General features: G+C 66.0%; 116 protein-coding genes, 1 pseudogene and 1 other annotated feature (1 of these 118 cut by a window edge). Of the genes and pseudogenes, 59 read left to right on the forward strand and 58 right to left on the reverse strand.

The window, feature by feature from the left end:
• Positions 1-269 (forward strand): transposase (locus ACT6UX_RS05510; protein WP_444774137.1); only part of this gene is annotated, 269 nt, incomplete at its 5' end.
• Complete coding sequence (locus tag ACT6UX_RS05515; RefSeq protein WP_444774138.1) at positions 266-577, forward strand: hypothetical protein; 312 nt, start codon at positions 266-268, stop codon at positions 575-577. The genes ACT6UX_RS05510 and ACT6UX_RS05515, both read left to right, overlap by 4 nt.
• 290 nt (positions 578-867) lie before the next feature.
• Here ACT6UX_RS05515 and ACT6UX_RS05520 read toward each other — a convergent pair whose 3' ends face one another.
• The 4 genes from ACT6UX_RS05520 to ACT6UX_RS05535 all read right to left on the reverse strand — a co-directional run bounded on the left by ACT6UX_RS05520 (position 868) and on the right by ACT6UX_RS05535 (position 4307).
• Positions 868-1251 (reverse strand): nitrile hydratase accessory protein, encoded by a 384-nt coding sequence (locus ACT6UX_RS05520; RefSeq protein WP_444774139.1) that lies wholly within the window; start codon positions 1249-1251, stop codon positions 868-870.
• Positions 1251-1910, reverse strand: coding sequence for a nitrile hydratase subunit beta (gene nthB, locus ACT6UX_RS05525; protein WP_444774140.1), 660 nt, complete (start codon positions 1908-1910; stop codon positions 1251-1253). The genes ACT6UX_RS05520 and nthB overlap by 1 nt, the downstream gene beginning before the upstream one ends.
• On the reverse strand, positions 1907-2542 hold the full coding sequence (nthA, locus tag ACT6UX_RS05530; RefSeq protein WP_444774141.1) for a nitrile hydratase subunit alpha: 636 nt from the start codon (positions 2540-2542) through the stop codon (positions 1907-1909). Before nthA ends, nthB begins: the two co-directional genes overlap by 4 nt.
• Before the next feature lie 286 nt (positions 2543-2828).
• Complete coding sequence (locus ACT6UX_RS05535) at positions 2829-4307, reverse strand: SulP family inorganic anion transporter (protein WP_444774142.1); 1479 nt, start codon at positions 4305-4307, stop codon at positions 2829-2831.
• 81 nt (positions 4308-4388) lie between these two features.
• Positions 4389-4444: a sequence feature (sul1 is cis-regulatory element that is thought to sense ions involved in sulfur or methionine metabolism; They are found in Alphaproteobacteria), on the reverse strand.
• 42 nt (positions 4445-4486) lie between these two features.
• Between ACT6UX_RS05535 and ACT6UX_RS05540 the strand changes: the two genes are divergently transcribed.
• Both ACT6UX_RS05540 and ACT6UX_RS05545 read left to right on the forward strand, forming a co-directional pair.
• Positions 4487-4864: a hypothetical protein gene (locus ACT6UX_RS05540; RefSeq protein ID WP_444774425.1), complete on the forward strand. Its 378-nt coding sequence runs from the start codon at positions 4487-4489 to the stop codon at positions 4862-4864.
• Between the two features lie 18 nt (positions 4865-4882).
• Positions 4883-5233, forward strand: a complete 351-nt coding sequence (locus tag ACT6UX_RS05545; protein WP_444774143.1) for an ethanolamine utilization protein — start codon at positions 4883-4885, stop codon at positions 5231-5233.
• Here the strand turns inward: ACT6UX_RS05545 and ACT6UX_RS05550 are convergent.
• The gene (locus tag ACT6UX_RS05550) at positions 5199-6227 is read right to left on the reverse strand and encodes an extracellular catalytic domain type 1 short-chain-length polyhydroxyalkanoate depolymerase (RefSeq protein WP_444774144.1); all 1029 of its coding nucleotides are present in this window, start codon (positions 6225-6227) and stop codon (positions 5199-5201) included. The two genes, ACT6UX_RS05545 and ACT6UX_RS05550, sit on opposite strands and share 35 nt — an antisense overlap.
• A 191-nt stretch (positions 6228-6418) precedes the next feature.
• On the opposite strand from ACT6UX_RS05550, the gene ACT6UX_RS05555 reads away from it, so the two are divergent.
• The 6 genes from ACT6UX_RS05555 (at position 6419) to ACT6UX_RS05580 (ending at position 13066) form a co-directional block, all read left to right on the forward strand.
• Complete coding sequence (locus tag ACT6UX_RS05555; protein ID WP_444774145.1) at positions 6419-6784, forward strand: hypothetical protein; 366 nt, start codon at positions 6419-6421, stop codon at positions 6782-6784.
• Between the two features lie 266 nt (positions 6785-7050).
• The gene (locus ACT6UX_RS05560) at positions 7051-7551 is read left to right on the forward strand and encodes a sigma-70 family RNA polymerase sigma factor (RefSeq protein ID WP_444774146.1); all 501 of its coding nucleotides are present in this window, start codon (positions 7051-7053) and stop codon (positions 7549-7551) included.
• A gap of 83 nt (positions 7552-7634) precedes the next feature.
• Entirely contained in the window at positions 7635-8636 is a 1002-nt protein-coding gene (locus ACT6UX_RS05565) for a FecR family protein (protein ID WP_444774147.1), read from the forward strand.
• Between the two features lie 138 nt (positions 8637-8774).
• On the forward strand, positions 8775-11240 hold the full coding sequence (locus tag ACT6UX_RS05570) for a TonB-dependent siderophore receptor (RefSeq protein ID WP_444774148.1): 2466 nt from the start codon (positions 8775-8777) through the stop codon (positions 11238-11240).
• A gap of 21 nt (positions 11241-11261) precedes the next feature.
• A complete protein-coding gene (locus tag ACT6UX_RS05575) occupies positions 11262-12791 on the forward strand; it encodes a PepSY-associated TM helix domain-containing protein (protein ID WP_444774149.1) in 1530 nt (509 codons plus the stop codon).
• 32 nt (positions 12792-12823) lie between these two features.
• Complete coding sequence (locus tag ACT6UX_RS05580) at positions 12824-13066, forward strand: hypothetical protein (protein ID WP_444774150.1); 243 nt, start codon at positions 12824-12826, stop codon at positions 13064-13066.
• Between the two features lie 42 nt (positions 13067-13108).
• Here the strand turns inward: ACT6UX_RS05580 and ACT6UX_RS05585 are convergent, their stop codons facing one another.
• From ACT6UX_RS05585 to coxB, 3 genes are read right to left on the reverse strand one after another with little or no spacing between them, the layout of a single operon-like run.
• The gene (locus ACT6UX_RS05585; protein ID WP_444774151.1) at positions 13109-13420 is read right to left on the reverse strand and encodes a hypothetical protein; all 312 of its coding nucleotides are present in this window, start codon (positions 13418-13420) and stop codon (positions 13109-13111) included.
• On the reverse strand, positions 13417-15909 hold the full coding sequence (ctaD, locus tag ACT6UX_RS05590; RefSeq protein ID WP_444774152.1) for a cytochrome c oxidase subunit I: 2493 nt from the start codon (positions 15907-15909) through the stop codon (positions 13417-13419). The genes ACT6UX_RS05585 and ctaD overlap by 4 nt, the downstream gene beginning before the upstream one ends.
• The gene (coxB, locus tag ACT6UX_RS05595; protein WP_444774153.1) at positions 15906-16547 is read right to left on the reverse strand and encodes a cytochrome c oxidase subunit II; all 642 of its coding nucleotides are present in this window, start codon (positions 16545-16547) and stop codon (positions 15906-15908) included. Before coxB ends, ctaD begins: the two co-directional genes overlap by 4 nt.
• Positions 16548-16586: 39 nt before the next feature.
• Between coxB and ACT6UX_RS05600 the strand changes: the two genes are divergently transcribed.
• Positions 16587-17117, forward strand: coding sequence for a DUF2231 domain-containing protein (locus ACT6UX_RS05600; protein WP_444774154.1), 531 nt, complete (start codon positions 16587-16589; stop codon positions 17115-17117).
• On the opposite strand, the gene ACT6UX_RS05605 is transcribed toward ACT6UX_RS05600, so the two are convergent.
• The 4 genes from ACT6UX_RS05605 to ACT6UX_RS05620 all read right to left on the reverse strand — a co-directional run bounded on the left by ACT6UX_RS05605 (position 17081) and on the right by ACT6UX_RS05620 (position 21534).
• Positions 17081-17575: a CopD family protein gene (locus ACT6UX_RS05605; RefSeq protein WP_444774155.1), complete on the reverse strand. Its 495-nt coding sequence runs from the start codon at positions 17573-17575 to the stop codon at positions 17081-17083. The genes ACT6UX_RS05600 and ACT6UX_RS05605 overlap by 37 nt on opposite strands.
• Positions 17572-18267 carry a cytochrome c oxidase assembly protein gene (locus tag ACT6UX_RS05610; RefSeq protein WP_444774156.1) on the reverse strand — a complete coding sequence of 232 codons (696 nt, stop codon included), beginning with the start codon at positions 18265-18267 and terminating at the stop codon, positions 17572-17574. The genes ACT6UX_RS05605 and ACT6UX_RS05610 overlap by 4 nt, the downstream gene beginning before the upstream one ends.
• 204 nt (positions 18268-18471) lie before the next feature.
• Complete coding sequence (locus ACT6UX_RS05615) at positions 18472-19260, reverse strand: formate/nitrite transporter family protein (RefSeq protein ID WP_444774157.1); 789 nt, start codon at positions 19258-19260, stop codon at positions 18472-18474.
• A gap of 6 nt (positions 19261-19266) precedes the next feature.
• The gene (locus tag ACT6UX_RS05620; protein WP_444774158.1) at positions 19267-21534 is read right to left on the reverse strand and encodes an FdhF/YdeP family oxidoreductase; all 2268 of its coding nucleotides are present in this window, start codon (positions 21532-21534) and stop codon (positions 19267-19269) included.
• A gap of 234 nt (positions 21535-21768) precedes the next feature.
• Between ACT6UX_RS05620 and ACT6UX_RS05625 the strand changes: the two genes are divergently transcribed.
• The 6 genes from ACT6UX_RS05625 (at position 21769) to ACT6UX_RS05650 (ending at position 26293) form a co-directional block, all read left to right on the forward strand.
• On the forward strand, positions 21769-22917 hold the full coding sequence (locus ACT6UX_RS05625) for a baeRF3 domain-containing protein (RefSeq protein ID WP_444774159.1): 1149 nt from the start codon (positions 21769-21771) through the stop codon (positions 22915-22917).
• Between the two features lie 282 nt (positions 22918-23199).
• Complete coding sequence (locus ACT6UX_RS05630) at positions 23200-23565, forward strand: PRC-barrel domain-containing protein (RefSeq protein WP_444774160.1); 366 nt, start codon at positions 23200-23202, stop codon at positions 23563-23565.
• Positions 23566-23678: 113 nt separating this feature from the next.
• Entirely contained in the window at positions 23679-23852 is a 174-nt protein-coding gene (locus ACT6UX_RS05635; RefSeq protein ID WP_444774161.1) for a DUF1328 domain-containing protein, read from the forward strand.
• An 86-nt stretch (positions 23853-23938) separates the two neighbouring features.
• Positions 23939-25354 (forward strand): mechanosensitive ion channel domain-containing protein, encoded by a 1416-nt coding sequence (locus ACT6UX_RS05640; RefSeq protein ID WP_444774162.1) that lies wholly within the window; start codon positions 23939-23941, stop codon positions 25352-25354.
• 66 nt (positions 25355-25420) lie between these two features.
• Positions 25421-25915, forward strand: a complete 495-nt coding sequence (locus ACT6UX_RS05645) for a DUF421 domain-containing protein (protein ID WP_444774163.1) — start codon at positions 25421-25423, stop codon at positions 25913-25915.
• A gap of 93 nt (positions 25916-26008) precedes the next feature.
• The gene (locus ACT6UX_RS05650; protein ID WP_444774164.1) at positions 26009-26293 is read left to right on the forward strand and encodes a hypothetical protein; all 285 of its coding nucleotides are present in this window, start codon (positions 26009-26011) and stop codon (positions 26291-26293) included.
• Here ACT6UX_RS05650 and ACT6UX_RS05655 read toward each other — a convergent pair.
• The 12 genes from ACT6UX_RS05655 to ACT6UX_RS05710 all read right to left on the reverse strand — a co-directional run bounded on the left by ACT6UX_RS05655 (position 26290) and on the right by ACT6UX_RS05710 (position 39360).
• The gene (locus tag ACT6UX_RS05655; protein WP_444774165.1) at positions 26290-27540 is read right to left on the reverse strand and encodes a cation:proton antiporter; all 1251 of its coding nucleotides are present in this window, start codon (positions 27538-27540) and stop codon (positions 26290-26292) included. The genes ACT6UX_RS05650 and ACT6UX_RS05655 overlap by 4 nt on opposite strands.
• Complete coding sequence (locus ACT6UX_RS05660; protein WP_444774166.1) at positions 27537-28790, reverse strand: DUF2254 domain-containing protein; 1254 nt, start codon at positions 28788-28790, stop codon at positions 27537-27539. Before ACT6UX_RS05660 ends, ACT6UX_RS05655 begins: the two co-directional genes overlap by 4 nt.
• A gap of 60 nt (positions 28791-28850) precedes the next feature.
• Positions 28851-29660, reverse strand: a complete 810-nt coding sequence (locus ACT6UX_RS05665; protein ID WP_444774167.1) for a M48 family metalloprotease — start codon at positions 29658-29660, stop codon at positions 28851-28853.
• 85 nt (positions 29661-29745) lie between these two features.
• A complete protein-coding gene (locus ACT6UX_RS05670; protein ID WP_444774168.1) occupies positions 29746-30978 on the reverse strand; it encodes an MFS transporter in 1233 nt (410 codons plus the stop codon).
• Positions 30968-32137 (reverse strand): MFS transporter, encoded by a 1170-nt coding sequence (locus ACT6UX_RS05675; RefSeq protein WP_444774169.1) that lies wholly within the window; start codon positions 32135-32137, stop codon positions 30968-30970. The genes ACT6UX_RS05670 and ACT6UX_RS05675 overlap by 11 nt, the downstream gene beginning before the upstream one ends.
• Positions 32137-33483 (reverse strand): FAD-dependent oxidoreductase, encoded by a 1347-nt coding sequence (locus ACT6UX_RS05680; RefSeq protein WP_444774170.1) that lies wholly within the window; start codon positions 33481-33483, stop codon positions 32137-32139. The genes ACT6UX_RS05675 and ACT6UX_RS05680 overlap by 1 nt, the downstream gene beginning before the upstream one ends.
• 57 nt (positions 33484-33540) lie before the next feature.
• Positions 33541-33861 (reverse strand): ArsR/SmtB family transcription factor, encoded by a 321-nt coding sequence (locus tag ACT6UX_RS05685; protein WP_444774171.1) that lies wholly within the window; start codon positions 33859-33861, stop codon positions 33541-33543.
• An 80-nt stretch (positions 33862-33941) separates the two neighbouring features.
• Complete coding sequence (locus ACT6UX_RS05690; protein WP_444774172.1) at positions 33942-34235, reverse strand: hypothetical protein; 294 nt, start codon at positions 34233-34235, stop codon at positions 33942-33944.
• A gap of 110 nt (positions 34236-34345) precedes the next feature.
• Positions 34346-36115: an arsenical pump-driving ATPase gene (gene arsA, locus ACT6UX_RS05695; protein WP_444774173.1), complete on the reverse strand. Its 1770-nt coding sequence runs from the start codon at positions 36113-36115 to the stop codon at positions 34346-34348.
• A gap of 98 nt (positions 36116-36213) precedes the next feature.
• Positions 36214-37455: an organoarsenical effux MFS transporter ArsJ gene (gene arsJ / locus ACT6UX_RS05700; protein ID WP_444774174.1), complete on the reverse strand. Its 1242-nt coding sequence runs from the start codon at positions 37453-37455 to the stop codon at positions 36214-36216.
• The gene (locus ACT6UX_RS05705) at positions 37452-38495 is read right to left on the reverse strand and encodes an ArsJ-associated glyceraldehyde-3-phosphate dehydrogenase (RefSeq protein ID WP_444774175.1); all 1044 of its coding nucleotides are present in this window, start codon (positions 38493-38495) and stop codon (positions 37452-37454) included. The genes arsJ and ACT6UX_RS05705 overlap by 4 nt, the downstream gene beginning before the upstream one ends.
• 16 nt (positions 38496-38511) lie before the next feature.
• Positions 38512-39360: a metalloregulator ArsR/SmtB family transcription factor gene (locus ACT6UX_RS05710; RefSeq protein WP_444774176.1), complete on the reverse strand. Its 849-nt coding sequence runs from the start codon at positions 39358-39360 to the stop codon at positions 38512-38514.
• A gap of 97 nt (positions 39361-39457) precedes the next feature.
• Here ACT6UX_RS05710 and arsB point away from each other — a divergent pair, with 97 nt between their 5' ends.
• Positions 39458-40501: an ACR3 family arsenite efflux transporter gene (gene arsB, locus ACT6UX_RS05715; protein WP_444774177.1), complete on the forward strand. Its 1044-nt coding sequence runs from the start codon at positions 39458-39460 to the stop codon at positions 40499-40501.
• Positions 40502-40520: 19 nt separating this feature from the next.
• Here arsB and ACT6UX_RS05720 read toward each other — a convergent pair whose 3' ends face one another.
• Positions 40521-41012, reverse strand: a complete 492-nt coding sequence (locus ACT6UX_RS05720; RefSeq protein WP_444774178.1) for a hypothetical protein — start codon at positions 41010-41012, stop codon at positions 40521-40523.
• 157 nt (positions 41013-41169) lie between these two features.
• On the opposite strand from ACT6UX_RS05720, the gene ACT6UX_RS05725 reads away from it, so the two are divergent.
• Positions 41170-41844 (forward strand): nitroreductase, encoded by a 675-nt coding sequence (locus ACT6UX_RS05725; RefSeq protein WP_444774179.1) that lies wholly within the window; start codon positions 41170-41172, stop codon positions 41842-41844.
• 10 nt (positions 41845-41854) lie between these two features.
• Here the strand turns inward: ACT6UX_RS05725 and ACT6UX_RS05730 are convergent, their stop codons facing one another.
• The 4 genes from ACT6UX_RS05730 to ACT6UX_RS05745 form a co-directional block, all read right to left on the reverse strand.
• A complete protein-coding gene (locus ACT6UX_RS05730; RefSeq protein WP_444774180.1) occupies positions 41855-42355 on the reverse strand; it encodes a hypothetical protein in 501 nt (166 codons plus the stop codon).
• 104 nt (positions 42356-42459) lie between these two features.
• Positions 42460-43038 carry a peroxidase-related enzyme gene (locus ACT6UX_RS05735; RefSeq protein WP_444774181.1) on the reverse strand — a complete coding sequence of 193 codons (579 nt, stop codon included), beginning with the start codon at positions 43036-43038 and terminating at the stop codon, positions 42460-42462.
• 93 nt (positions 43039-43131) lie between these two features.
• The gene (locus ACT6UX_RS05740) at positions 43132-43623 is read right to left on the reverse strand and encodes a hypothetical protein (RefSeq protein ID WP_444774182.1); all 492 of its coding nucleotides are present in this window, start codon (positions 43621-43623) and stop codon (positions 43132-43134) included.
• Between the two features lie 72 nt (positions 43624-43695).
• Positions 43696-44223 carry a hypothetical protein gene (locus ACT6UX_RS05745; protein ID WP_444774183.1) on the reverse strand — a complete coding sequence of 176 codons (528 nt, stop codon included), beginning with the start codon at positions 44221-44223 and terminating at the stop codon, positions 43696-43698.
• 140 nt (positions 44224-44363) lie between these two features.
• Between ACT6UX_RS05745 and ACT6UX_RS05750 the strand changes: the two genes are divergently transcribed.
• Positions 44364-45032, forward strand: a complete 669-nt coding sequence (locus ACT6UX_RS05750; RefSeq protein ID WP_444774184.1) for a response regulator — start codon at positions 44364-44366, stop codon at positions 45030-45032.
• A complete protein-coding gene (locus tag ACT6UX_RS05755) occupies positions 45029-46444 on the forward strand; it encodes a sensor histidine kinase (RefSeq protein ID WP_444774185.1) in 1416 nt (471 codons plus the stop codon). Before ACT6UX_RS05750 ends, ACT6UX_RS05755 begins: the two co-directional genes overlap by 4 nt.
• Positions 46445-46717: 273 nt before the next feature.
• Here ACT6UX_RS05755 and ACT6UX_RS05760 read toward each other — a convergent pair whose 3' ends face one another.
• The 5 genes from ACT6UX_RS05760 to ACT6UX_RS05780 all read right to left on the reverse strand — a co-directional run bounded on the left by ACT6UX_RS05760 (position 46718) and on the right by ACT6UX_RS05780 (position 52748).
• A complete protein-coding gene (locus tag ACT6UX_RS05760) occupies positions 46718-47503 on the reverse strand; it encodes an ABC transporter permease (RefSeq protein WP_444774186.1) in 786 nt (261 codons plus the stop codon).
• Positions 47493-48470 carry an ABC transporter permease gene (locus tag ACT6UX_RS05765; RefSeq protein ID WP_444774187.1) on the reverse strand — a complete coding sequence of 326 codons (978 nt, stop codon included), beginning with the start codon at positions 48468-48470 and terminating at the stop codon, positions 47493-47495. Before ACT6UX_RS05765 ends, ACT6UX_RS05760 begins: the two co-directional genes overlap by 11 nt.
• Before the next feature lie 135 nt (positions 48471-48605).
• Positions 48606-50657, reverse strand: coding sequence for a TonB-dependent receptor (locus tag ACT6UX_RS05770; RefSeq protein ID WP_444774188.1), 2052 nt, complete (start codon positions 50655-50657; stop codon positions 48606-48608).
• A 63-nt stretch (positions 50658-50720) separates the two neighbouring features.
• A complete protein-coding gene (locus ACT6UX_RS05775; protein WP_444774189.1) occupies positions 50721-51107 on the reverse strand; it encodes a DUF2946 family protein in 387 nt (128 codons plus the stop codon).
• A gap of 87 nt (positions 51108-51194) precedes the next feature.
• Positions 51195-52748 (reverse strand): ABC transporter substrate-binding protein, encoded by a 1554-nt coding sequence (locus ACT6UX_RS05780; protein WP_444774190.1) that lies wholly within the window; start codon positions 52746-52748, stop codon positions 51195-51197.
• Positions 52749-52956: 208 nt separating this feature from the next.
• On the opposite strand from ACT6UX_RS05780, the gene ACT6UX_RS05785 reads away from it, so the two are divergent.
• Complete coding sequence (locus ACT6UX_RS05785; protein WP_444774191.1) at positions 52957-53388, forward strand: hypothetical protein; 432 nt, start codon at positions 52957-52959, stop codon at positions 53386-53388.
• 43 nt (positions 53389-53431) lie between these two features.
• Entirely contained in the window at positions 53432-53914 is a 483-nt protein-coding gene (locus tag ACT6UX_RS05790) for a DUF3833 family protein (RefSeq protein ID WP_444774192.1), read from the forward strand.
• Positions 53915-53917: 3 nt separating this feature from the next.
• Here the strand turns inward: ACT6UX_RS05790 and ACT6UX_RS05795 are convergent, their stop codons facing one another.
• The 7 genes from ACT6UX_RS05795 to ACT6UX_RS05825 all read right to left on the reverse strand — a co-directional run bounded on the left by ACT6UX_RS05795 (position 53918) and on the right by ACT6UX_RS05825 (position 63555).
• Complete coding sequence (locus ACT6UX_RS05795) at positions 53918-55102, reverse strand: acetate/propionate family kinase (protein WP_444774193.1); 1185 nt, start codon at positions 55100-55102, stop codon at positions 53918-53920.
• A gap of 23 nt (positions 55103-55125) precedes the next feature.
• Positions 55126-55905 (reverse strand): enoyl-ACP reductase FabI, encoded by a 780-nt coding sequence (fabI, locus tag ACT6UX_RS05800; RefSeq protein WP_444774194.1) that lies wholly within the window; start codon positions 55903-55905, stop codon positions 55126-55128.
• 8 nt (positions 55906-55913) lie between these two features.
• Entirely contained in the window at positions 55914-56876 is a 963-nt protein-coding gene (locus tag ACT6UX_RS05805; protein WP_444774195.1) for a phosphate acetyltransferase, read from the reverse strand.
• The gene (locus tag ACT6UX_RS05810) at positions 56869-59040 is read right to left on the reverse strand and encodes a DUF3141 domain-containing protein (protein WP_444774196.1); all 2172 of its coding nucleotides are present in this window, start codon (positions 59038-59040) and stop codon (positions 56869-56871) included. The genes ACT6UX_RS05805 and ACT6UX_RS05810 overlap by 8 nt, the downstream gene beginning before the upstream one ends.
• Positions 59041-59155: 115 nt before the next feature.
• Positions 59156-59602: an acyl-CoA thioesterase gene (locus ACT6UX_RS05815; RefSeq protein WP_444774197.1), complete on the reverse strand. Its 447-nt coding sequence runs from the start codon at positions 59600-59602 to the stop codon at positions 59156-59158.
• A 94-nt stretch (positions 59603-59696) separates the two neighbouring features.
• On the reverse strand, positions 59697-60932 hold the full coding sequence (locus ACT6UX_RS05820) for a GAF domain-containing sensor histidine kinase (protein ID WP_444774198.1): 1236 nt from the start codon (positions 60930-60932) through the stop codon (positions 59697-59699).
• Positions 60907-63555, reverse strand: a complete 2649-nt coding sequence (locus tag ACT6UX_RS05825; protein ID WP_444774199.1) for a GAF domain-containing protein — start codon at positions 63553-63555, stop codon at positions 60907-60909. Before ACT6UX_RS05825 ends, ACT6UX_RS05820 begins: the two co-directional genes overlap by 26 nt.
• 181 nt (positions 63556-63736) lie before the next feature.
• Between ACT6UX_RS05825 and ACT6UX_RS05830 the strand changes: the two genes are divergently transcribed.
• Both ACT6UX_RS05830 and ACT6UX_RS05835 read left to right on the forward strand, forming a co-directional pair.
• Positions 63737-64165, forward strand: a complete 429-nt coding sequence (locus ACT6UX_RS05830; RefSeq protein ID WP_444774200.1) for an STAS/SEC14 domain-containing protein — start codon at positions 63737-63739, stop codon at positions 64163-64165.
• Between the two features lie 72 nt (positions 64166-64237).
• Positions 64238-64714, forward strand: a complete 477-nt coding sequence (locus ACT6UX_RS05835) for a CYTH domain-containing protein (RefSeq protein WP_444774201.1) — start codon at positions 64238-64240, stop codon at positions 64712-64714.
• A gap of 12 nt (positions 64715-64726) precedes the next feature.
• Here the strand turns inward: ACT6UX_RS05835 and ACT6UX_RS05840 are convergent, their stop codons facing one another.
• From ACT6UX_RS05840 to ACT6UX_RS05865, 6 genes are all read right to left on the reverse strand, one after another.
• A complete protein-coding gene (locus ACT6UX_RS05840; RefSeq protein ID WP_444774202.1) occupies positions 64727-65887 on the reverse strand; it encodes an aromatic ring-hydroxylating oxygenase subunit alpha in 1161 nt (386 codons plus the stop codon).
• Between the two features lie 47 nt (positions 65888-65934).
• Entirely contained in the window at positions 65935-66306 is a 372-nt protein-coding gene (locus ACT6UX_RS05845) for a hypothetical protein (protein ID WP_444774203.1), read from the reverse strand.
• The gene (locus ACT6UX_RS05850) at positions 66303-69500 is read right to left on the reverse strand and encodes an efflux RND transporter permease subunit (protein ID WP_444774204.1); all 3198 of its coding nucleotides are present in this window, start codon (positions 69498-69500) and stop codon (positions 66303-66305) included. The genes ACT6UX_RS05845 and ACT6UX_RS05850 overlap by 4 nt, the downstream gene beginning before the upstream one ends.
• A 141-nt stretch (positions 69501-69641) precedes the next feature.
• On the reverse strand, positions 69642-70616 hold the full coding sequence (gene ihpB / locus ACT6UX_RS05855; RefSeq protein ID WP_444774205.1) for a divalent metal ion exporter adaptor subunit IhpB: 975 nt from the start codon (positions 70614-70616) through the stop codon (positions 69642-69644).
• Entirely contained in the window at positions 70616-71890 is a 1275-nt protein-coding gene (locus ACT6UX_RS05860) for a TolC family protein (RefSeq protein WP_444774206.1), read from the reverse strand. Before ACT6UX_RS05860 ends, ihpB begins: the two co-directional genes overlap by 1 nt.
• Before the next feature lie 68 nt (positions 71891-71958).
• Positions 71959-72279: a hypothetical protein gene (locus ACT6UX_RS05865; RefSeq protein WP_444774207.1), complete on the reverse strand. Its 321-nt coding sequence runs from the start codon at positions 72277-72279 to the stop codon at positions 71959-71961.
• Positions 72280-72465: 186 nt separating this feature from the next.
• On the opposite strand from ACT6UX_RS05865, the gene ACT6UX_RS05870 reads away from it, so the two are divergent.
• The gene (locus ACT6UX_RS05870; RefSeq protein WP_444774208.1) at positions 72466-73233 is read left to right on the forward strand and encodes an HpcH/HpaI aldolase family protein; all 768 of its coding nucleotides are present in this window, start codon (positions 72466-72468) and stop codon (positions 73231-73233) included.
• Positions 73234-73302: 69 nt separating this feature from the next.
• Here ACT6UX_RS05870 and ACT6UX_RS05875 read toward each other — a convergent pair whose 3' ends face one another.
• Positions 73303-73479 (reverse strand): hypothetical protein, encoded by a 177-nt coding sequence (locus ACT6UX_RS05875; RefSeq protein WP_444774209.1) that lies wholly within the window; start codon positions 73477-73479, stop codon positions 73303-73305.
• A 239-nt stretch (positions 73480-73718) separates the two neighbouring features.
• Between ACT6UX_RS05875 and ACT6UX_RS05880 the strand changes: the two genes are divergently transcribed.
• The 7 genes from ACT6UX_RS05880 (at position 73719) to ACT6UX_RS05910 (ending at position 79600) form a co-directional block, all read left to right on the forward strand.
• Positions 73719-74081: a hypothetical protein gene (locus ACT6UX_RS05880; protein WP_444774210.1), complete on the forward strand. Its 363-nt coding sequence runs from the start codon at positions 73719-73721 to the stop codon at positions 74079-74081.
• 386 nt (positions 74082-74467) lie between these two features.
• Complete coding sequence (locus ACT6UX_RS05885; RefSeq protein WP_444774211.1) at positions 74468-74923, forward strand: hypothetical protein; 456 nt, start codon at positions 74468-74470, stop codon at positions 74921-74923.
• Positions 74908-75522: a cysteine hydrolase family protein gene (locus tag ACT6UX_RS05890; protein WP_444774212.1), complete on the forward strand. Its 615-nt coding sequence runs from the start codon at positions 74908-74910 to the stop codon at positions 75520-75522. Before ACT6UX_RS05885 ends, ACT6UX_RS05890 begins: the two co-directional genes overlap by 16 nt.
• Before the next feature lie 76 nt (positions 75523-75598).
• Positions 75599-76060 carry a hypothetical protein gene (locus tag ACT6UX_RS05895; RefSeq protein ID WP_444774213.1) on the forward strand — a complete coding sequence of 154 codons (462 nt, stop codon included), beginning with the start codon at positions 75599-75601 and terminating at the stop codon, positions 76058-76060.
• Positions 76061-76219: 159 nt separating this feature from the next.
• A complete protein-coding gene (locus ACT6UX_RS05900) occupies positions 76220-76786 on the forward strand; it encodes a hypothetical protein (protein ID WP_444774214.1) in 567 nt (188 codons plus the stop codon).
• A 65-nt stretch (positions 76787-76851) separates the two neighbouring features.
• Positions 76852-79026, forward strand: a complete 2175-nt coding sequence (locus ACT6UX_RS05905; protein WP_444774215.1) for a catalase — start codon at positions 76852-76854, stop codon at positions 79024-79026.
• Positions 79027-79060: 34 nt separating this feature from the next.
• Complete coding sequence (locus ACT6UX_RS05910; protein WP_444774216.1) at positions 79061-79600, forward strand: hemerythrin domain-containing protein; 540 nt, start codon at positions 79061-79063, stop codon at positions 79598-79600.
• A gap of 243 nt (positions 79601-79843) precedes the next feature.
• Here ACT6UX_RS05910 and ACT6UX_RS05915 read toward each other — a convergent pair whose 3' ends face one another.
• Positions 79844-80176, reverse strand: a complete 333-nt coding sequence (locus ACT6UX_RS05915) for a hypothetical protein (RefSeq protein WP_444774217.1) — start codon at positions 80174-80176, stop codon at positions 79844-79846.
• A 146-nt stretch (positions 80177-80322) separates the two neighbouring features.
• On the opposite strand from ACT6UX_RS05915, the gene ACT6UX_RS05920 reads away from it, so the two are divergent.
• The 24 genes from ACT6UX_RS05920 to ACT6UX_RS06035 all read left to right on the forward strand — a co-directional run bounded on the left by ACT6UX_RS05920 (position 80323) and on the right by ACT6UX_RS06035 (position 97971).
• Positions 80323-80781 carry a hypothetical protein gene (locus ACT6UX_RS05920; protein ID WP_444774218.1) on the forward strand — a complete coding sequence of 153 codons (459 nt, stop codon included), beginning with the start codon at positions 80323-80325 and terminating at the stop codon, positions 80779-80781.
• A 26-nt stretch (positions 80782-80807) separates the two neighbouring features.
• Positions 80808-81395, forward strand: a complete 588-nt coding sequence (locus ACT6UX_RS05925) for a hypothetical protein (RefSeq protein WP_444774219.1) — start codon at positions 80808-80810, stop codon at positions 81393-81395.
• A gap of 153 nt (positions 81396-81548) precedes the next feature.
• The gene (locus ACT6UX_RS05930) at positions 81549-81812 is read left to right on the forward strand and encodes a hypothetical protein (protein ID WP_444774220.1); all 264 of its coding nucleotides are present in this window, start codon (positions 81549-81551) and stop codon (positions 81810-81812) included.
• 129 nt (positions 81813-81941) lie between these two features.
• Positions 81942-83474 (forward strand): terminase, encoded by a 1533-nt coding sequence (locus ACT6UX_RS05935; RefSeq protein ID WP_444774221.1) that lies wholly within the window; start codon positions 81942-81944, stop codon positions 83472-83474.
• 655 nt (positions 83475-84129) lie between these two features.
• Positions 84130-84285, forward strand: coding sequence for a hypothetical protein (locus ACT6UX_RS05940; RefSeq protein WP_444774222.1), 156 nt, complete (start codon positions 84130-84132; stop codon positions 84283-84285).
• Positions 84286-84288: 3 nt separating this feature from the next.
• Entirely contained in the window at positions 84289-85974 is a 1686-nt protein-coding gene (locus tag ACT6UX_RS05945) for a portal protein (protein WP_444774223.1), read from the forward strand.
• 3 nt (positions 85975-85977) lie between these two features.
• Complete coding sequence (locus ACT6UX_RS05950; protein WP_444774224.1) at positions 85978-86334, forward strand: hypothetical protein; 357 nt, start codon at positions 85978-85980, stop codon at positions 86332-86334.
• Positions 86327-86917 carry a hypothetical protein gene (locus tag ACT6UX_RS05955; protein ID WP_444774225.1) on the forward strand — a complete coding sequence of 197 codons (591 nt, stop codon included), beginning with the start codon at positions 86327-86329 and terminating at the stop codon, positions 86915-86917. The genes ACT6UX_RS05950 and ACT6UX_RS05955 overlap by 8 nt, the downstream gene beginning before the upstream one ends.
• Before the next feature lie 21 nt (positions 86918-86938).
• Entirely contained in the window at positions 86939-87958 is a 1020-nt protein-coding gene (locus tag ACT6UX_RS05960) for a major capsid protein (RefSeq protein WP_444774226.1), read from the forward strand.
• Between the two features lie 29 nt (positions 87959-87987).
• Positions 87988-88416: a Bbp16 family capsid cement protein gene (locus tag ACT6UX_RS05965; protein ID WP_444774227.1), complete on the forward strand. Its 429-nt coding sequence runs from the start codon at positions 87988-87990 to the stop codon at positions 88414-88416.
• A 14-nt stretch (positions 88417-88430) separates the two neighbouring features.
• Positions 88431-88691, forward strand: a complete 261-nt coding sequence (locus ACT6UX_RS05970) for a hypothetical protein (protein ID WP_444774228.1) — start codon at positions 88431-88433, stop codon at positions 88689-88691.
• Positions 88692-88772: 81 nt separating this feature from the next.
• Positions 88773-89138: a hypothetical protein gene (locus tag ACT6UX_RS05975; protein ID WP_444774229.1), complete on the forward strand. Its 366-nt coding sequence runs from the start codon at positions 88773-88775 to the stop codon at positions 89136-89138.
• 2 nt (positions 89139-89140) lie between these two features.
• Positions 89141-89962 (forward strand): hypothetical protein, encoded by an 822-nt coding sequence (locus tag ACT6UX_RS05980; RefSeq protein WP_444774230.1) that lies wholly within the window; start codon positions 89141-89143, stop codon positions 89960-89962.
• Positions 89962-90198 (forward strand): hypothetical protein, encoded by a 237-nt coding sequence (locus ACT6UX_RS05985; RefSeq protein WP_444774231.1) that lies wholly within the window; start codon positions 89962-89964, stop codon positions 90196-90198. Before ACT6UX_RS05980 ends, ACT6UX_RS05985 begins: the two co-directional genes overlap by 1 nt.
• Positions 90195-90521, forward strand: a complete 327-nt coding sequence (locus tag ACT6UX_RS05990) for a hypothetical protein (protein ID WP_444774232.1) — start codon at positions 90195-90197, stop codon at positions 90519-90521. Before ACT6UX_RS05985 ends, ACT6UX_RS05990 begins: the two co-directional genes overlap by 4 nt.
• Positions 90518-90994 carry a lysozyme gene (locus tag ACT6UX_RS05995; RefSeq protein WP_444774233.1) on the forward strand — a complete coding sequence of 159 codons (477 nt, stop codon included), beginning with the start codon at positions 90518-90520 and terminating at the stop codon, positions 90992-90994. The genes ACT6UX_RS05990 and ACT6UX_RS05995 overlap by 4 nt, the downstream gene beginning before the upstream one ends.
• Complete coding sequence (locus ACT6UX_RS06000; protein WP_444774234.1) at positions 90994-91536, forward strand: hypothetical protein; 543 nt, start codon at positions 90994-90996, stop codon at positions 91534-91536. The genes ACT6UX_RS05995 and ACT6UX_RS06000 overlap by 1 nt, the downstream gene beginning before the upstream one ends.
• Positions 91537-92157, forward strand: coding sequence for a hypothetical protein (locus ACT6UX_RS06005; protein WP_444774235.1), 621 nt, complete (start codon positions 91537-91539; stop codon positions 92155-92157).
• On the forward strand, positions 92154-94640 hold the full coding sequence (locus tag ACT6UX_RS06010) for a ubiquitin-activating E1 FCCH domain-containing protein (protein WP_444774236.1): 2487 nt from the start codon (positions 92154-92156) through the stop codon (positions 94638-94640). Before ACT6UX_RS06005 ends, ACT6UX_RS06010 begins: the two co-directional genes overlap by 4 nt.
• Positions 94641-94643: 3 nt before the next feature.
• Positions 94644-96062, forward strand: coding sequence for a hypothetical protein (locus ACT6UX_RS06015; RefSeq protein WP_444774237.1), 1419 nt, complete (start codon positions 94644-94646; stop codon positions 96060-96062).
• Positions 96062-96529 (forward strand): hypothetical protein, encoded by a 468-nt coding sequence (locus ACT6UX_RS06020; protein WP_444774238.1) that lies wholly within the window; start codon positions 96062-96064, stop codon positions 96527-96529. Before ACT6UX_RS06015 ends, ACT6UX_RS06020 begins: the two co-directional genes overlap by 1 nt.
• A complete protein-coding gene (locus ACT6UX_RS06025) occupies positions 96526-96981 on the forward strand; it encodes a GNAT family N-acetyltransferase (RefSeq protein WP_444774239.1) in 456 nt (151 codons plus the stop codon). Before ACT6UX_RS06020 ends, ACT6UX_RS06025 begins: the two co-directional genes overlap by 4 nt.
• Entirely contained in the window at positions 96974-97420 is a 447-nt protein-coding gene (locus ACT6UX_RS06030; protein ID WP_444774240.1) for a hypothetical protein, read from the forward strand. Before ACT6UX_RS06025 ends, ACT6UX_RS06030 begins: the two co-directional genes overlap by 8 nt.
• Positions 97417-97971 carry a virion core protein, T7 gp14 family gene (locus ACT6UX_RS06035; protein WP_444774241.1) on the forward strand — a complete coding sequence of 185 codons (555 nt, stop codon included), beginning with the start codon at positions 97417-97419 and terminating at the stop codon, positions 97969-97971. The genes ACT6UX_RS06030 and ACT6UX_RS06035 overlap by 4 nt, the downstream gene beginning before the upstream one ends.
• Before the next feature lie 213 nt (positions 97972-98184).
• Here ACT6UX_RS06035 and ACT6UX_RS06040 read toward each other — a convergent pair whose 3' ends face one another.
• From ACT6UX_RS06040 to ACT6UX_RS06050, 3 genes are all read right to left on the reverse strand, one after another.
• Positions 98185-98385, reverse strand: a complete 201-nt coding sequence (locus ACT6UX_RS06040) for a hypothetical protein (protein ID WP_444774242.1) — start codon at positions 98383-98385, stop codon at positions 98185-98187.
• A 141-nt stretch (positions 98386-98526) separates the two neighbouring features.
• Positions 98527-99516, reverse strand: a complete 990-nt coding sequence (locus ACT6UX_RS06045; RefSeq protein ID WP_444774243.1) for a hypothetical protein — start codon at positions 99514-99516, stop codon at positions 98527-98529.
• A 9-nt stretch (positions 99517-99525) separates the two neighbouring features.
• On the reverse strand, positions 99526-101337 hold the full coding sequence (locus ACT6UX_RS06050; protein WP_444774244.1) for a hypothetical protein: 1812 nt from the start codon (positions 101335-101337) through the stop codon (positions 99526-99528).
• A gap of 292 nt (positions 101338-101629) precedes the next feature.
• Here ACT6UX_RS06050 and ACT6UX_RS06055 point away from each other — a divergent pair.
• A pseudogene (locus tag ACT6UX_RS06055) lies at positions 101630-102369 on the forward strand (IS630 family transposase); the annotation flags it as partial.
• Between the two features lie 43 nt (positions 102370-102412).
• Here the strand turns inward: ACT6UX_RS06055 and ACT6UX_RS06060 are convergent.
• Together ACT6UX_RS06060 and ACT6UX_RS06065 are read right to left on the reverse strand one after the other, a co-directional pair.
• The gene (locus tag ACT6UX_RS06060) at positions 102413-102604 is read right to left on the reverse strand and encodes a hypothetical protein (RefSeq protein ID WP_444774426.1); all 192 of its coding nucleotides are present in this window, start codon (positions 102602-102604) and stop codon (positions 102413-102415) included.
• A 111-nt stretch (positions 102605-102715) separates the two neighbouring features.
• A complete protein-coding gene (locus tag ACT6UX_RS06065; RefSeq protein WP_444774245.1) occupies positions 102716-104725 on the reverse strand; it encodes an aminopeptidase P family protein in 2010 nt (669 codons plus the stop codon).
• Positions 104726-104935: 210 nt separating this feature from the next.
• Here ACT6UX_RS06065 and ACT6UX_RS06070 point away from each other — a divergent pair, with 210 nt between their 5' ends.
• Positions 104936-105343 carry a DUF1127 domain-containing protein gene (locus ACT6UX_RS06070; RefSeq protein WP_444774246.1) on the forward strand — a complete coding sequence of 136 codons (408 nt, stop codon included), beginning with the start codon at positions 104936-104938 and terminating at the stop codon, positions 105341-105343.
• A gap of 68 nt (positions 105344-105411) precedes the next feature.
• On the opposite strand, the gene ACT6UX_RS06075 is transcribed toward ACT6UX_RS06070, so the two are convergent.
• The 4 genes from ACT6UX_RS06075 to ACT6UX_RS06090 form a co-directional block, all read right to left on the reverse strand.
• Positions 105412-106299 carry a 50S ribosomal protein L11 methyltransferase gene (locus ACT6UX_RS06075; RefSeq protein ID WP_444774247.1) on the reverse strand — a complete coding sequence of 296 codons (888 nt, stop codon included), beginning with the start codon at positions 106297-106299 and terminating at the stop codon, positions 105412-105414.
• Positions 106300-106301: 2 nt separating this feature from the next.
• Positions 106302-107324, reverse strand: a complete 1023-nt coding sequence (locus ACT6UX_RS06080; protein ID WP_444774248.1) for an ABC transporter ATP-binding protein — start codon at positions 107322-107324, stop codon at positions 106302-106304.
• Entirely contained in the window at positions 107321-109003 is a 1683-nt protein-coding gene (locus ACT6UX_RS06085; RefSeq protein WP_444774249.1) for an ABC transporter permease, read from the reverse strand. The genes ACT6UX_RS06080 and ACT6UX_RS06085 overlap by 4 nt, the downstream gene beginning before the upstream one ends.
• Before the next feature lie 138 nt (positions 109004-109141).
• Positions 109142-110098, reverse strand: the 3' portion of a protein-coding gene (locus tag ACT6UX_RS06090; RefSeq protein ID WP_444774250.1) for an ABC transporter substrate-binding protein. The gene runs 369 nt beyond the window's last position; the window shows 957 of its 1326 coding nt (coding positions 370-1326); its start codon lies beyond the right edge, outside the window; the stop codon is at positions 109142-109144.

Below are 110098 nucleotides of genomic sequence, written 5' to 3' on the forward strand. Positions count from 1 at the left end.
GCCCCCACATTGCTATCGACGGCCATCCGAGCAAGACCGGCAAGGCCCGCAAGACGTCCGTCGACCGCCGCGTGACGCGCCACGTCGGCTACGACATCAGCCAGCGCTGCCGCAAGCGGATCGAGGAGGTGTTTGGCTGGATCAAGGCTTCAGCCGGGCTGGCCAAGATCAAGCTGCGAGGACGAGCACGGGTGGACGCCACCTTCACGCTCGCCCTGGCCGCCTACAATCTGGTTCGACTTCCCAAGCTCTTGGCGGCACCGGCATGAGCATGCTGGGTCGATGGCGTGTCGTCGAGACACCTGGCTGGAACATGGCCGGGCCGGGTGCCTACATGCTGTTCGGCAAAGAGGGCGGCGAGTTCGCCTTCGATTGCCTCACCGGCTCGATCCACGGCGCCTGCCACGGCACCGACGTCGAGTTCGACTGGGACGGCAACGACGAGAGTGAAGAAGTCTCCGGCCATGGCTGGGCCGAACTTCAGGCCGATGGCTCCCTTGAAGGCGAGATCTGCCTCGATAATGGCGACGACATACCCTTCATCGCCCATCGCCAGACTTCTTCAACAGCCTGCTAGCGCAATTCATGCCACTCTGACTACTTAAAGACTTAGGTTGACCTTGGAAAATCGATGAGTGCCACACTTTGGCTCATCAGCCCCGCCAAAAGTGATGCCGAGCGGCACCATGCAGAACGAGTGTAGTCGGGAATCTTTTTGCATTTTGGTAAGGGCTTTTTGAAATGGCCTCCTTAAGGGCGTGACATGCGCGAGCGCTGATGAAGACGATACCTATCAAGAGGCTTCGATCGTGGGCTTAGTTTGAACAACGATTGCTTAATCTTTGCGCAATGAACCAGGCCTTTGCTTCACCCGAAGTCGTCCGGCGTGAGTTCGATCGTCTGGCCGTGCGGCGTGCGATCCGCGGCATGGATCCAGGCGCGAACGTAGCGATCGAGGGTTTCCGGCGAGGCGATACTTTTGCGTACCGCCAGACGTTCGAGCGTTGCAAGCCAGTGACAGTAATAAGTCGAGCCGTCGTCGGGATCGCCCTCCGCGAGGGCGGACTTTATCTGGAGACCGAGTTCTTCGGCCCATTCATGCCATGTGAAGACGCCGCGCTGCTGCAGGCTGAGCGCCATGGCGAAGACTTGGGCTTGCCATGGCTCGGCGAAGATCGGCGCCTCGCCCTGGCACGGGATGCCGGGTACGGTTTCCAGCAACGTGCGGACTGAAGCGAGATCCTGCGCCATTACACCGACTCCAGGTATGGCTCGAACGCCTCGATGGAAACGGTGGCGCCGACCTCGGCATCGGGTCCCCATAGTTCCAGCCCTTCGAACACCACCGTGTAGAGCCATTCACCCTGTTTGATATTCTTTTCGACCATGGCGTCGGGATAGGTGTGACAGCCTTGGATGCGCTCGATCGTGCCGAGGTGACCGCGCGTGAAACGCGGCAGGCGCGTGTGCGAACGAGGATGGATGTTGCGCGCGCGCACCTTCTGGCCGACCGCGAACAGGGCCGGCGCGCGCGGCGGCTGATCGTGGTTGGGGCGGCTCACGGCAGCGCCGGCCTCGGGACCCGACAGCGGCTGGCGTTTCAGCGGCCGGCCCGGTCCAGTCGGATGGCCGTTTGCCAATTCGGCTTCCGATACGAGGCCGCGATCGAGGCACAGACGTTCCAGGCGCAGCAACCACTTCCTGTAATAGGAAGAGGAAAGATAGACGGCGGGCGGCAGCGTCTCGATCCAATAGCGGCCGATGTCGATGTTCCATTCGCCGGCCGAGCCCATGACCCGGTTGAGCGCGAAGCAGCGCGCCTGCCAGTCGGCGTGGAAGGGCACTTCGTGCGGATCGGGCGCGACCTTGCCGAACCCGTCCATGCCGCCCATGTCGTGCACGCCGTTCATGGCGCGACCTCGTTCGCGGCCTTCGGGAATCCGGTGCCGATCATCGAATCGCGGGTGACGAGGGAGGCGAGTTTCTCCTCGGACCAGCCCTCGGTCCCGGCGGGCCGCATCGGCAGCACGATGAAACGCGTCTCGGCCGTCGAATCCCACACCCGCACCTTGGTGTCCTCGGGCAGGGTCACACCGAAATCGGCCAGCACCTTGCGCGGCTCCTTGACCGTGCGGGCGCGATAGGGCGCCGACTTGTACCAAGCTGGCGGGAGGCCCAGCAGGTCCCACGGGTAACAGGAGCAAAGGGTGCAGACGATCATGTTGTGGGTGGTGAGTGTGTTCGCCACCGCGATCAGATGGTCGCCAACCTTCTGCTCGAGACCGAGCCGAGCGATTGCCTTGCTGGCGTCGGCGATCAGCGCCGTCCTGAAGTCGGTATCGATCCAGGCCCGCGCCACCACCCGCGCACCGATATGCGGCCCGATCTTCGTTTCATAGGTCTCGATGATCGAATCGAGCGCCGCCGGATCGACATAGCCCTTCTCGGTCAGAATGGTTTCGAGAGCGCGGACCCGAAGCTGCATTTCCGAAAGCTCGGATCCATGCTCGTGGTCATGGTCGTGCTGGTGACTGCCCGACATTGCACCTCCTGACGTAAGGGGCACAGGTTACGTCATAGCGGCGTGGCGATACAGGCGGCGCCATCGCCGCAGGCGCGATCCACTTTGATGTTATAGATTGCACCAGCGGTGCGATAGCTTATCACGCCCTTTGCGCTTGCTGCGTTGCCAAAACCTCTCTGCTGCTACTGACAGTTCTGACGCCACCTCCTAATATTGTGCTTCGACTGCAATATCGTCAGACCAGTGACTTTCATCGCGCTTCTCGCTCCGAGGCGCGCAGGTTTCTTCTTTCGCGAAGCTGCAGTCAGTGCGGCACGACTCCCAGCTCGACGCCGGTCTTGTCGTGAAGTGCGAAACGGTCGACGAGGTCGGCACTGGCCTCGTTGTAGCCGATGACCTTCACCTCCGATCCGTCGCGGCGCAGTCGGGCGACGATCTTGTCGAGCGCGCCGACGCCGGAGATGTCCCAGAAATGTGCCCCGGAGACATCGATGGTCACAGTTTTTCCCCGCTCGGGCAGGAAGGCGCGGGTGAAGCGGTCGACCGAGGCGAAGAAAATTTCGCCGCTGATGCGATAGGTGATCGTGCCGTCGCTTTCGCTGCGTTCGACCGCGAACATGCGGCGGACCTTGCCGGCGAAGAAGATGCCGGACAGCAGCACGCCCGCCAGTACGCCCTGCGCCAGGTCGTGTGTGAAGACGACGACACAGACCGTTACGATCATCACGACGCTGGAGGTCGGCGGATGGCGGCGCAGGTTGGGGATCGAGTTCCAGCTGAAGGTGCCGATCGACACCATGATCATGACGGCGACCAGCGCTGGCATCGGGATGCGCCCGACCAGCGGGCCCAGCACCGCCAGCAGGAACAGGAGTGCGGCGCCCGCGACGAATGTCGAGAGCCGCGTGCGCCCGCCCGAGGTCACGTTGATCACCGATTGCCCAATCATCGCGCAGCCGCCCATGCCGCCCACGAGGGCGGCCGCGATGTTGGCGCCGCCCTGGCCCAGGCACTCGCGGCGCTTGTCGCTGTCCGTATCCGTCATGTCGTCGACGATCTGCGCCGTCAGCATCGATTCGAGCAGGCCAACCGCCGCCATGGTGAGCGAGAAAGGCAGGATGATCCGCAGCGTCTCCCAGGTGAGCGGTACCTGCGGCAGGGCGAGGCTCGGCAGCGCCTCGGGGAGCTTGCCCATGTCACCGACCGTATGGACCGGCAGATCGAGGCCGATGCTGAGCGCCGCCAGCACGACGATGGCCACCAGCGGCGACGGAACGGCGGTGGTGAGGCGGGGCAGCAGGTAGATGATCGCGAGGCCCGCGGCGATCATAGCATAGGTGTGCCACGACACGCCCGTGAGTTGCGGGATCTGCGCCATGAAGATCAGGATGGCGAGCGCATTGACGAAGCCGGTGATCACCGAACGCGAGACGAACTGCATGAGGAGGTCGAGGCGCAGGAAGCCCGCCGCGATCTGGATCACGCCCATCAGGATGGTGGCGGCGAACAGGTAGTCGACACCATGATCGCGCACCAGCGGCGTGACGACGACGGCAACCGCGGCGGTGGCCGCCGAGATCATGCCCGGCCGGCCGCCGAGCAGCGAGATGACGATGGCGATCGCCACCGAAGCCCACAGGCCAACCCGCGGATCGACGCCGGCGATGATCGAGAAGCCGATGGCTTCGGGAATGAGGGCGAGCGCGACGACGAGGCCTGCGAGGAAATCGCGGCGCGCCTGGCCGAGGTTTCCGAACCATTCGGACTTGAAACTGCTGAACATTGGAGATCGCTGCACATACACATGAAGCCACGGAGATTCCTCGCCTGCGGGCGAAGACGGCATGTGGGCGTTCAATGTGAGAGTTGCCCGGCGGATCGGCGGCCGGAATAGCCACCCGGGGTTTCACCGGGTCCATGCGAGTGAGAGCGTGCGTAGACCACGCCCTGGTCTTGAATGCAATGCCGACGGGACGCGCCGACTGCAACTTTTCACAGTCCGGAAACGTTCAACGCCGCACGTCCATTGAGGAGCATACGATGGCTGCGAGGAAGAAGGTCGCGAAGAAGGCGGTGAAGAAAAAGATCGCGAAGAGGAAAGTCGCCAAGAAAAAGGTCGCTAAGAAGAAAGTCGCGACGAAGAAGTCCGCACGCAAGAGTGCGGCCCCGCGCGAGCTGATCGACACCGGCACCAATAAGCTATTCGTGCGCCGCAATGCTCGCGGGACCTCCTTCAAGGAAGTCGAGGATGTGGGGCGTTCGCTGACGGCGGACCGTCGGCGGAAGGCCAAGACGGTCGCCAAACGCGGCCAGGGCGACAAAGGCGACCGGCGCCGCTAGCATCGAAGGAGACGCTTCATGGCTGTTCGAAAGTTCGGACTGAAGGATGCGTCCCTCGAACGATCGCCGGGGCAGGAGGGCGACATCTTCGTCGGCAACGTGATCGACCAGCGCCATGGCGGCTCGATCACGATTGGCTACGGCCGCTACGGTCCCAACCAGCGCCTCGACGAGACCATGGCGGTCGACGACGTCATGCTGATCCTCGAGGGCCGGATCTCGGTCACCAGCCGCGACGGCACCGTGACGGGCGGCGCTGGGGAGTTCATCTACATGCCTAAGGGCGAGGCGGTGACCATCCTCTCCCATGAGGAGGGTGCGTTGACGGCGTACGTCACTTACCCGCACTGGCAGGAAGCCCGCGGCTGACCAGCTCCGGGTTGCGGCTGGACAGGCGGTGCTCGAAAAAAAAGCGCACGAACTCGCGGCTGGCGTCGGGGCCGCGCGGATCGGTGAAGGTGCCGAGCGCGCTGCCGCCCGACCAGGCGTGCCCCAAACCCTCCAGCACCCATTGTTCGCCGATGGCGCGCTCCTGCGCATCGAAGCGGATCGTGCGCGTGAAGGCGATTCCGGTCGCGGTCGCCCCATGTGACAGGCGCGTGCGCACGCCCGGTCCGCCGGACGCCTGTTCGCTCGCCTGGTCGCCATTGACCGGATTGACCGTCGTGTCGCGATCGCCGTGGAAGACGATGGTCGGAACGACGGGGCCAATCCGCACGGGAAGGCGGGCCGCGGGAGCGCCCTGACGCATCGCCGAAAAGGCGGCATGCATGTCCCGCGCGGCGCCGCAGGCGAGGCCGGAATGAATGCCGACTGCGGCGTAGAGATCGGGATAAGTGGCGCCCATAATGGCCGCCGCCGCGCCGCCGGCGGACAGGCCCGCGACATAGACCCGGTCTTCGTCGACCGCATGCTCGAGCAGGATCTGGCGCGTGATCTCGGCGATCAGGTGCGGCTCGCCCAAGTCGCGAATCTGGTCGCCCACCTTGAACCAGTTCCAGCATTTGTTGGGGTTCGCCGATTGGGGCTGCTCGGGATAGGCAACCAGGAACCGCCGCTCGTCGGCGAGTTCGTTCATACGTGTGCCGGCCGCGAAATCGTCGGGCGACTGGCTGCAGCCGTGAAGCATCACGATCAGCGGCAGGGGCCGCCCGTCATGTCCGGCGGGCTTGTAGAGCTTGAAGCGGCGCTCCCCGGCAGCACTCGCCACGATGTGATAGTCAAACGACGAGGGCGGCTCGCGGCGGAGAACCGCGGGCGACGACCCTGACGGAGCTTCCGTCAGCGCGCGCATCGCTTCGACGAGCTTGCCGTCGCGTGCCAGTCGCAGGACTTCGATCACGTCGGCGCGGGATAACAACATCGGGTTACTCTTTATCTGTACGCGTGGCAGAGGACTATTCTAAGCGCGCACGTCCGTCCAATCCGAACGGTCCCCGCGACCTCCGCCGCTTGCAGTTACGCTTCCGGGCGATCCAGGTTCCAGCGCATTTCATGCAACTCAGGGCCCTTCGAGCAGTTGACGGAAGTATCCATCAGGTTCGGGAGGTTGGTGTGCGTTTTTCTTTGGTGGCTGTGATTGCAGGTGTCATCACTTCGACTTCGACCGCCGCCGTCGCCGACTCCTGGCGGGCGAAGCCGGTCCTCGAATCACACTCCCCGTTGCTCTGCCGCCAAGCGGACGTCTCGAAGCTCTTCTTCGCCTTCGCCGACAACGGCAGCGCTCTATCGGTCAAGGCTGGCGAGGGGGATACGTTCATGGTGCCGGTCTCGGCCGATGGTTCCATTGCCCGGACCATCTCGATCCCCGTTGGCCAGAGAACCTTCACGGTCGACCTCACCGGAAATGCCAGAGGCCGCGACCTGCAGGTCTACAATCGAGACTATGCCTGCCTGTTCAAGCTTCAGCCCTTGCCCTGAAGCAGGTCAGCAGAGCGGCAGCTTCGGCACGCGAGGCTTGACGACCGGCATGACGCCTTGCGTGGCTTGCTGCGCGCCACAACGATAGAGCGCAGAACATGCGCCTGAAGGACATGATCACCTTATGAATTTGACGGGTCTTAGATGGCGCGGCCATTGCGTCCATTCGATGCCGGCCCGCGGGCGCGCCTGAGGCAAGGGCTGCGGCAAACGCGCCTTCATTGTTTGTAATTGCGAGGCATTCGCATTTCTAATATTGTCGGAGCGTGCCGTCCGAGACCACCACATTGTATGTCGAGCATCGAGGCTCGCTGGTCGATTATGCGACCGGTATCGTGGGCTCGCGCACTCAGGCCGAAGAGCTGGTGCAGGAAGCCTGGCTGCGCTTCGACGAGGTGGCGCGCCAGCGATTTCTCGACGAACCCTTGGGCTATCTCTATCGCATCGTCCGCAATCTGGCGCTCGACGGCCGCCGCCGCAGCGCGCGCGAGACCGAGGCCTTGGCAAACGGCGTCGCCGAGGCAGTGACGGCGGCCGGCGTTGCGTCCACGCCGGAGATGCTGACGCTCTACCGCGACGAGCTTCGCCTGCTCGAGCTGGCGCTGGGTGAACTGCCGGAGCGCACGCGACGCGCCTTCGAGATGCACCGGCTGGAGGGCTGCAAGCTCCGCGAGATCGCCGAGCGCCTCGGGATCTCCCTGCCGCTGGCGCACAAGCTGGTATCGGATGCCATTGCGCACTGCAAGAAGCGGCTGCGCTGGAAATAATTCCGCCGCTTCGCATTAATCATTAGAAAACCGGACATACCGGGCGTTGGCAGTATGCGGGGTAGGTCTCCGTATGAGGAGGGATGAAGCGCGTGACGGATGCCGACGTCGAACGGGCCTCGAACGAAGCCACCGACTGGCTGATCCTCCTGCAGGAGGAGCCGGACGATGCCGAGCTGCGCCAGCGATTCGACGAATGGCTCAAGGCCCGTCCGGAAAACGTATCGGCCTGGGCCTCGACGCAGAGCTTTTCCGACATGGCGGCCCTGCTGCCCGCCGTACGGGAGGCCGGTGCCGTCACGAAGACGCCGGCAGCCGGTGCGCAGGTCTCGCCAATGAGCCCAAGGACCTCCGCTCGCCGCTGGGCGATGCCCGCGCTGGCTCTCGCGGCCGCCGCCTGTCTCGCTTTGTGGACGGGGCCTGCGATGCTCCTGCAGATGCGCGCCGACCACGTGACTGGCACGGCCGAGCTGCGCCAGGTCGACTTGCCCGACGGCAGCCGCGTGATTCTGGCGCCGGCCAGCGCCATCGCCGTGACCATCGCCGACGACCAGCCGGGACGTCGTGTCGAGCTTCTCTCGGGGGAGGCCTTCTTCCAGGTGCGGCCCGATCCCGCGCGGCCCTTCCGGGTGAGGGCGCGGGACGTCGAGACAACCGTGCTGGGCACGCGTTTCGACGTCCGCCTCGGCAGTGACGATGTCGCCGTGTCGGTCGAGGAGGGGATCGTCGCCGTCGCTACGGCCGGTGCGCCCATCGAGAATGCGGCGAGGCTCGTCGCCGGTCAGTTCGTGCGGGTCGCGAGCGACGGCCTCTCGACTCGGGGCAGCGAGCAGCCCGAACTCGTGGCGGCCTGGCGGCAGGGCCAGCTCTACGCGCAGGAGACTCGACTGGGCGATGCGATCGATCAGCTGCGTCGCTACTTCGGTGGCACGATCGTGCTGACCGATGGCCGGCTGGCCGATCGCCGCATCACCGGCGCCTACAATCTCGCCGACCCCGAGGATGCGCTGCGCGGCATGGCGCGCGTGCATGGCGCCAAGGTGCGCCGCCTGACGCCGTGGCTACTGGTCGTCTCCGCCTCGTGATGTCCGATCACGCGCTCGAACGATTTTCTTAGAAAAGTCGGCGAGCCGCTCGTTGCCCTAGTGAAGGAGCGAATGCGCTGTCCTCCACGAGGGTGGGCAGCGTCCGATGTTCCTGCTCTGCGGGGAGATGTTGCGGCGATGGACAAGCGTTTGGGTTCTCTGAGCGTCACGGCGGTGCTGGGCACGTCTGCGATCACGATGGCACTGGCGACGGGGACGGCACCGACCTTCGCTCAGTCGTCCGAGGTTCAGACCGTCCAGGCGCCGGCACAGCGTGCCTTCAACATCGGACCGCAGCCGTTGGTGAGCGCCCTGCCGCTGTTCGGCCAGCAGTCCGGCCGCCAGATTTCCGCCGATGCCGCGCTCGTGCGCGGCCTCTCGACCGAGGGGGTGCAGGGGGCGATGAGCGTCGACGAGGCACTGCAGCGCCTGCTCGCGGGTACCGGACTCACCTACAGCCTGCTCGGTGGCACGACCATCGCGCTCCAGCGCGTCGGCCAGGCACCGCTCGATCCCTCGACGCTCCAACTCGATCCCGTGCAGGTGCAGGGCATCTTCGCGGTGCCGTCGCAGGCGATGATCGACAACATCCCGCCGGCCTATGCCGGCGGGCAGGTGGCGACGGGCGGCCAGCTCGGACTGCTGGGCAATCGCGACGTCATGGAAACGCCGTTCAACCAGACGAGCTACACCGCGCAGAAGGCACAGGACCAGCAGGCACAGACCATTCGCGACGTACTGATCGACGATCCGTCGGTCCGCATCGTGCGGCCGACCGGCAACAACGGCGCGCAGAACATGATGATCCGCGGCTTCACGGTCGAGGGCACCGACATCGCCTATGGCGGGCTCTACGGCCTGCTGCCTTCCTATTCGATCGGCGTCGAACTGGCCGAACGAATCGAGGTGCTGAAAGGGCCGAGCGCGATGCTGAACGGCATGCCGCCCACCGGCGCGATCGGCGGCACGATCAACGTCGTGCCGAAGCGCGCGCACGACGAGCCGATGAACCGCGTGACCGCCGCCTACAGTTCGGCCGCGCAGTTCGGCGGCGCCGTCGATGTCGGCCGCCGCTTCGGCCCCGACAAGGAACTGGGCGTGCGCCTGAACGGCGCCTATCGCGCCGGCCAGACGCCCGTGATGTGGAATGCCGAGGAGCTGGGACTGGGCACGATCGGGCTCGACTATCGCGGCAACGGTTTCCGCGTCTCCTTCGACGGCGGCTACCAGTCCCAGTACATCAGCGGCGGCGTTGGCTATGTGAGCGTGGCAGCCGGCGCGCCGGTGCCGGGCGTACCGGACCTTAACAGCAACTTCATCCTGCCCTGGACCAAAACCTATTCGCAGGACCTGTTCGGCGCGCTGCGGGCAGAGGTCGATGTCTGGCCGGGCGTCACCCTCTATGGCGCGATCGGCGCGCACGACAATCGCTGGAACTCGCTGTGGTCGGGCGATCCCATTGTTTCGAGCTGGAGCGGGGCCAGCACGCAGACTCCCTACTCGAATACCTCCTACGAAACGAAGTGGACGAGCGAGATCGGCCTGCGCGGAGAGGCCGAAACCGGGCCGGTCGGACACAGCTTCGTCATCAGTGCGGTGCGTTACCAGCAGGTGTTCGGCTTCGGGCGCGGCATCGGCACCGCCTATGCCTCGAACATCTACACGCCGAACGTCATCGCGCAGCCCAACATCACCACCCAGTCGCCGCGCAAGTCGAGCACGCTGCAGCTCAACAGCTTTGCCATCGCCGACACGCTGTCCTTCGCCGAGAAGCGCGTGCAGCTCACGGTCGGCGCGCGCTACCAGCAGATCATGGGCGAGAACTTCAACCTCACGAACGGCGTGCTCACCTCGGCTTACCTGCAGGATGCGATCACCCCCTCGGTGGCGCTGGTCGTGCGCCCGTGGAAGGAGGTCTCGTTCTATGGCAACTTCATCCAGGGTCTGCAGCCCGGCACGGTTGTCGGGCCGACTTTCGCCAATGCCGGCGAGGTGTTCTCGCCTTTCCTGTCGACGCAGTTCGAGGTCGGCACCAAGATCGACTGGGGCAAGTTCACCACGACGCTCAGCGCCTTCCAGATCAGCCAGCCCAGCTCCATCGCCAATGCCGCGACCAATACGCTCACGGAAAACGGCCTGCAGCGCAACCGCGGTATCGAACTCAATGTGTTCGGAACGCCGACCGAGGGCGTGCGGCTGCTGGGTGGCGCGATGTTCCAGGAGGCGATCCTGGTCAGTACGGCGGGCGGAGTGAACGACGGCTGGCAGGCCGCCGGCGCGCCCAACGTGCAGGTGAACCTGGCCGGCGAATGGGACACGCCGTTCGTGCGCGGCCTGACGCTCGACGGAAGGGTGATCTACACCGGTACCCAATATGTCGGTCTGACCAATCCGCGGCAGAGCATTCCCGACTGGGTGCGCTTCGACGTCGGCGCGCGCTATGTGATCGCCGACGCCAAGAGTCCCACGGGCAAGCCGGTGGCGATCCGCTTCAACGTCGAGAACCTTCTCGATACCAATTACTGGTCGATGGTGTCGTTCAACACGCGTCTCAATGTCGGCACGCCGCGCACCTTCCGCCTCGCCCTGACGGCGGACTTCTAGGGCTGGCTGCACGCTGTCGACATGGGCACGGGTTTTCGCGCCTCGATGGACTGGCTTCATACCTGGGCCGGTGTGGTGCTGGGCGGGCTGCTGTTCGCCATCTTCTGGATGGGGACGTTGTCGGTGTTCGATCGCGAGATCGATCGCTGGATGGCGCCGATGACGCGGCTCGCGCCGACCGATGAGGTCGCAGTCGTCGACGCGCTGCGTGTTTCCTATGAGGCGGCGGCGGCCGCCAAGGCAACCTCGTGGTTCGCGCAGCTTCCGACGGAACGGGCTCCGGTGCTCCAGGTCACGTGGCGCGAGGGGACGCGCCAGCTCGTGCGGCTGTTCGATCCTGCGACCGGCGCCGCGCTGCCCGATCCCGGCACATGGGCGGGCACGGGCTTCCTCTATCCCTTTCACTACATGCTGCATGTCCGGCTGGGCTACTGGATCGTCGGCATGGCGGGCATGGCGATGCTGCTGCTCTGCGTTTCGGGCGTGGTGATCCACCGCAAGATCTTCGCCGACTTCTTCACCTTCCGGGCCGACAAACAGCCGCGCCGCCTGGTGCTCGACCTGCACAACGTGACCGGCGTGCTGGGCCTGCCGTTTCATTTCATGATCACCCTGTCGGGCGTGATCATCTTCTATGGCGTGTATTTTCCCGGCACGATCCAGTTCGCCTATGGCGACGAGGCGCGCGCCTTCGCGCGCGAAGCCTACGGAAACTATGACAGACCGAGGCTCGGTCGGCCCGGCGCGCTCGCGTCGCTCGATGCCATGATGGGCGACGCGCGGCAGCTGTGGGACGGCGAGACGCCGCGATACCTGTTCGTCCGCCATCCCGGCGATGCCGCCGCGGTGGTGCAGGTGGCCCGCCACGGCGAGGACCGCGTCGCGGGCCGTTCCGACATTGCCTATTTCGACACGAGCACCGGCGCGCTACTACACCGTCGCATCGCGCCGCAGCCGGTCCTGTCGGCGCAACGCTTCATCGCCGGGCTGCATCTCATCCAGTTCCGCCACTGGACCCTGCGCTGGGTCTATTTCGTCCTGGGCCTCGCGGGCTGTGCGCTGATCGCGACCGGCTATCTCTTCTGGCTGGAGTCGCGGAGGAAGAAGGACGACCGCCTGGGCCCGCGCGGCGTGCGCCTCGTGGAGGCGCTGACCATCGGCTCGGCGAGCGGCATCGTCATCGCCACGCTTTCGTTCTTCGTCGCCAACCGGCTGCTGCCGCTCGGTACGGTCTTCCTCGGCGAGGATCGTGCGTCACTGGAGATGTGGGCGTTCTATCTCGCATGGCTGGCGAGCTTCGCCCATGCCGCGCTGCGGCCGCGGCGTGCGTGGATCGAACAATGCGGGGCGATCGCGGCCCTCGCTCTGGTCGCGGTGCTGCTCAACTGGATCACCACCGGCGATCATCTCGTGCGGAGCCTCGGACACGCGCGTCTCTGGCCAGTGGCCGGCATGGATATCCTCCTGCTCGTCAGCGCCGCGCTGGCTGCGCTGGCGGCCCTGGCCCTGGGCTGGCGATCGGGTGCAACTTCCCCGCACCGGGGCCGTTGATCGCCTCGCCCATCGGGAGGAAGTTGGAGTTCATGAGCAGTCTGCTGGACGCGACCAAGGTCGCCGCCGCCTTGCGCGGCCAGAAGAAATACGGCGAAGCCATCGACCTGCTTGAGCGGGCGCTGGCTGCCGCGCCGCCGGAAGATTTCGCCCGGCTCGATGCCAACCGCGAGGGCCTGCGCGCCGCCGAAGAGGCAGGCCTGCATGCCGTCGCGAAGCGCTTCGCCGATGCGATCTCGCTACGGGAGACCGAGGGCGATCCGGACGAGGATTGAGGTTGCTTCTTCACCTCCGGTGTGACGGGGAGGTGATGTTGATCAAGCGCACGCCGAGGTGAGCGCGACTGGCGAGCCGGTCACCAGCATGGCGCCGGCGCCTGCGAGCGTCGTTGCAAGTGTTACCCGGTTCTCGAAGTCCGACGAGGCCGAACGCACGAGCCGCAGCAGCGCGAGGCACGCGGCGACGAGCACCAGCCAGGTCGCGACCAAGATTCCGCGCAGCAGCGTGGTGCCAAAGAGGGCAACATCCGCCCAGCCATAGGCACAGCCCGTGCCTTGCATCGCGTAGAGGAGCGAGAAGCCGAAGGCCCAGAGAAGGAGCCCGGCGCTGATTCGCGCGAGCAGACTCACGCCGCCACCGCAGGCGCCAAGAGACAGACAAGCACGATCGCGAGCGTCGCCGCCGAGTAGTCGCCGAACAGGCGCGCCACGCGGAGGTCCAGCGTGCGACGCGGCGAGACGTGGCCTGCGGTGATGCGGATACGGCCGAAGCCTGCGCAGAGCAGGGCGATGGCGGCGTGCAGCAGTGCGTAGGCCAGCAGCGCCCAGCTGCCGGCGGCGTAGGCGTGCTCCTGCGGCGCGGGCAACGCCGTGATGCCGAGCGTCACGAGCGCGAGGATGGTAACGAGCTGCGCCGCGGTAGCAGAGAGCGCCATGCGACTGGCCGGCGCCGACAGGCCGTTGGCTCCATCGGCCAGGCAGCGACGCGTGAACAGGCAGCCGGCCAGTCCCGCTGCGGCGGCCACGAGGGCCGCCGCGAGACCACCCTCGATCCGCTCGGGCGGCGGCCAGTTCGGCGCGATGACCCAGAGAAAGGCATAGCCGAACAGCAAAGAGGCCAGAGCGGTGCCATCGGCGACCAGGAGGAAGGCGCTGCCCCACCAGCCGGGCGCGCCGCCGGCCTCGCGATGGATCGGCGCCACCTCGCCGCGGCCGATCGGCAGCGGTCCGAGATCCTGGCGCCAGTCGAGGACCCAGGCCCAGCGCAGGCCGAGCGCCACGACGCCGGCCACGGGCAGGAGCGACAGCCAATAGTGGCCGGCGAGCAGGCAGAGGAAGAAGCACCCCGTCACCGCGGCCGTGACGATCGGCAGGCGCGTGTTGCCGGGCAGGACGACGATGTGGTCGATCGCGCCCGTCGTGGTCTCCACCGCCATCGTCTCACGCCAGCCATCGCGCGGCTCGCCGAGATAGCCTTCGCCGCGCGCCAATGCGGTGGCGAGCGCAGGAGACTGAGTCATGGGCTCGCGATCGGTGACGGTCGGAAGGCTTGCGATGTTGTAGGCGGGCGTCGGGATCGGCATGGCCCATTCGAGTGTGCCGGCGGTCCACGGATTGCGGCGCCGGCGGCGCGCGTAGTAGAGGTGCAATGCGACGTCGATGGCGAACAGCGCAAAGCCGAAGGCCATGACGAAACTGCCGACCGACGAGACCAGGTTCAGCAGCGTCCATCCCGCCTCTTCGGGGTAGGTGTGGACGCGCCGCCGCATGCCGAGCAGGCCCGTCAGGTGCATCATGAAGAAGGTCACGTTGAAGCCGATAAAAATCAGCCAGAACGAGGCCTTGCCCAGCAGGTCGTCGCGGGTCCGGCCGGTGAAATGCGGCAGCCAGTAGTAGGCGCCGGCGAGCATCGGGAAGATGAAGCCGCCGATCAGCACATAGTGCAGATGCGCCACCACGAAGTGCGTGTCGTGCGCCTGCAGGTCGAAGGGCACCATCGCCAGCATCACGCCGGTCATGCCGCCGATCACGAAGATCACGAAGAAGCCCAGCAGGTAGAGCATCGGCAGCTTCAGCTCGGGCCGGCCGTTCCACAGCGTGCCGATCCAGGCGAAGACCTGTACCGCCGTGGGCAGCGCCACCAGCGCCGAGGCGGCCGAGAAGAATCCCAGCGCCATGTGCGGGATGCCGGTGGTGAACATGTGATGCACCCACAGGCCGAAGCTGAGGAAGGCGAGAGAGAGCAACGCGGCCACGATCCAGCCGTAGCCCAGGATGCGGGTGCGGGCGAGCACGGGCAGGACGGTGGAAATCACGCCGGCCGCCGGCAGGAAGATGATGTAGACCTCGGGATGGCCGAACAGCCAGAACAGGTGCTGCCACAGCAGCGGACTGCCGCCGCGCGTCGGATCGAAGAACGGCCAGTCGAACGCGCGCTCCACTTCCAGCAGGATCGAGCCCAGGATCAGCGGCGGAAAGGCCACGATCATCATCAGCGCGGTGATCAGCAGATACCAGGCGAAGAGTGGCATGCGGTCCAGCCGCATGCCCGGCGCGCGCAGCTTCAGAACCGAGACGGCGATCTCGATGGCGGCAGAGATCGCCGAAATCTCGACGAAGGTGATGCCCAGCAGCCAGACGTCGGCGTTGATCCCCGGCGTATAGGCCTTCGAGGACAGCGGCGTGTACATGAACCAGCCACCATCGGGCGCCACGCCAAACACCATCGAGGCGATCAGGATCGTTCCGCCGAACAGGTAGCACCACCAGCCATAGGCGGAGAGGCGGGGGAAGGCCATGTCGCGGCTGCCCAGCATCTTCGGCAGCATGTAGAGCGCCAGCCCTTCGAACATCGGGATGGCGAACAGGAACATCATGATGCTGCCGTGCATCGTGAACAGCTGGTTGTAGATGTCGGGACCGACGAAGGCGCTGCCGGGCGTCGCCAGCTGGGCGCGGATCATCATCGCCAGCACACCGCCGATGGCGAAGAAGACGAAGGCGGCGATCACGAAACGCTTGCCGATGTCGGAGTGGTTGACAGAGACCACTGTGCCGCGCCAACCCGTCGGCGCACCCCAGATGGCGTTGAGCACACGATGGCGTCGCAACGCGTTCATCGGTCCTCTCCGCGCTGGAAGGCGGCCCAACCCGCTTCGTCGTGGACTATCACGCGGAACAGGTGGCCGGAATGGCCGCTGCCGCAGAACTCCGCGCACTGGCCTTCGTACACGCCCGGCTCCACGGCCTGCAGGCGAAGCACGTTCACATGGCCGGGGATGGCGTCCATCTTTCCTGCCAGTCGGGGCACCCAGAAGCTGTGGATCACGTCGACCGCGGCGATACGCAGCACCACCGGCTGGCCGGCGGGCATGTGCAGCTCGTTCTCCGTCACCTGCGTCTCGGTGCCGACGCGATGGCTGAACTCCCAGGACCATTGCCGGCCCGTCGCATCGATGACGACGGTGCCCGAGAGGCCGGGCGCGATGATGCGTTCGCCCAGTATCAGCGCGTAGCCCACCAGCGCCAGCAGCACGATGATGGGCATGGCAACACCAAGCCCACCGATCCACAGGGTCGGGCTGGCAGGGCCCTCACGTCCGCGGCGCACGAACGCCAGCAACAGCAGCACGAAGACCAGCAGAGTGAGCGCCGTCGCGCCGGCCAGCATGGCCCACCAGAAGGCGGCCACCCGCGCCGCCGCCGGGCCGGCCGCGTCGAGCGTCGACAGCGGTCCGGAACATCCACCGACGACCATCGTTACCAGCGCTGCACTCAGCGGATGGAGGAGGGGCCGATGGCTGTTGTTTCCGAAGGTTCCCCGACCGAAGAGGCCGAGGGGCGGGTCGATCCGATCGAGGCGCAGTCCCACTTCCATCGCACCGAATCGCGCATTGCCGTCGCCGGCCATCCTATTCACGCCATGCTGGTCGCCTTTCCCATCGCGCTCACCATGTGCACCCTGGGCGCCGACGGCTTCTTCTGGTGGACGGGCGACGTCTTCTGGGCACGGGCCGCCCTGTGGGCCAGCGGCATGGCGTTCCTGCTGGGCGTGGCCGCCGGTTTCGCCGGCACCGTCGAGCTGCTGCTGGTGCCGGGCATCCGTGCCCGCTCCGCCAGCTGGACGCACTTCGTGCTCGCCGTGATGCTGCTCTCCATCCTCGGTGCCAACTGGGGCTACCGTCTCACGGGCTACGAGCAGGCGGTGCTGCCATGGGGCGCGATGCTCTCGCTGTTGGCGGCGGGCTTCACCGCCATCACCGGGTGGCACGGCGGCAAGCTGGTATTCGACTACCATCTCGGAACCTCGTCTACCGGTAAGCGCTGACCCTGCGGCGCCAGCATCCAGGCTGGCACGATGCGGTCGTCGACGAACGGCTTGCCCAGCACCAGGATCAGGATCACCAGCATCGTGAGGCCGGAGATCAGGAGAAGCGGCGCCGGGTGCGGCACCGCGTAGGCGCCCTGACGTTCGCCGACCTGAAGGGTGAGGTGGCCCAGCCAGGCATGCGCGAGCACAAGCAGGCCGACCAGTGCCACCTTCACGAACATCCAGGGTACGAAGACGTCGCGCAGGAAGATCAGTGCCGTGCCGAGCCCGATCGCGATCACGGCCGCCGGTGTCACGACGCCGACATAGGCCACATGGGTCGCTATCCGGCGTCGCGAGTAGCGGTGCTGGTCGTCAGACGGATCGTGGCGCGCGAGCAGAAGCGGCAGACCGACGAGGCCGGCACACCAGATCGACAGGGCAGCGATGTGGAGGAATTTCAGCGCCGCGATCATGCCGTGCCGGCGGCCCGCGTCCAGATGCGACGCGCGATCAGTGCTGTCACGAGCGCGTAGGGGATCACGCCCGGCACCCACATGACCAGGCCGGCGAGCTGTTGGTCGGCGACCTGCTCCAGCCCCCAGGGCAGTGTGGACGCGGCATGGCTGGCATAAAGCGGCGCGCGCGCGAAGGTGAGCAACGCACCCAGCATGCCCATCTGCGCCATCGCGAGGATCGAGACCATCGAGGCCGTCACCGGCGGTGCGGCGAACAGCTCCCGCCAGAACCAGATCGCGGTGCCCAGCAGGCTGAGCTGCATCAGCCAGTAGGTCGCCGTGTTGCCCAGCGCGCGGTCGTACAACGCGGGCAGGTGCCAGGCCCACAGGGTCGCGGTCGAGATCGCGAAGGCGATTCCGAGATAGCGATATCCGCGTGCAGGAAGGGCGAGAGCGGCGAATGGCGCGGCGACGGCGACCAGCAGCACGTGGTGCACGGCGCGGGCGGAGAAGAGCGCGACGCTCAGCGCGCAGAGCGGCGACACGAACACCACGGCGAGGACGCCGACCGACGCCAGCGCGAGGCGCGGATGCGGCGACCGCAGCGCCATCGCCGCCGCGATGGCGAGCGCGACCAGCAGCACCGGGTCGAGGTTCCAGCGCTCGAGCCAGTCGTAGGGGTGAGGAGGGGCGCCGCAATAACTGGTCATGCTCGTGCGCCGCCATGCGCCAAAGAGAAACCGGAGTTCACACGGAACGCAATTGGAAGGCTGGAGTTCCCTGCTTTCGAGCGCCAGCGCATCGCATGTGATTCAAAGGTCCCTCGCTTGGTTCGGGATGACAGCAATTGGATGCACGGCGCCAATTCCGGCAAAGTTGTCATCCCGAACGCAGTGAGGGACCTTTCGCTTCCTTCACGCAGAGTCCTGTTTCAAGGCGTCATGCCCATAGGCCAAGGCGACGGCGAGCAGGGAGCCACCGACGATATTGCCTGCGGTGCTTAGGGCTAGGTTGAGGACGCCCGCCGACCAGTCATCCGGTATGCCGCTCAGCCATCCCATCGGGATCAGCGACATGTTGGCGACGGAATGCTCGAGGCCCGCCGCCACGAACACCGTGATCGGGCCGACGATCGCCAGGATCTTGGCCGGAAGAGTGTTGGCGTTCATCGACATCCACACGGCGAGGCAGACGAGGGCGTTTGCGAGGACGCCCGAGCAGAAGACAGCCATCGCCGACTTGGCCAGCTTGTCGCCCGCTACGCTTCGCGCCGCATCGCCGACGCCGCCCTCCAGGCCGCCGGCCCCCGCGAAGAGCAGGGCGACGGCCACACTGCTCGCGAGATTGCCCAGCCACACGAGGCACCACGCGGCGATCATCCGCCGGACGGCGAGCGCGCCGGTGACCTCCGGCAGGACCATCATCGTGTTGCCGGTGAAGAGCTCGGCGCCCGCCACCATCACGAGGATGAGGCCGACCGAGAAAGCCAGCCCCGACAGCACCCGGACGGCGCCCGGCGTCTGCCCGTCCGCGAAACCCGACTGGGCGACGAGTGAGATCACCGAGCCGAAGGCAATGAAGGCGCCGGCGAGGACGGCCAGCACCGCCATCCGTGACCAGTCCTGCATGGCCTTGGCGGCCAGCGTTTCCGGCGCCGAGCGGGCGATGGCGTCTCCAACGGGATCCTTGCCGCCGTGATCCATGGCGGCCTAAGCGGCCTCGATGCGGACGGGAACGGCCTTGCTGGCAGGCGTCTTGGACTTGCGGTCGTGGTGGCGCAGCGCGACCAGCGGGTTGAGTTCGGGGAAGTAGCCCGCGAGCGTGCCGTCGGGAAGTTCGAACGGCACGATCTCGAGCCCGTCGACTCGGCGCTGATGGCCGTCACCGGCATCGCCCACCAGGGACACGCGCTGGCCCGCGACCAGTCCGGCGCGTCCCATGTCCGCCGCGTTCATCATGACCACGTCGCGCGTGCCCTCGATCCCGCGCAGCCTGTCGCTGTAGCCGTAGACCGTGGTGTTGAACTGGTCGTTGGACCGCAGCGTGATCAGGCGATAGCGGCCGGGCGCGTCCTCGACATCGGTGGCGGCGAGCATCTGCGGCGCGGTGAACTGCGCGCGTCCGCTCTCGGTTTTCCATTCGCGCTCGCGCGCCGGGTTGCCGCGATAGAACCCGCCCGGTTCGAAGATGCGCTCGTTCATGTCGTGGAACTGCTCGGGATAGGTCTCGGCGATCAGGTCCCGCACCAGCGCATAGTTTGCCGTCCAATCGTCCCAACGCAGCCTCGGGTTCGATGCCAGGGTCGCCTTTGCCATCCCGGCCACGATCGCCGTTTCCGACAGAAGATGCTCGCTCGCGGGCTCGCGGTGGCCGAGCGAGCCGTGGATGTGGCTGAAGCTGTCCTCGATCGTCACCGTCTGCGGACCGGTCGCCTGGATATCCTCCTCGCTGCGGCCGAGGCACGGCAGCAGATAGGCGACCCGCCCGTTGAAGAGATGGCTGCGGTTGAGTTTGGTCGCGATCTGCACGGTGAGCTGCATGCGCTCCCAGGCCGGTTCGATGCGGGATTGGTCGGGAATGGCGCGCACGAAGTTGCCGCCCAGCCCGATGAAGGCCTGCACCTCGCCCGCGAGCAGCCCCTCGCAGACATCGACGGTGCTCATGCCATGGCTGCGCGGCGGGTCGAAGTCGAACATCTTCGCCAGCGTGTCGAGCGGCACCAACTCGGGCTTCTCGGCGATGCCCACGGTGCGCTGGCCCTGCACGTTGGAATGGCCGCGCACCGGGCAGATGCCTGCGCCGTCGCGTCCGATATGGCCGCGCATCAGCAGCAGGTTCACGAGCATGGCGATGTTCTCGAATCCGTGGACATGCTGGGTGAGGCCCATGCCGTAAACGCCGATCACGCGCTCGGCCTCGACATAGACCCGGCCGGCTTCCTCGATGTCGGCGCGGCTGAGGCCGGACTCGCGTTCGATCTGCTCCCAGGAGGTCGCATCCGTCTTGGCGTGGAAGGCCTCGAAGCCGGTGCAGTGCTGGGCGATGAACGCATGGTCGATCACGGTACCACCCTGCCGCTCGTCTTCCGCGAGCACGAACTTGCAGAGACCCATGATCGCGGCGATGTCGCCACCGGCGCGCGGCTGGAGATACTGGCAGCTGATCGGCGTCTCCTGACCCGTCAGCATCTGCAACGGGCGCTGCGGATTGATGAAGGCCGTCAGGCCCTTCTCGCGGAGTGGATTGAAGGTCACCACCTTGCAGCCGCGCTCGACGGCCTTCTGCAACGGATGGAGAAAGCGCGGGCTGTTCGGGCCGGTGTTCTGCCCGAAGAAGAACATCGCGTCGCATTTCTCGAAGTCTTCGAGCACGCAGGTACCAACCGGCGAGCCGATCAGTTCGCTCAGCGCAACCGATGTGGTCTCGTGGCACATGTTGGAGCTGTCGGGCAGATTGTTGTGCCCATAGACACGCGCGAACAGGGCATAGAGATACGAGGTCTCGAGCGAAGCGCGACCCGAAGCGTAGAACACCGTCTTCTTCGGCTCGCTGGCCTTAAGCGACGCGCCGATCGCTGAGAACGCGTGCTGCCAGGTGCAGGGCAGGTAGCGATCAGTGGCGGCGTCGTAGCGCAGCGGGTGGGTGAGGCGGCCCTGCTGCTCTAGGTCGTGGTCCGTCCAGGTCCGCAGCTCGCTCACCGTGTGGCTGGCGAAGAAGTCCGGCGTGCAGCGATGGGTGGTCAATTCCCAGAGGGTCGCCTTCGCGCCGTTTTCGCAGAACTCGAAGGCATGCGGATGCTTGGGCTTGCCCCACGCGCAGCTCACGCACATGAAGCCACCGGTCTTGTTCTGTTGCCGCAGCGTGTCGAGCGCACCCACGGCCGACATCTCGCGGCCCATCGTCTCCGCAATGCCCCGCAGCGAGCCCCAGCCGCCCACGGCGCCGTCGTATTCGGTGTAGTCCGGCTGATCCGTCATGGCCCTTACCCTGCATTTCAGTTGGTATGCAAAGCGAGCGGAGCGCAAAGGTTGCCAACCTTATCGTGGTGGCCGCGGACGACTCGGAACCCGACCCTTTGCGACGCGTTCGGGAGCCACGGTGACACCAGACCAGCGGTCTGCCTCGTGCGCGCGTTCTGCGCTCACTACCTACGCCCGCGCGACTCCTCCCGATGACTGCATAGCCCTCCTCTCTTCGAGGTGGGAGAAAGCATGAAAACAATGACCGGCAGTGGACCAGAAATCACATTCCTCACGAGCCAGATGCTCATGGAAATCTCAGGCATCGAGAACGGCCCGTGCCTCTCGCTCTACCAGCCTACGAGCAGGCGGCATCCCGAGAATCAGGAAGACCCGATTCGCTTTCGCAATCTGATGAAGCAGCTCGAAGCATCCCTGCAACGCAGATCTCCGTCTTCCGAGGCCAAGCAGCTACTCGAGCCGTTCCACGTGCTCGCACGGGATACGGAGTTCTGGAATCACACGCTGGAGGGACTGGCCGTTCTCGGCGCGCCAGGCTTTTTCAGGGCGCTGAGAGTTTCCCAGCCCGTCGACGAACTGGTCGTCGTGGCCGACAGCTTCCACACGAAACCCTTGCGACGCTTCCTGCAGACAGCGGATCGCTACCATGTGCTGGGTGTCAGCCTTCAGGGCGTTCGGCTCTTCGAGGGCAATCGGCGCACGCTCGACGAGGTCGACATGACGAGGTCGGGTCACGACACGGGCGCCCAGACCACCGGCGAGACGCCAGCCGAAGGCGGTGTCGGTATTCCCCTGCATCATGGGACGGGAGGCCGAGGCAGCGAGGCCGACAACGAAGCGGATCGCTACTTCCGGGCGGTCGACCGCGCCGTACTGGAGCGCTTTTCAAGGCCCTCGGGCCTCCCGCTCATCCTGGCGGCGCTGCCAGAGCACCATCATCGCTTCCGCGCGGTCAGCCAGAATCCCTTTCTCCTGGCCGAAGGCATTCGCCTCAATCCGGAGTCGCTGTCGACCGACGACCTGCGCGACCACGCCTGGGAGGTCATCGAACCGCAATATCAGGCGCGCGTCGAGAGCCTTCACGGCGAGTTCGAGCAGGCCAAGGCGCGGGGCACAGGAAGCGACGATCTCACCGAGGTCGCCAAAGCCGCAGCCGCCGGCCGTGTCGCGATGCTGATGATCGAAGCCGGCCGTGAGATCGCAGGTCGTCTCGACGTCGAGACGGGGCGGGTCGAAAAGGCCGAGCTGCGCGCTCCCGATGTAGATGACATGCTCGACGATCTCGGTGAGCTGGTCACGAGGATGGGTGGAACCGTGTTGGTGGTTCCCGCCGAGCGGGTGGCGCTGCCGAGCGGCCTGGCCGCCACCTACCGCTATTGATCGAAGACGACAGGGCGCCTTTCTCGAATAGAGAAGTCATTGCCAAGGCAACCATGGGCGCCGGGAGGCATTCTCCTCAGACACAACAACAAGGAGGCGTTTATGAAGAAACTTCTACTTGCGACCGGTTGCGCCCTGATTGGTATGACGAGCCTGGCCGTTGCTCAGACGGCGAGCCCCTCGACAACACCATCGACTACACCCTCGACCGCGCCGGCCGGCACGCCCAGTGCCACCGGGACGAAGCCGGGGCTGCAGCGCGTCGATAGCTCGGCGCTCGTCATGACATTGTACACGGCCAATCCCGCCGACGTGCGCGCGTCCAAGTTGATGGGCACCAACGTCTACAATCTCAAGGACGAGAATATCGGCGAAGTCAGCGATCTGGTCATCGACAATGGCAAGACGATCAAGGCCGTCGTGGTCAGCGTCGGCGGCTTCCTCGGCATGGGCGAGCGCGACGTCGCCATCTCCCCGGCGTCGATCGTGCTCAGCGAACAGCGCGATGGCTCGTTTCGGCTGGTCGTGAACACGAACAAGGACGACCTGAAGAAGGCAGCGCCCTTCAATCTCGGCGACGTCGACAAGCCCGGCCCGGATGCCGGCAAGGCTGCGGACGCCTCGTCCATGAAGCCCATGAAGAACTAGCGAACGGCGAAGCGCGGGGTCCACACCCCGTGCTTCGCAGCCGCGCTCTCCCGCCGAGAAGAAGGCCCGATGAGCGTGACGGCGCGTAATTTCGCCCAACCGAGGATGGTTTCATGCTGAAATTGGCGCTCGTCTCCCTTCTCGTGTCGCTGGTGGCGGGATTCTTCGGATTCACGAACATTGCTGCCGGAACCGCGACGATCGCGAAATGGCTGTTCGGAATCGCTGTGGTGATTTTCGTGATCCTGCTCGTGCTCGGCCTCATGGCCGGCGAGGTCCTTTTCTGATCGTTCACCATAGGTGGATGTCCTTCGACTGAACAGCGCTGCGACCGATCGCCTTAGCCGATCGGTTGGATGGCAGGGAGGCGAGTATGAGGAGCGTGCTCGCTGCTCTCTTATTCGGATTGATGACCTGGGTGGCTTTCGCCTCCGGGCATACCGCTCAAGCGCAGTCGCTTGGGCGAACGGAAATGGCGGAGCCCGAAGGAACCATCGGCGCTCCCGGTAAAGTCGATGTGCTGCCTGCGGCGCGCGACGATGAAATCCGACGACGTCTTCTGGACATTCTCGAGGCTACGGGCTGGTTTCCGACGTTTGAAGTTGCGGTAAGGGATGGGGTCGTCTTCCTGAGCGGTGAGGCCCAGACGGCCGAGGTGCGGCAGTGGGCCGGGAACCTCGCCCGAAATACGCAGGGCGTCGTCGCCGTTGCGAACCGAATGACGCTTCTGCCCCCGTCGGCGTGGGATTTCGGATCTGCAAGCGATGGACTGTCGCAGCTACGCCAGGACGTTCTTCTCGCTCTTCCGTTCTTTTTTCTCGGCGTTGTCGTCCTTGCCTTCTCGGTGCTTGCCAGCTGGCTGGTGGTGCGCGCGACCCGCCGCCTGCTGAAAGACCGGGTGCGATCGCGGTTGATGCGCGGGGTATTTGCCTGGACAACCGGCACGTTCGTCCTGCTGGCGGGGCTCTACATCGTGCTTCGGGTGTCCGGCCTCACCCAGCTCGCCTTGACCGTTGTCGGCGGCACCGGTCTCGTCGGTCTGGCGCTTGGCATCGCTTTTCGCAACATCACCGAGAACTTCCTCGCGAGTATCTTCCTCAGCATGCAGCGTCCGTTCGAGACGGGCGACCTGATCGAGGTCGCAGGGGAGACCGGGTACGTGCAGCAATTGAACGTACGGGCCACGATCCTCATGACCCTCGACGGCAACGTCGTGCAGGTTCCCAATGCCACGATGTACACGGAGTCCATTCGTAACTTCACTGCCAGCCCAAACAGGCGGGAGGAGTTCACGATCGGGGTCGGGTATGAAGACGCCATAGACAAGGTCCAGGAAATCGCGCTTGCGGTCATGGCCGAGCACCCGGCGGTCCTGCAGGAGCCCGAGCCGCTCGTCCTCGCCGACGCTCTCGGTAAAGCGACCGTCGACATGAAGATCTACTTCTGGTTCAACGGCCGTGAGCACAACATTCTGAAAGTGCGCTCTTCGGTCATTCGCCTCGTGAAACGCGCCTTCCAGATGAACGGCATCACTATGCCGGACGAAGCCCGCGAGGTGATATTTCCCCAAAATGTTCCGGTCGTTCTCCTCGACCAGAAGCAGGCGGGTGCGGAGGCGCCCGTTTCGCGCGACACCCGTCCCGTCGAGCCGAGCGACGCGGTGTCCACGCAAGCCGAAGCTGGCCTGTCCAGCGATGCGGGGACCCTGAGGGCGCAGGCGCGCGGTCTGCCCTCTACAGGGTCCGGCGACAATCTCTTGAAGCCGGAGACGACGAACCGGAGTCGGTGACCTCGCCAAACGGCGCATACGGCGCGCCCACTTGAAGGCGGCTCTTAGAGAAACGGAGGCTGTCCGGTGTTTTTTTCCGATTGGGCGGACTTGGGGCGAATCGTTGCGGTCGGAACGCTCGCCTATGCGGCGCTGATTGTTTTTCTCAGGCTGTCGGGAAAGCGAACCCTGACGAAATTGAATGCGTTCGATCTCGTCGTAACGGTGGCCCTCGGCTCGACTCTGTCGTCGGTTCTGCTCGACAAGTCGATCACTCTTGCCGAGGGGGCGCTGGCATTCGGCCTGTTGGTTCTGCTGCAATATATCCTGACCTGGAGTTCCGTCCGATGGCGACCGTTCGAGAAGGCCGTCAAATCCGAACCGACATTGCTGTTGCATCGCGGTGAGTTCCTGAGCGAAGCGATGCGTCGGCAACGCATTACAGAGAGCGAAGTGCTGTCGGCGGTGCGCTCGAGCGGGAAGGGCGACGTTCGAGGCATACGAGCCGTGGTACTTGAAAATGACGGGTCACTAAGCGTCATTCCGGAATCGTCGAACGAGGGCGGCGTGACGCTGATATGAGGGCTGAAGGCGATAGCGGCGGTTGAACCGGGGCCGGGCGGCGCCGTTGTCCTGCTGAAAGCGCAGGTCGGATACAGGGCAGGAGGTAAGCGGATGTTGCCGATGGCGAGCGTGTGGGGCAATGCGTTGCTGATCGCAGCGGCCGGGGCGGCGTTGATCATGGCCGCCGCCTTCGGGCGCGCCGTGGGGGACTCGCCGGCCGGAAAAAGGCTTCTCCGCTGGTCACCCCTGGGAGTGGCGTTCGTCGTCGTCGCCTATGTGGGCGTCGCGCTGGTCACGACCCCGCTCACGCCGCCGGAATCGTGCATCTACAGCAGTGATCATCCTTCCGGTTGCCAGGAGGGTGTGGAGTCGCCCTCGCGGGGCCCGTCGATCTAGGGCGCGAAGAGCCGGCGCGCGGTTGCCCCGACGATTGAGGCCTGTATGACCACCGAGAACATCACGACGACATAGGTGGCGAGCACGATGACGTGTTTTTCAGGCCCGCCGGGCAATGCGAGCGCGAGCGCAATCGAGATGCCGCCGCGCACGCCGCCGACCACCAGGATCGAATAGGACCCGGGCGGCAGGCTTTTCCCGCGCCTCAGGGCCAGCATGGGAAGGCCTACGGAGATTGCCCGTGCGGCGAGGGTCAACGGCACCGCCACCACGCCGATGAGGAGGAGGCGCCAATCCTCCAGGATGACGATGACTTCGATGCCGATGAGAAGGAACAGCACGGCGTTCAGGGTCTCGTCGATCAGCGACCAGAACTTGTTCACGTGATCGCGCGTGTTGTCGCTCATGGCGAGGCGCCGGCCGTGATTGCCGATGATGAGCCCGGCGACCGCCATGGCGATCGGGCCGTTGACACCGAGACTGTGGGCCAGGGCATAGCCGCCCATCACCAGGGCGAGGGTGATGAGGACCTCGAGATTATGGTCGTCGATCGACCGCAAGGCCAGGAAGGCCGCCCAGCCGGCGATGAAGCCCAGTGCCGCGCCGCCCAGGGCCTCGACGGCGAACAGCCGGCCGGCTCCTGCCGCGCTCACTTCCTCCGCCCCCGTCGCCATGCCCAGAAGCAGGGTGAACACCACGATGCCGACACCGTCGTTGAACAGGCTCTCGCCGGCCACCGTCGCTTCCAGGGCGGCCGGGACTTTGGCCGACTTCAGGATCCCCAGGACGGCAACGGGATCGGTCGGGCTGATCAGCGCGCCGAAGACCAGGCACCAGATCAGCGGCAGGCCCAGTCCGGCCAGCCCGAGCGCCAGCCAGGCCGCGCCGCCGATGAGGGCGGTCGACGCGAGCACGCCGCAAACGGTGATGAGGCCGATCGCCCAGGCCGAGCGCCGCATCGTCTGAAGGTCGATGTGCAGGGCGCCGGCGAACAGCAGGAAGGACAGGAGTCCGTCCATGACCGTCGCGTGGAAATCGATGGACCTGATGCTCTCGATGAGTTCGCGCGCATGTGTGAGCCCGGGCCACAAGGCGTTCACGGCGACGATGGCCAGCGAGGCCAAGGCGCCCATGATGGTCAGGCCGGTCGTCTGGCGCAGTCCGATGAAGCGGTGATTGACGTATCCGAACACGGCCGCACAGACGACGACCGCTGCCGCGAGGTCGAAGGGCCCCAGGGCGCTCACGTGGCGTCGCTCAATCGTTGTCGCAGGGAACGGCGCAGTCCCAGAAGCCGGGCGCGGTCCTTACCCTCCGCAGCCGCAATCACAGCGTCAAGGGCCGAGGCGAGCGCCCTCAGTACATCGGAGTCGGTTCCTGCATAGAGTGCCACGGCACCAAACGCGCCGACTGCAACGGCTTCGAACGAGACAGGCTCGGCCACAATGCGCAGCCGGCCTTCATCGTCATGCCGGCAGCGCGAGGGCGTCCTGCGCTCGGCCAACCGGACCAGGGCCTCGCGCAGCCGGTCGATGCAGTAGAGCGCAGTCGTCGGGTCGTTGATGCCGGGGGAGAGGGCGCGCTGGGCGATCTCCACGATTCTCCGGATCGAGAAGTCGAGGTCCTGATAGGGCGTGCGTTCGATTCCGACGATGACGGTCGAGCGCAGGGCGTCGAGTTTCTCTTCGCCGGGGGCCTTCGTCGCGAGGATCCGCAGCAGCGGATCTCGTTCGGTCACGAAGGTGCCGGGCCGCGCCACGACGTTGATGACGAGATTCTCCTCGGATGCCAGGCGAAGCAGCGAGCTGCTGTCGACGGACTGGGCGTAGCCACTGGCTTGCGGCCGGACGATCAGGCCCGGTTGGAAATCCGGAGGCTCCCCGCCCGTCTCCGGTTCCTCATCCCCCAGGCGCTCGGGAAACAGACGATCGATCGTGGCAGCGGTTTCATCTGCCAGCGATGCGAGCAGCGTCTCGATGCGGATCGAACTGGCAGTGTGGTGGATGAAGTAGATCAGCACGGCGAGACCGGCGACGGCCAGCACGACACCGATCGCCACGGCCAGATGCGGCACGAAGCTCGACCCCTCGACGCCTTTCACGGTGCGCAGGACGAGCAGGCAATAGACGAATGTGCTGATGAAGGTGCCGAGCACGAGCTGATTGCCGCGGTCGCGCATGAAGTTGCGCAGCAGGCGCGGGCCGAACTGCGAGGAGGCGAGCTGCAGGGTCAGCATGGTGATCGAGAAAGTGAGGCCGGCGACCGTGATCATCGAGGTCGCCACCGCCGACAGGATGGCGCGTGCCCCCTCCGGCCCGAACAGATAGATGAAATCGAAGCGGCCGTAGGCGTCGGCCTCCATCGCCGCGTCCAGCTGGACCGCTGCGAATGAAAGGATCACCGCGCCCGCCGCCATGAGGCTGGGGAGGAACCAGAAGCTGCCCCGCAGGAGCTCCCAGATGGAGACAAGCCGGGTGACGGACAGAAATGCGCGCATCGGGATTCAACGCACGAAGCCGATAATTGCTCCCAGGCCGCGAACGCCTTGAAAAGGCGTTTACGCTCGTGCCGGCAGCGCGCCCTTGGCCGCGCGAATCTCGGCGACGGCGCGGTCCCACGCGGCGAGGCGTTCGGGCCCGGCCGGGTGCGTATCGAGCAGGCCGGTGTCCTTGCGTCCAGAGGCACGCGCCATGGTGACGAGCAGCCCGCGCGCCTGGTCGAGGTCGACGTTCGAGCGATAGAGGACCACCGCCGCGAGATAGTCGGCCTCGCGCTCCTGCTCCTTGGAATAGGAGATGCGGCCGATCGTGCCGCCAACCTGGGCGCCGGTGTCCATCGCCGAGCGCGTGATCTGGCCGACATAGGGGCTGCGGTAGGCGGCCGCGGCGCCGGCGGCGCCCAGCAGGATGGCGCCGATCAGCGAGCCGGTCGTCGTGTTGCGCTTGTTCGTGGCGAGGTGGTTCGCGGCCTGATGGCCCATCTCATGGGCGAAGACGAGGCAGACTTCCTCCTCGTTTGATGCATATTCGACGACGCCGCGGTTGATGAAGATCGACCCGTTGGCGCCCGCGCCGGCATTGATCGAGCGGTTCGAAGAGGCGGTCACCCGCCAGTTGCAGATGCCGACGTTCATCTCGCGGCATGTCTGTTCGGCCGTCGGTCGGATGCGGGCGAGCGCCGAGCGCAGGATTTCGTCGATCTGTTCGTCGGTCAGCGCGCGGCGTGCCGGTGGCCCTCCCGCGCTCTGCACCTCGCTCTGTGCCAGGCTGAGATGGCTGTTGCTGACCTGTGGCAACTGATGCACCGCTCCCGCACAGCCGCACACCATGCAGGCGCCCCCGAGCGCGAAGAACGATCGCCGATTCATGGACTCCCCCGAGCGCCGCCCCCGGTTGCAGCGCGCCGGTCGACGCTACCGAGACGTAGGGCGGCGAGTCAACATCGTGGGCGCGCTACCGCCCATGCTCGCCCGCCAGGTTCGCGGGACGCATGATCAGGAAGGCGCCGAGCGCGAGCAGCATGAGGACGGCGACGGCGAGGAACGCCAGGCCCCAGGCCATCGGCGACATGCCGCCCGCGAGGTCGAGGGTCCAGCCGACGACCAGGGGGCCGACGAAGCCGCCCGCGTAGCCCAGGGTCGAATGCACCGCCAGGGTGGCGCCGCGCCGCGCCGGCTCGGCGTTGCCGGCTGCACCCGCGGTGACCGAGGAGGAATCGAGCCACACGACGACGCCATAGGCGATCACCAGGAACACCGCCAGCCAGTAACTGGTCGATCCGGCAAAACCCACGATGGCCGCGAAGCCGATCGACAGGATCATCGCGGTGGCGACCAGGCGGCGGCGGCCGAAGCGGATCGAGGCTTCGTTGCCCAGCACGCTGGCGGCCGTGCCGAGCAGCGCCATCACCGTGACCACCAGCGCCGGCGAGAGCGTGCCTTCGGTGACGTCGGTGCTGCCCGCGACGAAGGCCAGGAACGCCACGCCCCAGCCGCGCAGCGCGCTCATTTCTAGCGTGTGAACGCAGTAGACGACGGAATAGGCGAAGGCCGAGGTGTTGCGGACCACAGGGCGGAAATCGAACAAGGCGCCTTGCGTTTTGGCGCGTGGCGACGGTGTCTTCGGCGGCACCGACAGCGCCACCATCGTCCAGGCGATCGCGGCGGTGAAGGCGGAGAAGGCGAAGGTCCAGCGCCAGCCGAACTGGTCGGCCAGCACGTCGCCCAGCAGGTAAGACACGGCGCCTGAGATGCCGATGCTCGCGGCATGCCCGGTGACGGCGCGCGACATGAGCTTCGAATCCACCTGGTCGGCCAGCAGCTTGAGGCCGGTCATGTAGGTGCCAGCCCAGCCGATGCCGGCGAGCGCGCGCGTGAAGAAGGCCGACCAGAAGCCGTCGGCGAACAGGCCGAACATCAGGTGACCGGCGACGGTGCAGGCGACACCGAACAGATAGACCCGCTTGCCGTCGATCCGGTCGGTGAGTGTGACCAGCACCGGCACCGCCACCATATAGGCGCCGAAGAAGATCGCCGTGATCCAGCCCGCCTCGCTGTTGCTGAGGCTCCAGCGCTGCATCATCTGCGGCAGCAGCGCCGGCCAGAAACCGGCGCCGATCTGCACGAAGATCTGCGCTGCGCAGACGATCGCGACCAGGCGCGCGCCGGACATCGTCTTAGTCGGCATGGCTCGCTGTCGGTTGCGGTACGGGGATCATCCAGAGGGCAGCGAATGCGGTGAGGCAGAGCGCTGAGGAGATGATCAGGACCCCTGCGCCGAGTCGGTCGATCAGCAGGGCGAAGACGAAGGGTGCGCCGGCTGAGAGGAAGCGCGACGGGGCGCCGAGCAGCCCCAGCCGATAGCCGTAGCTCTTGGGTCCATAGAGCGCGAGAGGCACCGTGCCGCGCGCGATGGTGATGATGCCGTTGCCCATCCCGTGCAGCACGGCGAAGATACTGGCCGCGACGCCGCCGCCCAGGCTGAGCAGGATCGCGCTGCCCACCGGATGCGTCGTAGTCGCGAGGCGGCCCGACGTCAGGGGGTGCAGGTGGCGCAGCGGCCCGGCCTCCAGCATGCGCGCTGCCACCTGCGCCGGGCCGATCAGCGCGCCGGCCGCGATGGCCTGCGTGGGCGTGGCACCGGCCGCTTCCATGACGCGTGGGAAGTGCGCCGCCATGCCCGACGAGACGATCCACGCGCCGGAGAAGGCGATGGAAAGCAGCACCATCGTGCGATCGAACGGTACCGGCTCGTCGACCGCCTTCAGGGTGGTGGCGAGATCGGTCGGACGCGGCAGCAGGAAGGAATTGCACGGAAGGCCGATCACGACATGTGCAGCGGCCCACAGCAGGCAGGTCTCGCGCCATCCGATGGTACTGGCACCCCAGGCGGTGAGCGGCCAGGCGACGGTGCTGGCGAAGCCCGCCAGCAAGGTGATGCCGGTGATCGCGCCGCGCGCATCTTTGCCGTAGAGCCTTCCCAGCGCCCCGAAAGCGGCGTCGTACAGGCCGAGCCCCATGCCGATTCCCAGCAGGGTCCAGGCGATGGCGAAAGACAGGAACGACTGCGCCTGCGACAGCAGCACCAGTGCCGCCGCGAACAGCAGACTCGAGGCCGAGAGCACGCCGTTGCCGCCGGCGCGGTCGATCATCCGCCCGACCTTCGGACCGATCACCGCGGAGATGATCAGGGCCGCCGAGAAAGTGCCAAAAAACAGGTTGGTCGAGATGCCGATGTCGCGCGCCATCTGGTCCGCCAGCACCGCCGGCAGATAGTAGGTGGAGCCCCAGGCCAGCGTCTGCGCGGTTCCCAGGACGATGATCGTCGAAAGCCGGCGGCGATCCATCACGAGGCTTTGGGCCCGGCGCAGCAGCCGGTGGCGGCCGGTGCCGCCTTGGCCGGCGCACAGCATCCTGCTGCAGCGGCCGCCAAGGCCGGCGCGCCGTTGCAGACACCGGTCGCCGGCAGCACCAGTTCGACCCGGCAGGCAGCGTCATGGTCGCCCGCCAGCTCGGCCGCGATCGAGCGGACCTGCTCGTAGCCCGTCATCATCAGGAAGGTCGGCGCGCGTCCGTACGACTTCATGCCGGCGAAATAGAAGCCCGCTTCGGGCTGCGCCAGCTCGCGAGCGCCGTGCGGGCGCACCGAGCCGCAGCTATGTTCGTTGGGATCGATCAGCGGCGCCAGCGCCGGCGGGCATTCGAGCGCCGGATCGAGCGACAGCCGGATCTCACGGAGGAAGTCGAGGTCGGGCCGGAAGCCGGTCGAGACGACCAGTTCGTCGACCGCTACGTGGCGGCCCGGGCAGCCCGCGCCCGAGACGACGATCCGGTCTCCGTCGCGGGCGATGCGGTTCACGCGGAAGCCGCTCTCGACCGAGAGATTGCCGCTCGCCACCAGCGCGGAGAAGGCGGTGCCCAGTGCGCCACGCGCCGAGAGCTGGTCGGCCGCGCCGCCGCCGAACGACTTCTCCGGCGCTTCGCCGCGCAGCAGCCAGACGATCTGCGTGGCGGGCTCCTGCTCCTTCAGTTTCGCGAGATCGAGCAGGGTGCCGACGGCGGAGTGGCCGGCGCCCAGTACGGCCACGCAGCGGCCCTCATAGCGCGGCCGGTCGCGGCCCAGCATGTCGGGCATGCCATAGGCAATGCGGTTCTGCGCCTCGCGCTCGCCGATCGCGGGCAGGCCGTTGGCGCCGGCCGGGTTGGGCGTGAACCAGGTGCCGGTCGCATCGATCACGGCGTCGGCGCGCAGCACCTCCGGGCCCTTGCCATTCTGGTAACGGATCTCGAAGGGCGCGGCGTCGCGGCCGCGTGTCTTCACCTTGTCGAAGCCCGCGCGGCCGATCGCCGTCACCAGGCTCCGGGTACGGATATGGTCCTTGAGCGGCGTGCGCGTGGCCAGCGGCTCGAGATACTGCTCCGCCAGCTCGGCACCGGTCGGGTAGTGGTCGGGCTGCGGCCGGTTCCAGCCGGCTTCGGTCAGCAGCCGCTCGGCCGCCTTGTCGATATTGTATTCCCAGGGCGAGAACATGCGGACATGGCCCCACTGGCGCACCGCATGACCGACCGTCGGACCGGCCTCGATCACGACGGGCTCCAGCCCGCGCTCCAGCAGATGCGCCGCCGCGGCGAGGCCCACGGGACCGGCGCCGATCACGGCGACCTTCTTCTTCGGGGTGATCGAATCGGGCATGTTAAATCTCTTATCTTTCTAGAATATTGGAAGGACCAGACGCAACAAATTCGTCATCTAGGCGACGCATGTCTTCCCCGCGGCCGGGCGCACGCCGTCGGCGCAGCATTCCTCGGCCAGGTAGGCGAGGAGCTCGTGCATCAACTCATAGTTGGCGTGGCAGACCAGGGTCGCGCCTTCCCGCACCTGGGTGACGAGGCCGACGATCACAAGAGACTTGATGTGATGCGACAGGGTCGAGGCCGCGACGTCGAGCTTGGTCTGCAGGCGCCCGACCGGCATGCCGTCGGCCCCGGCGCGCACCAGCGCACGGTAGATCTTCAACCGGGTGGGATTGCCCAGCGCTTCGAGGCGGGCGGCGGCATCGTCGAGCTTCATGAGTGAAACATAGGGTATCGCTGGCACGAGTCAACTGTATTTCCAGAAATATAGAAATACCACTGACTCCGAGAGGCATCTCAACCTGTCGTCGCGGGTGTCGGGTCGTTCCGGTGCGGATCGATGTCTTCGAGGAAGCACCCCAGTGTCGCGAGGCTCGTCTCGTATCCGTTCCGGCGGGCATGATCGGCGAACCGGTGCGGGTCGACGTGGATTTCGTGGATGACGTGGCCCGCTTGGCGTTCTTCGGCGGTACGCCCTCGGTACAGCTCCGCCCATGCATGGTGAGTGGCAGGCGCCTCGCGGACGAGTTCCCGAAAAACGTCGTAGTCGTGCGAGGCCACGAGCGGGACATGGTAGACGACTGTCGACATAACGACTCCATCAGGACAAGCGATGGCAATGATCGGCATGATCAGCCGATCGCCGGGCAGGCGTCGTTGATCCAGATCATCCTTTGGTGGGGAAGGTCGTCGACAGGCCGCTAGACCACCAAGCTTGCCAGCGCCGCGAGCCCTTCGGGCGGGGTCGCCTGCCAGGGCAGCATGTAGAGTTGTCGGGCGAGGCCCTGCTGAACCCTCGCGATCTGTGTGCGCTCGCCGCGCAGACGCCTGACGAGCAGCGGATCGTGCGTGCCGCTTCCCACCAAGCTTCGATTGATGACCCACGCAAACGGCTCGATGTGCGCCCGACGCAGATCCTCCTGCAGCGCGGCCGCCTCGGATACCGGCGTGGTTTCCGGGAGCGAGACCAGGATGATGCGCGAGTAGTCGGGATCCTGCAGACGCATGAGCGGCGTCACGACCCGGCCCTGGGCGCGGGTGCGGATGTTCCGTGTCATTTCGCGATGGTAGGCGCCGGCGGCATCCATCAGCAGCAGCGTGTGACCCGTGGGCGCGGTATCGAGCACCACGAAGGCGCTGCGGGCCTCCATCACGATGCGCGAGAAGGCATGGAAGACCGCGACTTCCTCCGTACAGGGCGAGGCCAGATCCTCGCGCAGCAACGCAAGGCCCGCCTCGTCGAGATCCGCGGCGCGGGATGCCATGACCTTGGCAATGTAGCGCTGCGTTTCCTCGCGCGGATCGATCCGGTCAACCCGGAGGCCGTCCATCGCCGCGCCGAGCGTCGACGCGACATGGGCGGCCGGATCGGTGGTGCTGAGGTGAACGCCGTGTCCACGCTTCACCAGGCCCACCGCCAGCGCGGCGGCGATGGTGGTCTTTCCGACGCCGCCCTTGCCCATGACCATGATCAGCCCGCGGCCGGCCGATGCGAGTTCGTCGACCAGCCGGCCCAACCCGGGAATCGCAAGCGACGCCGGCGACTCCTTCGCGACGGCATCGACGGGGCGTTCCGGCTCGCCGCCCAGCACCTGTCGAAGCGCATCTAGTCCGACCATGTCGAAGGACCGCAGCGGTATCCGGTCCTGCGGCAGTGTGCGTAGGGATTCCGGCAGACCGTCGAGGACCTGGCGGCTGAGCGCCTCGATCGATCGCGCCACCGCATCGCCGGGATCGGTCGCCGCAAAGACGCCGTTGATCGCCAGGTACTGGTTGCCGAGCCCGAGCGCCCGAAGCTCGGCACTGGTTCGCGCGGCCTCGCGCATGGCGCCGCGATCGGGACGGCTGACGAGCACGATGGTCGTGCTCTGCGCATTCCCCAGGGTCGCCAGCGACGCCTGGAATCGCTCCTCCTGCATCTTGAGGCCGGAATGCGGGCCGAGGCACGAGGCTCCCCTGTCGTTGCCCTTCAGGAATCCCGTCCAGGCGCGGGGCAGGCTGAGGAGACGTAGCGTGTGCCCGGTGGGCGCGGTGTCGAACACGACGTGATCGAACGCCTCGGCGCGGGTGGCCAGCAAGCCGACGAACTCGTCGAAGGCGGCGATCTCCGTCGTGCAGGCGCCGGAGAGCTGTTCGCGTACCGCGGCACGTTCGGCCTCGGTGGCTCCCGCCCCGAGCTGTTCCAGAACGCGCTGCCGATAGGCCTCTGCCGCGGCTTCCGGATCGATGTTCATCGCCGACAGGCCGCGCGCGCCGGGCACCGGCTGCGGCGCATTCGACAGCGTCGTGGCAAACATCTCGTCGAGGTTCGACGCCGGGTCGGTGCTGATCAGGAGAACCGATCTCCCACGATCGGCGAGCGCGAGGGCCGTGGCGCAGGCGAGCGTCGTCTTCCCGACACCGCCCTTGCCGGTGAAGAACAGGTGGCGTGTGGGCGCCCTGAGGAGTCCGAACGGGATACTGGATGGCATGTCTTCACTCCGGGCATGGCAGCCTGCCGATCGTGAAGAAGGCATGGCGCAGACCGTCGCGCCTTGCGTCAGCGCAAGAGCGCGCCGATTCGATCGGCTCAGGCCGCGCGCCCGACGGTCCGGATGTCGCCCCGGTGGGACGGCAGCAGGAAGGTGATGGCCCAGCAGACGAGCAGCATCGCCGCCGAGCCGCCGAGGCAGAAGCCGATGCCGCCCCACTGGTAGAACAGCCCGGAGAGGAGCGTGCCGGCGAGGCGGCCGCAGGCATTGGCTGCGTAGTAAAAGCCCACGTCCTCGGCCGCCTTCTCCGACCCGGCATAGGCCAGGATCAGGTACGAGTGCAGCGAGGAGTTGACGGCGAAGGGCAGGGCGAAGATCGCCAGTCCCACCACGACGACGAGATCGGGTCGTAGATCGAGCGGACCGTTCAGGACGAGCGCGATCGCCAGCGGCACGGCGAGCAGCAGGCCCGCCCAGAGGCGCGCGCCCGGCACTTCGCGGCTGAGACCGTCGGCGCTGCGCGGCACCAGCGCCGGGGCGATGGCCTGCAGGCCGCCATAGACGATGGTCCAGGCGGCGAGGAACGCGCCCACCTCCACGAACCGCCATCCCGAGGCGTAGAGGAACACCGGCAGGCCGACGACGAACCAGACGTCGCGCGCGCCGAACATGAACACGCGCGCCGCCGCGAGAAGATTGACGCCTGCGGACTTGGCGAACAGCTCGCGTATGGTCTTTGACGCCTTGGCCTTGCCCAGGTCGCGAGGCAGCAGCAGCAAGACGGCCAGGAGGACGAGGAGCAGCGCACCCGCCATCAGCCAGAGCGCCGCGCGGAAGCCTGCCGCCTCGAGCAGCAGACCGCCCACGAAGAAGCCCAGGCCCTTCATGGCGTTCTTCGAGCCGGTGAACCAGGCTACCCACTTGAAGAGGCGGCCCGCCCCGTCGCCCGCCGTCGCCTTGATGGCCGACTTGGAGGCGGTCTTGGTGAAGTCCTTGGCGAGCCCGGCCAGGCCTTGCGCGACGACCACCCAGGCGATGGAGAGGAAGGGGCGCCAGGCCGGATCGAGCGCCGACAGCAGGAACAGGCTGGCGATCTGCAGCAGCTGGCCGGTCATCATCATGCGCGGGATGCCGAAGCGCGTGGCCAGCCAGCCGCCGGCGAGATTGGCGACGATGCCAGCGAACTCGTAGAGCAGGAACAGGAAGGCGAGGGTGAACGGCGAGTAGCCGAGCCTGAAGAAGTGCAGCAGCACGAGCATGCGCAGCGCACCGTCGACCAGGGTGAAGCCCCAGTAAGATGCCGTGACCATCAGATAGTCGCGCGTCTGCGGACTCATCATGCAGCCTTTTCGATCACCATCCGGGCGAGATCGACCATGCGGCAGACATAGCCGACCTCGTTGTCGTACCAGGCATAGACTTTCAGCAGCGTGCCGTCGGTCACCATCGTGCTGGGGGCATCGACGATCGAGCTGCGGGTGTCGTTGCAATAGTCCGCCGACACCAAGGGCCGCGTTTCGTAGCCCAGGATGCCGGCCAGCGGACCCTTGGCCGCTTCCTGAAAGAGCGCGTTGACCTCGGCTTCCGTGGTGGAGCGCTTCAGTTCGAACACGCAGTCGGTCAGGCTGGCGTTGAGGACCGGCGCGCGGACGGCATGGCCGTTCAGCTTGCCCTTGAGTTCGGGATAGATGACCGTGATCGCCGTGGCGCTGCCGGTCGTCGTCGGCTGCAGCGACAGCATGGCCGAGCGCGCCCGGCGCAGGTCCTTATGAGGTGCATCGACGACGACGTTGGTGTTGGTCGGCGCATGGATCGTCGTGATCTGGCCGTGCCGGATGCCGATCGATTCGTGCACGACCTTGACCACCGGCGCCAGGCAGTTCGTGGTGCAGGAGGCCGCCGTCAGCAGGTGATGACGATCGGGCTCGTAGAGATGGTCGTTGACCCCCAACACGAGGTTCAAAGCCCGTTCGTCTTTGACCGGCGCCGCCACGATCACCTTCTTCACGCCGCGGTCGAAGTAGGCCTGCAACTGCTCCGGCTTCAGGAACTTGCCGGTGCATTCGAGCACCACGTCGCAGCCCAGTTCGCCCCAGGGCACGTCTCCCGGCGAGGCCGCGGCGCTGAAGCCCAGATAGGTGCCGCCGACCGCCAGCCCGCGCTCGCCATCGAGTTCGAAAGAGGTGTGCCAGCGGCCGTGCATGCTGTCGAACTCGAGAAGATGCGCGGTGGCCGCGGCACCTCCCTTGATTTCGTTCAGGTGCACGACCTCGAGGCGATTGTCGCGCCGCGGATCGTCGACCGGACGTGGCACGCCGCCGAACGCGGCCCGAAGCGCAAGCCGGCCCATGCGCCCCATGCCGTTGATGCCGACCTTCATGGCCTTCTGCGCCCGCTCACGCGAGCGCTTTGGCGGAGTCGCCGATTTCGTCGAGGCGTTTCTTGAGCGCCATCCGGTCGAGCGATGGATAGGGCAGGTTGACGAAGATCTCGAGGCGCCGGCGGATCATGCCGTAGAGTTCGTTGATCATCGTGGCGCACTCCACCTCCGATCCCATGAATTTGGCGGGATCGGGCAGCGGCCAGGCGCCGGTGACGGGCCGCTCGCCGAAGTCGGGGCACTGCTGCCCATCCAGCACGTCGCACAGCGTGATGACGAAATCCATGCGTGGGGCGTTCGGCCCGGTGAACTCGTCCCACGACTTACAGCGCAGCCCCTCGACCTCGTGCCCGAGGGCGCGAAGCTTGGCGATCACCTCCGGCATCGGCTGCGCCGCCGGGTCGGAGCCAGCGGAGTAGGCGTTGAACCGGCCCTTGGCCACCTGCTCGAGGATGGCCTCGGCCATCAGCGATCGGGCGGAATTGTGCGTACACAGAAACAGGACGTTGAAGGCGGGAGTCATATGAACCTCGGGTGGATCGTCGGGCAGGAGCCGCGCCAGGTCGCCACAGAGGTCCGGTCGTCCGCCACAGCACGTCTCCGTCAGATAGCTGAAGAGCGCGCGCAAACCGGCGAAGCGGACCGCATAGATGATGTTGCGGCCCTGCCGGGTGGACTGGACGAGGCCGGACTGTTCGAGAGCGGCCAGATGGAACGACAGCGTCGAGGGCACCTGCCCAAGCGCGCTGGCGAGTTCGCCGGCCGCCATGCCGGACGCACCCCGGGTTGCCAGGATCCGCATCAGGTTGAGGCGGGTTTCCTGCGAAAGGGCACTGAATCCGGCGGCGGCGTCCGATGATTCCATACTTCTCGAATAGTCAAATTATGTGACATACGTATTACGCAGTTGGCCGTCAGGAGTCGATGGCGAACCTCGGCAGATCGATCCGGAGACGGCCCAGATGTCCCTTTTTGAACGCTATCTGACCCTGTGGGTCGCCCTGTGCATCGTCGTCGGCATCGCGCTGGGGCATTTCTTTCCCGCGCTCTTCCAGGCCGTGGGAGGGGCGGAGGCGGCCCACGTCAACCTGCCGGTCGCGGGGCTGATCTGGCTGATGATCATCCCGATGCTGATCAAGGTCGACTTCGCCGCCATCGCCGAGGTGCGTCGGCACTGGCGCGGCATCGGCGTGACGCTGTTCATCAACTGGGCGGTCAAGCCCTTCTCGATGGCCCTGCTGGCATGGCTGTTCGTCGGCCATCTGTTCAGGCCGTTTCTGCCGGCCGACCAGATCGAGAGCTACATCGCGGGGCTGATCCTGCTGGCCGCCGCGCCCTGCACCGCGATGGTGTTCGTGTGGAGCAACCTGTCGGACGGCGAGCCCGACTTCACGCTGACCCAGGTGGCGCTGAACGACACGATCATGCTGCTGGCCTTCGCGCCCATCGTCGGACTGCTGCTCGGCCTCTCCGCCATCGTCGTGCCGTGGCAGACCCTGCTGCTCTCCGTCGTGCTCTACATCCTGGTCCCCGTGGTGTTCGCCCAGTTGGTGCGTCGTGTGGCACTGGCGAAGGGCGGCCAAGCGGGGCTCGACCGGTTGCTGGCGCGGCTGCAGCCCGCCTCGCTCGTCGCGCTGCTGGCGACGCTCGTCCTGCTGTTCGGCTTCCAGGGCGAGCAGATCATCGCGCAGCCGCTGATCATCGCCCTGCTGGCCGTGCCGATCCTGATCCAGGTCTATTTCAACTCCGGCCTCGCCTATCTGCTCAACCGCGCGGCCGGCGAGGAGCACCGCATCGCCGCCCCCTCGGCGCTGATCGGCGCCAGCAACTTCTTCGAACTCGCGGTGGCCGCCGCCATCAGCCTGTTCGGCTTCTCCTCGGGAGCGGCGCTGGCTACCGTGGTCGGCGTCCTCATCGAAGTGCCGGTCATGCTGTCGGTGGTGAAGATCGTGAATGCCAGCAAGGGCTGGTACGAATCCGGCGCCGCGGTGTCGCGTCGCCGTTGAGGGACGCTGTTGAGAGACACTAAGGCTTCGAGCGCTTCCACGGAAAGAACAGCTGCATCGCAGGCTGGAGCAGACCCCTGCGCGGGAGAAAGAGGCTGGCGACGAGGGCGACGCCCATGCTTCCCAGCCACAGCCAGAAGCCCAAATCGTGACTCACGATGCGACCGCCTGTCCAGCCGTTCGAGTGGAGCTCGACCCGGAGGTGCCAGGGCGCGACCGCCAGACTCGCACCGCACCACAGCAGGCCCGCCCACCGCGCGCTCCGGCACCAGAGCGCGGCCCATCCCATGAAAAGCAGAATGTTCGCCCACCAGGTGAAGAAGCCGTATTCCCCGCCGGTATTGATTTCGGCAGGCCAGAGCAGGGCGCCGAACAACAAGGCTGCGAAGGCCGATTCGCATGTCAGTCGATCGTTGAAATGACAGAAGGCGGTTTGCGTCAGGCATGCCGCATAGAGGACGACGCTCAGGAACAGCAGAGGTCGGACGGCATCGACGGGTTTGGAGTCCATGACAGGTGTGCCGATCATCGTTCTGGCTTGACGTTAACGGACCCCCGTATTGCCCGCTAGGGTATGCGTTGCTCACTGCGGAACCGTCGCCGCACTCGCGGTTTCCCGATGAGCGACGGCTGCTATCCTCCGCCCGCGACAGGGAGCGTAGGAACAAATGGATTTTCAGGAACTGGTGCACAGCCGCCGCAGTACCCGCGGCTTCAAGGATCAGGCGATCCCGAAGTCGGTAATCGCCGAGATCATCGAGGACGCCAAGCGCGCGCCGTCGTCGATGAACAGCCAGCCGTGGCATGTCCATGTCCTCGCCGGCGCGCCGCTCGACGAGGTGCGTCGCCGCAATATGGAAGAGATGGTGGCGGGCAAGCCGTCGAAGCGAGACATCTTCACCCACGGCCCCTACGAGGGCGCCCATCGCGAGCGGCAGGTCGGCGTCGCCAAGCAGCTGTTCGCCGCCATGGGCATCGCGCGCGATGACAAGGCGATGCGCCAGGACTGGGTGCTGCGCGGTTTCCGCCAGTTCGACGCGCCGGTGTCGCTGGTGCTGACCTACGACCGCGTGCTCGATCCCGGCGCCACCTGCCACTTCGATCTCGGCGCGCTGTGCTACGGCATCGTGCTGGCGGCATGGGACCGCGGCATCGGTGCCGTCGTGAACGGCCAAGGCATCGCGCGCTCCGACATCGTGCGCGAGGTGGCGAGCATCCCCGACGACGAGGCGATCATGACCTGCGTCGCCTTGGGCTATCCCGACGAGACGTTCCCCGCCAACGCCGTGAAGTCGGAGCGCACGCCCGCCGAGGCGTTCGTGCGCTACGTCGGGTTCGACTGAAAGCGCGTCTCTAGCTCGAGGCGTTGCTCGTGCAGTTGGAGACGGCCTGGAGGACGGCCTCCATCGACTGGCCGGACAGGTCCCAGGTGTAGGTATTGCCGGCCAACGACACTTCGAGCCGCTTGGCCGCCATGAAGCGGTCGACGGTCGCATAGTCGAGCGGCACCGAAGCGCGATTCTTGTCGGCGGCGTTCGGGACGATCTGGATGGGCGGCTTGCCGTCGAAGCGGATCCGTAACGGCGTCTTGCCGCTGCCGTCGACGCCCGGCACGCTCATGAAATGCTGGCGGTCGGCAGTGAAGGCGATGCGCAGCATGCTGGCGCCGCTGCCCTTGCTGGCGGCACAGCGGTGGAACTTGCCGCCCTGGCTGATCTTGAGGATGGTGAAGGTGCCGACCTTGCCGACCTGCTGTTCGTGCCACTGCGCCGACGCGGTCGAAGCGAAGAAGACGACGGAAACGGCCGCGCAGAAGGCACTCGCGGCCTTCGGCGCATTTGCTCTGAAACGCATGGACTGACGATCTCCCCGAGTTCGTGCGCCCCGCACGCACGCCGGCCGACTCTACAAGGCGGCGAACCGGCCGACAACGATTGCAACCAGGAGGAACGCGCCCTTCATCCGCGGCCCATCGCGTAGAACTCGGGGTTCGGGCGCATGCTGGTGACGTTGGCCATGCGATTGGACAGGCCGAAGAAGGCGGCGATGGCGGCGATGTCCCAGACGTCTTCCTCGTCGAAGCCTTGCTTCTTCAGCATCTCCATGTCGTCGTCGCCGACCTGGTGGGCCGACTGGCTCACCTTCACGGCGAAGTCGAGCATGGCCTTCTGGCGCGCGGAGATGTCGGCCTTGCGATAGTTGATCGCGACTTGGTCGGCGATCAGCGGATCCTTGGCGCGGATGCGCAGGATCGCGCCGTGGGCGATCACGCAATATTGGCACTGGTTGAGGTTCGAGGTCGCCACCACGATCATCTCGCGCTCGGCCTTGCTGAGGTTGCCGGGCTTGTCCATCAGCGCGTCGTGATAGGCGAAGAAGGCGCGGAACTCGTCGGGGCGATGCGCCAGCACTAGGAAGACGTTGGGGATAAAGCCCGACTTCTCCTGCACCTTCTCGATGCGCGCGCGGATGTCAGCCGGCATGTCGGCGAGGGCGGGGACGGGGAAGCGGCTGATGGCGGGCGTCTTGGTGGACATATCGATCTCCGGAATTCTGCGTGCGCACGATGAGCACGCCTGTCTCCTCCTCTTCCTCGCCGCTGTCGAGAGGCTCGACGCCGCCTCTCTTCCTCACGCGACGGGTATCTCCCATTTCGGGTCGTCACGGTCGGCGGGCTTGCTCTTGCGAATGTGCCCGTCGAGTTCGATGTGCAGTTCCGAATAGCGTCCGTTGCGCTTGCCCAGCACCTCGAAGTGCTTGGGCTTGCGGCGCGGTTTCGCGGTCGGCTCGTAGCCCGCCGTCCGTGCGGCGCGCAGCACCACCTCAGGGTCTGCCGGACCATGATGATGTTCATGATGATGGTCGTCGTGGTGGGAATGATGATGAGGCTTGCCGTGCTCGATCGTCACGGTACGGCCGTCCAGGACGAGACGGAACACTTTCAGTTCGGAGGGTTTCATTTCACCCTCGAGCGAGACCGTGTCGCCGACGTTCAGGGCGACCCGGTCGAGCCCCTTCGGGGTGAGGTCGGCGAGAAGGGCGCCGTTTTTCGTCTGGACGACGAAGCGGTGCGAGAAGACGTGCAGGATCCTGCCTGAAACACTGACGTGACGGTCGGGCATTGCGAACTCCAGGACATGAGGGAGAGAGAAACGGCCCGAGCGAGTCCGGCTCGGGCCGCCAGGGGCGAAGGCTCAGCGCGGCGCGGGCGGCGGCGGCGGGCGACGGCCCGGACCGCGATCGGCTTCACGGCCGGGAGGCGGCGGGGGACCGAAGACCTCGCTGCGGCCGTCGGCGCGCGACAGGACCTGCGCGGCGACGAAGCCGCGATCGAAGCGGCCCTGCACCGAGACCTGCTCGCCCTTGGTTACGACGGCACGCTCGTCCCCGCGCGGTCCAAGATCAATCAGCATGCGGCCGCTATCGTCCTCAAGGATGAATTTGTTGCCGTAGATCTCCGCGACGCTGCCCTTCACCGCGATCACGTCGGCCGGCTGCAGCTTGGCGATCGCCACCGGCGCGATCAGCATCACGAGCTGTGGCTGTCGGGGCGCCGCGACCGGCGGCGGGGGCGGAGCGACACCGGCCGCCGGGGGCGATGGCGGGGTCTGGGCGCCGGCAATGCCGCCGATGCCGGCGAGCAGCAGCGCGCCCGCAGCGACGGCCACGGCCCTGCCGCGACTCCTGCGGGATGAGGATAGAACGATGGCGTTGGTGGTCATGATCGCCTCCTGTATGTGTTGCGATGCCGTCAACATAGGAGGCGCCCCTAAATGCACGCTGAACCCCGCAGTTCAGCCTGCGTTCAGCTTCGGTGGCCTAACTCGGAAGGCATGAGCCACTGGCCTGAAGCGGGAATGCCATGAAGGTCCTCCTCGTCGAAGACGACGCGCCGCTCGCCGAACTGATCGCGCGCGCGCTGCGCGCCGAGAACTTCGCCGTCGACATCGCGGCCGACGGGCTCGACGGTCAACATATGGGCGAGACCGAAGCCTATGACGTGGCCGTGCTCGATCTCGGTCTGCCCAAGATACCGGGCGCCACGGTACTGCGCGCCTGGCGCAAGGCCGGCCGCCAGCTGCCGGTGCTGATCCTGACGGCGCGTGGCGGCTGGACCGAGAAGGTCGACGGCTTCAAGGCCGGCGCCGACGACTATCTAACCAAGCCCTTCCGCGTCGAGGAGCTGATCATGCGCCTGCGCGCGCTGGTGCGGCGCTCGACCGGTCACGCGACGCCGCGCATCGAGTGCGGCCCGGTCTCCTTCGACGCGCAGACCGGCGTATTCGAACTCGACGGATTGCCGCTCAAGCTCACGGCGCTGGAATGGCGGGTGCTCGAATGCCTGATCCTGCGCAAGGACGTGGTGGTGGAGCGCGGCGATCTCACCGAGAAGGTCTATCAGGGCGATGTCGGCACGGATTCCAATTCCCTCGAGGTTATCGTCGCGCGCCTACGCCGCAAGATCGGCCGCGACGCGATCGAGACGGTGCGCGGCCGTGGCTATCGTCTGACCGCGGCGACGCCGCCGTGAAGGCCGACGCCTCGCTCGGCCGACGATTACTGCTCGGCGCCGCGGTGTTCGTCGTCCTGGCGCTGGCCATCGCCGCCATCGTCATCGGTTTCGTGGTGCATCGCTTCGTGCAGGGCCAGATTGACCAGCGCCTCGATACGCAAGTCAACTTCCTGGCCTCGACGGTGCGTGTCGCGGCGGACGGCGACCTCTCACTCGACGGCAGCGCCGACGGCCCGCCCTTCGATCGGCCGGGCCGCGGTTGGTACTGGCAGGTGAGCGGCCTGCGCAACCTGCTGCGATCGCGCGCGCTCGGCGACGATACGCTCGACGTCTCGGGCCTGCCGCTGCCCCCACCCCCTCCGCCGCCGCCTGATCGCACGGGATCGCCGCCACCGCCGCCACGCGCGGTACCGCCGCCGCGTCTGGCCGATGGACCCGGTCCGGGCGGCGAGGCACTGCATTACCGGATCCAGCATGTCGTGATCGATGGCGTGCCGGTCGAAATCGTCGCCACCGCACCGCGCGCCGCTGTGATGGGCCCGTTGCGCGAGGCGATGGTGACGCTCGGCCTGTCGCTGCTCGTGCTGGGGGCTGCGCTCCTGCTGGCCATCGTGCTGCAGGTGCGGCTGGGCCTGCGTCCGCTCGACCGGCTGCGCGGCGCCATCGCCGAGGTGCGTACCGGACGGAGGGCGACGGTGCCCGAGGAGCAGCCCGCGGAGGTGCGGCCGCTGGTCTCCGAGCTGAATGCGCTGCTGAAACAGAACGCCGCCAATCTGGAGCGTGCGCGTGCGCATGTCGCCAACCTGGCGCACGGGCTCAAGACGCCGTTGGCGACGCTCGGTGTCGCACTATCGGCCGGCGGCGACGGTGGCAGCGAGGACCGGCGGAAGCTCGCCGAACTCGTCGACCTGATGGAGCGGCGCATCCGCCATCACCTCGGTCGCGCGCGGGCCGCGGCGCTCGCCGGGCCGACGCGTTCGCAGACGCCGCTTGCCCCGGCGATCGCCGACCTGGGCAACGTTCTCGCCAAGGTTCACGCTGGGCGCGCCATCGCCTTCACCGCAGACATTCCGGGCGGACTGGCGGTGGCCTGTGAACCGCAGGATTTCGACGAGATCGCAGGCAACCTGCTCGACAACGCCTTCAAGTGGAGCACGACGTCGGTGACGGCGCGCGCCGTCGCCGAAGGGCGCTGGGTGCTGTTGCAGATCGATGACGATGGGCCGGGCCTGTCACCCGAACAGGTCACGCATCTGTTGAAGCCGGGACAGAGGCTCGACGAGACCGCGCCAGGATTTGGGTTCGGCCTGTCGATCACGCGCGAACTGGTCGACCTCTACGGCGGCAGCCTCAATTTCGCGACGGCGCCCCTCGGCGGCCTGTGCGTCAACCTTCGCCTGCCGAAGGCCGGTGCGGGGGCCGCGCCATGAACGAGGCCGACCGTTACGTGAAGGCATGGGGAGACCGGCGGGCCCGGGTCCTCATGATCGTCGCGCTGACGTCAGGCGCGTGTCTCAGCCTGTTCGTCTGGCATCGTCCGTGGGGCGCGGGCCTGTGCTTCCTCGGCGCGGCGCTCGGCACTTACGGCTATTTCGAGTTCCGTTGCCCGCGCTGCTGCGAGCGCTTCATGTCTTTTTCCCGACGCGAGATTCGGTTCGACCGCGCGAGCTGCCAAACCTGCGGCCTGCCGAAGAACGCCCTGCTCAGACCGAGTCCGCGACCAGCGCGACGCCGGCCGTCGTCATCACCAGAAATCCACCGGGGAACAGCCACATCCACCAAGCGTCGCGAAGATAGGGGCCGGCATGGGCCATGATATGGCCCCAACCCGGCGTCGTATGATCGGTCAGGCCGACGAACGAGAGCGTCGCCTCGGCCAGGACCGCTCCGCTGAACAGCACACCGACTAGCGACAAAGCGAGCGGCAGGATCGCGGGGAGCACATGGCGTAGCGCGATCTTCGCGCGCGAGACGCCGAGCGCCCGGGCGGCCGTGACATGCGGCTGGCCGCGCAGGCCGTAGGCGGCGGCGCGCACGACCCGGGCAACCATCGGCCAACTGCCGATCCCGAGCGCCAGGGCCGTCAGGACGTTGCCGGTGCCGAATAGGCCAACCATGACGATGGCCAGCAGCAGCGGCGGCACCGTCACCGTGAGTTCGGCACTGCGCATCACCAGATCGTCGGCGAGCCGTCCGCCGAATGCTGCTACGAGGCCGAGCGCGATGCCAAGGCCCATCGCGAGCGCGGTCGCGTATCCGCCGACCTCGAAGGAGACGCGTGCGCCCTGCGCCAGCAAGGCGAGCAGGTCGTGGCCGAGATCGTCGGTGCCGAATGGATGGGCGAGGCTCGGGGCGGCGAGCATCGGACCGACCGCGAGCTTGCCGAACAGTGGCGCCAGCACTGCCAGCAGCAACGGTGGCGCCAACAGGGCGAGCCCCCAGCGGGCGGCGTGGCGACTTGACGGGGCGAGTGGCGTTTCAGGCCGCATGGGCCGCTTCGTCGCGGTCGATCGCCATTCGCGGATCGAGGCGGTTCATCATCAGGTCGGTCGCGAGGTTGCCCAGCATCGCCACCGCGCAGACCGAGAGCGCGATGCCGAGCAGCAGCGGATGGTCGCGGTTGATCGCCGCCGAGACGATCAGCCGGCCGAGCCCCGGCAGGGCGAACACCGTCTCGACGGCGATGGCGCCCACGAAGGTCGCGCCGATGCGGCCACCCATAACGGCGAGCACCGGATGCAATGCGTTGACCAGCGCATGACGCCGCCGCGCTGCCGGGAAGCCGAGCCCCTTGGCGAGCGCGGTCGTCATGTAGGGCCGCGCGACTTCCGCCTGCAGCGCCGCGCGCAGGATCAGTGCCATCATCGCGAGCTGGTGGATTACCAGAGTGGTCACCGGCAGCACGAGATGGCGCAACCGGTCGCTCCAGCCCGGAGCCGCGAGGCGCGGATCGTCGAGACCCTGCACCGGGAACCAGCCGAGGTTCAGCGCGAACAGCAGCACCATCCCCTGGGCGATCCAGAAGGTCGGCATCATGTGACCGACCAGCGCCAGCATCGGCGCGAGCAGGTGCCGCTGCGCACCGGGCGGCCGCGTCGACAGGAGGCCGATCGCCCCACCCACCAGCAGCGACAGCAGGGCGGCCGGCAGTACGATCGAGAGGGTGGCGGGCAATCGTTCGAGGATCACGTCGGCGACCGGCGCCTTGTGTAGGTAGGAGCGGCCGAGATCGCCCGCCAGGACCGCACCCGCCCAGGCGAGGTAGCGCTCGCCCAGCGGCCGGTCGAGTCCGTAGCGGTTCTCGATCTCCTGCCGAATCTCGGCCGTCGCATATTCGCCGCTCAACGCCGTCACCGGACCGCCCGGCGCGAGATGGATCAGCAGGAAGGCGAGCGACCCCACCATGGCGAGCCCGACCGGCACCTGCAGGAGGCGCCGCAACAGATAGCGGCCCATCGCGACCCAGCCCCCGCCCTAGCGACGTACCGGTGATGCGGGAGAGGGAGCGAGGAGGAAGGAGGCGGACCAGGAAGAACTCATGCCGACCAGTCTAGTCGATGTCTGCCTGAAATCACCCGGCCCGCTCATCCCCTAGAACCGGGCCTTCAGGCCAGCGAAGATCGAGAAGGGTGTTCCCTGCTGCGGTGGCGCGAAGCCTGAATTGTCGGCGATATAGTAGGCGTTGAACAGGTTCTGGACGTCAACGAACGCCTCGACCCCCTTGAATCGGTAGCCCGCGGAAACGTCGAACACCGTGAAGCTGTCGAGCGGCATGGTGTTGGCGTTGTCGCCCCAGGACTGGCCTATCCAGCGGAAGCGGGCGGCCGCGCGCCAGCCGCGCGGATCGGCATAGCTGAGCGTTGCCGCCGCCTGCTGCGTCGGGATCCCCGCCTGCTCCTTGCCGATGCTCGCAGGGTCGTACTGGTTGTCGACGATGATCGAGCTGACGGTCGTGTAGTTTGCGTCGAGCTTGAGCCCGTCCATGATCTGCCAGGCGGCCTGCAACTCGATGCCCTGCACGACTGCCTTGCCGGCATTGATGTTCTGCGTGCCGAAGAAGAAGCCTGGTGGGAGCTGGGCGGCCGGGAGTGTTCGAAAGGTGATTAGGTTGGTGAGCTCCTGGTAGAAGGCCGTGAACTGACCGCTCACCTTGCCGAACTTGGCGTCGAAGCCTGCCTCGGCACCCTTCAGCCGCTCGGGCGTCAGTTGAGAGTTCGGAAGGAAGATGAGCGAGGTCGTGCTGAAGGCGCGGTAGAGATTGTCGAGGTTGGGCGCGCGGAAGGCGCTGTAGGCTGCGGCCCGGAGGGCGACATTCGGGGTCGCCTTCCACATCACCGACAGCCGGGGGTCAAAGCTGTTCTGCGAGCTGTTGGGCACGACGCCCTGCCCGCTGGGCAGGCCGTCGAAACCGTCGAAGTTTTGGTAGTTCTGGAACCGGGCGCTGAGAAGGACCTCGACCGAGTCGACCGGATAGATGTCGAGCTGGCCGAAGATGCCGAGGAAGCGCTGGCTGCCTGCGCCGATATCGGTGCGAATCTGGCTGCCCGCCTGATTCAGGATGTTGGCGGTGTCGGAGCCCGCGATCTGCTGGAAGTCGACTCCGATACTTGCCTGGCGCACCACATCGTTCACTCGCCCCGACAGTTGCGCCGAGGCACCGGTCGACCAGACGGGCGTGGTGAGGATGCCCTGTGTGTACTCGCCTTGTCCGAAGGCGGTACCAGCCGGCGTCGCGGTGGTGTTGCTGACGAGCCGGCTCTGCTCGTGGAAGGCGGTGACGGTGAGGTCGGCCCATCCCAGCTTCTTGGTCACGTTGCCAGCCAGGTCGTAGACCTGCTGGTTGTTGCTCAGCAGCGACGTGCGCAGGACCTGGTTCTCACTGAACACGTTGACCCTGAAATTGGCGCTTAGCGTGGGATCGGGGTCGAAATAGGCGGCAAACTGGCCGGTCAGCGCATTGAAGGAGGTTGGCACGAAGATCGGGCCGTAGGCCGGCTGAATCTGGTTGAAGCCCGCGGTGCCCCAAGCGTTGAAATTGGCCCTGACCTTGACCTCGTCCGACATCACGATATCGGCCGAGCCGTTGCCGCGATAGGTGCCGTAGCTTCCGCCGCCGCCGCTTGCTGTGTAGGTGCTCTTGTCACCCGGCTTGCGGGTGATGATGTTGACGACGCCGCCCATCGCATAGTTGCCCCACAGGGAGGCGCTGGCGCCGCGCACGACCTCCACGCGCTCGATGTTCTCCATCGGCACGCGACTCCACTGTACGTAGCCGAAGAACGGATCGTTGAGCGGCACGCCGTCCAGCATGACGAGGGCTCGAATGCCGCCCAGGCCGCGCATCGAGAACGAATTCCCGCCGGGATGGATCTGGTAGCTGGCGAGGAACGGCAGGTTGATGCCGACCGTCGTGCGCAGCACGTCGTCGAGGGCGTTGCCCGGCGTCTCCTCGATCTGCTCCTTCTCCACGACGGTGACGCTCATCGGCTGGTCTGCGACCGTGCGCTCCGATCGTGTCGCCGACACGACGACGGGCGGCAGGTCCATGGGAGCGGTTGGCGTCGGGTCTTGGGCACGGGCGAGTTCGGGCGAAAGCACGACGCCCAGGCAGGCGACGGCCGCCGCCTTGCGGATCGACAACATTGAGTTTCCTTCGATTGACAGGGTTCGGCGTGCGGCGGAGGCGCTGCGTGCCGTCGGACCGGATCAATCGAGGAGAGGCGGTGCTCGTGGCTGCTGGGGACCATCGCGAATCGCGCCGGTTGTCGGATGATGATGGTGCAACGCGACCGGGCCGGACTCGGACGCGCGGGCCACGAGGACGGGCGCGACTGTCGGGCCGATCAGGACGGGCGCATGCGCGAGGCCGAAGCAGCACTCGTGGACCTTGGCCGTCGGCCGATCCGACTGGTCGGATCGGCCTTCCGTCCCTGTCTGGCAGATCGCTTCCCAGAGGCCGGGGGTGGCCTCGGGTCCGCCCATCCGCAGCATCACCGCGTGGGAGAGCGGCTGCAGGATCGCCAGGGTCACCGCGAACAGCGCCGCCGCCAAGACGAAGGCGCGGATTCGTGACGGGGATTGCTCCGCGGACATTCGCGCAATTATGGCAATCGCGCCTGTATTCACAAGCTGTGAAATTTTCTTACGGTGCCGCCCTGCGATGGCGAGCGGCAAAATTCCTCAGCGGCGTGCCGCGCGTTCGGCGAACTGGCCGCTCCAGGGGGCGAATCCGATCAGCTCGTTACGCCAAGCGGCGGTGAAGTCCGTCTCCACCAGCCAGACATAGGGAAGGTCCTTCACCACGATGTCCTGCATCGCTCGATAGGAAACAACGCGGCGCTCGCGGTCGATGGTGGCGCCGGCGGCGGCGATGAGCTCGTCGACCTTGGGATTGCGATAGGCCGCGGCGTTGGAGAAGGGGATGTTGCCGATGTTGCTGGAGAGATACATGCGGTTTACGCCGATCTCCGGATCGGTGCCGTTGCAATAGGAGACCAGGGTGAGGTCGAAGGCACGGCGGCGGAACACCGCGTCGACCATCGCCGCCGGATCGACCAGCCGCGGCTGAACCCTTATGCCGACCGCGTCCAACTGCTCGCGCAGCAGATCGGCATAGCGGCCGAAGCTCGCGAACTGCACCAGCTCGACCGAAAGACGTACTCCCTGCGCGTCGGGTTTGAGGCCGGCCTGGTCGAGCAGCGCGCGTGCCCGCGCCGGGTCGAACAATGACGCAGGGAAGCTGCCGGCGGCATGGGCCCACCGAATGCCGCTGGAGATGGGGGCGTCGGCCACCCGGCCATGGTCGAGCAAGATGCGCTCGACGAACTGGCGGCGATCAATCGCGGCGGCGAAGGCTTCGCGGACCTCGCGGGCCTGCAGCGCCGGCCGGTCGAGGTTGAAGCCCAGCGTCATGATGCAGTTGCCGCCGCCCGGACCGAAGCGCACGTCGGCGGTCGTCGCTTTGCCCGAGCGCTGCAACCGCGCGATCTCGTTGGGGGCGACCCGGCCCACGAAATCGACCTCGCCCGCGGCTAGTGCCTGCGCCTGCGTGGCGCCGTCGGGAATGACGCGGAACACCAGCCGGTCGACCTCGGGCAGGCCCGGCTTGAAATAGTCGCCGTTGCGCGCCAACACGATGCGATCGTCCTTGGCGTAGCTCTCGAAGCGATAGGGCCCGGAGCCGACCGGCCTGAGGTTCGCCGGGTTCTTCTCGATCTCGCCCTCGCCATAGACGTGGCGCGGCAGGATGGGCGCCTCGGTGACGTCGAGCTGCTGGATCAGTGCGGGATAGGGTCGCTTCAGTCGGAACTCGAGGCTGGTCGGGCCCAGCACCTCGACCGTGTCGAGCACCGCTCCGAGGCTGCCGCGGGTCCGCGCATGATGTTTCAGCAGGACGTTCTCGAAAGTGAACTTCACGTCGTCAGCCGTCACGGCGCGGCCATCGTGCCACTTTGCATTCGGCGCCAGCTCGAAACGGGCGCGCGTGCCGTCCTCCGAAATCTGCCAGCGGAGCGCAAGGTCGGGCCGCGGCTCGCCTTTCTCGTCGAGCGCGACCAGCCCGTTGAAGAGCGAATCGGCCACCGCATGCGTGGGCGATCCGGTGGTGATCGCGGGATTGAGGTGCCCCGGATCGGCCGACACCGCCGCCACGACGGTGAACGGCTGCTGGGCCCTCGCAAAAACGGCGACGAGGATGAGGCAGAGCAGCAAAAAGGCAAGGCGACGCAGACTCATGAGCAAACTCCCAGAGAACGCAGACCTTATGCGAGCGATGGCGATAAATCATCCGTCACGGCATCGAATGCTAATCGTGCGACGACAGTCCGGTTGACGTCGTCCACACACCTGTATCGATGCTCGCTGCGCTCGCTGCGCTCGCTGCGCTCGCTGCGCTCGCTGCGCTCGCTCTTCTCGCCATTTCGGCCGTGATGGCGTCTCGGGCGTGCCGGTCGACCGGCTGCGGCCCGACGCGCTCGCCATGAACATCGTGGTTGCGTCCTGCACGACGTGGCGACTGCATGCGCTGGGACTGATCGACGGGCACCGGTTGCTGGCGTTGGCCGTAGCGTCGCTGCCGGCAGCCTTCGTCGGCGGGCTGATTGCGTTGCCGGCCGGCCTCTACGCCGCCATGATCCGCGGCGTGCTCATGGCGCCGGCGCTGATCGTGCTGGGCTGGGCGACTCGATCACGGGTCTCGCCGGCGCGTTGCTGGCGGGCCAGCAGCTTGCGCCGCAATTCCCGCTCTATGCCGCCGTCGCGCTTCTGGGGGCGGCGGTCGCCATCGTCTTCACGCAACGCTTTTCCGACCGCGCGATCCGCTTGGTCCAAGGAGGAATCGTATCGATCGCGGGGGTACGACTTCCTGTCGAGGTGAACGGCGCCAATGGAACGGCCGTGACCTTCAGCCGTTGGCGTTGATGGACATCAAGGATTTTGACGGCACCTCGCCGGAATTGCTTCCCGAAACCTATCTCGCCGGCGATCTGGAAGGTTGGGGCGTAGTCGAGCGCGTGACGGGCGGCCTGCAGCAGCGCTTCACCGTCAAGGCGCGTGGCACGTGGGACGAGACGGCGCAGGTTCTCACCTTTCTCGAAACCTGGACCTTCGACGATGGACGACAGGACACGCTCACCTGGCGCATCGTGAAGCTCGCCTCGGGTCGTTACTCGGGACATGAGCCGCAGGTCGAAGGCGAAGCCGAGGGCGACCGGGCGGGCTGTGCGTTTCATTGGCGCTACACACGCGACACGCCCCAGAGCGGAGGTGGCGACAAGTCGATGCTGCTCAACTTCAACGACTGGTTCTACCGCATCGACGAACGGGTGGTGATGGTGCGTGGCAGTGCAGGTCGCGCGGGCATCCCCTTCTCGATCCTCCACGCCACTTATCGACGGATCTGACGGTCAGCCCTGGGCCAGCGCCGCCCGCGTGTAGTGCGCGATCATGCGTTCCTCGTCGGTCGGCACGATCCAGGCGGACACCGCCGATCCGTCTGCGCTTATTCGCTCCCCGCCGACGCCGTTGCGTGCAGAGTCGAGCGTTACGCCGAGCCAGCGGCAGCCCTCGACGATCTCGGCCCGCGTGGCCGCATCGTTCTCGCCGATGCCGGCCGTGAACACGATGCCGTCGATGCCGCCCAGGGCGGCGGCGAGGGAGCCGATCTCGCGGACGATGCGATAGACGAAAAGGTCGATGGCCTCGCGCGCCATAGGCTCGGTCGAGGCGCGCAGGGTCCGCATGTCGGAGGAGATGCCCGACACGCCGAGCAGGCCCGATTTGCGATAGAGGAGATCCTCGATCGCCGCAAAGCTCATGCCGCGCTGTTGTGCCAGATAGAGAATTACGCCGGGGTCGAGCGCGCCGGCGCGGGTTCCCATCATCAGCCCGTCGAGCGCCGTGAAGCCCATCGTGCTGGCGACGCTGCGCCCGTCCCTTGTGGCGCACAGGCTGGCGCCATTACCGAGGTGGGCGATGATGAGGCGGCCCTGCGCCAGCGCCGGTTGGGTGGCGCGCAGGCGGCTCGTGACGAAGTCGTAGGACAGCCCATGAAACCCATAGCGCCGCACGCCGCCCGCGGTCAGCTCGCGCGGCAGGGCGAATTCCTGTGCGAGCATCGGCTGGGTGCGGTGGAACGCGGTGTCGAAACAGGCGATCTGCGGCAGGTGCGGCGCCGCCTCCATGATCGCCTCGATCGGCGCCAGATTGTGCGGCTGGTGCAACGGCGCCAGCGGCACCAGCGCCTCGAGCTCCGACACGATGGCCCGGTCGATGCGGACGGGGGTCGCAAACTTCGTGCCGCCATGCACCACGCGATGGCCGAAGGCGAGGACCGGCCGGCCGGCGAGCAGTTCCTGGCCGTGCGCCATGATCTCGGTGGTGGCGCCGTGATGGTCGAGCGCGTCGTCCGACCATCTCTTCTCGGCCACGACCTTGCCCGCGGCGTCTCGGACCTCGAGGTGGGGGCCGACGCCGATGCGCTCGATTTGTCCGCGATAGAGCAGGGCACCGTCGGCGCCGGAGTCGTAGAGCGCGAACTTGATGCTGGAAGAGCCAGCGTTCAGGACGGCGATGCAGCCGGTCTCGCTCATGGGGTTTCGCTCATGGGTTGGGCTCAGGCGACGATGCTGGCGCCGCCGTCGACATAGACGGTGCCGCCGGTCACGCGATGGGCGAAGGGCGTTGCGAGATAGGCGCAGGTGTAGCCGACATCCATGATGTCCACGAGCTCGCCCAGCGGTGCCTTGTGGGCGGCCTCGTTCAGCAGCAGCTCGAAATCCTTCAGTCCTGAGGCGGCGCGGGTCTTGAGCGGGCCGGGCGAGATTGCATGGACGCGGATGCGCCGGGGCCCGAGCTCGTAGGCGAGGTAGCGGCAGGCCGCCTCGAGCGCGGCCTTTACTGGTCCCATGACGTTATAGTTCGGCACGACCCGGTTGGCGCCGTAATAGCTCATGGCGAACATGGTGCCGCCCTCCTTCATGAGCGGCGCCGCGAGGCGCGCCATCCGGATGAAGGAATGGCAGGAAATGTCCATCGCCTTGGCGAAGCCTTCGGCCGAACAGTCGAGCAGGCCGCCGCGCAGATCGGCCATCGGAGCGAAGGCGATCGAATGGACCATGATGTCGAGTTGCCCCCAGCGGCTGGCGACATCGTCGAACACCGCCTCTAGCTGGCCCGGCACCGCGACGTCGAGCGGGCCGGTGATCTCCGCGGCGAGATCGTGCGCCAGCGGCTCGACATGGGGCCGCGCCTTCTCGTTCAGCCAGGTGACGGCGAGATCGGCGCCGGCCTCGCGGAACGCCCGGGCGCAGCCATAGGCGATGGACTGGTCGTTGGCGATGCCGACGATGAGGGCCTTCTTGCCCGAGAGGACGGGCCGGATCTGCTCGGTCATGGAAATCCTCAGGCGATCGCCGTGGCCGCACTGGCCCGGCGCGCGGCCGCGACCAGCGACGCGACGGCACAGGAGGCGAGTCGCGTGGTCAGCGAATCGGCGCGGCTGGTCAGGATGATCGGCACGCGCGCGCCGAGCACGATCCCGGCGGCGTCGGCCCCGGCCAGGAAGGTGAGACTCTTGGCCAGCATGTTGCCGGCTTCGAGATTGGGAACGATCAGCACGTCGGCGCGGCCGGCGACCGGCGAGGCGATGTTCTTGATGGATGCCGCTTGGAGGCTGATCGCATTGTCGAGCGCGAGGGGGCCGTCGAGGACACCGCCGGTGATCTGACCGCGATCGGCCATCTTGCACAAAGCGGCGGCTTCGATGGTCGAGCCGACCTTGGGGTTCACCGTCTCCATGGCGCTCAGGATTGCGACGCGCGGCTGGGCGATGCCGAGGGCATGCGCGAGGTCGATGGCGTTCTGCACGATGTCGACTTTATCCTCGAGCGTCGGTGCGATGTTCACGGCGGCGTCGGAGATGATCAGCGCTTGCTGGTGCCGCGGCACGTCCATGACGAAGCAGTGGCTGATGCGCCGCGCCGTGCGGATGCCCGTCGCACCCGAAACGACGGCGCCCATCAGCTCGTCGGTGTGGAGGCTGCCCTTCATCAGTGCCTCGGCGCGGCCGCAGCGCACGAGCTCGACCGCCTTGGCAGCCGAATCGTGACTGTGGGCCGATTCGACGATCTCGAAGGCATCGATGTCGAGCGATGCCTTGGCAGCGACGGCATGGATGCGGGCGGGCGGGCCGACCAGGATGGGGGCGAGCAGGCCTTCGCGCGCCGCCTCGACGGCGCTCTCCAGCGAGACCTCGTCGCAGGGATGGACCACGGCCGTGGCCAGCGGCGGATGGGCGCGTGCGACCGCGATCAGCCGGTCGTATTTCTCGCGCGGACCCTCGGTCGGCGGCGTGGCGTCAGGCATCCTGATTCTCCTGCGGCAGCGTGCGTGCGCCAACGAACATGGGCTCCAACCGCTGCATGAGGCTTTGCTCCTCCGGCGTCAGGCTGCCGGAGGCCGATAGGATGTCCTGAACGACCTGCCACGCGGCAGCCCTCAGCTCCGGGTCGTCGGGGAGCAGCTTGGGGATGGCGCGAATTGCGCGCTCCTCGTCGAGCCGCACCAGCAGATACTGGTCGCGGAAGAGCTGCTTCAGTTCGTCGAAGCCGATGCGGCGATTGGCGGGCAGGATCTGCCGCACCGCCTGCAGCACCGCGAAGCCACGCTCATCGACCGTCCGGCTCGGCAGGCGGACATGCATCAGGGCACGTACCACGGCCTCTGGCAGGCCGCCGACTTCGAAACGAGTCTCCAGTTCGGCGCGCCAGCGGCCGGCGATGACTTCGCGCGCGAGATCGCGGCCGATCTGCCGGCGGGCCGGCGCGGTGCCTGCCGCAAGCCCGACCGCCGCCTGCAGGCCCGGCGATCCGTAAGTCCCGAGGAACATGGCCTCGGTCATCGCGTCACGGGCGAGCCGGTAGCTTTCAAGGCATGTCGAAATCCAGGTGGAGGTCACCTTCTCCAGGGTGAGCAGTGGATTGGCCGGCGACACGGGTTCGCGGTGAGCACGCACATAGTCGGCCAGAGGCTTGACTGGCGCCATCGCGGGATTGCGATCGGAGAAGGCTGCGAAGCGCAGGCGATGGGCGTTGGTGGCGCGCAGTAATTCGGCCGATTGTGGTGTGGTCATTGCTCGCACCGCTGGCTGGGCGAAGGTCCGGTAGAGGCCGTGAGTGACCTCCGAAACGCGCGAGACGGTGGCAAAGCGCTGCTCGTCCTCCTCGCTGTTGCCGCCCAACTTGCAGATGTCGTCTAGCGTCCGCGCCTCTAACTGGAACAGGTACTTGCCGTGGATCAGGCCGGGATTGGCCGTCGTGGCGTCGATCTCGGAGATCACCGCCTCGTAGAGGCCCGGCGGCAACAGATCGATCATCTGCATGCAGGAGGCGAACTCGGCATGCTCCTTGGTCGCGACCTTGCCCGAGACGAAGATGCCGAGATGCCCGATCGTCTGGTGCAACGTGTAGACGATCGTCTGGCCGTTAGCGACGATCTCGTCCTCGTGGCGGTAGAGGTCGGTGATCCAACCCAGCGCCTGCTGCGGCGGTGTGATGTTGTCGCCCCATGAGCACAGCACGATGATCGGCGAGCGGATGTTGCGCAGGTCGACCCGGGTGCCGTCCGAGGTGCCGATCTCGCCCGACGTGAGCTTGTTGCCGACGAAGAGATTGTCGGCGATCCACTGCATCTCACCGGCATTGAGCAGGACGGGGCTGCCCCACCAGGTCTCGAAGTCGAGGAAGCGCGTCGTTTCCGTATCGACCTTCGAGTAGAGATTGAAGGGCTTGTCCCAGTACGTGTTGGCGGGATTCAGCGATTCGAAATTGCCGACCAGGTAGGCGCCGTCGAAGATGCCGTTGCCGAGGTCGCCCGCCAGCGCAGTCAGCCAGGTCCCGCCCAGAGTGCCGCCGAGGTAGCGCATCGGATTGCGGCCATGCACGCCGGCCCAGTAGGAAAGCGGCGATCCCGCCAGCAGGATGGGTCCGAATAGGTCGGGGCAGATGGCTGCCGTCATCATGATCTGCCAGCCGGCCTGGCAGTTGGCGACGACGACCGGCTTGCCTTCGGCCTCGGGATGGCGCGCGGCGACGGCCTCAAGGAAAGCCGCCTCGGCTCGGCAGACATCCTCGATCGTCTGCTGCGGCTCGGGTTCGGGCCGGAAGCCCACGAAGTAGGCGGCGTGGCCAGCTGCCAGGGCGACGCCGATCTCGCTGTCCTGCTTCATGCCGCCAATGCCCGGGCCGTGCCCTGCGCGCGGATCGACGACCACGAATGGCGGCTTGGCGGGATCGATGATCGTGCCCTCGGGTGGCACGATCCTGATGAGAAAATAGTTCACGGGTCGCGGAAGGCTGCGGCCATCGAGGATCGGTTCGAAGGCGAAGCCCAGCACATGCGGGACGTCCGCCGCACTGCGCTCGACGAAGGTGTTCCCGCGCTCGCGCAGGGCCTCCAGTGTCAGGACGGATCGCTGCCAGGCATCGATCCAGTATTCCTGGAAGAAGTTGAACGGCGATCCGACCGACACTGGGCTCTCCCCGAGACAGGTCCCCATATTCGGGCCGGGCGCGTGCCCGAGCCTTGATCTTCATCAAGCTTCGTGGCGGCGGAATGACGCTCGTTCGGTACGGGTCAGGTCGGCGTCAGCCCGCGAGCAGGTCTGCCACCGCCGCCTTTTGCGCCTCTGTCAGCGCGACACTCTTACGCGTGGCGGCATCGACATAGACATGGACGAAGTGACCCACGGCAGCCGGCGCCTCGCTGTCGCGCGCGAAGATCGCGAGTTCGTAGCGCAGCGAGCTGTTGCCGATGCGCCCGAGGCGGATGCCGACATCCACCGTCTGGGGAAAGTCGACCGGCGCGAGGAACTCACAGCCGCTGGCGATGCAGAGCCCGATCGAGGTCTGGCCCGGCGCGCGCAGGATGCCTCGCTCGATGGCGAGTGTGGTGAGCGACGTGTCGAACCAGTTGTAGTAGACGGCGTTGTTGACGTGGCCGTAGGCGTCGCAGTCCGACCAGCGGCTCGAGACCGGCATCCACCATCCATAGTCGCCGCGCCGCTCGACCTTCGCCGCCTTCACACCCGTCATGCCGTTTCCCTGATTTTTGCTGCGGGCCCTTGTAGCGGCTGTGGGGGAGGTGGGGCAATCCGGAGGCAGCCGGCCGGCATTCGTGGCGTGCGTCCTAGAATTCCGCTTTGACCGGCATCCTGAAGAGTAACGTTGTCGCCTCCGGTGTGGAGGAGGCGGTGAGGGTGCCGCCATGCGCACGGGCGATTTCGCTGCAGATGTAGAGGCCAAGGCCCAGACCCTGCTGGCTGGGGCGGGCTTCGCCGCGGAAAAAGGGCTGAAACAGCTTGGCCAGGGCCGCGTCGGGAATCGGGTCGCCGGCATTGCGCACGCTGAGTTCGAAGGTGCCGTCCTTCACCTTCGCCTCGACGTCGATCGGCGTTCCGGGTGCGCCATGGACGACGGCGTTGCCGAGCAGGTTGGAGAGAAGCTGACCGATGCGACCGGGGTCGCAGAAGACGCTCTCGCTCATCGCGATGTTGGCGGCTATACGGCGGTCGGGTGCCGCGGCGCGCAACTCGTCGACCACCTGCGTCAGAGTGGGCGTGAGCAGGACCTCGGTGCGTGCGAGGTCGATACCGGTGCCCAGCCGGCCCCGCGCAAAGTCGAGGATGTTGTCGATCAAGGCCGACATGCGCGAGATGCTGCCTTGGGTGAGCTGCAGCATCTCGTCGAGCGTGAGCTTGCCGCGCTTGACCAACTGGGCGCCGGCCTGGATCGAGGCCAGCGGGTTGCGCAGGTCGTGCCCCAGCACGGCGATGAACTGTTCACGCAAATCCGACTCACGGTTGGCATGCGCCAGCCGGGCGGTGGTCGCCTCAGCGTGGGTCTCGGCCCGCTCGCGCGCGATGCGTTCCGCCGCATTCAGGCGGCGCAATTCCATCATCTTCATGATCTGCCGCGCGGTCAGGCGCAGCAGTGCCTTCTGGTTCTCGTCGAGATCGCGCGGCTTGTAGTCGAGGACACAGATCGTGCCGAGCGGCAGACCTTCCGGCGTTTTGAGGAGCGCGCCAGCGTAGAAGCGCAGGCGAGGATCGCCGGTCACCAGCGGATTGTCGGAAAATCTCTGATCCGCCAGCGTGTCGGGCACAATGAACAGGTCAGGCTGCAGGATCGCGTGCGAGCAGATCGACGCGGGCAGGGGCGTCTCGCGCACGCCGAGGCCGATCTCGGCCTTGAACCATTGTCGCTCGCTGTCGATCAGGTTGATGACCGAGATCGGCGTGCCACAGATCGCGCTGACGACGCGGACGACCTCGTCGAACTCTTCCTCGCGCGGTGTGTCCAGAATGTCGTACGCCCGGAGGGCGGCGACGCGCCGGCCTTCATCGGAGTGTCGACGTGCTTCCATCAGCCCTTGTATCAGGCCTTGCCGCTGCCGTCCCCTCCGCCGGCGCCGGTTCGCCGATCAGTTCGTAGACGGCCCGCGCCACCGCCTCGAGTGTGTATGGCTTCTGCACCACGATACGGCTGCGATGTTCCATCGGGAGCTGTGCCTGTTCGCCGTAGCCGGTGGCGAAGAACAGCGGGATGCCGAGATCGTGCAGGCGGTGGGCGATCGGGAAGCTGTTGCGGTCGCCCAGATTGATGTCGAGCAGGGCGAGCGCGGGGCACGCGTGCTCGATGGCGTCGAGCGCCGCCTCGATGGTCGCTGCGGTCACCACGCTGTCGGCACCCAGCCGGTAGAGGATGTCCTCGGCATCGAGGGCGATGATCAGGCTGTCCTCGACCAGCAAGACCGACTGGCCCTTCAGGATCTGGCTGGGAGGCGCCTGGGGATGGCCCGGTGCCGAGCGCTTGTAGCGGGCGGGCCCCGCGTAGCCCGGCTTGGGCTCGACGACATGGCGCGCCGGGATTCGAAAGGTGGCGGTAATACCTTTGAGGGCATAATTCACCTCGGCTGCACCGCCGAGATCGTAAGCGATCGAGCGTTCGATAATCGTCGTGCCGAAGCCTTTGCGGCGTGGCTGTTTCACCGGGGGGCCGTCGCTCTCGGACCATTGGAGAATGAGGTCGCCCCGTGGATCGAGGTGCCAGCCGAGTCGCGTGCGACCGGTCGGCACGGAGAGGCTGCCGTACTTGGTCGAATTGGTGACGAGCTCGTGCAGCAGCAGTGCCAGGGTCGAATAGGCCTGCGGCTTGAGCAGAAGAGGCTTGCCCTCCGAGGTCAGACGTTCCTTGTCGCCGACGATCGCTGCCGTCTCGGCATCGATGAGTGCCTGCATCGGTGCCGGTCCCCAATGATCGTCGGTGATCTGGTTGTGGGCACGGGCAAGGGCGTGGATGCGGCCGTCGACCAGTCGCACGAAGTCGCGGATCGCCTGCGCCCCAGCCGGATCCTCGGGCGGCTGAGACTGACGAATCAGGCCGCGGATAACGCCCAATATGTTGCGTACCCGGTGGTTCAGTTCGGCGATCAACAGCTCCTGCCGGGCGCTGGCCTGCTGGCGCTCGGCCGTTGCCTCGTCTGCCAGGCGCAGCACCACTTCGATCAGGGTCGCGCGCAGCGTCTCCGCGACACGCAGCTCGGCCGGACTGAAGGGTTGCGACTTGCCCTGCACCAGCTCCTTCCACTCCTCGAAGCTCTGGCGCGGGGTCAGCCGGGGTCCGTTCGGCCCGAACTCGACCGGTTTGTGCGGGTCTCCTCCCCATCGTACGGCGCGGACCAGTTCGGAGCGGAACAGCACGACATAGTCCCGCGGCGAGCGGGAGATCGGGATCGCGAGCAGTCCGGCCGCCGTCGAGGCGAACGAGCCGGCACCGTCGAGAATAGAGCCGATGTGGTCGGTCGCGAAAACCTTGCCGGCCGCGGTGCCGTTCAACGCCCGGATAATGCGGCGGAACTCGTCGGTGGGCGGGGTGACGCCAGAAAAGGCATAGGAACCGGCGATCCAGACGCCCATGCCGTCAGCCGGAAGGGCGCGCATCAGGATGTCGGCCAGCCAGTCTGGATCCTGCAGGAGCGTCTCGTTCGAGGCGATGGCGCCCAGGAGCTGGTCCGATACGTCGCGCGCCCGCCGCTCGTAGGCCACGTGTTCTTGCCGTTCCCGCCGCTCCAGCCGCATGGAGAACATCTGCGAGAAGAGTTCGCTGACGGCACGACGTTCGAAACTCGGGCAGCGCGGCGAATAATGGTGGCAGGCAAAAAGGCCCCACAGGCGACCGTCGACGATGATCGAGATCGACAGGGAGGCACGAACGCCCATGTTGCGGAGATACTCGATGTGGATCGGCGACACCGAGCGCAGCATCGAGAGCGACAGGTCGAGCGGCCGGCCCGTCGGATCGAGCGAGGGCAGGATCGGCACCGAACTTGCGTCCACATCGGCGATGACGCGCAGCAGGTTGCGCTTGTAGAGCTCGCGTGCCTGCTGGGGGATGTCGCTCGCCGGATAGCGGAGGCCCAGGAAGGTTCCGATCCCGTGTTTGGACGCCTCACCTACAACCTCGCCCGAGCCATCGGGCGCGAAGCGATAGACCATCACCCGGTCGAACTCAGTGAGGCCGCGCACCTGGCGCGCGCCTTCCCGGAAGAAGGCCGGCAGATCGGCGCACTGGTCGAGGCGGGCGATCATGGAGCGCACGACGCCTGTGGACTCCCGATGCTCTCCCGACGATGGTTCGGCCTCGATCACCACGTTGCCTTCGGAGAGGTGGATGGCGACGTCGAAGTTCGGTCGTCCGGCCACAAGTTCCAGATCGAACAGCCTCTCCACGGCATCGACCCCCCGGAGCATGATGGTCCGGTTGCGCAGGTCGTGGATGGCCTGACCCGCGAACAGGGCGTTCAGGGGCTTGCCGAGAAGCGCGTCAGGCTCTCTGCCGACATGGTCTGCGATGTTGGCCGAGACACGGGCAATCATCCAGTCGGAGGTCAACGCGATCAGAAAGCCGATGGGCTGGATCGCACCGAGAATGTGAATGGGCTCACGGTCACAGTTCGTGAGATCGACACTTCGCACCGGCTCGTTCAACCCAAGCTCCAGACTTTACACTTCGGGCACCCGGCCAGTTCGTCCGGTGTCGAGGTTTATCAACGCGCTTGCCCACCGCTGGTTGCAGCGGAGGGCGGGCTGGTATAGGGACTTTGCTGCGGAGCCAAGCCAGCGGGCGTCGCCGTCCGGCCGCTCCTCGACACCCCGTGAACCAGACCCCATGCCTCTATTCTGGACCATCGACTCGCGCCGGCAGTTTTTCACCGTCACCTGCGACGGCAAGGTCGATCTCGCCGACGTGAAAGAGATGGTCGATGCTTTGGTGGGGGCGAATGGACTTCCCTATCGCAAGCTCTTCGATGGCACCCGTGGCTGCACAGACATGAGCGAGCAGGAGATGCTGGGTATCGGCGTAAGGATGCGTGAATTGCACGTCCTGCAACGTGACCACGGCGCGCTGGCGGTCGTGTTGCCGGACGACAAGTACGAGCAGATCTCGCGGGTGCTCGGCATCCTGGCTGCCGCAAAGCGGCCAATGCGTGTCTTCAAGGATGGCGACAAGGCGCGAAAATGGCTCGATTCTCCGCCGATCCGCGGTAGCCTCCCACCACTGGAGCCGGCCGAGGCATCCTCCGAGGCATCGGCCTAGGCGGCGGACGCGGACCGGTTCTGCATATTGTCGCGTTGCGGATGCGCCGCCGCGGTCCTATCTCCCGCCCGCATGGGAATCGAAATCGAGCGCAAGTTTCTCGTCATCGGCGAGGAATGGCGCGCCAGCGTCGTTCGCGAGCAGCATCTGAGGGACGGTTTGGTCGCCATGACCGGCGGCCGCAAGGTCCGGGTGCGCATCTGCGACGGGCAGGCGACCCTTACCGTCAAGGCGCGCGAGGCGCCGGGCGTGAATGCGGAGTTTGAATATCCCATTCCTCTCGCGGATGCGGAGGAATTGCTGACCCGTCATTGCGACGGCAATGTCCTGAGCAAGACCAGATCCTTCGTGCCATACCGCGACTTCACTTGGCAGGTCGACGCCTACGATGGCGTAATGGCGGACGTGATCCTGGCCGAGGTCGAACTCCCCCGTCTCGACTGCGATGTCCCGCTACCGCCCTGGGTCGGACGGGAAGTCACCGGCGATCCGGCCTATCGCAAGATCAACCTGTTTGGTGCCCGCACCGGCCAGACTGCGGTGCGGTGAGGGGTAGGCGGCTCATCCAGGGGCGGTCCTTGCGAGTATGCTCTCTCCCTCCGCCACGAGTTGCCGGCATGATTGTTCGAACCAGCCGATACGTTCCTCGAGGGCGGCGAGGTAGGGCGCGCGCTCGATCTGGTGCGCGACCGCCTGAACGCCCTCGCAGATCGTGTTGTCTTCGCGGATGACCCGGCGGGAATAGCGCAGGACCAGGCGATTGCGAACGGGATCGCTTGCGTGGCGCCACAAGCGCGCGTGCCAGGGTCCTTCCACCGGAAAGGGCGCGGGATAGACCCAGGCGTGCAGGAGAGATCGGTCGTGCGCGACAGGGACGAATTGCTGGATGCAGCACTGAAAGATGTCGCCGTCCGATCGGAACAGCGCCACGAGGAAGTTCGGCAGGATCTGCAGGATGCAATAGCAGGTCGGACGAAACGAGCCGTCCGCACAAGCCGCCGAAATCTTCTCGAAGACCTGCGGCCGGTCGCTGTTGACCAGAGCGCTGTGGGCGCCGAAACGGGCATAGGTGAGCTTCTCGCGGTCGAGATAGCCGGTCTTGCCGAAGGTCGTCGGATGGACGGTAACCGTGTGGTAATCGTCGAAGGTGATCTGGAGCCCGAGTTTCCAGTTGGCCGCGAGCTCATGAGAAAGCGCAAGCGGCTTGTGGGTGGAGCGGGACAGGGTTTCGAGGATCGGGAACCCGGGGCCGAGGAAGTCCGCGAGCGAGCAGCGCTTCTCCGGGGCGGGGAAGCGGCCGAAGACGAGCGTGCCGCAGGTCGCGACCTCGATGGGCTTGAGACGCGCGCCCAGTGCGCGCGCCACGGTGCCGAAATTCTCCTGGCATTTCGGGATGCCGATGGCGGCGCCGTCGTTGTCGTATCGCCAGTGATGAAAGCCGCAAACGATGGGTCCGTTGCCCTTGTCCTTCGTGCGCAGCGGATAGAAGCGATGGGCGCAGACATTCTCGAAGCCCTTCAGCTCGGCGCCGAACCGCTGCACGAAGACCGATCGCGTCGCCAGAGAGGCGCGGAACCAGTCGCCGTCCTGCGCGAGATCCGTGGTGAAACCAAGGAACGTCCAAGCGTAGGCAAGGCAGCGCTGCTCGTGGGCGAATGCCTGAGGGTCGATCAGAGTTCGCGCCCAATCCGGGGCAAAGGCGGCATCACCGCGACGGACCATTGTGCCTGCAGGCTGCCATCTCGCGGACGCGCCGTCCATCCGTGGCCTCAGAACTTCACCTGGCCCGATTTGCCGGTGGCGTTCTTCAACACCAGCGTGACGGTGGCGCCGGCGGGGATGGCAGACCTGGCCTCGCCCTTCAGGGCATTGTCGCCTGATGCGGCGAGCGGGACGGATTCGCGCGCGCTGCCCGAGACGATCAGCACCGAGCCCGAAAAACCCTTGGCGGCGGCGGGCCTGTTGTTCTCGTCGAGGATGTTGATGGTGACGGTGTTGCCTGCCATGACCAACTCGGCATGGACGCCCGCCACGTCCTGCACGACGCCGCCGTTCGGCCCCTTGGTGCTGCCATGAGTGTGCTGCGCCGTCGCGGCGCCGGCCCAGAGGATAGCAAAAGCCAGGATCAGGATCTTCTTCATATGCTCTCTCCTTGTTGTCGAGCGGGGATGCGGTCTCGATGGAACAGCGCGTAGAGCGCCGGCAGTACGACCAGGGTGAGGAGGGTGGAGGACAGGATGCCGCCGATGACCACCGTGGCGAGCGGCCGCTGCACCTCCGCGCCGGCGCCGGTCGCCAGCGCCATCGGCACGAAGCCCAGTGAGGCGACCAGCGCCGTCATCAGGACGGGACGCAGCCGCTTGGTCGCGCCGGTGCGCACGGCCTGGTCGATCGTCAGGCCCTCGGCGCGCAGGCGCTGGATGAACGAGATGATCACCAGCCCGTTCAGCACCGCGACGCCGCTCAGCGCGATGAAGCCGACGCCGGCGCTGATCGACAGCGGAATGTCGCGCAGCGCAAGCGCCGCGATGCCTCCCGTCAGCGCCAGCGGCACGCCGCTGAACACCAGCGTGGCATCGCCCATCGAGCCGAGGCTCATGCAGAGCAGGGCAAAGATCAGCAGGAGCGCTACCGGCACCACCACGGCCAGCCGCTGCGAGGCACCGACCAGCTGCTCGAACTGGCCGCCCCAGCCGATCCAGTAGCCGGGCGGCAGCTTCACCTGCTCGGTCACCTGGCGCTGCACTTCGCTCACGAAGGAACCGAGGTCGCGGTCGCGCACATTGGCGCTGACGACGACCCGGCGCTTGCCGTCCTCGCGGCTGATCTGGTTGGGACCGGGCGCCGCCTCGATCGCGGCGACCGCCGCCAGCGGCACGTAGGGCGCGGCCGCGCCACTGCCGGTCTGCACGATCGCGCGACGGCCGGTGTCTCCGGCCGTCGCCGCCGCCAGCGGCACGGGAATGGGCAGCGAGGCCAGCGCTTCGAGGTCGACGCGCAGATGCTCGGGCAGGCGCACCACGATGTCGAAGCGCCGGTCGCCCTCGAAGATCAGGCCGGCCTCCTTGCCGCCAACCGCGATCTCGACGACCTCCTGCAACTCGGCCAGGGTGACGCCGTATCGGGCCAGTGCGGCGCGGCTGGGCTTCACGGTTAGCATCGGCAGGCCACTCACCTGTTCGGCGCGCACGTCGGCGGCGCCTGGAACCCGTTGGACCACCGACTGCACCTTGTTGGCGAGGCTCAGCAGCGTGTCGAGATCGTCGCCGAAGATTTTTATGCCGAGGTCGCTGCGCACGCCTGAGATCAGCTCGTTGAAACGCATCTGGATCGGCTGTGTGAACTCGTAGTTGTTGCCAGGCACATCCGAGACGCGTTTCTCGATCGCCGCCACCAGGTCGGCCTTGGGCCGGTTCGGATCGGGCCATTGGCTTTTCGGCTTCAGGAGGATGAAGGTGTCGGCGACGTTGGGCGGCATCGGATCGGTGGCGACCTCGGCCGTGCCAATCTTTCCCGCAACTTCCTTCACCTCCGGGAATTCGAGGACTGCCTTCTCGACCGCCTCCTGCATCTGCACCGACTGGCTGAGGCTGGTCCCGGGAATGCGCATCGCATGCATGGCGATGTCGCCCTCGTCGAGCGAGGGGATGAACTCGCCGCCCATGCGCGAGGTCGCTACGCCGCTCATCGCGACAAGGAGGAGCGCGAGCCCGACCACGGCGACGCGCAGCCGGATCGCCTGGTCGAGCACCGGCGCATAGAGGCGCAGCGCGGCGCGCATGAACAGGTTCTCCTTTTCCGCCACCTTGCCGGTGACCAGCAGCGCCACCGCGGCCGGTACGAGCGTCATCGAGGCGATGGCGGCGCCTGTGAGCGCCAGCAGGACGGTAAGCGCCATCGGTGTGAACATCTTGCCTTCGACGCCGGTCAGTGTAAGCACCGGGAGGTAGACGACACCTATGATCAGGGTGCCGAACAGGCTCGGTTTGATGACTTCGCGCGAGCCGGCGAGGATCGCGGCGAAGCGTTCCTGGCGATTGAGCACGCGGCCGCGCCGGTGCTGTTCCTCCGCCAGCAGGCGCAGGCAGTTCTCGACCACGATCACGGCGCCGTCGACGATGATGCCGAAGTCGATGGCGCCGAGGCTCATTAGGTTGGCGCTGATATGGTTCTCCACCATGCCGGTGATGGTGAAGAGCATCGACAGCGGGATGACGCAGGCCGTGACGAAGGCCGCGCGGAAGTTGCCCAAGATCAGGAACAGCACGACCACGACCAGCAACGCGCCTTCCAGCAGGTTCTTCTCGACCGTCCGGATCGTGGCGTCCACGAGCTTGGTACGGTCGTAGAAGGCGCGCGCGACCACACCCTCGGGCAGGGAGCGTTCAATCTCGGCGAGCCGCGCTGCGACGCGCTGGGCCGCGGTCCGGCTGTTCTCGCCGATCAGCAACATGGCGGTGCCGATCACCGCTTCCTTGCCATCGATCGTCGCAGCCCCTGTTCGCAGCTCGGGGCCTTCCTTCACTTCGGCTATGTCGTCGATGCGGATCGGCACGCCGCCGCGTGAACCCACGACGATGCCCCGGATGCCCTCGAGGTCGTTGACCTGGCCCGGCGTGCGCACGAGATACTGCTCGCCGTTGCGCTCGATGTAGCCCGCGCCGACATTGGCGTTGTGGGTGGCGAGTGCCGCCATCACGTCGCGGAAGGTGAGCCTGTAGGCTATCAGCTTCGCGGGTTCGGGCAGGACGTGGAACTGCCGCTCGAAGCCGCCGATCGTGTTGACCTCGACGATGCCCGGCACTGTGCGGAGCTGCGGCTTGATGATCCAGTCCTGGATCGTCCGCAGTTCGGTGGCGGAGTAGGGCGAACCGTCCGGCCGCTTCGCACCGGGCTTGGCCTCGACCGAGTACATGTAGATCTCGCCGAGGCCGGTCGAGACCGGTCCCATCGAGGTCTCGACGCCGGGCGGCAGCTTGTCCTTCGCTTGCTGGATGCGCTCGTTCACGAGCTGGCGGGCGAAGTAGATGTCGGTCCCGTCCTTGAACACGACGGTGATTTGGCTCAAGCCGTAGCGCGACAGCGAGCGCGTATGGTCGAGCTTCGGCAGGCCGCCCATTGCCGTTTCCAGCGGGAAGGTGATGCGCTGCTCGACCTCCAGCGGCGAGTAGCCTGGCACCACGGTGTTGACCTGCACCTGCACGTTGGTGATGTCGGGCACCGCGTCGATCGGCAGCCGCGTGAAGTTCCAGGCGCCAAGCGTACCGACGGCGATGGCGACGAAGATCACCAGCCAGTGGTTCTGGATCGAGAAGGAGAGGATGCGGTCGATCATGGGGCGCATCCCACGAGGAGCCGCAAAGATCCTTCGCTTCGCTCATGCTGATTTTTCTTGCGCCGGACGCCCTGCGTGGCCGCCACACACATTGTCATCCCGAGCGGAGCGAGGGACCTTTCCCGTTTCTTCACGCGCGCCTCAATGCTCATGCGCCGCTCCCGCCTTGCCGATTTCGGCCTTGATCACGAAGCTGTTCTTTGCGGCGTAGGTGTCGCCGGCGAGCAGGCCGAAAACCACCTCGACCCAGTCGGCGTCGCGCGCGCCGAGCTCGACTTCTCGGGAGGCGAATGTGTCGCTCTCGCGTACGAAGACCACTGTCTTGCCTTCCAGCATCTGCAGTGCACCGGTGCGGATTGCGACGTCGACCGGCTTGGCCGATAGAACGACCTTGCCGTCGACGAACAGGCCCGGCCGCAGCCGGTTGTCACCGTTCCTCACGATCGCCCGGGCGATCGAGGTCTGCGTGTCGGTGGCGCCGAGCGGCGACAGATAGTCGATGCGGGCCTCGACCGGCGGGCCGCCGTCGCCGACATCGACCGTCACGGCATCGCCTGTCCGGACGCGGCTGAAGTCTCGGCGGAACACGGCGAAGTCGATCCACATGGTCGACAGATCGGCGATCGTGAAGAGCGGCTTCGCTTCCGAGGCGAATTCGCCCAGCGTGCCGTCTCGGTCGATGACGGTGCCGTCGATCGGGGCCTTCAGCTCGTAGCTGGTGAGGCTCTGGTTGCTCTCGACCGTCGCGAGCACTTCGTCCTTCTTCACCCTGTCACCCAGCCGCTTGCGCATACTGCGGATCACCCCGGGAAAGCGCGGCGTCACCTTGACCAGTGTCTCCTGGTTGGGCTGGATAATGCCGTTGAGACGCAGAGTGTCGTGCAGTTCGCGCGGGCCGGCCTGGAGCAGTTCGATGCCCGCGGCCGCGACCTGCGCGTCGGTCAGCTTCACGCCCTCGTCGTGGGCATGGTCCCCTTCCTTCTCATCGCCGTGCCCGTGTCCACCCTTGGCGGGCGCGGGAGGGCGCGCAAACCGCGGATCGAAGGCGTACCAGCCGGCGGCTGCGACCGCGCCGGCACAGACCAGTGCGATGGCAAGGTATCTCAGATATCGCATCATTTTCCTCGTGCCAGCTTGACCGCGCTGCCGGTAAGGCCCTCGATGGTGGCGATCGAAGTGTGGAAGCTCGCCAGTGCCTCGTGTTCCTGCAGTTCCGCGTCGGCGACGGTGCGGTAGGCGTCCAGGATCTCGAGCAGCGTGTAGCGGCCCTGTCCGTAGCCCGCTTCGACGGTCGACAGGGAGGCGCGCGCCGCGGGAATCACCGTCCGGCGCAGCAGCTCGACCTGGGCCAGGGCGCCGGTCGCGGTGTCATGGGCCTTGCCCACGATGGCGATCAGCGTGAGCCGGTTCACCGCCCGCTCGGCGCCGGTCTTCTGGGCGGCCTCCTGGGCTTCGCGGATGGCGCCGGTGTTGCGGTCGATGACGTTGATCGGCACCGAGACGCCGAGGCGCAGGGCGTTCTGGCTGGTCTCCGCATAGTGGCGCCAGGCGATGTTGGCCGTGATGTCGGGCAGCGGCTTGAGACGCGCCGATAGGAGCTCGGCATCGCGCCGGGCGCGCACAACCGTCCAGCGCATGAGCTGCGGATTCTCCTCGATCGCCTTGATGGCGGCGTCCAGCGGCGCCGGGCGGGAGATGCGACCGAAATCCCCGGCCACGGCGGCGAAGGTCGGCCGGTCGAGGCCCATCAACGCCGCAAGCTCGCGCCGTGCGACGTTGAGCGCGATGCGCGCCCGCTCGCGGTCGAGCCGAACGAGGCCCGCGGCGGCCTGCATGCGCGAGACCTCCGCGGGAGATGAGGCGCCGGCCTCGACCCTCTTCTGCATCTGCGGCACGAGCTTCTCCAGGGCCGCAGCGTGGCGTTCGAGGAGGGCGATCTTGCGCTGTACCGACAGCGCTTCGACGAAGGCGATGGCCGTTTCCGACAGGAGCTCCAGCCGCGTCGCCTCGCGCTCCCAGCGGGCGGCGTCGTAGTCGCCGAGGGCGGCCTGGACGCGCGCGTCGCGCTTGCCGCCCAGCTCGAAGAGCTGGCTGATCTGCAGCGTATATTCGGCGCCGCTCGTCAACCCGTTCTCGCCGTAGGCGAAATTGTCGACCTCGACGCCGACGGTCGGATTGGGCAGGGCGCCGGCCTGCTCGCGCCGCCCGTCCGCCATGTTGATGGTCCGGTCGGCGACGGACAGGCGGGGATTTGTCGAGATGACGGTGCGCAGCGCCTGGGGCAGCAGCAGAGCGGCGGCGCGCTGCGCCGACACCTGGCCGGTCTGGGCCAACGACGGATGAACTGCAGCGACGGCAAGCGTCGCGCAGAGCCATAAACGGGGAGACATGTGAACTCCGATCGCAGGAACGGGAACGACCCGAAGCGTTCAGGCTTCAGGCGGACGACGTGCGGCGATCAGGCTCTGGGAGGAGGCGGCGCGAGGGACGTGTGGTAGGAGACGAGGTCTCGCACCGGCGCCTGCCGAACCGCGATCCGGTCGGGCGATGCGTCCTCGACCGGCGTCGGCACCGGCAGTGAGACGGTGGCGCAGACGTGACACTTCTCGCCCGCTGGGCTTCCTTCGTCCTGCGGGGAATCGTCTGCCGTCGGCGCGTGGATGGAGGCCGCCAGCGTGGCGTTCGCCGTGGCAATGCCGCAGACATGGAAGGTCGTGACGAAGGCCACCGCCAGCGCGCAGAACAGTCCGAACAGTCGCGAGGGAAGGTGACGCGTCACGGCGCGGAGTGAACAACACGCGGTCCCGGCGGTCAACGGCGTGCGACGATCTTGGTCAACCGCACCGTTTGGCTGGCAATCTCACCCTCGATGCCCGCGAAGCGGCTCGTAGCCCTTGATGCGGGAGCGCGGATCGTGCCCAATCCCGCCGCTTCTGAGACTCTTGGACGAATGAAAGGTCCGGCCATGCGAAAGAACAAGATCAAGGAAATCTGGGCCGCGGGGAAATGCGCGACACTGGGGTGGCTCTCGGTGCCGAACACCTTCACGGCGGAAGTCATGGCGCGCCAGGGCTTCGACGCGCTGTGCGTAGACCTGCAGCATGGGTTGTCGGAGATGAAGGACGTGGCGCCGATGCTGCAGGCGATCTCGCAGACCGACACGGTGCCGGTGGTGCGCGTGGCATGGAACGAGCCGGCCGCCATCATGAAGGCGCTCGACCTCGGCGCCTACGGCATCATCGTGCCGCTGGTAAACAATGCCGAGGAGGCTGCCAAGGCGGTGGCAGCCTGCCGGTATCCGCCGGTGGGCATGCGCTCCTCGGGACCGGTGCGCGCGGTTCACTATGGTGGTGCCGACTACGTGGCGAACGCCAACGACGAGATCATCGTCATGGCGATGATCGAGACCAAGGAAGGGCTGGAGAACCTCGAGTCGATCTGCGCGACGCCCGGCCTCGATGCCGTCTATATCGGCCCCGCCGACCTCTCGTTCGCCCTAGGCCTGCCGCCGCGCGGCGACAATCCCGATCCGCTTCACATCGCGACCTGCGATAAAATTCGCGAGGCCGCCCACAAGGCCGGCATCAAGTGCGTCATGCACTGCGCGGCCGCGCCCTTCGCGGCCGGCGCCGTCAAGCGCGGCTTCGACATGGTGATGCTGACGGCCGATCTCTCCTGCATGATCGCCGGCGCCCGCCAGCAGCTCGAGGAACTGAAGGCCAAGTCCGCCTGAGGCCGGGGTCGGCTCGACCGTTCTGCTACGTCAAGGGTCGCTGCCAAACGGTCAGCGAAGCTAACGCTGTCATTCGAGGGTGCCGAGGGCCTGCCTGATCTGGCTCTCGGCGCGCGGCCAGCGCTCGATCGCCTGTTCGGGTTTGAGCACTTCCGTCTGCAGGCCCGACTTCGTGTACACGAGTTCGCCGTCCTCATTGACTTCCAGCGTGCCGTCAATGCCTGCAATCGTGATTGGCTTGGCCATATCCTATCTCCAAATGTTTACCTGGAGGCACTACGCATCGTTGGGTGATCTGTTGCATGGCCGACGCGGTGGCTCGCCGTTTCGGAATTAAGCCAGAATATTCATGTAGAATGCTTAAACACTAGATTGCCATACAAACAGTATGCCGAAGCCCGGCCTTCCATATTTGATGATCGGCATATCATCGAGATGCATCGTAGCGCTTGGATGCTCACCCTTGTTGAGATAGTGGTGAGGTCATGACGGATTTGGCGGACGCGACACGTCTCACTCTTTGCCAGCGTATCCACCGTTTCGTGCTGGTGCTGGAGCGCTTCAAGCGCAATCCGAACCGGCGAGAGGCCTATCACGCACTCTCCGCGATCGAGGCCCTGCGTGAGGGGCGCTACGAGGCCGGGCTAGAATGTATTCGTGCCGCGGAGTTCGTGGCGCCCATTCCCGAAGGACTCGCTCTCCTGCGGGGACTGCACGATGACATGACCGCCACCGAATTGCGTCAGGCGTTGCGTGCTCTGATTCGTCCTGTCGACACGGACGTGCCGGCCAACGGCATCGCCGAGGCGAGCGGTCCGGCAGCGACCGGCGGCGACGCGACCAACTAGTCGCCGGCGATCCGGAACCGTTTGGGCCCCACACTGGCGGGACCCGCCACGGTCGCATCACGAATTTATCACACGTCATTGCGCAACCGCCCTCGTGTTGCCCCGTTTGCAAGACGGCCCGGCTTGAGCCGAGAGTTTTGCCAGCGTGAGGAGGGGAAGTTGCCGACCAACATCATCCATAGGGGATTGGGCTCCGAAGTCGCCTCTCTGCGGGCCTTAGGCGAGGGACGACGCCGCCAGTCGCTCATAGACCGTCTGTTGCGCGAGCGTCGCGAGACCCTGGCGCCTTCCGATCGTCGCCCGATCCGGAGAATGAGGCCCGTTACGCCTCTCTTGGCCGTGCCCCGACGCGATCCCTAGCCACTTTATGCGAGGAGCCATTGCCGATGCCGCGTCTCGCCTGGAACGATCTTGCCAATTCTCCCGGGACCGCCTTTCTGATCGTCGGCGAACTCGCACCGTGTTTCGCAGGCGGACCTCGTGAGGACGATCCCTTCGACAGTGCGCGTCTCCGGTTTGCCGCCAACCTGGTGGTTCGCACCTGTAGTCACCTCAAACTCAAAGGCCCTTTCGCCGTGCAGCCGTCGCGCGAAGGAAACAGCCTGCTGATCCAGTGCGTGGTCACGGAGCCGGAAGATTTCATGCGTCTCGGCGAAGTGACGGGGGGCCAGGAAATAGAAGCCTCCCTCTGGTGCGGGCACCGGCATTTCCTGCTCGACAATGCCACGCATGAAGCGCTGCTCGCCATTGCCGGTCAACCCGACGGCCGCGGCGCCGGCCGGCGCGCCCGAGCTGCGTCCCGGGAGGCTGAGGAGCAGCGTCATCGATGGGGACACGACTGAAAGGCTGCGACTTTCCTCTGGAAGGCGATGCGGTTCTGCATCTCTGCATCGACATGCAGCGTGTGTTCGCCGACGAAACTGCCTGGCACGTACCTTGGCTGCCGCGCGTCCTGCCGGCCGTGGTCGAGATCGCTTCCCGACATGCCGCGCGGACGATCTTCACCCGCTTCGCACCGCCCGCTGGTCCGGACGCCGCACCGGGAGCCTGGCAGTCCTACTATGAGCGCTGGCCGGAAATGACGCGGGAGGAGCTGGATCCCGGCCTGCTCGAGCTCGTCGAACCGTTGGCACGTCTCGTACCGCCGGCCCGCCAAGTGGAGAAGCCCGCAAACTCCGCCTTCAGCCGTCCCGGCTTCGCGTCGGCCCTCAAGCGGCGAGGTATCTCGACACTGGTCGTGACAGGCGGGGAAACAGACGTCTGCGTGCTTGCCACCGTGATGCAGGCGATCGACCTCGGATTCCGCGTCGTGCTTCCCACTGACGCGCTGTGCAGCACCAGCGATGGCGCACACGACACCGTCGTCGACCTGTTCGGTGCTCGCTTTTCCTCGCAGGTCGAGGCCCTCACGACCGAGGATTTGCTGCGCCGCTGGCAATAGCGTTCGCCGCCGGACGGCAGGGCGCGGACGAGCCTGCCATCCTTCCTGGCATATTGTCCCCGCCGGGAGAACCGCTTTGCCGAAAGTCCAGTGGGCAGACCTCGCATGCGATCCGGGCAAGGCCCATCTGCTCGTTGCAGAACTCGACCCGTCTTTCTTCGGCGGCAGGATCCCAAGCGACCCGTTCGACTCGCAGCGCTTGCGCGAAGGCGTGAATCTGATGAGTCGCGTGTGCACCAAGCTGAGGCTCGGTGCGACACATTCGGCGACGACTTCTCGTGCCGGCAACGCCAGCATGGTGCTCTGCGCTTTCGCGGCCAAAGAGGATCGAGATAGGGTTGCCGCTCTCTTCGACTCAGAAGTGAACGCGCAGGGGCCGGGCGAATGGGCCAGTCGCCGCCGCTTTGCGCTTACGGGCGCGACCCACGAGCGCCTCGTTTCGGTCGGTGGCGAAACCGACAACCGCTATGCTGGCCGACGGCGCCGGGACCGCGAGCGCAGCGACGCTGAACAAACCCTGCGCTGGGGTGACGTCTAGTGGACCGTTCACGGCGCGGGCGTACGTCCGGCTTGGAGATGTGGATCATGAGGCGCGTAAAGATATAGTCATCGTTTCGGGTACGAAGGCAGACCGAACGCGCGGTCGTGGAAGCGTAGAGGCTGGTCCTCTCTCTCATGCGAGGACACGATGCGATCGATGATGCGTTCACTGACGGCGCTCGCGGCGGCCGCGGCCGCCGCGCTTTCCATCACGACTGCCGGCGCCGCCACGATCGGCGGCACGTTCTATGCGGTCCAATACGACTTCCAGGAATTCTGGACGGCCACCGACGGCAAGTACTTCTGCGTCGTCCTCGCCGGCAATCCGTTCCCGGCCCTGGCGCCCGAGCAGGCGGCGGCCGGGTTGTTGCCGGTGATGCAAGCCTCAAAGCCGCGGCCCGCCCTCACCTTCATCTATGACGCGCCACCCGAGGCGGCCCGTCCGGACTATCGTCTGGTGCTGGTGTCCAATGCCGCAAACGACCTGAACGGCGACAGCGTCTGCCGGGGCACGACCCGCTTCAAGTCCGGGCGTCCCGGCGTCGTCAATCTCTTTGCCGTCTACTGCCGGAACGACATGGCGATGTCGATGACCACCGCCACAACGCCGGCGGCAACGCCTGCCGATCCGAACGTGGCGAAGCTCTTTCGCGAACTCTTCATGGTCGTGTTCAGCGACTCCCCCGCGTTGAAGCCCAATGTGGGGGGAAGCGACCGCCGATAGCGCAACCGTTCCACGGGACACCCGTTGCAGGCGAGTTCTCCACGCACAACTGAACGGAATCCCTGATGGCCAAAAAGCCTGTATCGCCAACGATGGCGCCTCCTTCTCCGCGCACGGCCGGGCAGGATACCCCCCTCGACAATGTCGACGCGGGGAGACAGGAAACGGCCAAAACCAGCTCTATCCAGCCCGACACGATGCCGCCAGGCAGCGTGCTCACGACCAACCAGGGCGTCGCGGTGAGCGACGACCAGAACTCGTTGAAAGCCGGCGTGCGCGGGCCGACGCTGCTCGAAGACATACTAATGCGTGAGAAGATCACGCATTTCGACCACGAGCGCATTCCGGAACGCGTTGTGCATGCCCGCGGCGCGGCCGCTCATGGTGTGTTCCAGGTCTACGAAGACCTGTCCGAGATCACCTGCGCGCAGCTGCTCCGCGATCCCAAGGTCCAGACACCGGTCTTCGTTCGCTTCTCGACCGTAGCCGGCTCGCGCGGGTCGGCCGATACGCCGCGTGACGTGCGCGGCTTTGCGGTGAAGTTCTACACCCAGGAGGGCGTGTGGGATCTGGTCGGCAACAACATGCCCGTGTTCTTCATCCAGGACGCCAACAAGTTCCCTGACCTCATCCATGCGGTGAAACCCGAGCCCAACAACGAGATTCCGCAGGCACAGTCGGCCCACGACACCTTCTGGGACTTCGTCTCGCTGACGCCCGAGAGCGCCCACATGCTGATGTGGGTCATGAGCGACCGGGCGCTGCCGCGCAGTTACGCAACGATGGAAGGTTTCGGCGTTCATACCTTCCGTCTGGTCGATGCCGCGGGCGGATGGCGTTTCGTCAAGTTCCACTGGAAGCCTTTGAAGGGCGTGTGCTCGCTCGTCTGGGACGAGGCAAACCTCCTGGGTGGTCGCGACCCAGACTTCAACCGGCGCGACTTGTGGGAGGCGATCGAGCGCGGCGATTTTCCCGAGTGGGAGTTGGGATTGCAGATCGTCGAGCCGGCGGATGAGCATAAGTTCGACTTCGACCTGCTCGACGCTACCAAGATCATCCCCGAGGAGCTCGTGCCGATTCGCAAGGTCGGCAAGATGACGCTCAACCGGAACCCGGACAACTTTTTCGCGGAGACCGAGCAGGTGGCCTTCCATACCGGTCATGTCGTGCCAGGCGTCGACTTTACCAACGATCCGCTCCTCCAGGGCCGACTCTTTTCCTACATCGACACCCAACTCCGGCGTGTCGGGCCCAACTTCCACGAACTGCCGATCAACCGTTCACTGCGCCCGGTCGACAACAACCAGCGCGACGGCTTCGGTCGCATGACGATCAACCCCGGCAAGGTCGCCTATTTCCCCAACAGCCTGGGGGGCGGCTGCCCGATGCATTCGCCCACGGCCGCGGCGGCCTTCCATTCGGTCACGGTCCAGGAGGCGGGGGCCAAGCTGCGTCAGCGCAGCGAAAGCTTCAGCGACCATTTCAGCCAGGCGACTTTGTTCTGGAACAGCATGAGCGACTGGGAGAAGGATCATATCGCCGCGGCGTTCTCTTTCGAGCTGAACATGGTCGTGGACCAGGGCGTTCGGAACCGCGTCATGAATGAACTTCTATGCAACATCGCCCCGCAGCTGGCTGACATGGTTTCCGGTGCGACCGGCATCGAAGTCGCGCCGGCCGGCACGCCCGACGCGCCCACTCCCTCGGCGCCGACGCCGTCCGGGCCGCTCAATCCGAAGGCGGCAGAGCTGCACTCGCCGGCCCTTTCCATGGACAAGGCACCGCCGATGGTGCGGGGCCGCAAGATCGCGATCCTGGTTGGTGACGGCGTCGACTCTGCCCTCATCAAGACTATGGTCGCCGAACTCACCAAGGCTGGCCAGGTGCCGGAGCTGATCGGTCCGACCGCCGGCGCGGTCATCGACTCGACGGCCAAGCCGCTGCCCGTGAACCGCGCGGCGCCGAATGCGCCGTCTGTGATTTATGACGCCGTACTGATCCCGCCGGGTGTAGCGGAAGGACTGATGGCGATGCCGATGGCCCAGCGTTTCATCGACGAAGCCTTCCGTCACGGCAAACCGATCGCGGCGGCCGAGGATGTACGGGCATTGTTCAAGGTGATCGGCATCCCCGAGACGGACGGAGTGGTGATCGGAGGCACAAAATTGTCGACCTCGCTTCTCGACAATCTCGCCCAGCATCGCTTTCCAAGGCGCGTGTCCAACCTCGCGCCGAACTGAAGACCAACACACATTCTGGATTGAGAGGCATACCATGGCTACGAACGATAATGCGGTCGCGCTGCTCAAGGCTGACCATCGCAAGGTTGAAGAGTTATTCGAAGCTTTCGAAAAGGCGCGGACCGAAGATCGCAAGAAGGCGCTGGTGGAACAGATCTGCACTGAGCTGATGGTGCATGCGACCATCGAAGAAGAGGTTTTCTATCCGGCCTGCAAAGGTAAGATCGAGGACGAGGATCTGCTGGACGAAGCCTATGTAGAGCATGACGGTGCGAAGGTATTGATCGCCGAGCTGCTGCAGGGCTCGCCCTCGCATGAGTTTTACGACGCGAAGGTCAAGGTCCTTTCCGAAATGATCAAGCATCACGTCAAGGAAGAGGAGATGCGTTCCGAAGGCCTGTTCGCCGAGGCTCGCGACGCCGGTGTCGACCTCGACGATCTGGGCGAAAGGTTGAAAACCCGCAAGGCTCAGCTCCTCGCCAAGTTCAAGGAGGCCGGCAAGCTGCCGCCGCCGCAGACCCGTTCGTTTACGGGTCATAAGCTCTCCCAGAGCGAACCCGTAGTGGCGCAGTAGAGCTTACCCGCTGCAACCCGATCCTTCCGTGCCCCTTGGAGTAAACGTCAACCTCAAGGAGCGCGGAATGGCCGGCGCGGCGGAGAAGACGACCAGTCAGCCACCCAACGCAGCGACAGCAGATGTCGGGCGTGACCCGCGCGACGCAGCCCCGTGCGACGATTGCCGTCACCGGAGGCAAGCCTTTCCTCCATGAATAAGGGCCGGGTCGATGAGACCCGGCCTTTTTCTGTGTGCGACCGATCAGCGCCGATCGTTCTTGTGATGCTGGTCGCCGGGCTTCACCGGCGCCGCCTCGATAAAGGAGACCGGATCGCTGCCCGGGAAGCTGTCCTTCAAGGCCGCATCGAGCTTCTTCTCCAACTTATCGTCTGCGGACTGGGGCTTGCCCTTCTCCTTCGCCTCGGGGGGGCTGCTTTCCACGCGTGCGATGCGCTGCTCGAGCGCGAGCAACTCCTGCTCCATCATCTTGAGATCGGACGTCTCGCGTTCCGACCCACCTTTGGCCTTGTGCGCACTTGCGATCTTCGCCTGTAGGTCGTCGCGTTCCTGCATCAATTGTTCGGTCTTGGTCATGGGAATCTCCGGGCTGAAGGTTCGAGTACAACGTGCGCGGGAGCTTTCGAGTTGCCGACGACATTCCAGCGGCAGCCGCAACCATTCTCTGCGAGCCCGTTGTGCAGGCGGTTGAAATGCTCAGCTCCCAATTGAGAGGAATGAAAATGAAGAAGATGTTTGCCCTCGCGGCCGCCTCGGTAATGATCGCCGGCGCCCCGGCCTTTGCAGCTACCGATGCCGAGTGTCAGGAGATGTGGAAGAAGGCCGACGCGAACAGCGACGGCAACGTCTCGGGCGGCGAAGCCATCCGCTACATATCGTTCATGCGGGTCGCGGGCATGACGGTCGCCACCGAGGGCACGATCACCCAGACCGAGTTCATGAACGCCTGCAAGGCCGATGCCTACAAGACCAGGCAGGCCGATGCGGGGGCGCCGCTGAAGGGTTCGAATTCCTTCACCGAGGCCCAGGCCAAGGACCGCATCATTGCGCAGGGCATGGACAATGTGACCGGCCTTAAGAAGGACGACGACGGCATCTGGCGCGGCACGGCGCAGCAGGCCGGCAAGCCTGTGCAGGTGGCGGTCGACTACAAGGGCAACGTCGTGATGGCCAACCAGTAACGCACACAAGAAAAAGGAACATTCACATGAAGACCGTTAGTCGAGCTTATGACAGCTACGCCCAGGCCCGCGCGGCCGTCGACGCCGTCGAGAAGGCAGGCGTGCCGAGCAGCGACGTCAGCATCGTCGCGAACAAGTACGTCAGCGCCGAATACGAAGAAGTCGATGATGTGAACAAAGCGGCCGCCGGTGCGGGCATTGGCGGAGCAGTCGGCGCTGGCGCCGGACTGCTTGCGGGCCTCGGCCTGCTGGCCATTCCGGGCCTCGGCCCGGTCGTGGCCGCGGGCTGGCTCGCCTCGACGGCCGCTGTCGCGGCCGGCGGCGCAGCCGCGGGCGGCATCGTCGGCGCAATGGTTGAGGCGGGCACCGACAAGGATCATGCAGAGGTCTATTCGGAGGCCGTTCGTCGCGGAGGCACGCTGGTCACGGCGCGGGTTCCCGATGGTGATGCGACGCGCATCGAATCCATCCTCTCTGCCTCCAGTCCGATCGATCCGGTCGCCCGTGGCGCCGAGTACCGTGCGGCCGGATGGAAGAACTTCGATCCCAAGGCGCCGCCGTACCGCCCGAGCCAGACCGAAATCGACCGCATGCGCGCGAATTGGCCGGGTTGATCAGGTAACTGCGAAAGGAAGGGCCCGCTTGACGGGCCCTTTTTTGCGCGCCTGCCCCAGCCATCGTGATGTTTTGTCGAGGCGAAATTGCCCAGTTACGCAACAAACACAGCGCTCGGGCATTGATTGTCCAAAGGAAAGGAGGAGCAGGACATGGAGACGGCCCGTACCCTTCTGGAAGACATCGCCCAATATTTCGCCGCTCCCGCCTCGCCGCGCGACCAACTCGATATGCTGCGGCGTGACAGGCTCGATGCCGAGGCCGAAATTCGCTCCGTACTCGATCGCCTGGCGAGCAAATATGACCTGCCTAGCGAGGACGTCGAGGAGACGATGAGCGGCATCGGCGCCGCCATCGGCGACATGACCTACGACCCAGAAACAGAGTATCTCGAGGAAATCGACAGCAAGCTCTAGCCGCGGCGCACTGTAGGGACCATCGGCAGGTGCCGTGTCGAGATCGCGCCGCCTCGTTTTTTGCCAGTCTGGCACAGACAAAGCGATTTTCCTTGCTCGTGCGATGTCCGGTTCACCAGCAACTGTGCCGTGGCCGACCCATCGCAGCTTCAGCCTTCGCCAGCCCTCAACCCGCTAGGCATCGAGGCCGGAACCTATGCGCACGATCCGCTGGGATTCGTGCTTTTCGCGTTCCCTTGGGGCGAGGCGGGGACTGTGCTGGAGAGGGATCCCGGGCCCGAGCTCTGGCAGCGCGAGGTCCTGCTGCATATAGGCCGATCGCTCGGCAGTGTCTCCGACGCGATCCGCATTGCCGTCGCTTCGGGGCATGGCGTCGGCAAGTCGGCGCTCGTGGCGTGGATCATTGTCTGGGCGCTCGCGACCTTCCGCGACACGCGCGGCATCGTGACGGCCAATACGGCGACGCAGCTCAAAACCAAGACCTGGCCCGAACTCACCAAGTGGCTGCGGCTCGCCGTCTGCGCTGACTGGTTCGATATATCCGCCACCGCGATCGCCAGCACCGAGCCTGTGCACGAGCGGACCTGGCGCATCGATGCGGTGCCATGGAGCCTCCGCACCACCGAGGCCTTCGCCGGGCTGCACAATCAGGGCCGCCGCCTGATCGTCGCCTTCGACGAGGCCTCGGCCATTCCCGACCCTGTCTGGGAAACGATCGAAGGCGCGCTGACTGACCGCGACACCGAGATCCTGTGGCTGGCCACCGGCAATCCGACACGAAACACCGGCCGCTTTCGCGAATGCTTTGGTCGCTTTCGCCATCGCTGGCTGCGCCACCAGGTCGATGGCCGCAAGGTTTCGCTCACCGACAAGGGCGAGATCGCGCGTTGGGCGGCGGACTATGGCGACGACAGCGATTTCTTCCGTGTCCGCGTGAAGGGCGAGTTCCCAAGGGGAGGGGCCATGCAGTTCATCGACAGCGAAACGGTCGAGGAGGCGGCATCCCGTCCCGCCGAAGGTCACCTACGCCAACCGCTCGTCATGGGCGTCGATTGCGCGCGCGGCGGTGACGACCAGAGCACGATCTGGTTTCGCCGCGGCCGCGACGCGCGGACCGTGCCCGCGATCAAGCTACGGGTCGGCGACCTGATGGTGCTGTCGGGCAAGGTGGCGGAACAGGCGCTACGCCATCGAGCGGCCGCGGTGTTCATCGACGAGGGCGGCATCGGTGCCGGCGTGGTCGACCGCGTGCGCCAGATGCTGGCGGGCCATCTCATCGTCGGCGTCAACTTTGGCGGCCGCGCCGATCGCTACACATTGGGCGACGGCATGCCGCTCACCGCCAACAAGGCCGCCGAGATGTGGGCCTCGATGCGCGCCTGGCTCAAGACCGGCGCCATCCCCGACGATGTCGAGCTGAAGGCCGAGCTGACGGCGCGCGAATACGGCTTCGACCTGCACAACGCGTTGCGGCTCGAAAAGAAGGAGGACATGAAGAAGCGCGGCCTTTCCTCGCCCGACAATGCCGACGGGCTGGCGCTCACCTTTGCCTATCCGGTGGCGGATCTGCCGGAGAACACGCGGTTCGAGGACGGTGCCGGACGGGGCGTCGTCGGCGTCACCTCGACCGAATCCGACTACGACCCGCACGCGGACCTATAAGCACTGGACTCACACGCGCTGCATTGTCATGGTCGAATCAATCGCCCGCAGAGGCGATTGGGAGGCATCCTGGGCGACCGGTCGATCGGCCGACACGATGTCTGGAGGTCCGCTGTTCCTCTCATCTCCGAGGGAGCGGCGGACCTTTCGCCTTGGACCGGCGGTGCGCCAACACGCCCCTCCTATGTTGACGCCGCGGAAGCCCACCTCGATCATTGCCAGTGACCTCAACGCGATGGTGATGCCAATCCACCGCGATCCGGGCGCCGTCCTCGCCACCTGTAGACGAGGACGTGGATTCGGCATTCCCGCATCGAATCCGCATTATGTAATCTCCCGCTGACGTCGTTGCGCGGTCACCGCAGAACACGCCGCGATGAACCACCACTGCGAGCATGACGGCGCCTCCACCATGGGAAACCTCTCCAGGCGATATCTTCTTGTATGTAGTTCGCCGGAGAGAGCAGCCGCTTAGAAGGTGGTTAGGCTCACTTTCTCAAATTCCCGCTTGCATCTTCAAAATCCGGTTCATCAGTAACTTAAGGGCTCGCTTCTCACAGGAGAAACGCCCTTGGGTATTTTTGGTGGCGGCCAAGCCGCTTATCCTCCGATGTCGCCGCCGGCTTTGCCCCCGGCGCCAGCACCCGTCCCTTCGATGGCCGACCCATCGGTTCGCGAGGCGCGGGATGCGCAGAAGAAGCGCGCGGCCGCCATGGCGGGTTACGCTTCGACGATCACGACTGGTGGGCTCGGCCTCACCGGTGCCGCATCGACCACTGCCGCGCGCGGCAAGACGATGCTGGGGGCCTGAGCGATGGCCCACGATCCCGCCCTCCGCCGCCACATCGATGCCCGCCTCAACGTCCTAAAGCGCCAGCGCCAGTCCTGGGAACCCAGCTGGCGCGAGCTGTCGCGCCTCGTCAATCCGCGGCGCGGGCAGTTCTTCTCGTCGCCCAACCAAGGCGGCCGGGGCGCGCAGGCTAATACCGCCATCCTCGATCCGACCGCGCTCTTCGCATTGCGCACCTTGGTGGCCGGGCTGATGTCGGGCGTGACCTCGCCGGCGCGGCCGTGGTTCCGGCTGTCCATTCCTGACCGCCGCGTGGCGTCGCTGGCGCCGGTGAAGGTCTGGCTCGACGAGTGCGTGGAGCGCATGCGCATGGTGTTCAATGCCGGCAATCTCTATTCGGCGCTGCCGCTGATCTACGAGGAGCTGGGCCAGTTCGGCACCGGCTGCGCGATCGTCGAGTTCGACCGCGAGGACGTGATCCGCCTCTATACCCTGTCGACCGGCGAATACTGGCTGGGTCTCGACTGGCGCGGCAGGGTCGACACGCTGGCGCGGCGTTTCATGTATTCCTACCGCCAGATCGAGGCGCGCTGGCCCGAGCACGGCATTGCCGAGATCTCCGAGCGGGCGCGCGGCGCTGATGCCGACACCGAGATCGCCGTCCTGCACATGATCGAGCCCAACACGGGCTACGAGAAGGGGCGGCTCGACCAGACGGGCAAGAGATTCCGTTCGGTCTACTGGCGAGAGGGCGGTGGCCAGTCGGCTGGAGATATGGATGGCGAGTTCATCCATTGCGGTGGCTATTCGCAGTTCCCGGCACTGACGCCGCGCTGGTCGCCGATCGGCAACGATGCCTACTCGAAAGGGCCTGGCCACGACGCGCTGCCCGACGTGAAGTCGCTGCAGATACTGAAGAAGCGCGAGCACAACGCGGTCGACAAGCATGTGAACCCGCCGATGGGCGCGCATGTCAGCCTGCGCGGCTCGGCCTCTTCGGTGCTGCCCGGCGCCATCAACTACTTCACCACCCAGGAGAGGGGAGCGGGGATGTGGCCGCTCTACCAGACCGCTCCCGGCGCCATCGCGGAGGTCGAGCGTCTCGTCTCGCGCACCCAGGCCACTATCAAGTCGGCCTTCTTCGCGGACCTCTTCCTGATGATCTCCGACATGGACGGCGTGCAGCCGCGCAGCCAGCTCGAGATCAGCGCCCGCCGCGAGGAGAAGATGCAGATGCTGGGGCCAGTGCTCGAGAACCTGCACGACGACCTGTTGCAGCCGCTGGTCCAGCGCACCTTCGGCATCATGGCCGAGCACGGGCTGTTCAGCCCTCCGCCGCCGGAGCTGCACGGCTATCCACTCGACGTGGAGCTGATCTCGATCCTCGCGCAGGCGCAGAAAGCGGCCGACCTCGGCACCGTCGAGCGTTTGTGGGCCTTCGCCGGCAGTATCTCCGCCACCCGGCCCGAGGTTCTCGACAAGCTGAACGCCGACGAAAGCATCGACGTCTATGCCGACAAACTCGGCGCACCGGCGTCGATCACTCTGGCCGACGACGTCGTGGCCCAGCTCCGTGCAGCCCGCGCGCTCCGGGCCGAAACCACGCAGGCTCTGCAAGCGGCCAGCGCGCTGGCCGAAGGTGCCAAGACCTTGAGCGAGACCGAGGTCGGCGGCGGCCGCAACGCCCTTCAATCCGTCCTGGGAGCCTGAGCGATGCACGATCCGAACGAAGCAAGGCAGGTCCGCGAGGCCGAGCGGCTGGCGAAGGAGGCGCAGGAGCGCGTCGCCGACGACCTCTGCTCGGTGATGGCCACCGAGGCGGGCCGCCGCTTCATGCACGGGCTGCTCGGCCTCTGCGACATCCGCAGCGACGGATATGTGCCGGGCGGCCTCGAGGCCCAGCGCCACCAGGATTATCGCGCCGGTCGCCGCAGCATCGGCATCGAGCTGCTGGGCGAACTCGAACGGCACACACCGGACATGACCGAGCTGATGAGCGTTGAAGCCCGGTTCAACCATTTGGAAGCCGAATTGGCGGCTTGTGCCGCGGAGGAGCAGAGCGATGGCTGACACGATCGACAGCACCACGACAGTGGCGCAGCAGGGCGCGGCGCCCGAGATGGCCGGCAGCCTGGAGGGCGAGGTTGCGGCCGCGCAGCGCGCTCCGGAGGCCGACGCCGGCAACGCAACGACCGACGTGCTCGTCGACTATTCGGGACTCACCCTGCCCGAGGGCTACCGCGCCGACGATCCGGTGTTCGCCGATGCCGTAAAGCTGTTCGATGCCGAGAAGATCGCACCGGAGACGGCGCAGCGCCTGATCGACTTCACGCTCGAGCGCGACAAGGAGATCGCGCGAGCGGTCAATGAGCATTCCATGTCTACGTGGACGAAGCAGACGACCGAATGGCGCGCGAGCTCGGAGAAGGAATTCTCGCCCGAGGCGCTGGGTGAAGCCAAGACGGCGCTTTCGCGGGTCTTCGACCGCCAGACCATCGCCTATCTCGAAGGGCTGGGCTTCACAAATCATCCCGGACTGATCCGGGGAATGGTGAAGGTCGCCCGCAGCATAAAGGACGACTCGTTCGTGGGCGGCAATGCCGGCCGCGGCCGCGGCGGGCTAGACCCCAAGTCCCTCTACCCCAACTCCTAGCACAACTAGGAACCACGCCCCATGGCAACGCTTTCCGTAACCAATCCGACCCTGGCCGACTGGTCCAAGGTCATCGACCCCAATGGTAGCATCGCGCAGGTGATCGGCCTGCTGTCGCAGATGAACGAGATCACCGACGACATGGTGTGGAACGAAGGGAACCTGCCGACCGGCCACCGCACCAGCGTGCAGACCTCGCTGCCGACCGGCACCTGGCGCCGCTTCAACGAGGGTATCGTGCCGACCAAGAGCACGAGCACGCAGATCACCGATTCCTGCGGCATGCTCGAGACCTACTCGGAGATCGACAAGGCGCTGGCGGACCTCAACGGCAATACCGCGGCCTATCGCCTGTCCGAGGATCGCGCCTTTCTCGAGGGGCTGACGCAGCAGCTCGCGGGCGTGCTGTTCTACGGCAACACCGCGACCAATCCCGAGCGCTTCATGGGGTTCGCGCCGCGCTACAATACGACGTCCACGGCGACGTCGCAGACCGCCAACAACTTCATCCCGGGCGGCGGTTCGGGCTCGGACAACACGTCGATCTGGCTGGTCGGCTGGGGCGATCTCACCGTCCACGGCATCTTCCCCAAGGGCAGCAAAGCCGGCCTGTCGATGAAGGACCTGGGCGAGCAGACGCTGCTCGACGCCTCGGGCAATCGCTACCAGGGCTATCGCACCCACTACAAGTGGGATGCCGGCCTCACCGTGCGCGATTGGCGCTATGTCGTGCGCATCGGCAACATCGACGTGTCGGATCTCGCGGGCTCGACCCCGGCCGACCTGGTCAAGCTGATGATGCGGGCGATGAACAAGATCCCCAACATCAAGATGTGCCGGCCGGCCTGGTACATGAACCGCACGACCAAGCAGTGGCTGGATATCCAACGCAACCTTGGCGCCTCGGTCTCCAACACGACCAGCAACACCAACATCCGGCGCACGCTCGACGAGAGCGACGGCCGCCTGTTCGACAGCTTCGGCGGCATCCCGATCCGCAAGTGCGACCAGATCACCTTGGCCGAAGCGACCGTGTCGTAGGCGGCAGGGCAGGAAAGGACACAGACATCATGATGTACGACAAGCTCAACACCTTCGGCACCGACCAGGCGGTAACCGCGTCCGCCGCCTCGACCGACATCGTGGACCTCGGTGCCGCCCGTGACATGGGAAACGGCGAGCCGCTGGAACTGGTGATCCTGGTCACGCAGAGCGTGACGGCCGCCGGCGCCGCGACCGTCACCTTCACGCTGGAGACCGATGACAATGCGGGCTTCTCCTCGCCGGCCGTGCTCGCGAATTCCGGGGCGATCGGCAAGGCCGCGCTGGCGGCGGGAACCGAGGTGCTGCGGGTGAGGGTGCCGCTCGATGCCGAGCGCTACCTGCGCACCAACTACACGGTGGCCACCGGCCCGCTGACCGCGGGCACATTCACCGCGTTCCTCGCCCACGACCGTCAGGCCAGCCGGGCCTACGCGTCGGGCTTCACCGTAAGCTGAGTGGAGACATCGATATGGCCAGGCAAGAGAAGAACGAGAAGTCCGCCGAATACGTCGTCGTCGACAATCCCTTCTACGACGGCGTGCAGCTCCATCCGATCGGGGCGCGCATCCTGTGGTCCGGCCCGCCGGGCCTCTCGCTGGTCCCGATCGACGCGCCGCGCCGCCGCAGCGCGGGCGATACGCCGATCTTCGGCGATCCGCTGGCCGGCCGCGGAGACGGCGCGCCGGTCAAGGCCGCGCGGCCCGGCGACCAGGTCGTCCTCGTTCAGTGATCGCCGGGCAGTGACTGTCGATCTGTAGCCGCAGATGGGACCGGCCACCGGGTCGGTCCCGCCACCGCGAGGAGAAGTTTCATGGCTCAAGACATCGCCTATCAATCCGGTGCGCGACGCAGTGCCGTGCCCGTCTCGGAGGCAAGCCCATTGCCGGTCGTGCTGACCACCCTCACCGGGACGGCGCTGGTGAAGTCGAGCGTCACCATGTCCGGTGCCTCGGCGGAACTGGTCCCGGCCGACGCCAGCCGGCGCCTCGTCATCGTAAGCAGCACGAGGACCAACGCCGATGCAGCCATCGATCCGACGGGAGGCAGCTGCGCCCTGGACGCCGGCATATCCCTGTCGGGCGGCGACACGGTGCAGATCACGGGGAAGGAGGCGCAGAGCGCCATGACCCAGTTCGGCGCCAGCGGCCAGAAGCTCACCGTCTACGTCGGGGGCTGAGCATGCCCATCACTGTTCTGAACAGGATGCGCGGCGGATCCCGTGCCTTCGACGCCGACCTTCTGTCTTGGCGAGACGCGGTTGTCGCCAATGGCGGCTCGGTTTCCCTCGCGAGACTGATCATCATTGATCAGTTCGTGTTCAGTGAGAAGGCCGTAGGCAACTGGGCGCTGACCGACGACTATTTCGGCTTGTGGGCCGAGAATGCCCCCCAGGCGCTCACGTCGTTGAAACAGAGGCGGCTCGCGGTGGCGGTCAATTCGCCCGCCTTCACGCCTGACCGCGACTACACGTTCAACGGGACCACGTCCTACATCGACACGGGCTTCGTCGCGAACAGCCATGCTGTCGTGATGGGAATAAGCAACGTCCATATCGAGTCGTACGAGCGGACGAACATCAGTGGGGTGACCACGGCGATCGGCGTGAATTCCGGATCGGGTCGCGCCCTTTCGCTTTATCCCCGCAATGGCAACGCCCTGCTTCCGGCTCCCAATATGGTCGGCGCCTCCTATAGCCTAAACACGCCATATACCAGCGTAGGGCTCTCTCAGGCGGGCCGCACAGGGGCGACCACAGGCGATATCTACTGCGCCAGAAATGGCGTCGACCTGACGCAATCGCTGTCTCCAACGAACTTGGGCGCGGCGCTCCCCGTTCACAGCCTCTTTGTCGGTGCCTCGAACAACAACGGTACTCCGGCGCAGTTCCGGCCGGCCTCGCTGGGCTTCGTCGCGTACGGCGCCGCACTGGACGCGACACAGCGGCAAGCGCGCTTCAACAACGTCCAGGCGTGGGCTACCTCCGTGGGAGCACAGGTCTGATGGCGATGTTCATCCTCCTGACAGCCGGCCAGGCTGACCATGTGCGCGGTCCTTCGATCTCGACGCTGGCAGCAGCGCTGAACCCTGTCGAGAGAGAGGGCGGCGTCTTCGTGCTGGGCATCGATGTACTGGTTGATCCGTCACACGAGACGCACCGGGATTTCCTCCTGGCACTCCCGCGGCTCGACGGCAGCGATCCGTCGTTTCCCGAGACAACCGTCTGGGCCGGCGCATGAGCCGCGACGAACTCCCGAACGGGAACGTCGCCAACGGTAAGGCCGGCTTCGGCGTGCAGGCTTATCGCTGGCTGGTCGGTGGCGGCGTGGCTCTGCTCGTCCTGCTTTCGCAGCGTACGCTCTCGACCCTGGACGATACGACGGCTGCGGTTCGCAGCCTGCAGTCCCAGGTGGCCGCCATGCAGGGCGTGAGCGAAAGCCGATTCAGTGCGCATGGACAGCGGCTCGACAGCATGGACCGACGCAATGACGCGCAGGACGTGAAGATCGACGGCCTGTGGCAGCGCCTGTGGTCAATCGTTCCCAACACGAGGGCGCCATGAGTCATCCCGTAAACCTGCTGCTGGCCACGTCGGGCGCCGGGCTCGCGATGATCAAGGCTTCGGAAGGCCTGGAGACGGAGGCCTATCCCGACCCGGGCAACGGCGAGACCGGCGAGCCCTGGACCATCGGCTACGGCCATACGCGCGGCGTGCGGCGGGGCGACACGTGCAGTGAAGAGCAGGCCACCGCCTGGCTGCGCGAGGATCTCGGCATGGCGGAGCATGCCGTGCAACGGCTCGTCGACGTGCCGCTGTCGCAAGGGCAGTTCGATGCGCTGACGAGCTTCGTCTTCAACGTCGGACGGTCGGCCTTCGCCAGTTCGACCCTGCTGCGGCTGCTGAATGCCGGCGACGTGGCCGGGGCGGCTGAACAGTTCAAACGCTGGAACCGCGGCGCCTACGGGCCTCTGCCAGGCCTCGTCATACGCCGTGCCGCCGAACGCTCACTCTTCCTCTCGCAGGAGCCTGCCTGATGCCGTTCCTTCCCCTGCTGCTCAGCCTCGCGCCGACCGTCGCCTCCTGGATCATGGGCGACAGGACGGGCGCCGCCGTCGCCAAGGTCTCCGGTATCGCCCAGGAGATTCTGGGCGCGTCCGATGCTGCCGGCATCGAGCGGGCCATCGCGGCCGACCCCAATCTCGCGCTACAGTTCAGAATGGCGGTGATCCAGGCCGAGGCCGACGCCCGCCGGCAGGAATTCGACACGCTGCAGGCGCAGCTCGCCGACGTGGCGAGCGCCCGAAGCCAGACCGTCGAGCTTGCGAAGGCCGGCTCGGCGATCGCCTGGGGTGCCGTCGCCGTCAGCCTGCTGGTCACGGCGGCGTTCATGGCGGCCCTCTGGTTCGTCGTGCGCCAGGAGATCCCGGCCGCCTCGCGCGAGATCGCCTACATCCTGCTGGGCACGCTCGGTGCCAAGTTCGGCGATATCGTCGCCTATTGGGTCGGTTCGAGTTCGGGCTCGGCGCAGAAGTCGGCGGCGCTCGAGAAAGCCGTTGTGACGGGAGGAGGGCGCTAGATGCCGGCTGACACCGACATCGGCAACATGGCGCTGAGCCGGCTCGGCACGCGTGCCACCATCGCCGACCTGACCGAGAACAGCACCGAGGCCCGCCAGATCAATCTCTGGTACACGACCGTTCGCGACGAGCTGCAGTCGCTCGTCGACTGGAACTTTAACCGGGTGACCCAGGCGCTCGCCCCGTCCGGGAGTCCGCCGGCGCGCTGGGCCGCCAGCTACGCTTACCCGTCGGACTGTCTGCGCATGCGGCGGCTCGAGTTCGGCGCCTCGACCTGGATGTGGGGCGAGCCCGCCCGCGGCTTCGAAATCGCCTCGAACGGCAGTGGCACTTTCCTCTACTGCAATGAGGAGCGCGTTGCGGCGGTTTTCGCGCAGCGTGTGGTCGATCCGGCCCGCTTCACACCTGGTTTCATCCTTGCCTTCGTCGACTGCCTTGCGGCCGCGATCGCGCACGCGATTACGCAGAAGGCCGATCTCGCCGAACGTCTGGCCCTGCAGGCCCAGCAGCGGATCGAGCGCGCCATGGCCGACAGCGCAAACGAGGGTGTAATCGCCGGTGACGCGGGCCGGATGGCGCAAAGCCTCGCAGTGCGTGGCTTCGACGGAAGCGCGCCATGACCATGCCCATCCTTCTGCCAAGCTTCGCCGCCGGCGAATTGGCGCCGGCGCTGCAGGGGCGGGTCGACCTCGCCAAGTATCAGGTGGGTCTCGCGACATGTCTCAACTGGTTCGTCCATCCGTTCGGCGGGGTCAGCACCCGCGCCGGAACGGCCTTCGTGGGCGAGACCTGCGACGCGACGGTGCGTAGCCGGCTGATCCCGTTCAGCTTCAACACGCAGCAGACCTATGTGCTCGAGTTCGGCGACCGCAGGATGCGCGTCGTCAAGGAGGGCGGTTACGTGCTCGAGCCGCCCATCTCGATCGTCGGCATCACGCGCACCAGTCCCGGCATCGTGACGACCGCCATGCCGCACGGCCTGTCGAACGGCGATGCGATCTGGCTCGACGGGATCGAGGGCATGCGCGAACTCAACCGTCGCCGCTTCGCGGTGACGGTGCTGGGCGGCTCGACCTTCGCCATAGGGATCGACACATCGGGTTATGGCGATTGGACCGCTGGCGGCACGGTGGCCCGCGTCTACACGATCCCAACACCATACCCCGAATCCGACCTGGCGCTGCTGAAGTACGTGCAGAGCGCCGATACCATGACGCTGACGCACCCGTCCCATGCGCCGCGCAACCTCACCCGCACCGGCCATGCTGTCTGGTCTCTCGCCACCATCACCTACGCCCCGACCCAGCGGCCGCCGACCTCGCTGGCTTCCAGTTCGGCCGGCTCGGGCTTCGACTATGTCGTGACCGCAGTCGCAGAGGAAACCGGTGAGGAAAGCGTCGCCTCGGCATCCACGAGCGCCACGACGCAGACGTCGAAGATCACCTGGACCAATGCTGCCGGTGCGAACTCCTACAACGTCTACAAGGGCAAGAACGGGGTCTATGGCTTCATCGGCCGGGCAGGGGACGGCACCACGGGCTTCACCGATACGACGGTGGCGCCGGACACGTCCGACACGCCGCCGGAGGACAAGAACCCGTTCGACGCCGCGGATAAGTATCCCGGCTGCTCGACTTACCACGAGGGGCGGCAATGGTACGCCCGCACCAACCAGAAGCCACAGACGCTCTATTCGTCGGCCTCGGCGGCGTTCAACAACATGAATACCAGTTCGCCGTCGAAGGATAGCGACGCCATCACCCGCACCATTGCCAGCCGCGAGGTGAACGAGATCCGCCACCTGCTGAGCCTCAACGTGCTGCTGGTCTGGACCTCGGGCGCGGTGTGGAAGGCATGGGCCGGCGCGCAGGCCGACGTCATGACGCCGGCCAATTGTGCCGTTAAGCCGCAGAGCTACGAGGGTATCGCCGAGATCCCGCCGATCGCCACCGAGAGTGCGGCTCTTTACGTCACGGCGTCCGCCAAGAAGGTTCGCGATGTGGCCTATGATTTCGGCTCCGACAGCTGGGCTGGCCGCAACGTGTCGATCCTCGCTGGCCACCTGTTCGAGACACACGGCATCGCAGAATGGGCCTATGCGCGCGATCCGCACGGCATTGTCTGGTGCGTCCGCGCCGACGGCGTGCTGCTGGCCTTCACTTACCTCAAGGAACATGACGTCTATGCCTGGTCGCGGCACGTTACCGATGGCTTCGTCGAGAGCGTCGCGACGGTGCAGGAGTTGGACGAGACGATTCTATATTTTTCCGTGAAGCGCACCGTCGGCGGTGAGACGAAGCGTTTCGTCGAGCGCATGGCAAGCCGCGGTTTCAAGGATGTGCAGGCCGCCTGGTGCGTCGATTGCGGCATCCGCCACGACGGCTGGAACGGCGAAGCGGGTCGCACGCTCGCGATCACGGGGACCGCCTATGGCGCGGGGGACGAGGTGACCCTTACGGCCGCGGGCCATGCCCCGTTCAGCGCCGCCTCGGTGGGCGGCAACTACATTCTGCGAGACGGTCAGAACCAGGTGACTGCGACGGTCGTGTCGTACATCGATACGAGCCATGTCAGCGCCACGCTCGACATCGCGCCGCATGCCAGCCTGCAGGGTCGTGCGACCGGGAATTGGGCGCTGGCCTCGCGCACTCTGGGCGGGCTCTGGCACCTCGAGGGACGCGAGCTCGCGGTGCTGGCCGATGGATCGGTGCAGCCCAACGCGACCGTGACCAACGGCACGATCGTCCTGCCGCGGGCCTCCGGCTCGATCGTCGCTGGCCTTCCGTATGTCTGCGACCTCGAAACACTGAATCTAGAGGCCGGGCCGCCGACCCTGCAGGGCCGTCAGAAGGTGGTGAACGAGGTGGTGCTGAGGGTGAAGGATACACGCGGCCTCAGCGCCGGCCCGACCCGCGACCGTCTCGTCGAAATCAAGGAGCGCTCCGGCGAGCAGCCGGGATACCCCACGCTGCTGACGACGGGCGACGAGCGCGTGCTGATCGATCCTGACTGGAACGCGGCCGGCCGGGTCTTCGTGCGCCAGGGTCACCCGCTGCCCGCGACTGTCCTCGCCATCATTCCCCGCCTCGAAACCGGAGCCTGAGCCATGGCCCTCACGAATACCGACCGCAAGGTGACCTATGCCGGAAACGGCAGTGCCACGGTCTTTCCCTACGGCTTCCCGGTCCTCAGCGACGCCCATCTCTCGGTCATCCTGACCGATGGCGCGGGCGTCGAGACGACCCTGTCCTCGTCGCTCTATGCCGCCACCGGTATCGGCAGACTGGGCGGTGGCTCGGTCACCTACCCGCTCGGCGGGCCCGCCCTCGGCACCGGCACGAAGCTCACCATCGTTCGCACTGTGCCCTATACGCAGACGACGGTGCTCTCGAACCAGGGAGGCTATTATCCCGAGGTGGTGGAGCGCCGCTTCGACGAGATCTACATGGCAATCCAGCAGCTCGCCGAGATCGTCGGACGCACGACCGTGAGCAGCATCAGCGACCCGGCGACCGAGCAGAACAACTATGCGCTGATCCAGTCCCTGCAGGCCTTCCGCGGCGGCATCGACAGGCTGACCATGCCGGGCGATCTGCTGACGCGCGATGGCGGCGGGTACAAGCGGCTGCCGCGCGGCACGTCGGGCCAGTTCCTGGGCATAAGCGGCGCCGACGCGGCCTGGCAGACCCCTTCCTATCCCGTCTTCTCGGGCCGCCGCCAGACGGTGAGCGCCGGTCCCGTGACCGCTGCCGGCCTGCCCAACTTCCTGCCAGCCACATCGGGCACGCTTACGTTGCAGACGACCAATGTGTCATCGACCTATCCGCTTGTCGCGACCGCGGCCGCCGGCTGGTCGGCTGCGACGGGCGCTCCGGTCGACGTGATCGGTGTCGCCACTGGCCCTCTCACCTGGACGGGCCTCGCCGCCAATCGCGCGGCCGCGGCGCCGAACTTCCTCTATGTGACCGTTGCGGGCGGCGTCCTGACGACCGGCAGCACGCTCCTGACGCCAATCTACCAGTTCGGCGGTACGCCCTCCGTCGCGAACGGTCAGTTCACCTTCAACATAGCGGAAATGCGCGGCTATCTCGGTAACGGCACGAGCGCGCCCCAGGTGAACCTCGTCATGGTAGGCGAGGCGGCGACCGATAGTGCGACCGTCATCAACATCATCGCATTCGCCTACAACGCGCGATATGACTCAGGATACATAGCGACCCTGCCTCCGGCTAATACAGCTACCACCAAGAGCCACTCGATTGGTGTGGTTCCGCAACTCAGCGACTTCCGGATTCAATGCACTGTGACGGACGCCGGGTATGCGGTCGGCGACGAAATCGGCGGCGGTTCCCTTTGGATCGACGACGGCTCGGTGAATACGGCATTAACGCACCGAGTTGCTCGGAACGATATGGGAGTAATTGTTAGCACTAACGTCGTTGTATTGCACAAGACGACCGGCGCGCGCACCGTGATAACCCGAAGTAAGTGGCAGTGGCGGCTGATTGCGGAGCGCGGGTGGTGATGATCATCCGCCATGCCGTCCCGGGGGATGCCGCCGAGCTAGCGCCGGCGCTGCGCCTGGAGGATCGGGCGGAAGTCCTGGCCCTGCTCGGGCCTGTCGACCCGATCGCCGGACCAGCGGAGAGCCTTCTTCACGGACTTGCAACGGCGCGCGAGGCCTGGACGGCGCGCGATCGTGCCGGCCGCATCATCTGCATGGCCGGTGTGTCGCCGTTCAGCCTGGTCGGTTCCACCGGTGTGCCATGGCTCCTCGGGTCGGATCTGGTGAGCCGCCATCGGCGTGTGTTCCTGGCCGAAAGTCGCCGTCTGGTCGCGCACTGGCTCACCTGGTTCGATTCGCTGCGCAACGTCGTCGACGCACGGCATGGCGCCGCGATCCGCTGGCTGCGCTGGCTCGGCTTCGAGATCGGGCCGGTCTTCGCTCTATCGCATGGCCGGTTCCATCGCATCTGTAAGGAGGCGCCATGAACGTGCAGCGGAGCAGCGTCGCAGCCTTGGAGCGGGACCCGGACCTGAGAGCTCTCCTGGCCGAATATGCCGCCGAATCAGCCATCACAGGCCTGCCTGCCCCCGCCGCCAGGATGGACAGCTACCGTGAACTCGAGGGTCGCGGCTTGCTTCAGGTGTTGAGTGCTACCCATGAGGGGCGGCTGGTCGGCTTCCTGACCCTGCTTGCGCCGGTACTGCCTCACTATGGGGTCGCCGTGGCAGTGAGCGAGAGTTTCTTTGTCGCCCGGGCGCATCGTGGGACGGGCGCGGGATTGAAGCTCCTGAGGGCCGCCGAAGATATGGCGCGTCACGCGGGATCGCCGGGTCTGCTGGTCAGCGCTCCGTTCGAGGGGGATCTCTTCAAGGTGTTGCCCCGCGTCGGCTATGCGGAGACCAGCCGGGTATTCTTCAAGAAGGTTGGCGATGCCTGACCTCGCTCCCGTGCGCCCCCATATCGCGGCGATGAGTGCCGCGGCGATCGACCGGGTACGGCAACTCGAGACCCTGGCCTCGGCACTCCCGCAGGTGTCCATCGGCACCGACCATGTCCTCCATGCGGGCCTCTATGCTCGGACCGTCCGGGTGCCGGCCGGCGTGATGATCACCGGTGTGCTGATCAAGATCCCGACACTGTTGATCGTGAATGGCGACGCCATCGTGCATGTCGAGGGCGGACCGCTCGAGTTACACGGCTACAATGTCCTGCCGGCCAGCGCCGGCCGCAAGCAGGCCTTCGTCGCGCTGACTGACACCCAGCTGACGATGATCTTCGCCACCGCGGCGTGCGACGTCGACGCCGCCGAGCGTGAATTTACCGACGAGCTCGACAAACTCATGACACGCAGGAAGACCACGACATGTCAGGCATGAGCACGGCCACCATTCTCTCACTCGGCCTGTCGGCCGCCGGTACGGCTGTGGGCTTCGCCGGCCAGCTTCAGCAGCAGCAGACAAAACAGCAGGCGGTGGCGGCCACCGCCGCGCAGGCGGTCTACCAGTCCCAGGTCGCGCGCCAGAACGAGGAGGTGATGAAAAGGCGAGCCGACGAGGCGCTCCGGCAGGGGCGGGCCGCCGAGGAGAACAGCCGCCGGCTCACCAACCAAAGGATCGGAGCGCAGACCGCCCGCCTCGCCGCGCAGGGAACGGACCTCGAGGGAAGCCCGGCGGACATCCTGGGGGACACGGCCGCCGCCGGTGAAGTCGATTCGCTGGCCTTGCGCGCCAAGGCGGCGCGCGAGGCCTACGACTATCAGGTGGCCGCCGTCGGCTACGGCAATACGGGCGTCCTGGAGACCACCCGTGCGCTTAACACAGCCGACAGTTCTCCCTATCTCGGCGCTGGTGCATCGCTTCTATCGGGTGCGTCGATGCTTGCTGATAAGTGGCGGAACTTCGAGCTGAACAATGGTCGAGCGCTGTAATGCTGAGTAAACATGCAGCCATGGTAACGCCGCGCTCCAACGTGGTATCTTAGCTATTAGTGTGAGCGGCTCTTGTCGGTGCTGCTGTCCTTTTCGGTCTCGACGGCGTTCGGCTGCAGTTGCGCTATCCGCATCAAGACATTGCCAATCCGCCGTGAGTGCTCCGTGGCGCCGGCCGATTTAAGATGCCCGCGTTCCGCGAGGACACCTGGATCAGCCTCCCGGTAAGAAGCGGAGCGGGATCACAGCGGTGGGGTAGTCGCGTCTGAAGTTAGAGAGCTGGCGCTCGATATCATGATCGATGGCGTCATGTCGGACGACACAAGGCAGTGGATTGGTGATTAGGACGAATCGGCCGTCGTGACGTTGTGCCAATTTGGCGAAGCGGGCGAAGTAGCGATAGGTCGTCGTCATGGGCTAAGCCAAGCAAGACGCCCTCCGATTAGGCTGCCTCGATTGTGCAAGGCTGCACCGTGGTCGCCGTCAAGTAAGCAGCGTCAATCGCTCACGGCAGTGGCACCCAGCCCGAGTCTGCTCTGACTATACGCGCTAAGCTTACGGTACCTTCCGATCAAACTCCATCAGCAGGCGGTTGACGTATCGATCACGAGGTGTGCCTTGGAGCTTTGTTGGCACAAACCGAATTCCTAGAGGGCCTCTCTCAAGGTCTGCCGAATTCGTGTTGGGGCCGAGTCCATATCGAGCCCATACCACAAGCCTGTCCGTACGGGTCGGGACAATGCCGCGATGTAGGGCGAGCGTATTGACGACGTGCATCGATCCGGCAGGCCCGACAAGTTGCGCTGCCGCATTCTTGAAATGCAGCTCGCAGGTGCGCGAAAACTCTTCGCCCATATCGTCTACGAAGCTGCGCTCAGTGTCCATTTTCGGGCGCCAGAACCGGATGCCCTTGATCAACTTATTCATGCCGTCGAGGGAGTGCGATTCGGGCACGACCTCATGCGGTCCTCCATCCGCGGCAACGTCCGTGAGATAGATGAAAAGTGTTAGGAATCGCCAGTCGTCGGTATCGCGATGAAAAAATTGAACGTTCGTCATTTCTGGCTTGGGCGCAACGAACGACCACCACGCATTGACGGAATACAGCGTGGGCACGCATCCGAGATAAGATTCGATTAGGTGGAGTAGGCGCGGGTCGTTCATAACGTCGATCAGGCCCGGAGCCCGAATGACCGACTCGGCGGAATAGGCCGCCAGCGGAAAATCTCGGCGGGCGGCCGCGAGGGACTTTGCCCGCCCATCGAAGGAGAGAGCATTCGCGCCTTTGTGAACCGGCTGATCGTCGAAGTACCGGCGCAACTCCTCAACATTGGTCAGTGTGATCGGGATCTGAACGTGCGAGCGACCTCGCAAGTCTGCCAGCAGGTCATTGAAGTGGCCCAACGGTGGTTCTTCCCGAAGGTGCCCTTCTATGTCATGACGGTCGCGTACGATCTTTTCGGCGAACTGGTCCCACTGATGTTTCGGCAGGCTGCGCCGGATAACCGTCAGGGCGCGCCCGGTGAGGTCGGTATAAACGGTCATGTGAAGACCTCAGCTAAAGAAAGTGCTCACAGGGCCGCCCCCCAGTTCGCTCGCGTAAGGAATGGTGCGGACATTCGCAGGAATCGGCTGAATCTGCTCTGGATCGAAAACATAGTTGTGTCGGACTAGTCGATCACAACCAGAAATATGAAGGTAGCAATTGATGGACCAGAACACTCGCATTTCGAATGCTGGATAGTACATCTTATCGATGTCATTATCACTGATCCCCAGCTTTCCGAAGAGATCGCAACGGACGAAGATGGCGTTCCAGTTCGTTGCTGCAGCGAGTTCGTAGCCCAGCGCTGTCCCGAGTTCGATCAGGGCCCTGAGGGAGGCGCCGTCGTTCTTGAGGGTGCTGTCTTCCTGGACGAAAAGCACATCATTTGGGATCGTCGGATTGAAGTCGATCATGACGACACGTGGGTGATATCCACGCAAATTCGCCCATAAATGATAGTCGTTGCCTTCCACATCGAGGCAAAGGAAATCGATCTCACTCGGTGCCGAGGACGTCGAAAGCAGATGGCCGAGGCTGTTGGGGCCGGTCGAGGAAACGGTGGCGTTCACCGTGCGGACGCGTTCGGAACCCTCATAGGTGCTCTGAAGTTTGCGATAGGCGGCACTATCGCTCTCTATCATGAGCCCGCTCCAGCCTCGATCACGTATGAGAGCAAAGGTATTAGAAAAGCGTACTCCGTCGTTTGCGCCCACTTCGACGCAGTAGCTACTGGCGGCGCCCAGCCTGTCGAACAGATGTGAGAGGATTCCGTCTTCGCCACATTCGGATGAGACGTTCTGCTGGAAATCCAACAATCGATTAGCCGGGATTCTGGACCTGTCGAAGCGACCGGCATTCTCGTCTAGGAAAGAGTTGCTGTACGTCAGCCGAGGGCGGAACACGCGAAGGCCCTGTGGCAAGACTTGGATGTCCGAGTCCGATACGTGGATCCGCTTGATCTCCCCGTTTCCGTCGCGCTGATGGCGCCAGATCAGTTCTCGATTGCCGGCTAGGAAGAGTGTTCCGTCGTAGCTTTGAAACAGTCGAGTGTTAGCAAACGACCGGAACATGCCTTGAGGGGAATTGTCGCGGATCTCGAATAGCGATGAGTATTCGTGGAGTACGAAGATGGCGTTCCCGCCAACCACGGCTATAAGGTTGTAGCCCTTCTGTTTAGCGAGATCGCAGACTGCGGAAAGGGAAGCCGACGAGGGCCCTGGCGCGAGCGGATCTTTCACATAGTAGATGTCGGGTGGGCAGAACTCGCTGAACTCGATCATCACGATCTTTGGTCGATAGCCTTGCAATGATCGCCATATATGCCAGTCATTGCTGTCAATATCGATTACAAGTAAATCGAAATCTCGGGGCAGGGGCGTTCTTGCGAGCAGCGCGTCGAGAGATTTAGGGCCCTCGATCTCGATGAATTCGTTGAGGCAGTAGACGTCCGGCAACGCCGACGAATTTGCCGAGAGCTTGGCGTAAGCCGTTTCGTTGGCTTCGATATATACGGCTTTCCAGCTGTGATTGTGCACAAGGTCCCACGTATTGGCGTTGAACTTGCCGTCCCAGGCGCCGAACTCGACGCACCAGCCACCGGTGATCTGCAGCTGCTCAAGTATGCGGGCGATCACGCCATCTTCGCCGGCCTGCGACGTGATAGACTTCGCATAGCGTATCAGGGGATTGTTGTTTTCGATGCGTGCACGTTCGGCGGCTTCGTCTGGGTGAACGATTTCCAATCGCCGCTCACCGGAACGGAAGCGCACAAGGCTCGGCCGAAGGAAACGATCTGTCCACCGCAATACACTATCGATCACGCCAACTTTCTCCCTGATGGCAGCAGCCTCAAGCTCGACAGATGTGACGAGTCCTGTTGCGCGGTCAAAGACCCCACGGGCATGCCACTTTTGGCCCTTTTCGTACAGCGCAGGATACGGTTTGGCCGGAGGGAACGTGTGAGGTCAGCAGCCTAAAGAACTCCTCGTGATCGCTTGCCGGTAGGTCGGGTGCAATACGGTTTAGGGTCTTTCTGGATCTGGCGGAATCGGAAGGGATTCCCCAATCGAGAGGACTGTGATTCAAACTGCTGATTGATAGGAGGTCAGCAGGATGACCCGAGCCTATTCGATGGACCTGCGGGAGCGCGTGGTTGCGGCGGTCGGTGACGGTCAGTCCCGTCAGGTCTCGGCGCTGTTCCGGATGAGCGTGTCGAGCGTCGTGAAGTGGGTACAACTGGCGCGCTCGACCGGCAGTCCGGCGCCCAGGCCAATGGGCGGCCGCCGGGGTTGCAAGCTGGATAGCGAGCGGGACTGGCTGTTGGGGCGGCTGGAGGAGAAGCCGGATCTGACGCTGCATGCGCTGCTGGCGGAGATGCGCGACCGGGGCGTGACGGTGTCGTGCGACACGCTGTGGCGGTTCCTGCGTGCGGCTGGGATCAGCTTCAAAAAAACCGTGTTCGCCAGCGAGCAGGATCGGCCTGACATTGCCCGGCGGCGGGCTTGGTGGCGGAAGTACCAGGGCCGGATCGATCCCCGGCGGCTGGTCTTCATCGACGAGACCTGGGCCAAGACCAACATGGCCCGAACCCATGGCTGGACCCAGCGCGGCACACCGCTGACGGCCAAATGCCTCACGGGCACTGGAAGACGCTGACCTTCCTGGCAGCCCTGCGACACGACCGCATCGCCGCTCCCTGCGTCTTCGACGGTCCGACCAACGGCACAAGCTTCCTTGCCCACGTCCGCCAGTTCTTGGTACCGACCCTCAAGCTAGGTGACGTCGTCATCATGGACAATCTGGGCAGCCACAAAAGCTGGTCCGTCCGCGCCGCCATACGCGCCGCTGGCGCCTGCGCAAAGCTGAGGAACGCACTGTTGAGTATTGGTGGCCTCCTTAGTCACGCTTCGGTTGCGCGCGCCTGCGATAGTCGCCGAGCGCCTCGGACGCGGCCTGCCACAGGGAATGCGCTGCTTCCCGGATTTCATCGGGATAGCCGGCGAGCCGGTCGTAGCGCTCGCGGGCCCGGCGTTCGGCGTCCAACAGTTTGTCCAACTCGGAGGCTGGGGGCTTGGTCGACTTGGCCATGCGGGGCCAACGACCTTCCCCATTGGGGCGTTGCTCGCGGCTTGCATTCGTTGCGCAGGAGAGGCGGCAGTCCTGAACTGCAGTTCGTGTGTATCGCGATCACGCTCCGGATCAGATCGGGCGTGTCGCCTCTGCGAGCCAGGCAAGGGTTGCCTCGTCGACGGTGGAGCCGACGGTCTCGCGCACCCGGCGGTGATAGTCGTTGAGCCACTGGCGCTCCGCCTCGGTCAGCAGGCGGTGCTCGACGCAGGTGAGGTCGATGGGTGCCAGGGTCAGCGTCTCGAACTCGAGGTAGCGGCGGTCGGCGCCCGCGATCTCGACCTCCCTCACAGCGACCAGATTCTCGATGCGGATGCCGTAGGCGCCGGTCTTGTAGTAGCCGGGCTCGTTGCTGACGATCATGCCGGGCTGCAGGGCGACCGAATTCGGCATCTTGGAGATGCGATGCGGCCCCTCGTGGACCGAGAGATAGGCGCCGACGCCGTGCCCGGTGCCGTGATCGTAATCGAGGCCGACCTGCCACAGCGCATGGCGCGCCAGCACGTCGAGCTGCGAACCGGTGGTGCCGACCGGAAAGCGGGCGCTGGCCAGGGCAATGTGGCCCTTGAGGACGCGCGTGAAGCGATCCTTCATCTCTGGCGACGGGGTGCCGACCGCAACCGTGCGGGTGATGTCGGTCGTGCCGTCGCGATACTGCCCGCCCGAGTCCACGAGGTAGAGGCTGCCGGGCTCGAGCCTGCGCTGGCTGGCCTCGGAAGCGCGGTAATGAACGATCGCGCCATTGGCGCCTGCGCCCGAGATCGTGTCGAAGCTGAGGTCGCGCAGCTTGCCGGTTTCCTCGCGCAGCGCCTGCAGCCGGTCGGACACCTCGATTTCGCGCAAAGTGCCGGAGCCGGACTCGCGATCGAGCCATCCCAGGAAGCGGCTGACGGCGGTGCCGTCACGGCGATGGGCGGTCCGGATGCCTTCGAGCTCGACCGCGTTCTTGCAGGCCTTGGGGAGGGAGACGGGATCGGCGTCACGGACCAGGGTCGCGCCCGCGCCCTGCAGCCGGGTCGCAGCCCAGTAGGGCGCCGTCGAGGTCTCGACCAGCACGCGCTTGCCGAGCTTGCCCAGCATGTCCAGCGCACCGCCCAGCTCGTCGGGCGGCGCCAGCGTCACGGCATTGCCCAGCCAGGCGACGGTCCGATCGGGGATCTTGCGGCGGTCCATGTAGAGATCGACGTGCCCGTCGCTATGGATCAGTGCGAATCCGAGCGCGAACGGGGTGCGCGGGACGTCGCCGCCCCGCACGTTGAGCAGCCAGGCGATCGAATCGGGGGCGGTGATCAGTGCCACATCGGCGTTCCGGCCGGCCACGATCGAGGCGATGCGGGCACGTTTGCTCTCGCTGGTCTCGCCGGCGAACTCCACCGGATGCGGCAGGACCGGCGCCAGCGGCGCCGGCGGCCGTTCGCGCCACACCGAATCGACCGGATTGGACTCGACGGCGAGGAAACTGCCGCCCGCCCGCTGGCAGGCGCGGGCGAAGCGGTCGTAGCCATCGACGGTCTGCAGCCAGGGATCGAAGCCCAGCCGGCCGCCCTTGGGCAGGTTCTCGGCGATCCACTGTTCGGCCGACTGCTCGGGAATCTGGCGCGGCACGAAGGCCGCGACGTCGACCTGGTCGCGCACGGCGAGGGTGTAGCGGCCATCGACGAAGATGGCCGCACGGTCCGCCAGCACGATCGCGAGGCCCGCTGACCCGCTGAAGCCGGTGAGCCATCCCAGGCGCTGCGAGCGGCGGGGCACGTATTCGCCCTGATGTTCGTCCGCCCGAGGCACGACGAAACCGTCCAGCCCGCGACGCTTCAGCTCGGCCCGCAGGTCGGCCAGGCGTGCGACCGGCGCCGGGCTTGCCTGCAGCCCGTCGTCGGCGGCCGCCAGCTCTGCCCGCCACTTGGACAAGGCGGTGGTCAATTCGGCGTCAGCTGCCGGATCGATGAGCTCTACCCATTCCGGGCCGGAGAGGCTTTCGGGGGCGGCGGCGACTCCGCGCATCAGGTCGCCGAGGGAAGCGGCATCCGTGCCGCGGCCACGGCGGCGGAGCAGGGCGAGTACGTCGTCAGGAGCGGTCGTCATGATGAGGCGAACCCTACGCGGGGTGGTGGGGCCAATCAAACCGAGCAATAATATTTCGCTCGCAAGTGCGAAATGCTCAAATAAGCTCGCCATGCGTCAAGCGCATATCGACCCTTCAGACTCCGCACTTATTGTTGCAACTCAAGGCTCTATATTTGCTGGGTGCAGTGCAGCATCGCCTATCGCGCCGCACAATAGAAGGAGAGACTCATGATGACCCAGCCGATTCGGACCTTTAAGGATCTGACCAGCGAAACTGCGCCGGCGGGGGGAAACGCAAATACCAAGATCAGCTTCACCCTCGACGATCGCCGCCTGCTCGAGCTGCGCGCCCGCTACGCGCGTGCCGAATGGCTGGCGAATGCGTTGGGTGAGGCGGTCCTGTGGGCAGGCCGCGTGTATGATCGCGCCGTCGGCGGGATCAAGGCCGACCTCAAGCTGCGCGCCGCCGAGGCCCAGCTCCACCGCATGACCGACCGCGAACTGTCCGACCTCGGCCTGTGCCGGGCCGACATCACCTTCGCGATCCGTGAGGCCGCCGAGGGTGTGGCTCCGCGGTTCGACGATGTCGGCGGGCAGGTCACTGCCGCAAACCAGAATCTGCGCCGCGCGGCGTAGCCGACTGTTGAGTAGCGTAAGCGTAAGCGTAAGGGGGCCGGCGTAAGCCGGCCCTTTCGTTTTGGGCGTCAGCTCCGGCGCAGGATCAGGCTGCGCCACCAGGCGCCGCCCGTCTCCAGGTCGATGCGGCGTTCGAAGGTGAAGCCGTATCGTTCATAGCCGGTGAGGATGCCCGCCGCCTGCTCGACCAGCAGGCCGCTCAGCAGCACGCGCCCGCCGGGGCGCACCGCCGCGCCGAATTCCTCCGCGAGGTCGAGCAATGGCCCCGCCAGGATGTTCGCCACGACCAGGTCGTAGCGCCCGCGGCCCGCCAGCTCGGCGGCCTGCAGGCCCGAGGAGACGAAGAAGGAGCAGAACTCCGGCACACCATTCAGTGCCGCGTTCTCCCGGGCGACTTCCACCGCCTCGGCATCGTTGTCGCCGCCGGTCACCGGCCGCTTCCAGAGCTTGGCCATGGCGATGGCGAGGATGCCGCTGCCGCAGCCCACGTCGACGGCGTTGACCGTCTCGGTCGGATCGAGCGTCGCCAACATCTCCAGGCAGCCGCGGGTGGTGGCATGGGTGCCGGTACCGAACGCCAGGCCGGCGTCGATGCGCAGCGCCAGCAGGCTCGCGGGCCGGCCCTCCGTCACGTGCGACGGGTGCACCCAGAAGGGACCGACGGCGAAGGGCCGGAAGGAACGCTGGTTCTCGGCCAGCCAGTCGATGTCGGGCAGCTCCTCCCACGCCCAGCGGGGCACGTCGAGACCGAGGGCCCGGGCGGAAGCCTCGATGGCCGCCTCGACCAGCGCCTCGTCACCCTCGCCGAAAATGTCGATGCGCCAGGGACCGTCGCGCGAGACCTCGCAGCTCGCGACGATGAAGCCTTCCTCGCCCAGCCGTTCCTCCAGCAGGGTTTCCCAGTCGGCGCGGTGCGGGGCGGGCGCGACGAAGCCGGCCTTGCGTACTTTGCTCATGTTCATGCCGGAAGGAAGAGCATGCGCCGGGGCGGCAAGTCCACGCCGACAGTGTCGCCGACGGCGCGCAACTCGCCGCCGGACTGGAATGGCGTCTCGATCAGGACCTCGCTGTCGCCGATGTGCACGGCGTAACGGACGGTCGCGCCCAGGAATTCGCGATGCGTGACCGGCCCGCGCAGGGCGGCACCTTCGGGTGACGTGAGGGCGGCATGCTGGGGCCGGAACACCAGGCGCTTGCCGGCGGGGATCGGCACGCCGGCGCGCTCGTCCAGAATGTTGGCCGAGCCCAGGAAATTGGCGACGAACAGGTTCGCCGGGTTCTCGTAGAGCTCCATCGGCGTGCCGACCTGCTGGACCCGGCCGGCGTCCATCACGGCGATGCGGTCGCAGATCGTGTTGGCCTCCTCTTGGTCGTGGGTCACGAAGATCGTCGTGAGTCCCAGCCGTTGCTGCAGTGAGCGCAGTTCGCGCCGGACACTGACCCGCATCTTGGCGTCGAGGTTGGACAGCGGCTCGTCGAGCAGCAGCACCTTGGGCTCGATGGCGATGGTGCGCGCCACGGCGACGCGCTGCTGCTGACCGCCCGAGAGCTGCGCCGGTCGCCGCTCGGCATAGGCGGAGAGACCGACCAGTTCCAGCGCCTGCGAAACGCGGCGGTCGATCTCGGCGCGCGGCAGGCGGCGTTCCTCCAGCCCGAAGGCGACGTTCTTCGCGACGGTCATGTGCGGCCACAGCGCGTAGCTCTGGAACACCATGCCGACGTCGCGCTTCCAAGGCGGCAGCGGCGCCACATCCTGTCCGTCCAGCAGCACCTTGCCGGTCTGCGCCTGGGCAAAGCCCGCGATCAGCCGCAGCAGGGTGGTCTTGCCGCATCCTGAGGGGCCGAGGAAGGCGAAGAACTCGCCGGGACGGATCGAGAGGGCGACATCCCTCAGCACATGGGTCGCGCCGTAGGAAAGGTTCACGCCCGTGATCTCTATGCCCACGGCGCGAGCCGGCTTCGACAGGGTCATCTCCGTCATATATCGAGGCCCCTAGCCCGTTGCGAGCGGTCGACGGCGAGCTGCGACAGTCCCATGCAGATCGCCACGATGAGGACGGCGATCACGCCCAGTGCGGCGCCGGCGCCGCGTCCGGCCGGAGTCTGCATCAGCACGTAGAGCCCGTAGGCCAGCGGCGCATCCGAGTTGGATTGCACCAGGATCAGCACAGCCGACAGTTCGACCGCGGCCGTGGCGAAACTGGTGACGAAGCCGGCCAGCAATCCGCCAGTCATCAGCGGGATCACGACCCGCCGAACCGTGCGCGCCTTGGTGGCCCCGAGATTCTCCGCCGCCTCCTCCAGCGAGACCGAGATCTGCTGCAGGGCAGCATAGGCGGCACGCAGCGCGTAGGGCAGGCGGCGGATGGCGATGGCCAGCACGATCACGATCCACAGGGTCGCGAGCGGCGTGCCGTCGGGCAGGCTGACGCCATAGAAGGCGCGCAGATAGCCGATGCCCAGGACGACGCCAGGCACCGCGAGCGCGGTGCTGGCGGCCCAGTCGAGCCACTGCCGTCCCGGCAGTCGTGTGCGCAGGACGAGATAGGCGATGGCGCCGCCGATCGCGACGTCGATGGTCGCGGCGAGGCCCGAATAGAGCAGTGTGTTCTTGATGTAGACCGAGCTGTCGCCCAGTACGCGCGTGTAGTGGGCCAGCGTATAGCCGTCGGGCAGGGGGCTGTAGGACCAGACCGTGGCAAAGGACAGCAGCACCAGCCCGACATGCGGCGCCAGCACCAGCGCCAGGATCAGGATCACGACGCCATAGGCCAGCGCCTGTTCGCGTGGCCGCAACTGCCGGCGGGCGAGGCCGCCGCCGCCGCGCTGGGTCGTGGCGTAGTCCTTGCCCTTCATGACCAGCGCCGTCGCCCACATGGTCGCCACCGCGACGAGGATCAGCACGACGGAGATGACGTAGCCCATCGGGTCGTCGATGCCGATCGAGGTGATGCGCAGATAGGCCTGCGGCGCCAGCATCTCCTTGACGTTAAGCAGCAGTGGCGTCGCCACGTCGTCGAACACCTTCACGAACACCAGGCTGGCGCCGGCGACGTAGCCCGGCAGCGCCAGCGGCAGTGCGATGCGGCGGAACAGCCGCAGCCCGTGCGAGCCCAGGTTCTGCGCGGCTTCTTCCATGCTGCGGTCGATGTTGCGCAGCGCCGCCGAGAGGTTGACCAGGATGAACGGGAAATAGTGGATGGCCTGCAGGAAGATGACGCCGTTCAGCCCTTCCATGAAGCCGATCTTGAAGTCGAACCACTCGTCGAGCAGCAGGTTCACCGAGCCGTTTCGGCCGAACAGCAGTTGCATCGCCACCGCGCCGACGAAGGGCGGCATGATCAGCGGCAGGAAGCCCAGCGTCTGCACCAGCATGGCGCCGCGGAACTCGAAGCGCGTCGTCAGATAGGCGAGCGGCAGCGCCAGCACCGACGCCCACACGACCGTCATCGCCGACACGTAGACCGAGTTCCAGAACGAGCGGACGAACAGGTCGGTGCGCCCGAAGTCGAGGAAGTTCACGAGCGTCAGTCCGCCGCCGCCCTTCTCGGTGAAGGCGACATAGACGACAGTCGCCACCGGCACGATCAGGAAGACGCCGAGGAACAGCGCGATCGCGAGTGCCAGCGCGACCTGGCCGGGCGACCGAACCGACGTCATTCGCTTCGACCATCAACGAAAGAAAGGTCCTTCGCTGCGCTCAGGATGACAACTTTTCTGTGCTTGGCGCAGTGCGTCGATGCAGAAGACGCTGTCATCCTGAGCGCAGCGAAGGACCCTTGAGTCATATCCGACGCACTAGCGCGCCAGCTTCAGCGCCTCGTCGGCCTTGGCCTTGGCGGCGGCGTACTTCTCCTTGGCGAAGGCGGCCCACTGCTGTTCCAGCTCGGCCTGGCGCGAAGACTTTACCTTTCCCCCGGTGAAGGCGGCCTTGATCTCGGGCGAGGCGGCCTGCGCTTCGGTGATCGGCATGGCGGCGATCAGGTCACGGGCTTCCTTGGCCAGCGCGCGGGCCTGGGCATTGTCCTTCTTCTTCAAGGCGGCATCGACCTCGTGCAGCACCTTGGTCACGGCCTTGAGCGGCTCGAGTTGGAAGGTGATGAGCTGGTCGAACAAGGTGTCGACCGCCGCCGTCCGCTTCTCGGACACCTCGGCGTTGAAGGTCAGCAGACCCTGGAGGTTCTTGTCCTTGAACGGGTTGGGATAGCCGGCCGGCGCCTTGGCGTAGGTATCGGGGCGCACCGGCAGGCGGCGGATCGTCGGCTCCAGCAGGACCTCCTGGCCGGTGGGCGACAGAAGGAACTCGATGAAGGCCTCGGCGCCGGCCTTGTTCGGGGCGTTGGCGACGACGCCGACATTGGCCGGGACCAGCGTCGTCACCGACGGGTACACGAACTTCACAGGAAAGCCCGCGCCCTGCGAGGAGAAGGCGAAGAAGTCGATGACGATGCCATAGCCGACCTGACCCGAGTTCACCGCCTCCGGCACGCCGAACGAACGGTCGGTGACGGTGCGCAGGTTGCCGGCGATGTCCTTGGTCGTGCGCCAGCCCTTGTCCCAGCCTTCGCCCTGCAGGATCGTCTCGATCGTGAGATGCGTCGTGCCCGAGCGTGATGGCGCCGAGATCGACACATGGTCGAAGTAGGGCGCCTGCGCGAGGTCCTGCCACTCCTTCGGCGTCGGCAACTTGTTGGCCTTCACGTAGCGCTCGTTCCACATGATGCCGTAGCCCGAGGCCGCGAAGCCGGAATAGAA

The sequence above is a fragment of the Reyranella sp. genome (assembly GCF_052439685.1).
Lineage (GTDB): Bacteria > Pseudomonadota > Alphaproteobacteria > Reyranellales > Reyranellaceae > Reyranella.

Excerpts from the sequence above, each read along its gene's own strand:
- ACT6UX_RS05515 (WP_444774138.1), top strand. The coding sequence starts at position 266 with ATGAGCATGCTGGGTCGATGGCGTGTCGTCGAGACACCTGGCTGGAAC.
- ACT6UX_RS05520 (WP_444774139.1), bottom strand. The coding sequence starts at position 1,251 with ATGGCGCAGGATCTCGCTTCAGTCCGCACGTTGCTGGAAACCGTACCC.
- nthB (WP_444774140.1), bottom strand. The coding sequence starts at position 1,910 with ATGAACGGCGTGCACGACATGGGCGGCATGGACGGGTTCGGCAAGGTC.
- nthA (WP_444774141.1), bottom strand. The coding sequence starts at position 2,542 with ATGTCGGGCAGTCACCAGCACGACCATGACCACGAGCATGGATCCGAG.
- ACT6UX_RS05535 (WP_444774142.1), bottom strand. The coding sequence starts at position 4,307 with ATGTTCAGCAGTTTCAAGTCCGAATGGTTCGGAAACCTCGGCCAGGCG.
- ACT6UX_RS05540 (WP_444774425.1), top strand. The coding sequence starts at position 4,487 with ATGCCGACGGGACGCGCCGACTGCAACTTTTCACAGTCCGGAAACGTT.
- ACT6UX_RS05545 (WP_444774143.1), top strand. The coding sequence starts at position 4,883 with ATGGCTGTTCGAAAGTTCGGACTGAAGGATGCGTCCCTCGAACGATCG.
- ACT6UX_RS05550 (WP_444774144.1), bottom strand. The coding sequence starts at position 6,227 with ATGTTGTTATCCCGCGCCGACGTGATCGAAGTCCTGCGACTGGCACGC.
- ACT6UX_RS05565 (WP_444774147.1), top strand. The coding sequence starts at position 7,635 with ATGAAGCGCGTGACGGATGCCGACGTCGAACGGGCCTCGAACGAAGCC.
- ACT6UX_RS05570 (WP_444774148.1), top strand. The coding sequence starts at position 8,775 with ATGGACAAGCGTTTGGGTTCTCTGAGCGTCACGGCGGTGCTGGGCACG.
- ACT6UX_RS05575 (WP_444774149.1), top strand. The coding sequence starts at position 11,262 with ATGGGCACGGGTTTTCGCGCCTCGATGGACTGGCTTCATACCTGGGCC.
- ACT6UX_RS05580 (WP_444774150.1), top strand. The coding sequence starts at position 12,824 with ATGAGCAGTCTGCTGGACGCGACCAAGGTCGCCGCCGCCTTGCGCGGC.
- ctaD (WP_444774152.1), bottom strand. The coding sequence starts at position 15,909 with ATGAACGCGTTGCGACGCCATCGTGTGCTCAACGCCATCTGGGGTGCG.
- coxB (WP_444774153.1), bottom strand. The coding sequence starts at position 16,547 with ATGGTCGTCGGTGGATGTTCCGGACCGCTGTCGACGCTCGACGCGGCC.
- ACT6UX_RS05600 (WP_444774154.1), top strand. The coding sequence starts at position 16,587 with ATGGCTGTTGTTTCCGAAGGTTCCCCGACCGAAGAGGCCGAGGGGCGG.
- ACT6UX_RS05605 (WP_444774155.1), bottom strand. The coding sequence starts at position 17,575 with ATGATCGCGGCGCTGAAATTCCTCCACATCGCTGCCCTGTCGATCTGG.
- ACT6UX_RS05610 (WP_444774156.1), bottom strand. The coding sequence starts at position 18,267 with ATGACCAGTTATTGCGGCGCCCCTCCTCACCCCTACGACTGGCTCGAG.
- ACT6UX_RS05615 (WP_444774157.1), bottom strand. The coding sequence starts at position 19,260 with ATGGATCACGGCGGCAAGGATCCCGTTGGAGACGCCATCGCCCGCTCG.
- ACT6UX_RS05620 (WP_444774158.1), bottom strand. The coding sequence starts at position 21,534 with ATGACGGATCAGCCGGACTACACCGAATACGACGGCGCCGTGGGCGGC.
- ACT6UX_RS05625 (WP_444774159.1), top strand. The coding sequence starts at position 21,769 with ATGAAAACAATGACCGGCAGTGGACCAGAAATCACATTCCTCACGAGC.
- ACT6UX_RS05630 (WP_444774160.1), top strand. The coding sequence starts at position 23,200 with ATGACATTGTACACGGCCAATCCCGCCGACGTGCGCGCGTCCAAGTTG.
- ACT6UX_RS05635 (WP_444774161.1), top strand. The coding sequence starts at position 23,679 with ATGCTGAAATTGGCGCTCGTCTCCCTTCTCGTGTCGCTGGTGGCGGGA.
- ACT6UX_RS05640 (WP_444774162.1), top strand. The coding sequence starts at position 23,939 with ATGAGGAGCGTGCTCGCTGCTCTCTTATTCGGATTGATGACCTGGGTG.
- ACT6UX_RS05650 (WP_444774164.1), top strand. The coding sequence starts at position 26,009 with ATGTTGCCGATGGCGAGCGTGTGGGGCAATGCGTTGCTGATCGCAGCG.
- ACT6UX_RS05660 (WP_444774166.1), bottom strand. The coding sequence starts at position 28,790 with ATGCGCGCATTTCTGTCCGTCACCCGGCTTGTCTCCATCTGGGAGCTC.
- ACT6UX_RS05665 (WP_444774167.1), bottom strand. The coding sequence starts at position 29,660 with ATGAATCGGCGATCGTTCTTCGCGCTCGGGGGCGCCTGCATGGTGTGC.
- ACT6UX_RS05670 (WP_444774168.1), bottom strand. The coding sequence starts at position 30,978 with ATGCCGACTAAGACGATGTCCGGCGCGCGCCTGGTCGCGATCGTCTGC.
- ACT6UX_RS05675 (WP_444774169.1), bottom strand. The coding sequence starts at position 32,137 with ATGGATCGCCGCCGGCTTTCGACGATCATCGTCCTGGGAACCGCGCAG.
- ACT6UX_RS05680 (WP_444774170.1), bottom strand. The coding sequence starts at position 33,483 with ATGCCCGATTCGATCACCCCGAAGAAGAAGGTCGCCGTGATCGGCGCC.
- ACT6UX_RS05685 (WP_444774171.1), bottom strand. The coding sequence starts at position 33,861 with ATGAAGCTCGACGATGCCGCCGCCCGCCTCGAAGCGCTGGGCAATCCC.
- ACT6UX_RS05690 (WP_444774172.1), bottom strand. The coding sequence starts at position 34,235 with ATGTCGACAGTCGTCTACCATGTCCCGCTCGTGGCCTCGCACGACTAC.
- arsA (WP_444774173.1), bottom strand. The coding sequence starts at position 36,115 with ATGCCATCCAGTATCCCGTTCGGACTCCTCAGGGCGCCCACACGCCAC.
- arsJ (WP_444774174.1), bottom strand. The coding sequence starts at position 37,455 with ATGATGAGTCCGCAGACGCGCGACTATCTGATGGTCACGGCATCTTAC.
- ACT6UX_RS05705 (WP_444774175.1), bottom strand. The coding sequence starts at position 38,495 with ATGAAGGTCGGCATCAACGGCATGGGGCGCATGGGCCGGCTTGCGCTT.
- ACT6UX_RS05710 (WP_444774176.1), bottom strand. The coding sequence starts at position 39,360 with ATGGAATCATCGGACGCCGCCGCCGGATTCAGTGCCCTTTCGCAGGAA.
- arsB (WP_444774177.1), top strand. The coding sequence starts at position 39,458 with ATGTCCCTTTTTGAACGCTATCTGACCCTGTGGGTCGCCCTGTGCATC.
- ACT6UX_RS05720 (WP_444774178.1), bottom strand. The coding sequence starts at position 41,012 with ATGGACTCCAAACCCGTCGATGCCGTCCGACCTCTGCTGTTCCTGAGC.
- ACT6UX_RS05725 (WP_444774179.1), top strand. The coding sequence starts at position 41,170 with ATGGATTTTCAGGAACTGGTGCACAGCCGCCGCAGTACCCGCGGCTTC.
- ACT6UX_RS05730 (WP_444774180.1), bottom strand. The coding sequence starts at position 42,355 with ATGCGTTTCAGAGCAAATGCGCCGAAGGCCGCGAGTGCCTTCTGCGCG.
- ACT6UX_RS05735 (WP_444774181.1), bottom strand. The coding sequence starts at position 43,038 with ATGTCCACCAAGACGCCCGCCATCAGCCGCTTCCCCGTCCCCGCCCTC.
- ACT6UX_RS05740 (WP_444774182.1), bottom strand. The coding sequence starts at position 43,623 with ATGCCCGACCGTCACGTCAGTGTTTCAGGCAGGATCCTGCACGTCTTC.
- ACT6UX_RS05745 (WP_444774183.1), bottom strand. The coding sequence starts at position 44,223 with ATGACCACCAACGCCATCGTTCTATCCTCATCCCGCAGGAGTCGCGGC.
- ACT6UX_RS05750 (WP_444774184.1), top strand. The coding sequence starts at position 44,364 with ATGAAGGTCCTCCTCGTCGAAGACGACGCGCCGCTCGCCGAACTGATC.
- ACT6UX_RS05760 (WP_444774186.1), bottom strand. The coding sequence starts at position 47,503 with ATGCGGCCTGAAACGCCACTCGCCCCGTCAAGTCGCCACGCCGCCCGC.
- ACT6UX_RS05765 (WP_444774187.1), bottom strand. The coding sequence starts at position 48,470 with ATGGGCCGCTATCTGTTGCGGCGCCTCCTGCAGGTGCCGGTCGGGCTC.
- ACT6UX_RS05770 (WP_444774188.1), bottom strand. The coding sequence starts at position 50,657 with ATGTTGTCGATCCGCAAGGCGGCGGCCGTCGCCTGCCTGGGCGTCGTG.
- ACT6UX_RS05775 (WP_444774189.1), bottom strand. The coding sequence starts at position 51,107 with ATGTCCGCGGAGCAATCCCCGTCACGAATCCGCGCCTTCGTCTTGGCG.
- ACT6UX_RS05780 (WP_444774190.1), bottom strand. The coding sequence starts at position 52,748 with ATGAGTCTGCGTCGCCTTGCCTTTTTGCTGCTCTGCCTCATCCTCGTC.
- ACT6UX_RS05790 (WP_444774192.1), top strand. The coding sequence starts at position 53,432 with ATGGACATCAAGGATTTTGACGGCACCTCGCCGGAATTGCTTCCCGAA.
- ACT6UX_RS05795 (WP_444774193.1), bottom strand. The coding sequence starts at position 55,102 with ATGAGCGAGACCGGCTGCATCGCCGTCCTGAACGCTGGCTCTTCCAGC.
- fabI (WP_444774194.1), bottom strand. The coding sequence starts at position 55,905 with ATGACCGAGCAGATCCGGCCCGTCCTCTCGGGCAAGAAGGCCCTCATC.
- ACT6UX_RS05805 (WP_444774195.1), bottom strand. The coding sequence starts at position 56,876 with ATGCCTGACGCCACGCCGCCGACCGAGGGTCCGCGCGAGAAATACGAC.
- ACT6UX_RS05815 (WP_444774197.1), bottom strand. The coding sequence starts at position 59,602 with ATGACGGGTGTGAAGGCGGCGAAGGTCGAGCGGCGCGGCGACTATGGA.
- ACT6UX_RS05820 (WP_444774198.1), bottom strand. The coding sequence starts at position 60,932 with ATGGAAGCACGTCGACACTCCGATGAAGGCCGGCGCGTCGCCGCCCTC.
- ACT6UX_RS05830 (WP_444774200.1), top strand. The coding sequence starts at position 63,737 with ATGCCTCTATTCTGGACCATCGACTCGCGCCGGCAGTTTTTCACCGTC.
- ACT6UX_RS05835 (WP_444774201.1), top strand. The coding sequence starts at position 64,238 with ATGGGAATCGAAATCGAGCGCAAGTTTCTCGTCATCGGCGAGGAATGG.
- ACT6UX_RS05840 (WP_444774202.1), bottom strand. The coding sequence starts at position 65,887 with ATGGTCCGTCGCGGTGATGCCGCCTTTGCCCCGGATTGGGCGCGAACT.
- ACT6UX_RS05845 (WP_444774203.1), bottom strand. The coding sequence starts at position 66,306 with ATGAAGAAGATCCTGATCCTGGCTTTTGCTATCCTCTGGGCCGGCGCC.
- ACT6UX_RS05850 (WP_444774204.1), bottom strand. The coding sequence starts at position 69,500 with ATGATCGACCGCATCCTCTCCTTCTCGATCCAGAACCACTGGCTGGTG.
- ihpB (WP_444774205.1), bottom strand. The coding sequence starts at position 70,616 with ATGCGATATCTGAGATACCTTGCCATCGCACTGGTCTGTGCCGGCGCG.
- ACT6UX_RS05860 (WP_444774206.1), bottom strand. The coding sequence starts at position 71,890 with ATGTCTCCCCGTTTATGGCTCTGCGCGACGCTTGCCGTCGCTGCAGTT.
- ACT6UX_RS05870 (WP_444774208.1), top strand. The coding sequence starts at position 72,466 with ATGCGAAAGAACAAGATCAAGGAAATCTGGGCCGCGGGGAAATGCGCG.
- ACT6UX_RS05875 (WP_444774209.1), bottom strand. The coding sequence starts at position 73,479 with ATGGCCAAGCCAATCACGATTGCAGGCATTGACGGCACGCTGGAAGTC.
- ACT6UX_RS05880 (WP_444774210.1), top strand. The coding sequence starts at position 73,719 with ATGACGGATTTGGCGGACGCGACACGTCTCACTCTTTGCCAGCGTATC.
- ACT6UX_RS05885 (WP_444774211.1), top strand. The coding sequence starts at position 74,468 with ATGCCGCGTCTCGCCTGGAACGATCTTGCCAATTCTCCCGGGACCGCC.
- ACT6UX_RS05890 (WP_444774212.1), top strand. The coding sequence starts at position 74,908 with ATGGGGACACGACTGAAAGGCTGCGACTTTCCTCTGGAAGGCGATGCG.
- ACT6UX_RS05900 (WP_444774214.1), top strand. The coding sequence starts at position 76,220 with ATGATGCGTTCACTGACGGCGCTCGCGGCGGCCGCGGCCGCCGCGCTT.
- ACT6UX_RS05905 (WP_444774215.1), top strand. The coding sequence starts at position 76,852 with ATGGCCAAAAAGCCTGTATCGCCAACGATGGCGCCTCCTTCTCCGCGC.
- ACT6UX_RS05910 (WP_444774216.1), top strand. The coding sequence starts at position 79,061 with ATGGCTACGAACGATAATGCGGTCGCGCTGCTCAAGGCTGACCATCGC.
- ACT6UX_RS05915 (WP_444774217.1), bottom strand. The coding sequence starts at position 80,176 with ATGACCAAGACCGAACAATTGATGCAGGAACGCGACGACCTACAGGCG.
- ACT6UX_RS05920 (WP_444774218.1), top strand. The coding sequence starts at position 80,323 with ATGAAGAAGATGTTTGCCCTCGCGGCCGCCTCGGTAATGATCGCCGGC.
- ACT6UX_RS05925 (WP_444774219.1), top strand. The coding sequence starts at position 80,808 with ATGAAGACCGTTAGTCGAGCTTATGACAGCTACGCCCAGGCCCGCGCG.
- ACT6UX_RS05930 (WP_444774220.1), top strand. The coding sequence starts at position 81,549 with ATGGAGACGGCCCGTACCCTTCTGGAAGACATCGCCCAATATTTCGCC.
- ACT6UX_RS05940 (WP_444774222.1), top strand. The coding sequence starts at position 84,130 with ATGGCCGACCCATCGGTTCGCGAGGCGCGGGATGCGCAGAAGAAGCGC.
- ACT6UX_RS05945 (WP_444774223.1), top strand. The coding sequence starts at position 84,289 with ATGGCCCACGATCCCGCCCTCCGCCGCCACATCGATGCCCGCCTCAAC.
- ACT6UX_RS05950 (WP_444774224.1), top strand. The coding sequence starts at position 85,978 with ATGCACGATCCGAACGAAGCAAGGCAGGTCCGCGAGGCCGAGCGGCTG.
- ACT6UX_RS05955 (WP_444774225.1), top strand. The coding sequence starts at position 86,327 with ATGGCTGACACGATCGACAGCACCACGACAGTGGCGCAGCAGGGCGCG.
- ACT6UX_RS05960 (WP_444774226.1), top strand. The coding sequence starts at position 86,939 with ATGGCAACGCTTTCCGTAACCAATCCGACCCTGGCCGACTGGTCCAAG.
- ACT6UX_RS05965 (WP_444774227.1), top strand. The coding sequence starts at position 87,988 with ATGATGTACGACAAGCTCAACACCTTCGGCACCGACCAGGCGGTAACC.
- ACT6UX_RS05970 (WP_444774228.1), top strand. The coding sequence starts at position 88,431 with ATGGCCAGGCAAGAGAAGAACGAGAAGTCCGCCGAATACGTCGTCGTC.
- ACT6UX_RS05975 (WP_444774229.1), top strand. The coding sequence starts at position 88,773 with ATGGCTCAAGACATCGCCTATCAATCCGGTGCGCGACGCAGTGCCGTG.
- ACT6UX_RS05980 (WP_444774230.1), top strand. The coding sequence starts at position 89,141 with ATGCCCATCACTGTTCTGAACAGGATGCGCGGCGGATCCCGTGCCTTC.
- ACT6UX_RS05985 (WP_444774231.1), top strand. The coding sequence starts at position 89,962 with ATGGCGATGTTCATCCTCCTGACAGCCGGCCAGGCTGACCATGTGCGC.
- ACT6UX_RS05990 (WP_444774232.1), top strand. The coding sequence starts at position 90,195 with ATGAGCCGCGACGAACTCCCGAACGGGAACGTCGCCAACGGTAAGGCC.
- ACT6UX_RS05995 (WP_444774233.1), top strand. The coding sequence starts at position 90,518 with ATGAGTCATCCCGTAAACCTGCTGCTGGCCACGTCGGGCGCCGGGCTC.
- ACT6UX_RS06000 (WP_444774234.1), top strand. The coding sequence starts at position 90,994 with ATGCCGTTCCTTCCCCTGCTGCTCAGCCTCGCGCCGACCGTCGCCTCC.
- ACT6UX_RS06005 (WP_444774235.1), top strand. The coding sequence starts at position 91,537 with ATGCCGGCTGACACCGACATCGGCAACATGGCGCTGAGCCGGCTCGGC.
- ACT6UX_RS06010 (WP_444774236.1), top strand. The coding sequence starts at position 92,154 with ATGACCATGCCCATCCTTCTGCCAAGCTTCGCCGCCGGCGAATTGGCG.
- ACT6UX_RS06015 (WP_444774237.1), top strand. The coding sequence starts at position 94,644 with ATGGCCCTCACGAATACCGACCGCAAGGTGACCTATGCCGGAAACGGC.
- ACT6UX_RS06020 (WP_444774238.1), top strand. The coding sequence starts at position 96,062 with ATGATCATCCGCCATGCCGTCCCGGGGGATGCCGCCGAGCTAGCGCCG.
- ACT6UX_RS06025 (WP_444774239.1), top strand. The coding sequence starts at position 96,526 with ATGAACGTGCAGCGGAGCAGCGTCGCAGCCTTGGAGCGGGACCCGGAC.
- ACT6UX_RS06030 (WP_444774240.1), top strand. The coding sequence starts at position 96,974 with ATGCCTGACCTCGCTCCCGTGCGCCCCCATATCGCGGCGATGAGTGCC.
- ACT6UX_RS06035 (WP_444774241.1), top strand. The coding sequence starts at position 97,417 with ATGAGCACGGCCACCATTCTCTCACTCGGCCTGTCGGCCGCCGGTACG.
- ACT6UX_RS06040 (WP_444774242.1), bottom strand. The coding sequence starts at position 98,385 with ATGACGACGACCTATCGCTACTTCGCCCGCTTCGCCAAATTGGCACAA.
- ACT6UX_RS06045 (WP_444774243.1), bottom strand. The coding sequence starts at position 99,516 with ATGACCGTTTATACCGACCTCACCGGGCGCGCCCTGACGGTTATCCGG.
- ACT6UX_RS06060 (WP_444774426.1), bottom strand. The coding sequence starts at position 102,604 with ATGGCCAAGTCGACCAAGCCCCCAGCCTCCGAGTTGGACAAACTGTTG.
- ACT6UX_RS06065 (WP_444774245.1), bottom strand. The coding sequence starts at position 104,725 with ATGACGACCGCTCCTGACGACGTACTCGCCCTGCTCCGCCGCCGTGGC.
- ACT6UX_RS06070 (WP_444774246.1), top strand. The coding sequence starts at position 104,936 with ATGATGACCCAGCCGATTCGGACCTTTAAGGATCTGACCAGCGAAACT.
- ACT6UX_RS06075 (WP_444774247.1), bottom strand. The coding sequence starts at position 106,299 with ATGAGCAAAGTACGCAAGGCCGGCTTCGTCGCGCCCGCCCCGCACCGC.
- ACT6UX_RS06080 (WP_444774248.1), bottom strand. The coding sequence starts at position 107,324 with ATGACGGAGATGACCCTGTCGAAGCCGGCTCGCGCCGTGGGCATAGAG.
- ACT6UX_RS06085 (WP_444774249.1), bottom strand. The coding sequence starts at position 109,003 with ATGACGTCGGTTCGGTCGCCCGGCCAGGTCGCGCTGGCACTCGCGATC.